This is a genomic window from Streptomyces sp. NRRL S-1813 (assembly GCF_000719605.1).
GTDB lineage: Bacteria > Actinomycetota > Actinomycetes > Streptomycetales > Streptomycetaceae > Streptomyces > Streptomyces decoyicus.
The window spans coordinates 1-115,343 of sequence record NZ_JOHB01000021.1 but is presented as its reverse complement, the minus strand read 5'-3'; the positions used below and the strand labels follow the sequence as shown (position 1 = coordinate 115,343).

The 115,343-nt window shown below is 71.3% G+C and carries 91 protein-coding genes, 4 tRNA genes and 1 pseudogene (1 of these 96 running past the window's edge); 51 read left to right on the top strand and 45 right to left on the bottom strand.

Annotation, left to right across the window (positions count from 1 at the left end; all coding sequences use genetic code 11):
* Window positions 1–447 carry the final stretch of a Gfo/Idh/MocA family oxidoreductase gene (locus IF67_RS0125850; protein WP_030989543.1) on the top strand. 585 nt of this gene lie to the left of the window's left edge, so only the last 447 of its 1,032 coding nucleotides appear in the window; its start codon lies beyond the left edge, outside the window; it ends in the stop codon at window positions 445–447.
* 46 nt (window positions 448–493) lie between these two features.
* On the opposite strand, the gene IF67_RS0125845 is transcribed toward IF67_RS0125850, so the two are convergent.
* A complete protein-coding gene (locus tag IF67_RS0125845) occupies window positions 494–1,066 on the bottom strand; it encodes a GNAT family N-acetyltransferase (protein ID WP_078889631.1) in 573 nt (190 codons plus the stop codon).
* Between the two features lie 113 nt (window positions 1,067–1,179).
* The gene (locus IF67_RS0125840; protein ID WP_030989539.1) at window positions 1,180–1,839 is read right to left on the bottom strand and encodes a DedA family protein; all 660 of its coding nucleotides are present in this window, start codon (window positions 1,837–1,839) and stop codon (window positions 1,180–1,182) included.
* A 227-nt stretch (window positions 1,840–2,066) separates the two neighbouring features.
* On the opposite strand from IF67_RS0125840, the gene IF67_RS0125835 reads away from it, so the two are divergent.
* Window positions 2,067–2,354, top strand: a complete 288-nt coding sequence (locus IF67_RS0125835) for a heavy-metal-associated domain-containing protein (RefSeq protein WP_030989538.1) — start codon at window positions 2,067–2,069, stop codon at window positions 2,352–2,354.
* A 540-nt stretch (window positions 2,355–2,894) separates the two neighbouring features.
* Here IF67_RS0125835 and IF67_RS0125830 read toward each other — a convergent pair.
* The 5 genes from IF67_RS0125830 to IF67_RS0125810 all read right to left on the bottom strand — a co-directional run bounded on the left by IF67_RS0125830 (window position 2,895) and on the right by IF67_RS0125810 (window position 10,088).
* On the bottom strand, window positions 2,895–4,184 hold the full coding sequence (locus IF67_RS0125830) for a citrate synthase (RefSeq protein ID WP_030989536.1): 1,290 nt from the start codon (window positions 4,182–4,184) through the stop codon (window positions 2,895–2,897).
* A gap of 176 nt (window positions 4,185–4,360) precedes the next feature.
* Window positions 4,361–6,649 (bottom strand): AAA family ATPase, encoded by a 2,289-nt coding sequence (locus IF67_RS0125825; protein ID WP_030989534.1) that lies wholly within the window; start codon window positions 6,647–6,649, stop codon window positions 4,361–4,363.
* 315 nt (window positions 6,650–6,964) lie between these two features.
* Window positions 6,965–7,825, bottom strand: coding sequence for a sugar phosphate isomerase/epimerase family protein (locus tag IF67_RS0125820; RefSeq protein WP_030989532.1), 861 nt, complete (start codon window positions 7,823–7,825; stop codon window positions 6,965–6,967).
* Window positions 7,822–8,895: a dihydrodipicolinate synthase family protein gene (locus IF67_RS0125815; protein ID WP_037839856.1), complete on the bottom strand. Its 1,074-nt coding sequence runs from the start codon at window positions 8,893–8,895 to the stop codon at window positions 7,822–7,824. Before IF67_RS0125815 ends, IF67_RS0125820 begins: the two co-directional genes overlap by 4 nt.
* Window positions 8,896–8,963: 68 nt before the next feature.
* Window positions 8,964–10,088 carry a Gfo/Idh/MocA family protein gene (locus tag IF67_RS0125810; RefSeq protein WP_030989526.1) on the bottom strand — a complete coding sequence of 375 codons (1,125 nt, stop codon included), beginning with the start codon at window positions 10,086–10,088 and terminating at the stop codon, window positions 8,964–8,966.
* Window positions 10,089–10,273: 185 nt separating this feature from the next.
* On the opposite strand from IF67_RS0125810, the gene IF67_RS0125805 reads away from it, so the two are divergent.
* The 3 genes from IF67_RS0125805 (at window position 10,274) to IF67_RS0125795 (ending at window position 14,318) form a co-directional block, all read left to right on the top strand.
* A complete protein-coding gene (locus IF67_RS0125805) occupies window positions 10,274–11,281 on the top strand; it encodes a bifunctional helix-turn-helix transcriptional regulator/GNAT family N-acetyltransferase (protein WP_234341327.1) in 1,008 nt (335 codons plus the stop codon).
* 139 nt (window positions 11,282–11,420) lie between these two features.
* Window positions 11,421–12,287, top strand: a complete 867-nt coding sequence (locus IF67_RS0125800) for a sugar phosphate isomerase/epimerase family protein (RefSeq protein WP_030989523.1) — start codon at window positions 11,421–11,423, stop codon at window positions 12,285–12,287.
* A 177-nt stretch (window positions 12,288–12,464) separates the two neighbouring features.
* On the top strand, window positions 12,465–14,318 hold the full coding sequence (locus tag IF67_RS0125795) for a glycoside hydrolase family 3 protein (RefSeq protein ID WP_030989520.1): 1,854 nt from the start codon (window positions 12,465–12,467) through the stop codon (window positions 14,316–14,318).
* A 137-nt stretch (window positions 14,319–14,455) separates the two neighbouring features.
* Here the strand turns inward: IF67_RS0125795 and IF67_RS0125790 are convergent, their stop codons facing one another.
* The 3 genes from IF67_RS0125790 to IF67_RS0125780 all read right to left on the bottom strand — a co-directional run bounded on the left by IF67_RS0125790 (window position 14,456) and on the right by IF67_RS0125780 (window position 22,912).
* Complete coding sequence (locus IF67_RS0125790) at window positions 14,456–15,874, bottom strand: S28 family serine protease (protein WP_030989518.1); 1,419 nt, start codon at window positions 15,872–15,874, stop codon at window positions 14,456–14,458.
* A 126-nt stretch (window positions 15,875–16,000) separates the two neighbouring features.
* Window positions 16,001–19,936, bottom strand: a complete 3,936-nt coding sequence (locus tag IF67_RS0125785) for an ABC transporter ATP-binding protein (RefSeq protein WP_030989516.1) — start codon at window positions 19,934–19,936, stop codon at window positions 16,001–16,003.
* Between the two features lie 165 nt (window positions 19,937–20,101).
* A complete protein-coding gene (locus IF67_RS0125780; RefSeq protein WP_030989514.1) occupies window positions 20,102–22,912 on the bottom strand; it encodes a discoidin domain-containing protein in 2,811 nt (936 codons plus the stop codon).
* Window positions 22,913–23,146: 234 nt separating this feature from the next.
* Between IF67_RS0125780 and IF67_RS0125775 the strand changes: the two genes are divergently transcribed.
* The 3 genes from IF67_RS0125775 to IF67_RS0125765 are packed head-to-tail and all read left to right on the top strand — an operon-like array spanning window position 23,147 to window position 26,686.
* Window positions 23,147–23,932 (top strand): ATP-binding cassette domain-containing protein, encoded by a 786-nt coding sequence (locus IF67_RS0125775; RefSeq protein ID WP_030989511.1) that lies wholly within the window; start codon window positions 23,147–23,149, stop codon window positions 23,930–23,932.
* Window positions 23,904–26,024 (top strand): YhgE/Pip family protein, encoded by a 2,121-nt coding sequence (locus IF67_RS0125770; protein ID WP_030989509.1) that lies wholly within the window; start codon window positions 23,904–23,906, stop codon window positions 26,022–26,024. The genes IF67_RS0125775 and IF67_RS0125770 overlap by 29 nt, the downstream gene beginning before the upstream one ends.
* Window positions 26,021–26,686, top strand: a complete 666-nt coding sequence (locus tag IF67_RS0125765; protein ID WP_030989507.1) for a TetR/AcrR family transcriptional regulator — start codon at window positions 26,021–26,023, stop codon at window positions 26,684–26,686. Before IF67_RS0125770 ends, IF67_RS0125765 begins: the two co-directional genes overlap by 4 nt.
* A gap of 81 nt (window positions 26,687–26,767) precedes the next feature.
* On the opposite strand, the gene IF67_RS0125760 is transcribed toward IF67_RS0125765, so the two are convergent.
* Window positions 26,768–28,486 (bottom strand): thiamine pyrophosphate-binding protein, encoded by a 1,719-nt coding sequence (locus IF67_RS0125760; protein ID WP_030989506.1) that lies wholly within the window; start codon window positions 28,484–28,486, stop codon window positions 26,768–26,770.
* Window positions 28,487–28,670: 184 nt separating this feature from the next.
* A complete protein-coding gene (locus IF67_RS0125755; protein ID WP_030989504.1) occupies window positions 28,671–30,260 on the bottom strand; it encodes a sodium:solute symporter in 1,590 nt (529 codons plus the stop codon).
* A 204-nt stretch (window positions 30,261–30,464) separates the two neighbouring features.
* On the opposite strand from IF67_RS0125755, the gene IF67_RS0125750 reads away from it, so the two are divergent.
* Together IF67_RS0125750 and IF67_RS0125745 are read left to right on the top strand one after the other, a co-directional pair.
* Window positions 30,465–32,054, top strand: a complete 1,590-nt coding sequence (locus tag IF67_RS0125750) for a PucR family transcriptional regulator (RefSeq protein ID WP_030989502.1) — start codon at window positions 30,465–30,467, stop codon at window positions 32,052–32,054.
* Window positions 32,009–32,608, top strand: a complete 600-nt coding sequence (locus tag IF67_RS0125745) for a toxin glutamine deamidase domain-containing protein (protein ID WP_030989500.1) — start codon at window positions 32,009–32,011, stop codon at window positions 32,606–32,608. Before IF67_RS0125750 ends, IF67_RS0125745 begins: the two co-directional genes overlap by 46 nt.
* Window positions 32,609–32,672: 64 nt before the next feature.
* Here the strand turns inward: IF67_RS0125745 and IF67_RS0125740 are convergent, their stop codons facing one another.
* From IF67_RS0125740 to IF67_RS39535, 4 genes are all read right to left on the bottom strand, one after another.
* Window positions 32,673–33,461: a M48 family metallopeptidase gene (locus IF67_RS0125740; RefSeq protein ID WP_030989498.1), complete on the bottom strand. Its 789-nt coding sequence runs from the start codon at window positions 33,459–33,461 to the stop codon at window positions 32,673–32,675.
* 4 nt (window positions 33,462–33,465) lie between these two features.
* On the bottom strand, window positions 33,466–37,056 hold the full coding sequence (locus IF67_RS0125735) for a type I restriction endonuclease subunit R (RefSeq protein ID WP_030989497.1): 3,591 nt from the start codon (window positions 37,054–37,056) through the stop codon (window positions 33,466–33,468).
* 170 nt (window positions 37,057–37,226) lie between these two features.
* Window positions 37,227–37,562, bottom strand: a complete 336-nt coding sequence (locus IF67_RS0125730) for a hypothetical protein (protein WP_030989495.1) — start codon at window positions 37,560–37,562, stop codon at window positions 37,227–37,229.
* A complete protein-coding gene (locus IF67_RS39535; RefSeq protein WP_078889629.1) occupies window positions 37,559–37,864 on the bottom strand; it encodes a hypothetical protein in 306 nt (101 codons plus the stop codon). Before IF67_RS39535 ends, IF67_RS0125730 begins: the two co-directional genes overlap by 4 nt.
* A gap of 193 nt (window positions 37,865–38,057) precedes the next feature.
* Here IF67_RS39535 and IF67_RS0125720 point away from each other — a divergent pair, with 193 nt between their 5' ends.
* Both IF67_RS0125720 and IF67_RS0125715 read left to right on the top strand, forming a co-directional pair.
* Window positions 38,058–38,852 carry a helix-turn-helix domain-containing protein gene (locus tag IF67_RS0125720; protein WP_030989491.1) on the top strand — a complete coding sequence of 265 codons (795 nt, stop codon included), beginning with the start codon at window positions 38,058–38,060 and terminating at the stop codon, window positions 38,850–38,852.
* Window positions 38,845–39,066, top strand: a complete 222-nt coding sequence (locus IF67_RS0125715; protein ID WP_030989488.1) for a DUF397 domain-containing protein — start codon at window positions 38,845–38,847, stop codon at window positions 39,064–39,066. The genes IF67_RS0125720 and IF67_RS0125715 overlap by 8 nt, the downstream gene beginning before the upstream one ends.
* Before the next feature lie 140 nt (window positions 39,067–39,206).
* Here IF67_RS0125715 and IF67_RS40450 read toward each other — a convergent pair whose 3' ends face one another.
* The 5 genes from IF67_RS40450 to speB form a co-directional block, all read right to left on the bottom strand.
* The gene (locus IF67_RS40450) at window positions 39,207–40,436 is read right to left on the bottom strand and encodes a restriction endonuclease subunit S (protein ID WP_051818594.1); all 1,230 of its coding nucleotides are present in this window, start codon (window positions 40,434–40,436) and stop codon (window positions 39,207–39,209) included.
* The gene (locus tag IF67_RS45805; RefSeq protein WP_030989484.1) at window positions 40,429–43,044 is read right to left on the bottom strand and encodes a type I restriction-modification system subunit M; all 2,616 of its coding nucleotides are present in this window, start codon (window positions 43,042–43,044) and stop codon (window positions 40,429–40,431) included. The genes IF67_RS40450 and IF67_RS45805 overlap by 8 nt, the downstream gene beginning before the upstream one ends.
* A 112-nt stretch (window positions 43,045–43,156) precedes the next feature.
* A complete protein-coding gene (locus IF67_RS0125700) occupies window positions 43,157–43,828 on the bottom strand; it encodes an RloB family protein (protein ID WP_030989482.1) in 672 nt (223 codons plus the stop codon).
* Window positions 43,828–45,072 (bottom strand): AAA family ATPase, encoded by a 1,245-nt coding sequence (locus tag IF67_RS0125695; protein WP_030989480.1) that lies wholly within the window; start codon window positions 45,070–45,072, stop codon window positions 43,828–43,830. The genes IF67_RS0125700 and IF67_RS0125695 overlap by 1 nt, the downstream gene beginning before the upstream one ends.
* Window positions 45,073–45,189: 117 nt before the next feature.
* Window positions 45,190–46,170, bottom strand: coding sequence for an agmatinase (gene speB / locus IF67_RS0125690; RefSeq protein WP_030080979.1), 981 nt, complete (start codon window positions 46,168–46,170; stop codon window positions 45,190–45,192).
* A 221-nt stretch (window positions 46,171–46,391) separates the two neighbouring features.
* Between speB and IF67_RS0125685 the strand changes: the two genes are divergently transcribed.
* Entirely contained in the window at window positions 46,392–47,189 is a 798-nt protein-coding gene (locus IF67_RS0125685) for a phosphatase (protein WP_030989479.1), read from the top strand.
* A 102-nt stretch (window positions 47,190–47,291) separates the two neighbouring features.
* Here the strand turns inward: IF67_RS0125685 and IF67_RS0125680 are convergent, their stop codons facing one another.
* The 3 genes from IF67_RS0125680 to IF67_RS0125670 form a co-directional block, all read right to left on the bottom strand.
* Window positions 47,292–48,191 carry an acyl-CoA thioesterase gene (locus IF67_RS0125680; RefSeq protein ID WP_030989477.1) on the bottom strand — a complete coding sequence of 300 codons (900 nt, stop codon included), beginning with the start codon at window positions 48,189–48,191 and terminating at the stop codon, window positions 47,292–47,294.
* Window positions 48,192–48,210: 19 nt separating this feature from the next.
* Entirely contained in the window at window positions 48,211–49,368 is a 1,158-nt protein-coding gene (locus tag IF67_RS0125675) for an acyl-CoA dehydrogenase family protein (protein WP_030989475.1), read from the bottom strand.
* Between the two features lie 160 nt (window positions 49,369–49,528).
* Window positions 49,529–50,155, bottom strand: coding sequence for a TetR/AcrR family transcriptional regulator (locus IF67_RS0125670; protein WP_030989473.1), 627 nt, complete (start codon window positions 50,153–50,155; stop codon window positions 49,529–49,531).
* Between the two features lie 134 nt (window positions 50,156–50,289).
* Between IF67_RS0125670 and IF67_RS0125665 the strand changes: the two genes are divergently transcribed.
* Genes IF67_RS0125665 through IF67_RS0125650 form a run of 4 tightly spaced genes read left to right on the top strand, consistent with a single transcriptional unit; the run spans window position 50,290 to window position 56,052 of the window.
* A complete protein-coding gene (locus IF67_RS0125665; RefSeq protein ID WP_030989471.1) occupies window positions 50,290–51,921 on the top strand; it encodes a carboxyl transferase domain-containing protein in 1,632 nt (543 codons plus the stop codon).
* Window positions 51,922–51,938: 17 nt separating this feature from the next.
* Window positions 51,939–53,954: an acetyl-CoA carboxylase biotin carboxylase subunit gene (locus tag IF67_RS0125660; protein ID WP_030989468.1), complete on the top strand. Its 2,016-nt coding sequence runs from the start codon at window positions 51,939–51,941 to the stop codon at window positions 53,952–53,954.
* Entirely contained in the window at window positions 53,951–54,892 is a 942-nt protein-coding gene (locus tag IF67_RS0125655) for a hydroxymethylglutaryl-CoA lyase (RefSeq protein WP_030989466.1), read from the top strand. Before IF67_RS0125660 ends, IF67_RS0125655 begins: the two co-directional genes overlap by 4 nt.
* A 5-nt stretch (window positions 54,893–54,897) precedes the next feature.
* A complete protein-coding gene (locus tag IF67_RS0125650) occupies window positions 54,898–56,052 on the top strand; it encodes an acyl-CoA dehydrogenase family protein (RefSeq protein WP_030989465.1) in 1,155 nt (384 codons plus the stop codon).
* Window positions 56,053–56,095: 43 nt separating this feature from the next.
* On the opposite strand, the gene IF67_RS0125645 is transcribed toward IF67_RS0125650, so the two are convergent.
* Window positions 56,096–57,697: a beta-N-acetylhexosaminidase gene (locus IF67_RS0125645; protein WP_030989463.1), complete on the bottom strand. Its 1,602-nt coding sequence runs from the start codon at window positions 57,695–57,697 to the stop codon at window positions 56,096–56,098.
* A 190-nt stretch (window positions 57,698–57,887) separates the two neighbouring features.
* Between IF67_RS0125645 and IF67_RS0125640 the strand changes: the two genes are divergently transcribed.
* Both IF67_RS0125640 and glmS read left to right on the top strand, forming a co-directional pair.
* Complete coding sequence (locus IF67_RS0125640; protein WP_030989461.1) at window positions 57,888–58,178, top strand: hypothetical protein; 291 nt, start codon at window positions 57,888–57,890, stop codon at window positions 58,176–58,178.
* A gap of 65 nt (window positions 58,179–58,243) precedes the next feature.
* Window positions 58,244–60,073, top strand: coding sequence for a glutamine--fructose-6-phosphate transaminase (isomerizing) (glmS, locus tag IF67_RS0125635; RefSeq protein ID WP_030989459.1), 1,830 nt, complete (start codon window positions 58,244–58,246; stop codon window positions 60,071–60,073).
* Window positions 60,074–60,581: 508 nt separating this feature from the next.
* On the opposite strand, the gene IF67_RS0125630 is transcribed toward glmS, so the two are convergent.
* Window positions 60,582–61,103: a universal stress protein gene (locus IF67_RS0125630; RefSeq protein WP_030081002.1), complete on the bottom strand. Its 522-nt coding sequence runs from the start codon at window positions 61,101–61,103 to the stop codon at window positions 60,582–60,584.
* A gap of 411 nt (window positions 61,104–61,514) precedes the next feature.
* Between IF67_RS0125630 and IF67_RS0125625 the strand changes: the two genes are divergently transcribed.
* From IF67_RS0125625 to IF67_RS0125610, 4 genes are all read left to right on the top strand, one after another.
* Window positions 61,515–61,775, top strand: a complete 261-nt coding sequence (locus IF67_RS0125625) for a hypothetical protein (RefSeq protein WP_051818591.1) — start codon at window positions 61,515–61,517, stop codon at window positions 61,773–61,775.
* A 349-nt stretch (window positions 61,776–62,124) separates the two neighbouring features.
* Window positions 62,125–63,411, top strand: coding sequence for a GlxA family transcriptional regulator (locus IF67_RS0125620; RefSeq protein ID WP_030989455.1), 1,287 nt, complete (start codon window positions 62,125–62,127; stop codon window positions 63,409–63,411).
* Window positions 63,412–63,416: 5 nt separating this feature from the next.
* The gene (orn, locus tag IF67_RS0125615) at window positions 63,417–64,034 is read left to right on the top strand and encodes an oligoribonuclease (RefSeq protein WP_030989453.1); all 618 of its coding nucleotides are present in this window, start codon (window positions 63,417–63,419) and stop codon (window positions 64,032–64,034) included.
* Window positions 64,035–64,187: 153 nt separating this feature from the next.
* Window positions 64,188–64,263 (top strand) — tRNA-His (locus tag IF67_RS0125610).
* 74 nt (window positions 64,264–64,337) lie between these two features.
* On the opposite strand, the gene IF67_RS0125605 is transcribed toward IF67_RS0125610, so the two are convergent.
* On the bottom strand, window positions 64,338–64,988 hold the full coding sequence (locus IF67_RS0125605; RefSeq protein ID WP_030989450.1) for an NAD(P)-dependent oxidoreductase: 651 nt from the start codon (window positions 64,986–64,988) through the stop codon (window positions 64,338–64,340).
* A gap of 122 nt (window positions 64,989–65,110) precedes the next feature.
* Between IF67_RS0125605 and IF67_RS0125600 the strand changes: the two genes are divergently transcribed.
* The gene (locus tag IF67_RS0125600) at window positions 65,111–66,016 is read left to right on the top strand and encodes a helix-turn-helix domain-containing protein (RefSeq protein ID WP_030989448.1); all 906 of its coding nucleotides are present in this window, start codon (window positions 65,111–65,113) and stop codon (window positions 66,014–66,016) included.
* Between the two features lie 131 nt (window positions 66,017–66,147).
* On the opposite strand, the pseudogene IF67_RS0125595 reads toward IF67_RS0125600, so the two are convergent.
* The 3 genes and pseudogenes from IF67_RS0125595 to IF67_RS0125585 all read right to left on the bottom strand — a co-directional run.
* Window positions 66,148–67,080, bottom strand: a pseudogene (locus IF67_RS0125595) (chitinase); the annotation flags it as partial.
* Between the two features lie 301 nt (window positions 67,081–67,381).
* Window positions 67,382–68,785 (bottom strand): sensor histidine kinase, encoded by a 1,404-nt coding sequence (locus IF67_RS0125590; RefSeq protein WP_030989444.1) that lies wholly within the window; start codon window positions 68,783–68,785, stop codon window positions 67,382–67,384.
* Between the two features lie 115 nt (window positions 68,786–68,900).
* Window positions 68,901–69,593, bottom strand: a complete 693-nt coding sequence (locus tag IF67_RS0125585) for a response regulator transcription factor (protein WP_030989442.1) — start codon at window positions 69,591–69,593, stop codon at window positions 68,901–68,903.
* A gap of 118 nt (window positions 69,594–69,711) precedes the next feature.
* Here IF67_RS0125585 and IF67_RS0125580 point away from each other — a divergent pair, with 118 nt between their 5' ends.
* Window positions 69,712–70,284: a hypothetical protein gene (locus IF67_RS0125580; protein ID WP_030989440.1), complete on the top strand. Its 573-nt coding sequence runs from the start codon at window positions 69,712–69,714 to the stop codon at window positions 70,282–70,284.
* Between the two features lie 27 nt (window positions 70,285–70,311).
* Here the strand turns inward: IF67_RS0125580 and IF67_RS0125575 are convergent, their stop codons facing one another.
* On the bottom strand, window positions 70,312–71,172 hold the full coding sequence (locus tag IF67_RS0125575) for a spermidine synthase (RefSeq protein ID WP_030989438.1): 861 nt from the start codon (window positions 71,170–71,172) through the stop codon (window positions 70,312–70,314).
* Window positions 71,173–71,366: 194 nt separating this feature from the next.
* The gene (locus IF67_RS46025) at window positions 71,367–71,702 is read right to left on the bottom strand and encodes a chaplin (RefSeq protein ID WP_030989436.1); all 336 of its coding nucleotides are present in this window, start codon (window positions 71,700–71,702) and stop codon (window positions 71,367–71,369) included.
* A gap of 244 nt (window positions 71,703–71,946) precedes the next feature.
* Between IF67_RS46025 and IF67_RS0125565 the strand changes: the two genes are divergently transcribed.
* The 6 genes from IF67_RS0125565 to IF67_RS0125540 all read left to right on the top strand — a co-directional run bounded on the left by IF67_RS0125565 (window position 71,947) and on the right by IF67_RS0125540 (window position 78,592).
* A complete protein-coding gene (locus tag IF67_RS0125565) occupies window positions 71,947–72,462 on the top strand; it encodes a hypothetical protein (protein WP_199812779.1) in 516 nt (171 codons plus the stop codon).
* Between the two features lie 60 nt (window positions 72,463–72,522).
* Window positions 72,523–73,710 (top strand): glycosyltransferase family 4 protein, encoded by a 1,188-nt coding sequence (locus IF67_RS0125560; RefSeq protein WP_078889627.1) that lies wholly within the window; start codon window positions 72,523–72,525, stop codon window positions 73,708–73,710.
* Window positions 73,707–75,254, top strand: a complete 1,548-nt coding sequence (locus IF67_RS0125555; protein WP_030989432.1) for a sugar transferase — start codon at window positions 73,707–73,709, stop codon at window positions 75,252–75,254. Before IF67_RS0125560 ends, IF67_RS0125555 begins: the two co-directional genes overlap by 4 nt.
* Complete coding sequence (locus IF67_RS0125550) at window positions 75,251–75,583, top strand: hypothetical protein (protein ID WP_030989430.1); 333 nt, start codon at window positions 75,251–75,253, stop codon at window positions 75,581–75,583. The genes IF67_RS0125555 and IF67_RS0125550 overlap by 4 nt, the downstream gene beginning before the upstream one ends.
* Window positions 75,580–76,857: a glycosyltransferase gene (locus IF67_RS0125545; protein ID WP_030989428.1), complete on the top strand. Its 1,278-nt coding sequence runs from the start codon at window positions 75,580–75,582 to the stop codon at window positions 76,855–76,857. Before IF67_RS0125550 ends, IF67_RS0125545 begins: the two co-directional genes overlap by 4 nt.
* A 475-nt stretch (window positions 76,858–77,332) precedes the next feature.
* Window positions 77,333–78,592: an NAD(P)-binding domain-containing protein gene (locus tag IF67_RS0125540; protein ID WP_030989426.1), complete on the top strand. Its 1,260-nt coding sequence runs from the start codon at window positions 77,333–77,335 to the stop codon at window positions 78,590–78,592.
* A 60-nt stretch (window positions 78,593–78,652) separates the two neighbouring features.
* Here the strand turns inward: IF67_RS0125540 and IF67_RS0125535 are convergent, their stop codons facing one another.
* Window positions 78,653–79,099: a hypothetical protein gene (locus IF67_RS0125535; protein ID WP_030989424.1), complete on the bottom strand. Its 447-nt coding sequence runs from the start codon at window positions 79,097–79,099 to the stop codon at window positions 78,653–78,655.
* A gap of 245 nt (window positions 79,100–79,344) precedes the next feature.
* Here IF67_RS0125535 and IF67_RS0125530 point away from each other — a divergent pair, with 245 nt between their 5' ends.
* On the top strand, window positions 79,345–80,793 hold the full coding sequence (locus tag IF67_RS0125530; RefSeq protein ID WP_037839844.1) for a hypothetical protein: 1,449 nt from the start codon (window positions 79,345–79,347) through the stop codon (window positions 80,791–80,793).
* Window positions 80,794–80,916: 123 nt separating this feature from the next.
* Here IF67_RS0125530 and IF67_RS0125525 read toward each other — a convergent pair whose 3' ends face one another.
* Window positions 80,917–81,510 (bottom strand): histidine phosphatase family protein, encoded by a 594-nt coding sequence (locus tag IF67_RS0125525; protein ID WP_030989420.1) that lies wholly within the window; start codon window positions 81,508–81,510, stop codon window positions 80,917–80,919.
* Window positions 81,511–81,778: 268 nt separating this feature from the next.
* On the opposite strand from IF67_RS0125525, the gene IF67_RS0125520 reads away from it, so the two are divergent.
* The 6 genes from IF67_RS0125520 to IF67_RS0125495 all read left to right on the top strand — a co-directional run bounded on the left by IF67_RS0125520 (window position 81,779) and on the right by IF67_RS0125495 (window position 87,514).
* A complete protein-coding gene (locus tag IF67_RS0125520) occupies window positions 81,779–83,062 on the top strand; it encodes a hypothetical protein (RefSeq protein WP_420708715.1) in 1,284 nt (427 codons plus the stop codon).
* A complete protein-coding gene (locus tag IF67_RS0125515; RefSeq protein ID WP_030989418.1) occupies window positions 83,053–84,603 on the top strand; it encodes a hypothetical protein in 1,551 nt (516 codons plus the stop codon). Before IF67_RS0125520 ends, IF67_RS0125515 begins: the two co-directional genes overlap by 10 nt.
* 40 nt (window positions 84,604–84,643) lie before the next feature.
* The gene (locus IF67_RS0125510; protein WP_030989416.1) at window positions 84,644–86,026 is read left to right on the top strand and encodes an AAA domain-containing protein; all 1,383 of its coding nucleotides are present in this window, start codon (window positions 84,644–84,646) and stop codon (window positions 86,024–86,026) included.
* Between the two features lie 150 nt (window positions 86,027–86,176).
* Window positions 86,177–86,560, top strand: a complete 384-nt coding sequence (locus tag IF67_RS0125505) for a hypothetical protein (protein ID WP_078889626.1) — start codon at window positions 86,177–86,179, stop codon at window positions 86,558–86,560.
* A 188-nt stretch (window positions 86,561–86,748) separates the two neighbouring features.
* Window positions 86,749–87,384, top strand: coding sequence for a bifunctional DNA primase/polymerase (locus tag IF67_RS0125500; protein ID WP_030989412.1), 636 nt, complete (start codon window positions 86,749–86,751; stop codon window positions 87,382–87,384).
* 56 nt (window positions 87,385–87,440) lie between these two features.
* A tRNA-Lys gene (locus IF67_RS0125495) sits at window positions 87,441–87,514 on the top strand.
* 111 nt (window positions 87,515–87,625) lie between these two features.
* Here IF67_RS0125495 and IF67_RS39530 read toward each other — a convergent pair.
* Entirely contained in the window at window positions 87,626–88,867 is a 1,242-nt protein-coding gene (locus IF67_RS39530) for a M6 family metalloprotease domain-containing protein (protein WP_051818589.1), read from the bottom strand.
* Between the two features lie 360 nt (window positions 88,868–89,227).
* On the opposite strand from IF67_RS39530, the gene IF67_RS0125485 reads away from it, so the two are divergent.
* Window positions 89,228–91,042: a putative bifunctional diguanylate cyclase/phosphodiesterase gene (locus IF67_RS0125485; protein ID WP_030989408.1), complete on the top strand. Its 1,815-nt coding sequence runs from the start codon at window positions 89,228–89,230 to the stop codon at window positions 91,040–91,042.
* Between the two features lie 216 nt (window positions 91,043–91,258).
* On the opposite strand, the gene IF67_RS0125480 is transcribed toward IF67_RS0125485, so the two are convergent.
* From IF67_RS0125480 to IF67_RS0125470, 3 genes are all read right to left on the bottom strand, one after another.
* Window positions 91,259–92,395, bottom strand: coding sequence for an LLM class flavin-dependent oxidoreductase (locus IF67_RS0125480; protein ID WP_030989407.1), 1,137 nt, complete (start codon window positions 92,393–92,395; stop codon window positions 91,259–91,261).
* A 147-nt stretch (window positions 92,396–92,542) separates the two neighbouring features.
* Window positions 92,543–93,268, bottom strand: coding sequence for an aspartate/glutamate racemase family protein (locus IF67_RS0125475; protein ID WP_030989405.1), 726 nt, complete (start codon window positions 93,266–93,268; stop codon window positions 92,543–92,545).
* Between the two features lie 157 nt (window positions 93,269–93,425).
* Complete coding sequence (locus IF67_RS0125470) at window positions 93,426–94,340, bottom strand: decarboxylase (protein ID WP_030989402.1); 915 nt, start codon at window positions 94,338–94,340, stop codon at window positions 93,426–93,428.
* Window positions 94,341–94,549: 209 nt separating this feature from the next.
* Between IF67_RS0125470 and IF67_RS0125465 the strand changes: the two genes are divergently transcribed.
* Window positions 94,550–95,515, top strand: coding sequence for a D-2-hydroxyacid dehydrogenase (locus IF67_RS0125465; protein WP_030989400.1), 966 nt, complete (start codon window positions 94,550–94,552; stop codon window positions 95,513–95,515).
* A 90-nt stretch (window positions 95,516–95,605) separates the two neighbouring features.
* Window positions 95,606–97,021 carry an amidase gene (locus IF67_RS0125460; RefSeq protein WP_030989398.1) on the top strand — a complete coding sequence of 472 codons (1,416 nt, stop codon included), beginning with the start codon at window positions 95,606–95,608 and terminating at the stop codon, window positions 97,019–97,021.
* A gap of 20 nt (window positions 97,022–97,041) precedes the next feature.
* On the opposite strand, the gene IF67_RS0125455 is transcribed toward IF67_RS0125460, so the two are convergent.
* Entirely contained in the window at window positions 97,042–97,542 is a 501-nt protein-coding gene (locus IF67_RS0125455) for a DUF3830 family protein (RefSeq protein WP_030989396.1), read from the bottom strand.
* Window positions 97,543–97,652: 110 nt separating this feature from the next.
* Here IF67_RS0125455 and ehuB point away from each other — a divergent pair, with 110 nt between their 5' ends.
* The 7 genes from ehuB to IF67_RS0125420 all read left to right on the top strand — a co-directional run bounded on the left by ehuB (window position 97,653) and on the right by IF67_RS0125420 (window position 102,488).
* Window positions 97,653–98,591 carry an ectoine/hydroxyectoine ABC transporter substrate-binding protein EhuB gene (gene ehuB, locus IF67_RS0125450; protein WP_030989394.1) on the top strand — a complete coding sequence of 313 codons (939 nt, stop codon included), beginning with the start codon at window positions 97,653–97,655 and terminating at the stop codon, window positions 98,589–98,591.
* The gene (gene ehuC / locus IF67_RS0125445) at window positions 98,588–99,319 is read left to right on the top strand and encodes an ectoine/hydroxyectoine ABC transporter permease subunit EhuC (RefSeq protein WP_030989393.1); all 732 of its coding nucleotides are present in this window, start codon (window positions 98,588–98,590) and stop codon (window positions 99,317–99,319) included. Before ehuB ends, ehuC begins: the two co-directional genes overlap by 4 nt.
* Window positions 99,320–99,351: 32 nt before the next feature.
* On the top strand, window positions 99,352–99,969 hold the full coding sequence (gene ehuD / locus IF67_RS0125440; RefSeq protein ID WP_030989391.1) for an ectoine/hydroxyectoine ABC transporter permease subunit EhuD: 618 nt from the start codon (window positions 99,352–99,354) through the stop codon (window positions 99,967–99,969).
* The gene (gene ehuA / locus IF67_RS0125435; RefSeq protein ID WP_030989389.1) at window positions 99,959–100,774 is read left to right on the top strand and encodes an ectoine/hydroxyectoine ABC transporter ATP-binding protein EhuA; all 816 of its coding nucleotides are present in this window, start codon (window positions 99,959–99,961) and stop codon (window positions 100,772–100,774) included. The genes ehuD and ehuA overlap by 11 nt, the downstream gene beginning before the upstream one ends.
* Before the next feature lie 170 nt (window positions 100,775–100,944).
* The gene (locus IF67_RS0125430) at window positions 100,945–101,112 is read left to right on the top strand and encodes a hypothetical protein (RefSeq protein WP_158713165.1); all 168 of its coding nucleotides are present in this window, start codon (window positions 100,945–100,947) and stop codon (window positions 101,110–101,112) included.
* Between the two features lie 405 nt (window positions 101,113–101,517).
* Complete coding sequence (locus IF67_RS0125425) at window positions 101,518–102,276, top strand: IclR family transcriptional regulator (protein ID WP_030989379.1); 759 nt, start codon at window positions 101,518–101,520, stop codon at window positions 102,274–102,276.
* 138 nt (window positions 102,277–102,414) lie between these two features.
* Window positions 102,415–102,488, top strand: a tRNA-Lys gene (locus IF67_RS0125420).
* Window positions 102,489–102,639: 151 nt separating this feature from the next.
* Here IF67_RS0125420 and IF67_RS0125415 read toward each other — a convergent pair.
* The 4 genes from IF67_RS0125415 to IF67_RS0125400 form a co-directional block, all read right to left on the bottom strand.
* The gene (locus tag IF67_RS0125415; RefSeq protein WP_030989378.1) at window positions 102,640–104,484 is read right to left on the bottom strand and encodes an AMP-binding protein; all 1,845 of its coding nucleotides are present in this window, start codon (window positions 104,482–104,484) and stop codon (window positions 102,640–102,642) included.
* A gap of 136 nt (window positions 104,485–104,620) precedes the next feature.
* Entirely contained in the window at window positions 104,621–105,214 is a 594-nt protein-coding gene (locus IF67_RS0125410) for a lytic polysaccharide monooxygenase auxiliary activity family 9 protein (RefSeq protein WP_030989376.1), read from the bottom strand.
* 222 nt (window positions 105,215–105,436) lie between these two features.
* Window positions 105,437–106,777 carry a hypothetical protein gene (locus tag IF67_RS0125405; RefSeq protein ID WP_234341326.1) on the bottom strand — a complete coding sequence of 447 codons (1,341 nt, stop codon included), beginning with the start codon at window positions 106,775–106,777 and terminating at the stop codon, window positions 105,437–105,439.
* 16 nt (window positions 106,778–106,793) lie between these two features.
* Window positions 106,794–107,213, bottom strand: a complete 420-nt coding sequence (locus tag IF67_RS0125400) for an SsgA family sporulation/cell division regulator (protein ID WP_030989371.1) — start codon at window positions 107,211–107,213, stop codon at window positions 106,794–106,796.
* Between the two features lie 457 nt (window positions 107,214–107,670).
* On the opposite strand from IF67_RS0125400, the gene IF67_RS0125395 reads away from it, so the two are divergent.
* From IF67_RS0125395 to IF67_RS0125385, 3 genes are all read left to right on the top strand, one after another.
* Window positions 107,671–107,744: transfer RNA gene (locus IF67_RS0125395), tRNA-Lys, on the top strand.
* Between the two features lie 1,269 nt (window positions 107,745–109,013).
* A complete protein-coding gene (locus IF67_RS0125390; protein WP_030989370.1) occupies window positions 109,014–111,230 on the top strand; it encodes a glycosyltransferase family 2 protein in 2,217 nt (738 codons plus the stop codon).
* On the top strand, window positions 111,227–113,179 hold the full coding sequence (locus IF67_RS0125385; protein ID WP_030989369.1) for a kelch motif-containing protein: 1,953 nt from the start codon (window positions 111,227–111,229) through the stop codon (window positions 113,177–113,179). The genes IF67_RS0125390 and IF67_RS0125385 overlap by 4 nt, the downstream gene beginning before the upstream one ends.
* 219 nt (window positions 113,180–113,398) lie before the next feature.
* Here IF67_RS0125385 and IF67_RS0125380 read toward each other — a convergent pair whose 3' ends face one another.
* Window positions 113,399–114,472, bottom strand: a complete 1,074-nt coding sequence (locus IF67_RS0125380; RefSeq protein WP_030989368.1) for a glycoside hydrolase family 6 protein — start codon at window positions 114,470–114,472, stop codon at window positions 113,399–113,401.
* Between the two features lie 111 nt (window positions 114,473–114,583).
* A partial coding sequence (locus IF67_RS0125375) for a class F sortase (protein WP_107050299.1) occupies window positions 114,584–115,343 on the bottom strand: 760 nt, incomplete at its 5' end.

The window sequence follows — 115,343 nt, the reverse complement described above, 5'->3', positions numbered from 1 at the left end:
GGCGCGCCCTTCTTCGCCGACGGTGACGATGTGGACACCTGCGCGGCGCTGCTGCGCTTTGACGACGACACCCTGGCCACCGTCACGGCGACCCGCTACAACGGGGCGGGCCATGACGTCCGCCTGGAGGTCTGCGGCTCCGAGGGCGCCCGCTTCGTCGGCCTTGACGACCGGGCGCCGCTGCCGTCGGCCGAGGCGAAGCTGTCGTGGCAGCGGGCCGCCGACCCGTACGCCACGTTCATGGAGCGCTTCCACGACGCATACGTCACCGAACTGGGCGTCTTCGCCGAGGTCGTGGCGGGCCGTGTGCCGAGCCCGTGCTCCCCGGCGGAGGCGCTGGAGGCGCTCTATGTCGCCGAGGCGTGCGAGCGTTCGCGACGGTCCGGCGAGCCGGTCGCCGTGGCGGATGTCCGGGCCCCCGCCGGTGGAGCGGCTCCGGGCGCGTGAGCGACCCCGACTTCCTGACGTCTCCTTCATCACGCCCTCCCGCCCCTCAACTCCCCTCGCCGGCACGGTCCGACGGTGCGGGGCCCGCCGCGGCGCTCAGGTCCAGCCGCCACTCGTTGGAGCGCATCATGTGCCCCTTCGGATACTCGAAGGCGCGCTCTCCGACGAGGGCGAACCCGGCCTTGCGGCAGACCGCGTTGGATGCGGCGTGCTCCACCGACGGAAAGGCATGCAGCGAGCGGTGCCGGCCCTCGGCCCCGGCCGCCGCGATGACCTCGCGCGCCGCCGCCACCGCGATGCCCCGGCCCTGGAACTCGGGCAGCACGCCCCACCCCGTCTCGTACACCGTCCCCCCCTGCTGTTCCCGCTCCCAGAAGCCTATGGACCCGGCCACCGTGCCCTCCGGGTCGAGGACGATCCGGAACATCTGCCCCGCTCCGCGGAGGTCGAGATAGCGCGTATGCCGGGCGAGCAGTTGCTCCTCGGTCTCCGGGCCGCCCAGATGGGCGGTCATCTCCGGTGCGTTGGTCCTGCGCAGCAGATCGAGGTCTGCCGCCGTCCACGGCTCGATCCGCACCCGCGACAGAGCCGAGTCATCACTCTCCGTAATCAACGTCATGCCTGGACTGTAAGGGCACCCACTGACAATCGCTCCGGCGCCCGCCAGCAACAGGGCGGCAACGACGGCGCGGTGGCGCCGGAATCGCCGCGCCCGCCCCACCTCTCACCCCGTCACGTCGCCGCAGATGAGGCCCGGCCGCCCCACCCCTCCCCCGTCTCCCCGTCGCCCCCCTTGGAGGTCCCGCCGCTCTCGCCCTCGCCGCTCGCCTCCGACGGTTCGCGCAGGGTGCGGCGGCGGGCGGCCCACTGGATCGCGGCGCCGACCGCGGCGACCGCACAGGAGACGCCGAAGCCGATGCCGGCGGCGTAGAGCGGGCGGCCGGTGGTGGCGCTGCCGAGGTAGCCGAGTCCGACCGAGTACGTCGCCCAGGTCGCCTCGGCGATTCCGGCGCCGAGGACGTACTTGCGCACCGGGTAGCGCAGCACGCCGCAGGCCAGGGCGCCGGTGATCCGCCCGCTGGGCAGGAACCGTATGGCGATCACGAAGGGCAGGCCGTAGCGCTGGATCCGGCGCGAGGTCCATTCCAGCAGTGCCTCGCGGCGGGGCTTGCGGCGCATCCAGGCGCGTACGGGCGCGCCGAACCGCCTGGCGGCCAGGTACATCAGGAGGCCTCCCAGCAGTGCGCTGCCTCCGACGATGAGCAGGATCAGGGGGAGGAACACCTCACCCCGGGCGGCGAGTACTCCGGTCGTGACAAGCAGGGCGGAGTTGGGGACCAGTGGTGGCAGCGTGGTGAGCACCAGCAGGCCGTAGAGGGCGAGTACGTCCATACGGCCGCCTCCTCGGATCCGCCCCGAGCCCGTACCCCAAGGCTGACGCGAGGTGGCGCCCGCAGCAACGCGATGGGCGTGCCGGAGCCTGGATCGATACCCCCTAGGGGTATAGAGTGCTCAGGGTCGGGAGATACCGGCAGCTGCCGGGACCTCTCGCCGTGCGTTGCGGCGCCCCGACACTTGGCACCACACGGAACACATCGGCACCACAAGGAGAATCCCCCATGGCAGAGAACAGCTCCTGCTGCACCCCCGAAGCCTCCTGCCACTCCGGCGGCACCGACGTCCAGGCCGGCGAGGTGACCACCACCTACAAGGTCACGGGCATGACCTGCGGCCACTGCGAGGGGGCGGTGTCGTCCGAGCTGGGCGAGCTCGCCGGGGTCAGCTCGGTGCAGGCGGTCGCGGCCACCGGCCTGGTGACCGTCACATCCAAGGCCCCGCTGGACGAGGACGCCGTGCGCGCGGCCGTCGACGAGGCCGGCTACGAACTCGTGGGTCAGGCGGCCTGATCCCGGCTTCGGGTTCCGCCATGCGCGGCGCAGGCCGGGCTCGCGGTACACAGGGGCGCTCCGCGACCTCCGCGGCCATCAGCGGCCCGCGCCCGCGAAATTTCACACAGCCCTTACAACTGACACAACACCCATACCGAAGGGCCTCGATCTCCAGATCGAGGCCCTTGACCGCATTCGCCCCTATATGGCAAGAGACCCAGATCACACTCATCGGAACGTAACCATTGAGGGGGGTCGTGAGTCTAACCGGGCAGTGCAGGCACCCCGGCGGGGCTTGCACTGCAACAGCCGTGCCGATCTTGGGGGATCGTGCCCGGCTACGCGTGGCCGGGGCGACGCGCCCGGGGAGCTTTGAGCGGCCCTCCCGAATGTGCGCGTCCCGGCAGATCGCGGTGCAACCCGGAACACCCGGAGGGATCCCGTGGGGGGAATCCAGCCGGGATAGGGGAAGCGCCCCGCGCTCTGGACCCGTGGGGGGATCCGGAGGCGGGGCGCTTTCTCGTTGCGCTCGTCAGGGCTGCCCTCGAAGGGCGGCCGTCAGCGCTCCTCGACCGGCACGAAGTCGCGCTCGACGACACCGGTGTAGATCTGCCGCGGGCGGCCGATGCGGGAGCCGGGCTCCTTGATCATCTCGTGCCACTGGGCGATCCAGCCGGGCAGCCGGCCGAGCGCGAAGAGCACGGTGAACATCTCGGTCGGGAAGCCCATGGCCCGGTAGATCAGGCCGGTGTAGAAGTCGACGTTCGGGTAGAGCTTGCGTTCGACGAAGTAGTCGTCGGAGAGCGCGTGCTCCTCCAGCTTGAGGGCGATGTCCAGCAGCTCGTCGGACTTGCCGAGAGCGGAGAGGACGTCGTGCGCCGCCGCCTTGATGATCTTCGCGCGGGGGTCGAAGTTCTTGTAGACGCGGTGCCCGAAGCCCATGAGCTTCACGCCGTCTTCCTTGTTCTTCACCTTGCGGATGAAGTTGTCGACGTCGCCGCCGTCGCGCTGGATGCCCTCCAGCATCTCCAGCACGGACTGGTTGGCACCGCCGTGCAGGGGGCCCCACAGGGCGTTGATGCCGGCGGAGATCGAGGCGAAGAGGTTCGCCTGCGAGGAGCCGACCAGGCGGACCGTGGAGGTGGAGCAGTTCTGCTCGTGGTCCGCGTGCAGGATCAGCAGCTTGTCGAGGGCGCTGACCACCACCGGGTCGAGGTCGTAGTCCGCGGCGGGCACCGAGAAGGTCATACGCAGGAAGTTCTCGACGTACCCGAGGTCGTTGCTCGGGTAGACGACCGGGTGGCCGACCGACTTCTTGAACGCGTAGGCCGCGATCGTCGGGAGCTTGGCCAGCAGCCGGATCGTGGAGATGTGGCGCTGCTGCTCGTCGAACGGGTTGTGGCTGTCCTGGTAGAAGGTCGACAGCGCGCTGACGACCGAGGACAGCATCGCCATCGGGTGGGCGTCCCGGGGGAAACCGTCGTAGAAGCGCTTGACGTCCTCGTGCAGCAGGGTGTGGTACGTGATGTCCTGCTTGAAGTTCGCCAGCTCATCGACGGTGGGCAGCTCACCGTGGATGAGGAGGTACGCGGTCTCGACGAACGTGCTGCGCTCTGCGAGCTGCTCGATCGGGTAGCCGCGGTAGCGAAGAATCCCGTTCTCACCGTCGAGATAGGTGATCGCGGATTTATACGCCGCGGTGTTGCCGTAACCGGAATCCAGGGTCACCAGACCGGTCTGGGCGCGAAGCTTCGAGATATCGAAGCCCTTGTCGCCAACAGTGCTGTCGACGACCGGGTAGCTGTATTCGCCGTCCCCGTAACGCAGTACTACAGAGTTGTCGCTCACGTCATCCCTCACCGACGTTGTGCCTCTTCTTCGAGGTGCCCTGACTGCCTATACCTTCCCCCATTTGGGCCTTGGTTGTGCACTCGGGGTCGGCTATAGAGCCTGTCTGCGGCACTCAGTGCCGTCTGAGTGCCCATCCTGCCCCCCTTCGCCCCGAATAGGAAAGAGGGGTGACCTCACATCGCACCGGCGAGCCGGTGATCGAGCGCTGTACACCGCCGACCGGCGGATACCGTGCGGACGGCCTGCCCCAGGGCCTTGCGGGAGCCGACCAGGACCACCAAGCGCTTTGCCCGGGTCACAGCGGTATACAGCAAATTGCGCTGAAGCATCATCCAGGCACTGGTGGTGACCGGAATCACCACCGCTGGATACTCACTACCCTGCGAGCGGTGGATCGTCACGGCATAGGCGTGGGCGAGTTCATCGAGTTCGTCGAAGTCGTACGGAATCTCCTCGTCCTCGTCGGTGCGGACGGTCAGCCGCTGCTCGTCGGAGTCCAGGGCGGTGACCACGCCGACCGTGCCGTTGAAGACGCCGTTGAGGCCTTTTTCGTAGTTGTTGCGGATCTGGGTGACCTTGTCGCCGACGCGGAAGACCCGGCCGCCGAAGCGGCGCTCGGGCAGATCGGGGCGGGCGGGGGTGACGGCCTGCTGGAGCAGGCCGTTCAGGGCGCCCGCACCGGCCGGGCCGCGGTGCATCGGGGTGAGCACCTGGACGTCCCGGCGCGGGTCGAGGCCGAACTTCGCCGGGATCCGGCGGGCCGCGACATCCACCGTCAGCCGGGCGGCCTCCTCGGCGTCGTCCTCGGCGAACAGGAAGAAATCCGTCATGCCGGTCGTCAGGGGCGGGACGCCGGAGTTGATGCGGTGGGCGTTGGTGACCACCCCGGACTGCTGGGCCTGCCGGAAGATCCGGGTGAGCCGGACCGCCGGCACCGTCCCTCCCGCCACCCGACCACCACCCCTGTCCGACACTCCCCCAGACTCCGTCCGGGGGGACCCCCCTCGCGCGGCCCCTCCCCCGTCGAGCAGATCGCGCAGCACCTCGCCCGCGCCCACCGACGGCAGCTGGTCGACATCCCCGACCAGCAGCAGATGGGCGCCCGGCGGCACCGCCTTGACCAGCTTGTTGGCAAGCAGCAGGTCCAGCATCGAGGCCTCGTCGACGACCACCAGATCGGCGTCCAGCGGCCGCTCCGCGTCATAGGCGGCGTCCCCGCCCGGCTTGAGCTCCAGGAGGCGGTGGACCGTGGAGGCCTCCGCGCCGGTCAGCTCCGAGAGCCGTTTGGCCGCCCGGCCCGTCGGCGCCGCCAGCACCACCTTGGCCTTCTTGGCGCGGGCCAGCTCGACGACGGACCGGACGGTGAAGGACTTGCCGCAGCCCGGCCCGCCGGTGAGCACCGCGACCTTCTGCGTCAGCGCCAGCCGCACCGCCTGCTGCTGCTCGGGGGCCAGCTCGGCGCCCGTCCGGCGCGCCAGCCAGGCGAGCGCCTTGTCCCAGACGACGTCCCGGAACGCCGGCATCCGGTCCTCGTCCGTACGCAGCAGCCGGGTCAGCCGGCCGGCCAGGGAGATCTCTGCGCGGTGGAAAGGCACCAGGTAGACGGCGGTCACGGGCGGCGCTCCGTCCGCGCCGCCCGGCACCTTCTCGCGGACCACGCCCTCCGGGTCCGCGGCCAGCTCGCTGAGACAGTCGATGACCAGGCCCGTGTCCACCTGGAGCAACTTCACGGCGTCGGCGATCAGTTGTTCCTCGGGGAGGAAGCAGTGGCCCTGGTCGGTGGACTGCGACAGCGCGTATTGCAGGCCCGCCTTGACCCGGTCCGGACTGTCGTGCGGGATGCCCACGGACTGGGCGATGCGGTCGGCGGTCAGGAAGCCGATGCCCCAGACGTCGGCGGCCAGGCGGTAGGGCTCGTTGCGGACGACGGAGATGGAGGCGTCGCCGTACTTCTTGTAGATCCGCACGGCGATGGAGGTGGATACGCCGACGCCCTGGAGGAAGACCATGACCTCCTTGATGGCCTTCTGCTCCTCCCACGCCGCGCCGATCATCTTCGTCCGCTTGGGGCCCAGGCCGGGCACCTCCACCAGACGGCCGGGCTCGTTCTCGATGACTTCGAGGGTGTCCGTGCCGAAGTGTTCGACGATGCGGTCGGCGATGCGCGGTCCGATGCCCTTGATCAGGCCGGAGCCCAGATAGCGGCGGATGCCCTGGATCGTCGCGGGCAGGAGGGTGGTGTAGTTCTCGACGGTGAACTGCTTGCCGTACTGCGGGTGGGAGCCCCAGCGGCCCTCCATGCGCAGCGATTCGCCCGGCTGCGCCCCGAGCAGCGCGCCGACGACGGTCAGCAGATCGCCCGCGCCGCGCCCCGTGTCGACCCGCGCGACGGTGTAGCCGCTCTCCTCGTTGGCGTAGGTGATCCGCTCCAGGACCCCTTCCACCACGGCTGCGTTGACCATGGACCGACCGTACCGCCAGGGTCTGACACCGCGCCGGGAGGCGGGAGAACCGGCTCCCCATCGAGGGGCCCGTCCGTTGGTCGGGCCCCTCGATTCCCCCCTCCGTGCCGGCCCCGGGTCCCCCCCCGGGCCCCTCCCCTTTCGGGACCAGCGTCAGCTATGACCTTTGTGGACGGCCAACGGTTGCGCGCATCCGCTGAGTTATTTCTCCGGTACCCGCTGTGCGCTTTTCCCTCGTCATCCGGCCCGTCCCCTGTCAGCCGACGTGCCTCTCTTCGTCGGACGCGCGCCTCTCGTCGTCCGGCGCATCTCTCGTCAGCCGACGTGCGTCAGGAAGCGGTCCACGATCTCGGCCAGTACCTCCGTGCCGTCCCGCGCCCACAGTGCCGGTTGGAAGATCTCCACTTCGACCGGCCCCCGGTAGCCGGCCGTCTCGACCCGCTGTCTGAACCAGCGCAGATCCACCACGCCGTCCCCGAGCTGCCCGCGCCCCAGCAGGACGCCCTCGGGCAGGGGCGTGACCCAGTCGGCGAGCTGGAAGGCGGCGATCCGCGAACCGTTGTCCGAGCCGGTGCCGCCGGCGCGGCCGATCTGCGCGCCGACGGTGTCGTCCCACCACAGGTGGTAGGTGTCCACGACCACGCCCACCTGCTCGGCGGGGAACCGTTCGGCGAGGTCCAGCGCCTGGGCGAGCGTCGAGACCACACAGCGGTCCGCCGCGTACATGGGGTGCAGCGGTTCGACCGCGAGCCGTACGCCCCGCTCGGCGGCGTAGGGGCCCAACTCGCCCAGTGCGTCGGCGACCCGCTCCCGGGCGCCGGGAAGGTCCCGGCTGCCGGTCGGCAGTCCGCCGGAGACCAGGACCAGGGTGTCCGTCCCGAGGGCGGCCGCCTCGTCGACGGCTGCCCGGTTGTCGTCCAGGGCCGCGGCCCGCTCGCCCGGGTCCAGCGCGGTGAAGAACCCGCCCCGGCACAGGCTGGTGACCCGCAGCCCGGCGTCCCGTACGAGCCGGGCGGCCGCGGCCACCCCGTACTCCTGCACGGGCCCGCGCCACAGGCCCACGCCCCGTACGCCCGCCCGTGCGCAGCCGTCGGCGAGTTCGGGCAGCGACCACTGCCGGAGGGTCTGCTGGTTGAGGCTGAGCCGGTCGAGGAGGGAGGGCGTGCCGTCGCTCATGCGTCCTCCGCCCCGTACACCGCGAGCAGGGTGCGCATCCGGTGGGCGGCGAGCTCCGGGTCGGGGAACAGGCCGAGCCCGTCGGCGAGTTCGTGGGCGCGCCGCAGATGCGGCAGGGAGCGGGCCGACTGGAGACCGCCGACCATGGTGAAGTGCGACTGGTGGCCCGCCAGCCAGGCCAGCAGGACGATGCCGGTCTTGTAGTGGCGGGTGGGCGCCTGGAAGAGGTGCCGGGAGAGCGCGACGGTGGGGTCCAGGACGGCCCGGAAGCCCGCGGTGTCCCCGGCGTCCAGGAGGCCTACGGCTTCGGAGGCGAGCGGGGCGAGCGGGTCGAAGATGCCCAGCAGTGCATCGCTGAAGCCGTGGTCGTCGCCGGCGATCAGCTCCGGGTAGTGGAAGTCGTCGCCGGTGTAGCAGCGCACCGTCCCGGGCAGCCGGCGGCGCAGCCGTACCTCCCGGCCGGCGTCCAGCAGGGAGACCTTGACGCCGTCCACCTTGGCGGGGTGGCCGGCGATGATCGCGAAGAAGGTCTCCGTGGCGGCGTCGGGGTCCGCGCTGCCCCAGTAGCCCGCCAGCGCCGGGTCGAACATCGGGCCGAGCCAGTGCAGGATCACCGGCCGGGCGGCCTGGCGCAGGAGGTGGCCGTAGAGCTCCTGGTAGTCCTCCGGTCCGGTGGCGGCCGCGGCCAGCTGGCGGGACGCCATCAGCACCGGTTGGGCGCCGGCGTCCTCGACGAATCCGAGCTGTTCCTCGTACGCGCCGCGGACGTCGGCCAGGGAAGCGCCGTGCGACGGCAGTTGGTCGGTGCCGACGCCGCAGGCGAGCAGGCCGCCGACCGCCCGGGCCTCGGCGGCGGAGCGCCGGATCAGCTCGGCGGCGGCGCCCCAGTCCAGGCCCGCACCGCGCTGTGCGGTGTCCATCGCCTCGGCCACGCCCAGGCCGTGTGACCACAGGTGGCGCCGGAAGGCGAGGGTGGCGTCCCAGTCGACGGCGGCGGGGCCGTCCGGGCTGGTGCCGGCGCGCGGATCGGCGACCACATGGGCGGCGGCGAGGACCGTACGGGAGCGCAGCGGGGGCCGCGCGGAAGCGGACCGGGGCGCGGAGTCCGCCGCGGACGAGGCGGGGCCGGCGGGCGCGTTCACCGGCTCAGCTCCGGTACGTCCAGGCGGCGGCCCTCCGCCGAGGACCGCCGGGCCAGTTCGGCGAGCTGGACGCCGCGGGCGCCCGCCGCCAGGTCCCAGTGCCAGGGCTCGTCGCGGACGACATGCCGCAGGAACAGCTCCCACTGCGTCTTGAAGGCGTTGTCGAAGGTGTCGTTGTCGGGGACTTCCTGCCACTGCGCGCGGAACGGCTCGGCGGCCGGAAGGTCGGGGTTCCACACCGGCTTGGGGGTGTGGGCACGGTGCTGGACCCGGCAGTGGCGCAGTCCGGCGACGGCCGAGCCCTCGGTGCCGTCGACCTGGAACTCCACCAGTTCGTCGCGGTGCACCCGGACCGCCCAGGAGGAGTTGATCTGGGCGACGATGCCGCCGGCCAGCTCGAAGAGGGCGTATGCGGCGTCGTCGGCGGTGGCTTCGTAGGGGGTGCCCGACTCGTCCCAGCGGCGTGGGAGGTGCGTGGCCAGGTGCGCCTGGACGGTTCTGACCGGCCCGAACAGTTCGTGCAGGACGTACTCCCAGTGCGGGAACATGTCGGCCGCGATGCCGCCGCCGTCCTCGGTCCGGTAGTTCCAGGAGGGGCGCTGTGCCTGCTGCCAGTCGCCTTCGAAGACCCAGTAGCCGAACTCGCCCCGTACGGACAGGATGCGTCCGAAGAAGCCGCCCTCGACGAGGCGGCGTAGCTTGCGCAGGCCCGGCAGGAAGAGCTTGTCCTGGACGACGCCGTTCTTGACGCCCGCCTCCTGGGCCAGCCGGGCCAGTTCCAGCGCGCCCGCGAGGCTGCCGGCGGTGGGCTTTTCGACGTAGAGATGCTTTCCGGCGGCGATCGCTTTCCTCACGGCCTCCTCGCGGGCGGCGGTGACCTGCGCGTCGAAGTAGAGGCCGATGGTGTCGTCGCCCAGTACGGCGTCGAGGTCGCAGCTCCAGTGCGCCAGGCCGTGCCGTTCGGCCAGTGCCCGCAGCTTGTGCGCGCTGCGGCCGACGAGCACCGGTTCGGGCCGGATCACCGTGCCGTCGGCGAGTTCGAGGCCGCCCTGATCCCGCAGGGCGAGGAGGGAGCGGACCAGATGCTGGCGCTGCCCCATGCGCCCGGTCACGCCGTTCATGGCGATGCGTACGGTCGTGTCTGCCACGGCCCGTCCCCTCTCCGAGATGGGAGTCGCGCTCTTAGGTCAGGAACCTATGAGCCGGACGGCCGGACGAAACCCGCGGGACGGAGTTTTCCACCGGTCCTGGCGGTGGCGGCCGGCCTCCGCGTATCCTTGACTCAGTCAAGGGTGAGGGGGCGACGATGCCAACCGGGACACCATCCGCCACGACGTCCGCACCGCCGACCGGCGCGGCGCGCGACGCAGGACCCGACGCCGCGGCCGACGTCCGCGAGCTGCGCCGGTTCAACCGCTTCTATACGAACCTGATCGGCGCCCTCGACTACGGGCGCCATCTCTACACCCCGTTCACCCTCACCGAGGCCCGGGTGCTCTACGAGGTCGCCAACCATCCGCGGGTGGACGCCGCCGACCTGCGCGCCTCACTGTCGCTGGACGCGGGCTATCTCAGCCGGCTGCTCGGCAGGTTCGAGGGCCGTGAGCTGATCACCCGCGGCAAGTCCGAGCAGGATCCCCGGCGGCAGCGCATCACGCTGACCGAGGGCGGCCGGGAGGCGGCCGGCCTGCTGGAGGAGCGCTCCCAGGACGCCGCGGGGTCGCTGCTGGAGCGGCTGCCGGCGGCGGACCGGGCCCGTCTGGTGGACTCGATGCGGACCATCCGCGCCCTGCTCGGCAAGGGGGCGGAGCAGGGCGCCGAGGACCGTGCCCCCGAGGTCGGGCTGCGCACGTCCGGCCCCGGGGACCTGGGCTGGATGGTGGAGCGCAACGCGGCGCTCTACGCCGCCGAGTACGGCTTCGATCTGAGCTACGAGGCGCTGGTGGCCCGGATCGTCGCGGAGTACGCCGAGCAGTTCGACCCGCGGTGGGACCGCACCTGGATAGCGGAGCTGGGCGGGGAGCGGGTGGGCGCGGTGATGTGCGTACGGGACGGCAGGCCCGGGGTCGCCCGGCTGCGGCTGCTGCTCGTGGAGCCCGGCGCCCGCGGCCACGGGGTGGGCCGTCAACTCGTGGATTCCTGCGTGGAGTTCGCCCGGGACGCCGGATACGACGAGATGGTGCTGTGGACCAATTCCGTCCTGGGCGCGGCCCGCGGCATCTATCAGCGGGCCGGATTCGAGCTGGTCGCCGAGTCGGCGCACCACAGCTTCGGACAGGACCTGGTCGGCCAGGACTGGCGGCTGGGGCTGTGAGGCCGTGGGTGACGGGGCGGGTGAGAGGGGCGATGAAGGCGGGCAGGGCGGGAAGGACGGAAGGACAGCGATGACGTAAGCGACACGAAGGAGCGCCGGCATGGCCCCCATGGACCGCGCGGACGGCAGGACCCCCGCGATGCGGTATGCGTTTTCGACCCTCGGTGTGCCCGGGATGCCGGTGCCCGAGGTGCTGCGGCTGGCCACCGGGACCGGGTATCAGGGGGTGGAGCTGCGCGCCCATCCGGAGGAACCGGTGCATCCGCTGATCGGGATGCGGGAACGCGCCGCGGTGCGGGGACAGTTCGCGGACGCCGGCGTGGAGATCCTGGCGGTGGCTGGATACGCCCAGGTGGCCGCCGCCCGGGACGCGGCGGACGAGGAAGCGCTGGCACATGAGCTGACCGAGCTGGTGTTCCTCGCCTCCGATCTGGGGGCGCCGTATGTCCGGGTCTTCCCCGGCGGCGAGGGCCGCCCGGCGGCCGAGGCGGACGCGGATGCCGCCCGACGGCTCGCCGCGGTGGCGCCGCTGGCGGCCGAGCGGGGTGTCCGGGTCCTGCTGGAGACCCATGACTCGCACGGTACGGGCGCGGCCGCCGCCCGCGTTCTGGGCCTGGTGGGCCATCGCCGGATCGGGGCGCTCTGGGATGTGCTGCACAGCTGGCTCGGCGGCGAGGAGCCCGTCGACACCCACGCCGCACTCGCCCCGCACCTGGGCTATGTGCAGGTCAAGGACGTCGCCTCGGCCAAGGAGCGCACTCCCCTCCCGCTCGGGGCCGGCGCCCTGCCGCTGGCGGCCGCCCTGGGCACCCTCGGCCGGGAGCCCGCGGGCGCCCATGGCCCGGTGCCGGCTCCGGAGGGCACCTACGACCAGGGGTCGGGCGGCTGGCTGTGCTGGGAGTACGAGAAGCGCTGGTTCCCGGAGGCGGCCGACCTCCCCGGCCTTCTGGTCCCGGGCCGTGAGCATCTCCAGCGGCTCCTCGGCCGGTCCACCGCCGCCTCCTGACCGCGGGCCCCTCGCCCGGCGCCCCCGCCCGACGCCCCATCACATATCCCCGCCCGCCCCGCAATACCTGAGCGCCACCACGGACCGTGTCATTGACCGACAATAGTTTTCCGGCTATCCGTGTCTCCTTGGAAGTTTCCTTCAATGAGCCGAGGAAGCCCTCCGGAAGGAGCGCACATGCACTCCAGACGTACCGTCCTGACCTCCGCGGCAGCGGCGGCCGCTGCCGCTGCCGCTGCCGCGGGCGCCGCCCCCACACACGCCACGGCGCCCGCCGTCGGACCCCAGTCCTCCCCCGCTTCCGCCCCCGCACCCTCCGCCGCCACCCGGGCCCGGCTGCGCCGCCTCATCTCCCGTATGTCACCGGAGGAGAAGGCCGGCCAGCTCTTCGTCATGCGGGTCTACGGGCACTCCGCCACCGACCCCGACCCGGCCGACGCCGACGCGAACCGCAAGGAGATCGGGGTCGCCGACGCCGCCGAGCTGATCGCCAAATACCACGTCGGCGGCATCATCTACTTCGGCTGGGCGCACAACACCCGTGATCCGCACCAGATCGCCGATCTCTCCAACGGCATCCAGAAGGCCGGGGCCGCCCAGCGCGTCCCCGTCCCGCTGCTGATCTCCACGGACCAGGAACACGGCATAGTGGCCCGGGTCGGCGCGCCCGCCACGCTCCTCCCCGGGGCGATGGCGATCGGCGCGGGCGGCTCCCGTGACGATGCGCGCACGGCGGCCAGGATCGCCGGCCAGGAGCTGTACGCCATGGGCATCCGGCAGGACTACGCGCCGGACGCCGATGTCAACGTCAACCCCGCCAACCCGGTCATCGGCGTCCGTTCCTTCGGCGCGGACCCGCAGGCCGTCGCCCGTATGGTCGCCGCCGAGGTGAAGGGCTATCAGGGCGCCGGGATCGCCGCCTGCGCCAAGCACTTCCCCGGGCACGGCGACACCGACACCGACAGCCATATCGGGCTGCCGTACATCCACCACACCGCCGAGGAGTGGGAGCGGCTGGACGCGCCGCCCTTCAGGGCCGCGATCGCCGCCGGCATCGATTCGATCATGACGGCGCATATCGTCGTGCCCGCCTTCGACCCGAGCGAGGACCCGGCCACCCTCTCCCGTCCGATCCTCACCGGCATCCTGCGCGAACGCCTCGGCTACGACGGGGTGGTGGTGACGGACTCCCTCGGCATGGAGGGCGTACGGAAGAAGTACGGCGACGCCCGGGTGCCGGTACTCGCCCTCAAGGCCGGTGTCGACCAGCTGCTGAACCCTCCGGACCTCGCCGTCGCGCATGCCGCCGTCCTCAAGGCGGTCGCGGAGGGCGAGCTGAGCGAGCGGGACATCGACGCCAAGCTGATGCGCATCCTGCTGCTCAAGGAGCGGCGCGGACTGTTCAAGGACCCGTACACCACCCCTCGCGCGGTGGACCGGGTGGTCGGCACCCGCGGTCATCTCGCCACCGCGGACCGGATCGCGGACCGCACCACCACCCTGCTGCGCAACGACGCCGGGATCCTGCCGCTGTCCCGGCGACGGGAGCGCCGGGTGCTGGTGGCGGGCGTCGACGCGGCCGCACCGTCCGGCACCGGCGGCCCGCCCACCACGGTCCTGGCGAAGGCCCTCACCGAGCTCGGCTTCACGGCCACCGCACTCTCCACGGGCATGCTGCCGACCCAGCAGCAGATCGACGAGGCGGTGGCGGCGCTCGGCGAGCGGGACGCGGTGGTGGTGGCGACGTACAACGTGAGCGCGGACTCCCGCCAGCGGAAGCTGGTCGCCGCGCTGCTGGCCACGGGCAAGCCGGTGGTGCAGCTGGCGGTCCGCAACCCTTATGACATCGCCCAGTTGGACGGGGTCAGGGCGGCCCTGGCGAGCTACTCCTGGACGGATGTGGAGCTCCGGGCGGCGGCCCGGGTGATCGCCGGCCGACGGGACCCGGCCGGCAGACTGCCGGTCGCGATAATGCGCGCCGACGCCCCGGCACAGCCGCTCTACCGGATCGGTCACGGCCTGACGTACTGAGTGCGGCGGACGGGTACGGCGCGCTCCCTGGTCCGGGGGAACGCGCCGCATCCGTCACTCGCTCAGGCCTCCGCGCCGCCGGCCCTGCGGGCTCACGGCGACCGCGTCACGGCCTCACCACTTCAACGGCGACCGCCTCACGGCCGCAGCATCGGCATCCGCCGGATCTCCTGCTTGTCCAGCTGGTTGTTGTGCGGCGCCAGCGGTGTGGCCCGGCCGTCCGGGGCGCGGACACCGGCCCAGTCGAGAAGCTCGGCGGTGGCCTTGGTGCGGTCGGCCTCCTTCAGCTTCGCGATGTTCGAGCCGTGGTTGCCGCCGGGCACGGTGAAGACATAGGAGTCCCGGGCGCCCTTGCCGACCTCGAAGTGCTCCGAACTCCACGGGTCGTACTGGCCGTTGACGAACATCATCCGGTCCGCGTGGTGACGCACCCAGTGATCGATGTCGGGCATCGCGCGCTTGTCGAAGCGCATCGGGATGTCCTTCGGCACGAACGAACGGGAGTTGTTGATCCCGGGGTACTTCAGCAGGCCGGCCAGCTGCGGGTAGCGGTAGCCGGGCTCACCGAGCTGGGTGCCCGCCTGGTAGTAGTACGGCGTGTACGGCTCCATGCCCTGGTCGGTGTAGCTGTCGAAGCCGCCGACCTTGTCCATCCACGTCCACAGCTCGTCCGTGGAGACGGTCGGCTTGGGCACCTCGGCGCAGGCGGTCTCGGCCGGCTGGTACTGCCAGAAGCCGAACACCAGGTCCGTGACCATGACTTCATAGGCCCGGTCGGCGCTGCCGACGGTCTTGAAGGTCTGCTTCTCCTTGTCGGCCCAGGCCTGGAAGCGGCCGACCATCTCCTTGCGGCGCACCAGGGCCTCGCGCTCGATGGCGGCGAGGTCCGTGCGGCACTGCGCGGTCCCGACGGTCTTGAAGAACCGGTCGTACGCCGAGTCCTCGTCGTTGCGTACGTCGTTGGGCGCGACATAGGCGACGGTGCCGTCCATGTCGTGCGGGAAGAAGCGGCGGTAGTACGTGGCCGTCATACCGCCCTTGCTGCCGCCGGTGTCGATCCAGTTCTGGCCGTAGATGCGGTGCAGCACCTGGAAGAGGCGGTGCTGGTCATTGGCGGCCTGCCGGATGTCCAGCTTCTTCCAGTCGGTGGGCGTGGGCCGCGACGGGGTGAAGTAGCGGTACTCCAGCGAGACCTGGTTGCCGTCGATGATCTTGGTGGGCTCACTGCGCGACGGCGTGGTGTTGACGTTGTAGCCGGAGGTGAAGAACACCGTCGGCCGGTCCACCGATTTGTGCAGCACGGTCAGCCGCTGCTGGAAGGTCCCCTTCGCGGGGTGCCGGTGGTCAATCGGCTGCGTGTAGTTCAGGACGAAGTAGCGGTAGCCGTCCACCGGCTTCTCTTCGATGAGGCTCATGCCCGGGATCGCCAGGATCCGGTCCTTGATGTCCTCGGTCGTCGGCTCGGCGGCGGTGGCCGCCCCTGCCGACGCGCTGCCGGCTCCCGCCGTGCCTATGAGCACCGCGAGCGACAGCAGCCATCTGGTGGCCTTGCGCATGCACCCTCCCCTTGGGATAGCAAAGGTCGGGCTGAACCTATCGGCGCGACGGGGGTGCCACCAGCCCCTGGCACCGTTCGGTGGATCAGCCGAACGGCGCCAGGGCCCGGATTCCGGCCCCCTTCCTCAGGCCACGAGCTCCTCCTCCTCGCCCGTGAAGCTGCGCCACAGCTCCGCGTAGCGGCCGTCGCGGGCCAGGAGTTGGTCATGGCTGCCGTCCTCGGCTATCCGGCCGCGGTCGAGCACCACCACGCGGTCCGCGCGGGCCGCGGTCGTCAGCCGGTGGGCGACGATCAGGATCGTGCGCGCGCCGGGCCTCGGCGAGGGGTGGTGGCCGGGCGACGGGACAGGGCGTCCGACGAGACGGTCGGTGGCCTGGTTGACGACCGCTTCGGTGGCCAGGTCCAGGGCGGCGGTGGCCTCGTCGAGCAGGAGCACGTCCGGGTCGACGAGTTCGGCGCGGGCCAGCGCCAGCAGCTGGCGCTGCCCGGCCGAGAGATTGCGGCCGCGCTCGGCGATCTCGTGGAGGTAGCCGCCGTCGAGAGTGGCGATCATCGCATGGGCCCCGACGGCCCGCGCGGCGGCTTCCACCTCGGCATCCGTGGCATCCGGGCGGCCGTAGGCGATGGCGTCACGGACCGTGCCCGCGAACAGGTAGGACTCCTGGGGGACGACACCGAGGCGGCGGCGGTAGCCGGTCAGGTCCAGCTCGCGCAGATCGGTGCCGTCGATACGGACGGCGCCCGCTGACGGGTCGTAGAACCGCGCGACCAGCTTGACCAGGGTGGACTTGCCGGCGCCGGTCTCCCCGACGAAGGCCACGGTCTGGCCGGCCGGGATGGTCAGATCGACGCCGGCCAGCGCCGGCTCGTCGCCCTCGCCGTAGTGGAAGTGCACCCCGTCGAAGGTGATGTCGCCCCGCAGCGCGGGCACCTCGCGGGGCCGCTCGGCGGCCGGAGTGGTGGTCGGCTCGCGCAGCAGCTCCTGGATCCGGCCGAGCGAGACGGACGCCTGCTGGTAGCCGTCGAAGACCTGGGAGAGCTGCTGGACGGGGGCGAAGAACAGGTCGATGTAGAGCAGGTAGGCGACCAGCGCGCCGGCGGTGAGGGTGTGCGAGCCGACCCGTTCGGCGCCGACGATCAGCACCAGGGCGGCCGCCACGGACGACAGCAGCTGGACGAACGGGAAGTAGACGGAGATCAGGAACTGGCCGCGGACCCGGGCCCTTCGGTAGGCGTCGCTGCGGGCGGCGAACCGCTCCGCGCCGCTCCCCTCGCGCCGGAACGCCTGGACGATCCGCAGTCCGGCCACGCTCTCCTGGAGGTCACCGTTGACGACGCTGATCCGCTCGCGGGCCAGCTCGTACGCCTTCACGCTCTGCTTGCGGAAGAAGTACGTGCCGATGATCAGCGGCGGGAGGGTGGCGAAGACGACCAGGGCCAGCTGGACGTCGATGGCCAGCAGCGCGACGAGTATGCCGAAGAAGGTCATCATCGAGACCAGGGCGGTGACCAGGCCGGTCTGGAGGAACGTCGACAGCGCGTCCACGTCGGTGGTCATCCTGGTCATGATCTTGCCGGTCAGCTCGCGCTCGTAGTAGTCGAGGCCGAGGCGCTGGAGCTGGGCGAAGATCTTGAGCCGGAGGGAGTAGAGGACCCGCTCGCCGATGCGTCCGGTCATGCGGTAGCCGCCGATCTGCGCGGCCCACTGTGCCAGGACCACCAGCAGGGCGAGCCCGGCGGCCGTCCAGACACCGGCCAGCACACCGCGACGGACGCCCTCGTCGATGCCCTGCCGGATCAGGACCGGCAGCAGCAGCCCGGCCACCGCGTCCATGGCGACCAGCGCCAGCGCGAAGGCCAGCGGTCCGCCGAAGCCGTGCAGCAGCCGGCGCAGGCCGTAGGAACGCTCGGGGCGCACGGCCTGGGCCTCGTCGACGTCCGGGAGGTCCGTGGCGGGCGGCAGGGCGGCGACCTGGGCGAGCAGCTCGGGGGTGGCGGGCAGTCCGGCCATCGCGGCGCCGGTACCGGGCCCGGCGGCGACGGCCGCACGGGCCGCCATCCCGGCCCCGCCCTCCTCGGCCTCCTGTTCGCGGCGGACCCACAGTTCGGGGGTGATGGTGCCGTCCGCCCCTGGCAGGCCTGCCGCCCCGTCGGCCTCGCCCGCCGCCCCGTCGGCGTCCGCCGTCGGCTCCCCGGCGGCGAACTCGCTGTCGAGGACCCCGGCCTCGCCGGCCGGGTCCCGCTCCACGCCGCCCAGCTCCTCCGGGTCGGTCAGCAGCCTGCGGTAGAGCGGACAGCGCTCTTCGAGCTCCTCCTGGGTGCCGATGTCGACCAGCCGTCCGTCGTCGAGGACGGCGACCCGGTCGGCGAGCGCCAGGGTGGAGGCGCGGTGGGCGATGAGCAGGGTCGTCCGGCCCGCCGTGACACCGCGCAGCGCCTCATGGATCTCGTGCTCCACCCGGGCGTCGACCGCCGAGGTCGCGTCGTCCAGGACCAGCAGCCGGGGGTCGGTGAGGATGGCGCGGGCCAGTGCGACGCGCTGCCGCTGGCCGCCGGACAGGGTCAGCCCCTGCTCGCCGACCTTGGTGTCGTAGCCGTCGGAGAGCTCGGATATGAAGCCGTCGGCCTGGGCGGCGCGGGCCGCGGCACGCACCTGTTCGTCGGTGGCCCCGGGGTGGCCGTAGGCGATGTTGTCGCGTACGGAGTCGGAGAACAGGAAGCTGGTCTCGGGGACCAGGCCGATGGCGGCCCGCAGCGACGGGAGGGTCAGCTCGCGCACATCGTGGCCGCCGACCAGGACACGGCCGGCCGAGACGTCGTAGAAGCGGGGCAGCAGCAGCGAGACGGTGGATTTGCCGCTGCCGGACGTGCCGACCAGGGCGACCGTCTCACCGGCCTCGATGCGCAGCGAGAAGTCGTCGAGCACGGGACGGCCGCGGCGGACGGGGCGGCCGTCGGCCGGGGCGTCCGCCGCGGGTCCCTCGCCGTGACCGTCGTGCGGCGGCGCATAGCCGAAGGTCACCCGGTCGAAGACGACCGTGGCCGGGGCGTCGGCGGGCAGCTCGTGCGCGTCCGGCCGCTCCTCGATCGACGGCTCGGTGTCGATCAGTTCGTAGACCCGCTCCACACCGGCCCGCGCCTGCTGGCCGACGGTCAGCATCGCCGCCAGCATCCGGACCGGTCCGACCAGTTGCGCGAGGTAGGTGGAGAAGGCGACGAAGGTGCCGAGGGTGACCTGTCCCTGGGTGGCCATCCAGCCGCCGAGGGCCAGCATCGCGACCTGGCCGAGCGCCGGTACGGCTTGCAGAGCGGGGGTGTAGCGGGCGTTGAGCCGGACCGTGCGCAGCCGTCCGGCGAACAGCCGGCGGCTGACCTCGCGCAGCTTGCCGGTCTCCTGCTCCTCCTGCCCGAAGCCCTTGACGACCCGTACGCCGGAGACCGCACCGTCCACGACACCGGCCACGGCGGCCGCCTGCCCCTGGGCGTACCAGGTGGCGGGGAAGAGACGGGCGCGGCTGCGCTGGGCGATGAACCACAGGGCGGGGGCGACGGCCAGCGCGACGACGGTGAGCAGCGGCGAGAGCACCGCCATCACGATGAGCGAGATCACGAACAGCAGGACGTTCCCGATCATCATCGGGAGCATGAACAGCAGGCCCTGGATCAGCTGGAGGTCGCTGGTGGCACGGCCGACGACCTGGCCGGTGCTCAGCTCGTCCTGCCGCCGGCCGTCGAGCCGGGAGATGGCGCCGAACATCCGGGTCCGCAGATCGTGCTGCGCGTCCAGGGCGAGCCGGCCGCCGTAGAAGCGGCGGACGTAGGTGAGGACGTAGACCACGACCGCGGCCGCGACCAGCACGCCGGCCCAGGGGCCGAGGGGCCGCTCGTGCTGGACGATGACATCGTCGATGATCAGTTTCGGTACGAGCGGGACGAGGGCGAGCACGCCCATGCCGACGAGCGAGGAGCCGAGGGCGAGCAGCACGTCCCTCTTGTACTGCCAGCAGTCGCGGCTCAGCCGCCGCGCCCAGCCCACTCGTTCCGTATCCGTCCCCGCCACCCGGTGCCTCCCGCGCCTCGACACTTAACGCATGGCACCAACACCGCGGGGTGCGGATTTCATCCCGCTGCAACAATTCTCCGTGACGGCGGCCGCACCCGCACACGAAGACGGCCCCGCCCCGGGTGGTCCGGGGCGGGGCCGTCTCCGTGGGCGGCCGGCGGGCTACTTCGCGCGCTCCACCGTCAGCTCCGAGATCCCCGGGTGCGGCTTGGGCTTCCCGCCCGCCGCCGGGGCCGGGTCACCGTGCACCACGACCCGTACGTACCGGGCCGGGGTGCGGCCCGCGTATCCGGTCCCCGACCAGTGCTTCCCGTCCCGGGAGACCTGGACGTTGTAGGACTTGGGCCTGGTCGCGTTCCAGTGCGGGGTGATCTGCCCGACGCGGGTGGTGCGGCCGAGGTCGACGGTGAGGGTGCCGTTGGCGGAGTCGGGCACCCAGGCGGTGGTGCCGTTGCCGTCCACCGCCGCGGACGCGTACAGGCCGGGCTCCTCGGAGGTGGCCGTGGCGGACATGCACCGGGCCGCGTTCGAGGTCGCCGCCAGATCCGGGCGGCGGGTCTTCAGGACGGCCGGCACTCCCCGGCTGACGACCTTCTCGCCCTCCGGCGACTCGATCCGCATCGGCGCACCGGCGGTCAGCCGCACGGTGGTCTGGTGGGCCCCGATCGCGACGTCATAGGTCCGTCCCTGCCAGTGCAGACCGCGCAGGGTGACGCCGTCGGACAGCTGCGGCGGCAGCGTCGGGGCGAGGTGCACCCGGTCCTCGCGCAGCCGCAGCCCGGTCAGCCCGTGGGTGAAGGTCTGGAGGAAGCCGCCCTTGCCGGTGAGGAAGTCCTGTGCGGGCTTGCCGGCGTGCGGGTCGTCGGCGCCGGCCTTGTCGCCGCGCGCCTCGGAGAACTGGTCGAACGGTCCGCGGACGAACGGCTTGATGGACCGCATCAGATAGGTGTAAGCCGAGCAGCCGGCCTCGCCGATCCCGGCGGCGTCGACGGCGTGCACCGAGTCCGTCATGGCCGGGCCGTCCGGGTCGGTGTGCCCGGCGTAGAAGTCCAGCGTGCGGGCCGCCTTCGTCTGCGACATCGGCCATTCCAGCGGGTACATCAGCAGCACGGTGTCGGCCTGCTTGATGGTCGTGCCCTTGTATCCGGCGTACTGCTGGAAGACCTTGTTCTTGCTGTCGTAGGGGATGCGCAGCTTGTCGGCGACGGTCTTCCAGGAGGCCGGTGCCTTCTCGCCGAGGATCGCGGCGACGCGGGTGGCGTGCCGCAGCGCGGTGGCGGCGCCGGCGTTGGTGAACACCCCGTCGTTGACGCCGTTGCTGTACTCGTCCGGTCCGGCGACGTTCTTGACGGAGTAGCTGCCGTCGGCGTTACGGGTGGCCCGGGAGGCCCAGAATTCGGCGATGCCCTTGAGGACCGGCCAGCCGCGGGACTTCAGCCAGGCGGTGTCCTTGGTGGCGAGGTAGTACTGCCAGGTGGCGAGGGAGATGTCGCCCATGAGGTGGTTCTGGGTCTTGCAGTGCGGCGGGTCCCAGCTGTGGCACTCGTTCCACAGATCGCCCTTGCTGCCGCTGGTCCAGGGGTAGAACAGCCCCCTGTAGCCCAGCTTCTCGGCGTTGGCGCGGGCCCCGGCCCGGGTCTTGTAGCGGTAGTCGACGATCGACTTGGCGAGCGTGGGGTGGCTTGCGAGCAGGCCCGGGTACATCCAGGTCTCGGCGTCCCAGAAGACCTCACCGGCGTAGTTGTCGCTGGTCAGGCCGGTGGGGCCGATGCTGTTGTCGCTGCCGGCGCGAGTGGAGGACAGCAGTCCGTACTGCGCCGAGCGCACCCAGGACTGAAGGTCGCGCCGCCCCTTCACCTCGATGTCGCTGCGCCACAGCCGCTGCCAGGCGGCGGTGTGCCGGGCGAAGAGGGCGTCCCAGCCGCGGCCGGCGGCCCGCCGCGAGGCGGCGTCGGCGGCGTCGCGCGGGGAGCGGGAGGTGAGCGCGGTGTCCACGCCGACGTACTTGGTCAGCTCGTACGAGCGGCCGCTGCGGACCGGGAAGGACACCCGCTGCCGGTTGCTCAGCTTGTCCTTCTGCGCCTCCCGCCGGGGCTGCTGCGCCTGGACGCCGGGGCCGGTGCGCAGGGTGGAGGCCACCGCGCCCTCGGTCTTCGTCCCGTCCGTGCGGAACCCGACGTCCATGGTGCGGCCGGTGCCCTTGCCGCCGGCGGACGGCGTCATCCGGCGGGCACCGCGGCCGTCGAGGCCGTCGGTGACCGTGGCGGCGCCGCTCCAGTGGGGCGTCATCCGCAGGCGTACGGCGCCGGTGTGGGCGTCGTTGCGGTCGGCGAGCACGTCGTAGACCAGGTCGGTGGCGCGGCCGTCGGCGGCCGTCCAGGTCAGCGAGGTACGGACGAATCCGCAGCGCAGGGAGAGCTGCTGGCGGTAGTGCGAGATCCGGCCGGGTGCGGTGGCGGAGGAGAAGGTGTCGGAGTGGGCGCCGCCGGTGGCGACATCGAGGGTGGTCCAGGTGGGGATGGCGGCGATGGCCTGCCGGCCCTTCACGTCCTTGGGTCCCTTGGCGTACAGGCCGGAGACGAAGGAGCCGTCGTATTCGGGCGTCTTCAGCGGCCAGCCGGTCTCGCCGCCGGGTGCGGCGTAGCCGGTGCCGTTGGGCGGCACCCGCTGCCCGAGATAGCCGTTGCCGACGAAGGCGTGGTGGCTGTCCTTGGGGTCGATCTTGTGGGCGGTGGCGGTCCAGCCGTCGCGGTCGTCGTCCTTCAGGCAGGGGCCGCCCTGCGCGCCGCCGGCCCGTTCCGGTGCGGGCACCGGTGCGGAGGCCGAGGCCGAGACGGGCGCGAGGACCGCGACCAGGGCCGTGGCGAGCAGCGGGGCGACCAGCTTGCGGGAGCGGCGGGCCCCGGGCCCGGTCCGTTGCTCAGCGGGCTGCCGCGGGGGCGGGTCCACGGGGTGCTGTGCCGAATGTTCCATGGTTCTCCGTCGTCTGTGCGCGGCCCGTGCCGCACCTCGCGACACGGGCATCACCTTGAACATCATCAGGCCCCCGCCTGCACGGCACCCTAGGACGATTCCCCCGTCCGGGTCACGGGTCGATCCGTACGAACTTGCCCGGAGTGCTCGCCGCCCCACCCCGATTGGCCAAGAAGGCCCCGCATACGGCACACTTTTAGACTGACCAGTCAGATCAAAAGGGGAGGGGTGTTGGTGAACACCACCCGCCAGGGGGCGGCGGTCAACGCCAGGGGAATCGGAGTGGAGGGCCCGCGGGGGTGGGCCTTCAGAGGCGTCGACATCGCCGCGGAACCGGGCACCCTGATCGCGGTCCAGGGCCCGTCGGGCTCCGGCCGCACCTGTCTGCTGCTGGCCCTCACCGGCCGGATGCGGATCACCGAGGGCGAGGCGGAGATCGCCGGATTCCCGCTGCCCAAGCGGATGGGCTCGGTCCGCGCCCGTACCGCCATCGCCCACGTACCGGGCGTCGCCGACCTCGAACCGGCCCTCACGGTCGGCGAACACCTCAAGGAACAGGCCCTGCTGGGCCACCGCTTCCAGGGCCTCGGCGCCTCGCTCCCCTGGAGCAAGCGGAACAAGGAGGCCACCCGGGCCCGGATCGACGCCGCCCTCGCGGCCGTCCGGCTCGACCCCGCCACCCTGCCCAAGGGGCTGCGGACGGCCGTACGCGACCTGGAGCGGATCGAGGCGCTGCGGCTCTCCATCGCGCTCGGGGTCATGCACGGCCCGCAGTTGCTGGCCGTCGACGATGTGGACCTCAAGCTGACCGAGGCCGAGCGCGACCAGGCCTGGCAGCTGCTGCGGGACCTCACGCGCGAGGGCACCACCGTCGTGGCGGCCGGCAGTGACGCTCCGGCGGACGCGCTGACCGTCCGCACCCGGCAGACGGACACCGAAGCCGCCGCCCCCACCCCGCTCCAGGACGACACCACCGAGGAGGAGGCAGCGCATGCGTTCGCCGAGACTGGCCGCGCTTGAGCTCAAGCGTTTCGGCAGGGGAAAGCTTCCCCGCCTGGGCCTGGTCGCCCTGATGCTGATCCCGCTGCTCTACGGGGCCCTGTACCTGTGCTCCTTCTGGGACCCCTACAGCCGTCTGGACAAGATCCCGGTGGCGCTCGTCAACGAGGACCAGGGCGCCGCCTCCGACGGCAAGAAGATCACTGCGGGCGACGACCTGTCCGAGAACCTCAAGGACAGCAAGAAGTTCCACTGGGAGGACGTCAGCTCCGAGGACGCCGCCAAGGGCCTCGAGAACGGCACGTACTACCTCTCGCTGACCGTCCCGAAGGACTTCAGCAAGCGGATCGTCTCCAGCTCCGGGGACACCCCGCAGACGGGCGCGCTCAAGGTCCGTACGAACGACGCCAACAACTATGTCGTCGGCTCGATCTCCAAGACGGTCTTCTCCGAGGTCCGGGCCAAGACCTCGGCAACCTCGGCGCGGGCCATGCTCGACAAGATCTTCATCTCGTTCTCCGATCTGCACGACAAGACCGCCGAGGCGGCGGACGGGGCGGGGAAGGTCGACAAGGGGGTCGGCTCGGCCGAGAAGGGCTCCGGGGACCTCGCGGACGGCCTCGGCAAGCTCAACGACGGCGCCGGCAAGGTCAGTCAGGGCGCCGGTGACCTGAGCAAGGGCGCCTCGACGGCCGTCGCCAAGGCCCATGAGCTCAGCCAGGGCGCGGGCCGGGTCGCCGACGGCACCCGGCAGCTCGCCGAGAAGGTCAACGGCCTGGCCAAGAAGGACCTGCCCTACCTGCGCGAACACGGCAAGGAGATCGGTGCGGGCGCGGCTTTCGTCGCGCACGCCACCGAAACCCTCGACGACGTCCTCGACACCCTGCCGAGCGACTCCGCCAAGGCCGCCACCCAGGCCCGCAAGAACGCCGACAACGCCGCGGAGATCTACCAGGACCGCTGCGGCGCGCTGCTGGACACCGACCCCGACTGCACCAAGCTGAAGGCGCTCGCGGACGGCAGCAAGGTGGCCGCCGACGCGGCGGAGAAGGTCAACGACTCCGTCGCCGGGGCGGACTTCGGACCGATCCGCAGCAAGCTGCACGAGGTGCACCAGGGCGCGGAGATGGTCGCCGAGCAGGCACCGGGCATCGGAAAGCGCGCGGACACCGCGATCCGCCAGATCAACGCGCTCAACGCCGGTGCCCAGAAGGTCTCCCAGGGCGCGGGGCTGTTCGCCGACGGCATCGGCACCCTCGCCGACGGCGCGGGCAAGGTCGCCGACGGTGCCGGCAAGGTCCACAACGGCGTCGGTGACGCCAAGGACGGCGCCGTCAAGCTCACCGGCGGTCTCTTCAAGCTCAAGGACGGCACCAACCAGCTGGCCGACGGCCTGCACGACGGTGTCGCCAAGATCCCCGACTACAACAAGAAGGACCGTGACGCCCGCACCGAGGTGATGGCCGACCCGGTCGAGCTGGCCGCCAAGTCGATGCACAAGGCGCCCAACTACGGCACCGGCCTGGCGCCGTACTTCATCCCGCTCTCCCTCTGGGTCGGCGCGATGGTCGCCTTCATGCTGCTCCAGCCGCTGGGCAAGCGCGCCCTGGCCGCGGGCGCCCCCGGCTGGCGGATCGCCCTCGGCTCATGGCTGCCCGCCTACGCCATCGGCGTCGTGCAGGTGCTGGCACTGATGGCCGTCCTCCACTGGGGCCTCGGCCTGGAGATGGCCCGCTCGGCAGGCACCGTGGGCTTCCTGCTGCTGGCCACGGCCTGCTTCACCGCCATCATCCAGCTGCTGGGCGCGTTCTTCGGACCGGCCGGCCGGGTGCTGACCCTGGTCGTCCTGATGCTCCAGCTGACCTCGGCGGGCGGCACCTACCCGGTGCAGACCAGCCCCGGGTTCTTCGCCGCCATCCACCCGTTCCTGCCGATGAGTTACGTGGTCGACGGCCTGCGCCGGCTGATCACCGGCGGTGACCTCGCCATCGTGCAGCAGGGCTGTGTGGTGCTCGCGGTCTTCACCGTCGGCGCGCTGGCTCTCACCGCCCTCGCGGCGCGCAGCCGGCAGGTCGTACGGATGAAGGATCTGCATCCGGAGCTCAGCCTGTGAGTGTCACCTCGGTCCCCGTGGGCGGTGCCGTCACCGGCGCCGCCCCGGGGGCCGCCCCCGTCACCCGGCGCGCCTCCACGCGCCGCCGGCTCTTCGACGCGGCCGTGACCCTCATCGCGGAACAGGGCTTCTCCGCCACCACCGTCGATGAGATCGCCGACCGCGCCGGTGTCGCCAAGGGCACCGTCTACTACAACTTCGCCAGCAAGAACGTCCTCTACGAGGAGCTGCTGCGGGACGGCATCGACCTGCTCGCCGACTCGCTGCGCCGGGCCGCCGACGCCACGGCCGACCGCGGCGGCACCCGGATCGACGCCCTGGACGCCATGATCCGCGCGGGCCTGGACTTCATCGCCTGCTCCCCCGCCCTCATCCAGCTCTACGTCGCCGAACTGTGGCGCACCAACCGCACCTGGCGCGCCACCCTCACCTCCGTACGCGGCCGGGCCCAGGCCGTCGTCGAGTCCGTCCTGACGGATGCCGTGCACACCGGCGAACTCTCCGACGAGCTCGACATCCCCCTCACCGCCTCCGCCCTGCTCGGCATGGTCCTGGTCGCCGCCCTGGACTGGCAGTCCTTCCAGCCGGACCGCTCGGTCGAGGACGTCCACGCGGCGTTGTCGCGGCTGGTGCAGGGGCGGGTCAGCGGAGGCGGGGCGTAGGACGTTCCCGGCCGGTTTCCCCAGCTGGGATCCCGGCCGGCGCCTCGACGTGCCCGGTGTCCGTGCCGGGCACCGACACCGTCAGGAATCCAGATGCGTGGGCGCGAACATCCGCAGATGCGCCGGGAGTACGACGACCGAAGGGCCGGGGGCCGCCAGCGCCGCCGCCAGGTCCGTACGGAGCTGCTCCGGGGTCGTCCGGAGCGCGGGGACGCCGAAGGACTCGGCCAGAGCCACGAAGTCCGGCCGGGTGAGTTCGGTGGCGGTGGCCGCACCGAAGGCGTCGGTCATGTACTCGCGCAGGATCCCGTAGCCCCCGTCGTCCACGATCAGCCAGGTCACCGGCAGGTCGTACTGCCGGGCGGTGGCCAGCTCGGCGATCGAGTACATGGCGCCGCCGTCACCGGACACCGCCAGCACGGGCCGCGCCGGGTCGGCGACGGCCACGCCCAGCGCCGCCGGGAAGCCGTAGCCCAGCCCGCCGGCGCCCTGCGCCGAGTGCAGTGCGTTGGTATGCCGCGGGTCGAAAGCGGACCAGGCCCAGTAGGCGAGGATCGTCATGTCCCAGCAGCTGACCGCGCCGTCGGGCAGCGCGTCCCGCACCGAGGCCAGGACCTGCTGCTCCAGGTCGAGATGCTGCCCGGCGATCCGGTCGCGGACGCGGGCCAGGAGATCGGATACGGCGGCCTCGGGAGAGAGCGCGTCGCCGCCGGGCCCGGCTGCCCCGGCCTCCGTGGAGCCGGGCGCATCCTCGTCCCCGTCGGGTCCGGCCTCCCGCTCCCCCACCTCCTTGACCAACGCGGCCAGCGCCGCCCGCGCATCCGCGTGGATGCCCAGCGCGGCATGGTTCGACTCCAGCTTGCCGAGGTCCGCCTCGATCTGTACGACGCGGCCGAGCGGCCGGAACGTGTGGTAGTTCGAGGAGAGTTCGCCCAGCCCCGAGCCGACGACCAGGAGGGTGTCCGCGTCCTCCAGGAAGGCCGTGGTGTAGCGGTCCTCCATCCAGGAGCGAAGGGAGAGCGGGTGCTCCCACGGGAAGGCACCCTTGCCGCCGAAGGTGGTGGCCACCGGTGCCCGCAGCTGCTCGGCCAGCGCCAGCAGCTCCGCCTCGGCCCCGGCCCGTACGACTCCGCCGCCGGCCAGGATCACCGGCCGACGGGCCTCGGTGAGCCGGTCCGCCGCCGCCGCGATCAGCTCGGGCCGCGGCAGCAACTCCCGCGGCCTGGCCTCCAGTCCGGCCACCGGCGGCACATCGGCCTCCGCCAGCAGCACATCCTGCGGGATCTCCAGCCACACCGGCCCGTGCGGGGTGCTCAGCGCCGACTCCCAGGCGGCGGCCACCGCCGAGGGGATCTGCGAGGCCGTACGCGCCGTGTGGACGGACTTGACCACGCCCCGGAACGAGGCGCTCTGGTCGGTGAGTTCATGGAGATAGCCATGGCGCCCGCCGCCGATCCCGGCCAGCGGCACCTGACTGCCGATGGCCAGTACGGCGGCGGAACCGGCCGCCGCCTCCTGGAGCGCGGCCAGCGTCATCAGCGCGCCGGGGCCGGTGGAGACCAGCAGGGGCGCGACCCCGTGCGTGGTCCTGGCGTACGCATCGGCGGCGAAGCCCGCGTTGTTCTCCACCCGCAGCCCCACGTAGCGGAGCGCGGAGCGGCGCAGCGCGTCGAACACCCCGAGCGCATGCTGCCCCGGCAGCCCGAAGACGGTGTCGGCGCCGAGTGCCGCCAGCGACTCGACGACCAGGTCACCGCCGTTGCGCCGGTGCTGCGTGGGCGTGGGGGTGGTGGTGCTCATGGATGCGTGCTGCCTTCCTTGCGGGGACCTGCGGGTGCGGGCGTGCGGAGGGACGGGCGTGCGGCGGCGGGGAGGGCCGACGAGGGCGGGGAGGGCCGACGAGGGCGAGCTGGGAGCGGCTGCGGGTGAGGCCCCCGGGCCCCGAAGGGGTACCCGGGGAACCCCTTCGGGGCCGGTGTCCGGGTCAGGCCCGCCCAGTGACCGAGGAGGGTGTCAGTACCCGTGCCACTGCCACGGACGTGTCCCCGGCCGCCTCCTCCTCCGGACCGTCGTCCGCGGCACCGTCCGTCCGGCCGGCCAGCCGCGCCCGCCAGGCCGCCAGCACCTCCGGGTCCGTCGGCTTGGTGGCCAGGCTGACCACCACATACGCGACGAGCGAGGCGATCAGCCCGTAATAGATCGGCTCGTTGGCGAGGACGCCGAGCGAGACCATCAGGCCGACGACGGTCAGCCCGCCGACCGCGACCGAGGCGAGCGCACCGGCGGCGGTGCCGCGCTTCCACAGCAGCCCGCCGAGGATGGGCACCAGCAGGCCGCCGACGAGGACGTTGTAGGCGAGGGTGAGCGCCTCGACGACGTTGTTCAGCGCGATCGCGATGACGATGACGGCGAGGCCCATGAGGAGGATGAAGATGCGGTTGCCGCGCACCTCGTCGTGCTCCTCGGCCGCGTCCTCGGCCTGCTCCGTACCGGGCGCCCGGCCGGCGTCGGCGGCCTTTTCCACGGCCGGGCGACGCCGCGCGGCGACGCTCTTCACCCGCGCCCAGATGTCGTTGTTGGCGACCGTGGCGCAGGCGATCAGCGCGCCCGAGGACGTGGACATCACCGCGGACAGCGCCGCCGCCAGCACCAGCCCGCGCACACCCACCGGCAACGCGTCCTTGACGATCGTGGCGAAGGCGTCGTCCGGGCTGCCCAGATGCGGGTAGAGCACCTTGGCCGCGGTGCCGATGACCGCACCGGCCAGCGCGTAGGCCAGACAGTACGTACCGGCCGCGGTGCCGCCGAGGCGCGCCACCTTGTCGCCGCGCGCGGTGAACACCCGCTGCCAGATGTCCTGCCCGATCAGCATGCCGAAGGAATAGATCAGTACGTAGGTGAAGACGGTCTGGCCGCCGATGCCGAGCGGTGCGAAGTAGTCGTCCGGCAGCTGGGCCTTCATCGCGGCGAAGCCGCCCGCCTTGATGACGGCGATGGGCAGCAGGAGCAGCAGCACACCGATCGTCTTGACGACGAACTGGACCATGTCAGTGAGGGTGATCGACCACATGCCGCCGAGCGTCGAGTACGCGACGACGATCGCCCCGCCGAGGATGATCGAGAGGGAGCGGTCCATGCCGAACAGCACATCGAAGATCGTCGCGTAGGCGATGGTCGAGGTCACCGCCAGCATCAGCGTGTACGCCCACATGACGACGCCGGAGATGATCCCGGCGGAGCCGCCGTAGCGCAGGTCCAGCATCTCGGAGACCGTGTAGACCTTCAGCCGGGCGATCCGGGCCGAGAAGAAGACGCTGAGCGCCAGCAGCCCCAGGCCGATGGTGAAGACCATCCAGGCACCGGACAGGCCGTACTGGTAGCCGAGGCCCACGCCGCCGATGGTGGAGGCGCCGCCGAGGACAATGGCCGCCATGGTTCCCGAATACATCACGGGGCCGAGGCGGCGGCCCGCGACCAGGAAGTCGCTCTTGGATTTGGCGCGCCGCATCCCCCACCAGCCCATGGCCAGCATTCCGGCCAAATAGAGCACGATCACCGCATAGTCGACAGCCATGGGCCATCCCTTCCAACTGCGCCGGGGGGAGAGGGGGAGCGGGGGGTGTGGGGTGCGAGGGGGTGGCGTCGAGGCGGCGGGCGCTCGGCGAGCGGGGGTCCCGTCCGAGCGCCTCGCCTCGGGGGTTGACCCTAGGAGGCGCGAAGGCAACGCTGAAGTGTACGTTTCCTCCATTCACCACCCTCCGATGTGGATGGTCCGCACATGCCGCACCCCCTGCCTCCGCCGTCCACCCCGCCGGTACCGCTCGCGGACCTCCTCTCCCGCACGGACCTGGGACTGCGCCAGATCGCCGGCCCCCGCGAGGGCGTCGCGATCCACTGGGTGCACACCTCCGAGATGGCCGACCCGGTTCCTTACCTCCTGGGCGGCGAGATGCTGCTGACGGCGGGGGTGCATCTGGCGGAGGTGATGAGGGGCGAGGACGCCGCCCTCGACGAGTACCTCGACGGTTACGCGGCCCGTACGGTCGCGGCCGGAGCCGCCGCCCTCGGCTTCGGGATCGCGCCGGTGCACGACACGGTCCCCCGCGCCCTGGTGGCGGCCTGCGACCGGCACGGCCTGCCGCTCGTCGAGGTCCCGGCGGGCACCCCGTTCACGGCAGTGGAGAGCGCCGTATGGCAGGCCGTGACGGAGGCCCGGCACCGTGAGCTGACCCGGCTCAGCGAGGCGCAGCGTGCGCTGGCCGCTGCCGCCGCCCGCCCCGACCCGGCAGCCGCCGTGCTGCGCGCACTGGCCCGCCATGTGCACGGCTGGACCGCGCTGCTCGCCCCGGACGGCGCGGCACACGGCTCCGCCGGCCCCCGCCCCACCGCCTCCGTCCGGGCCGCGGCCGGCCGTCTCGCCCACGTCGTCGGCGCGGGCGGCCCGTCCTCGGCCGCCGACACCCTCCCCGGCAGCTCACTGTCCGCCTACGCCGTGACGGGCCGCGTCCGCGGCTCCCGGGCGCTCGCCCTGGTGGTCGCCGCGGATCCGCACGACCCGCCCGCGCACGCCATCGCGGGCGTCGCCGCCGTACTTCTCTCGCTGATCACCGCCCCGGCCGCCGACCACGGCCCGGCCGCCGCCGGGCACGCCGCGGCCCTGGTCCGGCTGCTCCTCGGCGCCCGCCCTGCCGACGTCGCCCCGCTCCTCGGCCACCCCCTGTGGACCGTCGTACACGCCGAACGCCGCCGTGACACCACGGAGTCGGCGGCCTCGCTGGCCGCCGCTCTCGGCACCTCGCTCGTCGCCCCGGGGACGGGAGCCGAGCCGACCGCGTCCGCCGGGCCCGGGACCCACCCCGGCACCGGCCCCGAGGCGACGGCCGCCCCTGACGCCACACCCGCCCTGCGCGCCCTGCTCCCCGCCGACCGCGAAATCACCGCGCACCCCGGCTGGACACTCGGCGTCAGCGAGCCCGCCCCGGTCGCGGAGCTGCCGGCCGCCGACCGGCATGCCGCCTCAGCCCTGCGCCGCGCCCTCGCGGGCCACGCCGCCCTGGTACGCCACCGCACCCCCGGCCCCCACAGCATCACCTCTCTCGTCGCCCCCACAGACGCCCAAGAGCACGCCCGAGCCCTGCTCGCCCCGCTGGCCGACTCCCCACCCCTCCTTTCCACCCTGCACAACTGGCTTTCTTTGCATGGCAGTTGGGACCGCACCGCAACCGCCCTCGGCATCCACCGCAACACCGTCCGCCAGCGCATCACCCGTATCGCCGGCCTCCTCGACACCGACCTGGACGACCCCGACATCCGCATGGAGCTGTGGTTCGCCCTCCGCTCCCTCGACCGGGGCACCTCACCGGCCTGACGTGGCCCACCACCACACCGCACCCCGACGGCACGCCCTCCGGCCGCGGCGAGAACAACGGCCGCGTCCGCATCGAGAACACCCTCGGCGCCCGCTTCCACAACTACGGCAACGGCCGCGACGCCTTCCACCGCCTGGAAAGCGACCTCCGCAACTCCGGCCTCGGCTCACAGGCCGTCGCCAACACCCAGGGCCGCAACGGCCGCGCCCACGCCTGGAACGTCGTCAACCACTACGGCAAAATCACCTACATCGACGCCCAGACCGGCCAGCGCAGCAACAAACCCCTCCACGATGGCGACAACGGCGTCCACGCCATCCCCCTCGCCCGGCAAGCACGAGCGCACCGCCGAATCCGACGACGACAGTCCCGCAGCGAAACGGTGCCGGCGCGACGGAGACCAACCCAACGTGACAGAAAGCCCTGCCCCGGATCCCGTGGACAAGGATTCCCGATTCGAATGCCACGCCCGACGCCAACAGCCCTGGAAGAAATCGACGAGGCGGGCACGGAGTCCGGCACATGGACAGCCGCCTTCCACGACGCCGACTGATGAGCGCAGGGCAGGGGAAGGAGGCGCCGCGTTATCTACTCAAATCAGTACGGTCGGCAGTAGCTCACACCTCAGCGATCTTGCCCATCCACATGCGCCGTCCGAGCTCGTCGAGCTCTGTACGGCGCACCTCGAACTCGGGCAGCGCCCGGCCCAGCAGCCGCCAGAAGTCCCCGCGATGCCCGGGAACCCTGACGTGGGCCAGCTCGTGGGCAATGACGTAGTCCACCAAGTGCATGGGGAGCTGGAACAGCGGCCACCCCAAGCGCATCCGTCCGACACTGTGCTCGCTGTCCCCAGGCCGGTATGAGCCCCAGCGCTTACCGAGGTCGCACACCTCCAGCGCGGGTTCGGACACCGCCATCCGGGCGGCCCACGGCTGGAGCCTGCCTTCCACCCAGCTCCGCCCAGCCCGGCAGTACCAGTCGACAAGAACTGCACGACCGCGGTCTGGGTCCTCGGCCTCGGCCTTGCCCAGGACCAGGCGCCCGGCGATCAGACGTACTCGTCCGGCGTCCGGCACATCGTTCGAGACCTTCAGCCGATACGTCCGGCCGAGATAACGGAAGACCTCGCCTTCGATCAAGCGCTTGGCGGGATTGAGCGGACGTGTCCGTTCCCGCACACCGATCTTCGACATCACCCAGGCCCGATGCGCTCGCACGAAGTCCGCCGCCTCCGCCGAAGGACGTCCCTCAGGGGCGTGCAGGGTGAGGCTCGCGTCAGGTTCCACGGTTAGCGCGAACCGCTTTCTGCGGGTGCTGGCGCGGACCCGCAGCAGCAGGCCGTCGACGGCGAGCTGATCCCCCTCTGCGAGGGGCAGGGCGGGGCTTTCATCGGCGAGCGCGGTCATCCGCCTATTCTCCCCGCGCCCTTCTCAGGAACTGCTGGCGGTTGTCCTCCGCAAACGCGGCGAGTCGCTGCGCGATGCTCTGAAGGGGTGCCCAGTCTGCGGCTGCGGGCCTGAAACCACCCCGAATCAGCTGCGTCTGGATGCCGTTCGCGAGTGTGTTGAGGTCCTGATGCTGACCCTGATACGAGGCCGAAGCCATGGTGCGTGCGGCGCTGTCGCACACCGCGCCGACCAGCGGACGGCCATCCTGCTCGCCCCGTGTGACGCCCGGGTTGTCGTCCAGGAGCTGGTTCAGCAGCCGATAGACTTTCTGTTCCAGCGGGCTGAGCCCCGCCAGTGCCGGGTCTTCCTCGTCTTCCTGCCGGGCCTGCTCGATCAGTGTGCCGAACTGCTCGATCTGCTCCTCGAAACGTCCCGGCAGATCACGCAGGATCTCCTCCAGGCGCTGCGAGAGCCTCTCGTACCGCTCAGGGTCCTCCCGCTTGACCCGCTCCTCTAGATGGAAGCGGAGGGCATGACCCATCTCGGCCGCGGCCTCGCGCGGCGGGAGGCGGCGCACCGCGTCGTCGAAGGCCGATGAGGTGAGCGAGACGGGCGGGATGGCCTGCTCGATCTCCGGTCCCTCCAGGTGGTCGGCGATCATGGCGCGGACCTTGCGTCCGTAGCGACGCATGGTGAACGTGCCACCCGGTGCGTCGCGGTGCAGGCGCCTGATCCGCTTCTGGAACAGCCCCCAGCGACGCGCGTCCGCGACGTACGGCAGGGCGTCTTCGTGCGGCAGCACGCGCTCCAGAACAGCGAGGAACTCGTGCAGCACCTCGTCGTACTCGAACCGCACGGACTCGTCCTCGAAGGACAGCACGGCGGCCCGTAGCCGGGCGGCATCGGTGAGGTCGGTGTCCTCGATGCCCTGCCGGAGCAGGAAGTCGCGCACCTCGTCGGCAGCCGGTTTCAACCCCTCGACTTCCTCGGACAGGCTGCGCATGGTGTCGCTGACATCGGCCTGGCGGTATTCGGCGAGTGCGCTGGAGAGATGCTCGAAGACGCCGTAGTAGTCGACGACATAGCCAACCTTCTTGCCCGGCGCGGGCCGGTTCACGCGGGCGACTGCCTGGAGCAGCTCGGCGTCGCGGATCGGCCGGTCCAGATAGAGCACCTGCTCACGTGGCGCGTCGAAGCCGGTGAGCAGCATGGACTTCACGATGAGGAAAGCGACGGGGCTATCGGGATGTACGGGGTCGGGCAGATTGCCCCTCGAGGGCTCGGGCGGCTGCCCGACGGTCGCGTCCGACCACGGGTTGTCACCCCCGGCGTTCTCCGGCACGGGAGCGTCTTGCGGCGGCGGGTTGAAGGGGGTCGCGATGACCCAGTCCGGCTCGGGCGGCAGATGAGGAAACGCCTCTTCTTTGAAGCGCCTTGTGTACGCCTTCTGCCGTACCGGATCGGTCCAGTGCAGCCATTTGCGCTGCTTTCGCTCCGCGCCCGGCGAGATCACGGGTACGAAGTCGATGCGCCGCAGCAGGGAACGGTACTGGTGCGCCAGGAAGTGGTAGCGCAAACGCCGGGGAAGCTCATCCACCGGGATCCCCGCGACCGACTCCGGCTTGAAATCGACGAGGCCGGCCAGCAGCGCGTCACGCGCCTCCCGCAGCGCGTGGTGGTACTCCACCGCCGCCTTCCGGCTGACGGCCGCGACCTGGGCCTTGAACCCACCGCCGGGCAGCACCCAGCACACCCAGTGCTCCAGCATGTCTTCAGCCTTCGCGCGGATCATCGGCCGCGACTCGGCGACATCACGTTCGGTGGGCCAGCGCCGCATGAGAGCGGCCCGCTCTTCAGACGTACGGCCGCGGATCAGGTCCTCGAAGTCGCGATCCAGACCGTCCTTGTCCTGGACCTTGCCCTCACCAGTGCGGCCCTCGTAGCGGATGCGCACGACAACGCCGTCATGCTCGGCGTCCTCCATCCGGTAGGTGTCGAGGAAGCCCTGGTCGGCTCCGCCACTGAAGATCCGCCGCGTGTCCTCCTCCCGCCCCGTGATGATCGGCGTTCCGGTGAAGCCGATCTTCGCGGCCCTGGGAATCGCTTTGCGCAGAGCGGCGTGCAGCACGCTGGTGTGCGAGCGGTGGGCTTCGTCGACGAGGACGAGGATGTCGGGCGAGGTGTTGCATTCCGGGAAGTCCGGGTCCGGTGGCGGAACTTTGGCTCGTTTGCGCTTCCTGGCCCGTTCGGCGTCCTGGTACTCCCCTGCCAGATCGCGGTCGTCGCCATCGCCTTCGGAGTCTCCGACAAAGGCAAGCCCGCCCCCGTACTTCTGGATCATCGCAAAGACGACCCGGCGCCCACCATCCTCAAGTAGTCCTTCCATCTGCGTGCGCGTCTCGGCGGTCTCGACGTCGGACTCACTGAGCTTGAGTGTGGTGGAGAGCTGCTCCTGCAACTGGGTCCGGTCGGTGACGACCACCACCATGAACTCGCTGAGCCGGTGGTGCAGATGGACGCGGCGCACCAGGAAGGTCATGGTCAGACTCTTGCCGGAGCCCTGCGTATGCCAGATGACGCCGCCGCGCTCGTCGTCCAGGACCGCACCGCCACGGACACGACCGGTGAGCAACTTGCGTACGGCTTTCTCGGCGGCCCGGTACTGCTGGTGACGGGCGACGGCCTTGACGGTCCGTACGCCCCCGGTCTCGGTCTCGACAGGGAGCGGGATGATGTAGTGACGTACGACGGTCAGGAGCGCGGCGGGACGCAGGACGACACCGACGAGCCTGTGCTGCTCACCGAGCGGGGCCGGCTTCTTGCCCGGCGGCGGATCCGGCAACAGGCCGGCGGTGCGCAGCTCCTGCCGGAGATGCTGCTCGCTCTCCGGCTCGATACTGCGCCACGGGTGGAAGTGCTCAGGCGTGGAGGTGACAGTGCCGAGCTGCGCGGTCTCGCCGGTCGCGGCGACCAGCAACTGCACGGTCCGGAACAGCTCCGGTACGCCGCCGGGCAGCGGCAGGTCGGTCCCGGCACGTTCATCGTCGTCAATCGGGTCGCCTGCATAGTGACGCAGATCGAGTACGGCGCTGCGGACGGGGTCGGCGAGGTCGGGGCTCTTGCATTCGACGGCGACGAGCGGGATGCCGTTCACGAAGAGAACGAGGTCGAGTATCGACACATCACCGGAACGATTCTTGACGCGGAGCTGGTCGACGACGGTGAAGTCGTTGAGAGCGATCCGGTCCTCGTGCCACTCGATGTACTGCACGGTGGCGGAGGCGCCGCCGTGCGCGGCGGACGGGGCGGTGAGCACAAGGCCGTTGAGCAGCAAGTCCGTGGCGACGAAGTTCGCGGTGTCGATCCCCTTGCCGAGAGACACCGAAGCGAGCTCCGCGATGGAGCGGCGGATGTCTTGGGTGTCCATCCACGGCATCCGGTCCGCCACCAAGACATTGATGCGGCGCAGGGCCTCACCGAGCTTGTCGGTGAGCAGCGGCATGGACGCGTCGAGGGTCCCGATCTCCGTACCGGGTACGTGCGTCCACCCCATAGCCTCAAGCTGCGCGACGAACGGCCGCTCCACCTCGTCCCGCTCCACCTGCACCACCACGTCCCCGCACCTTCCGCCGACCGCTCAGGTGATCCATTCTGCGCCTGAGCAGGGTCGGGTGGGAGGGTTCCGGCCGTACGGGGCATGACAGAGCCTGGGGGCGTACCGCGATATATGCCGGTACGCCCCCGGACTCGACGGTGCGGAGCTGTGCGGGCGGTCAGGCCGGATCAGGCTCCCGACGCGGGGTCGTCGATGTCGTCGCCATCGTCGTACGCGGGCACGGGGAGGCGCGCACCCCGGCTTTCCGCAATCCGATGGATGTCACGCAGCGCCTCGGCCATGCGTGCCACGAGGAAGCCGAGTTGCGCGGGGGTGACTTTGCGATCGGCGAGCATGTCGGCGGCGTGGTCGAGCAGTTCAGCAGCCATATCGAGCTGCACACTCTCGACGTCGTCGGCGGCGCGGGAGACGTATCCGGTTCCGTCGCCGAGCAGGTAGCAGGGGTTCCCTTCCGGGCCGGACCACGGAAGCAGTCGCACTGTTCCTGTCTGGCCGCTGATCACGCGGTCACCTCCACACCGTGGATGAGCCGGGGTCCGATGCCGACACCGTGCAAGGCCAGCCACAGCGCGCGCCGCCGCGCCCTCTGCCGCTGTACTTCCTGGCGCTCGTACGCGACGAGGTACGGGCGGACGAGTGGGCTGCCCTCACCCCGAAGCACGGGCTCGGGCGGTCGGCTGGGAGCACGCGTTACGTCCACGGGCGGCTCGGCGTGGACAGCCTCGGCGAGCGATCGGTGGCGCCCCAGAGCGGGCCAAAGGAGCCGCAGCAGCGGTTCGAAGATGCGGGAGATACAGTCCAGCACGTCGTCAACTCCTTGATAGTTGAAGGCCACGCCCCCGGGCCGTCTACAGCGGTCGCGGGGGTCTGCCATTCGCGGCCGGCCACCTGGCCGGACATGGACGCTGTGTAGCGATCCACTCACAGAGTGAGGTGGGGCGGACTAGGCTCGCCAGGGGGTAGAAGGTGACGAAGCCTTTGTCACACGGGAGTTGACGATGAGTAATACCTATGGGGACTGGTTCAAGGAACAACGCCTGGCGGCAGGGCTGACGCAACAGGAGCTGGCCGACGCGGCAGTCATGACCCGTTCGCACATCTCGCACATCGAGGCGGGCCGCCGCATGCCCTCCAGGGAGGACGCGCGCCGCCTGGACAAGGCCCTGAACACGGGGAATGTACTGAGCAGCTTCCTGCCGCAGGACGACGTGGCGGTTGCAGACCGCTTCGAAGATGCGCGACAGCTTGAGCAACAGGCCACGGTGATCCGCGAGTTCGCGCTGTCTCTTGTGCCCGGAATCCTTCAGACGGAAAGGTACATGCGTGCGGTCCTGAGCACGGCTTTCCCTCCTTGGAGCGAGGAGGAGTGTGACAGGATCGTCGTCACACGGCTTGAGCGCGCGAAGATCCTCGCCGCCCCCGTAACGCCCGTAGTGTGGGTGCTGCTTGACGAAGCGGTGCTGCGTCGCCCGGTCGGCGGGCCGGACGTCATGGCAGAACAGGTCAAGCACATCGTGCGCTTGGTCGAGGACCGGCGCGTGCGCGTTCATGTGTTGCCGTATGGCCTGGGGGCTCACCCGCTTCAGCAGAGCATGCTGACGCTGATGTGGTTCGAAGATCAGCCCCCGGTGGCCTACTCAGAAGCGATCTACATGGCCAAGGTGCACGACGACCCGGACCTGGTCGAACGCATCCAGGCCGCCTACCATCTTGCGCTAGGCGACGCACTGCCGCTGAAGGAGTCACTTGCCCTCTTGAGGGCAACAGCGAAGGACTACGAAAACCATGACTGAGCACACCATCCCGGATGCAGCCACGCTGAACGGCTGGCGCAAGTCGTCGTACAGCGGGAACGACGCGGACAGCTGCATAGAGGTCCTGGACAACTACCCGGCCGGTGTCCCCGTCCGTGACTCCAAGACCCCGCACGGCCCCGCACTGGTCTTCCCGGCGGCCGGTTGGTCCTCGTTCGTCACAGCCGTCAAGGGCGGACGATTCCCCGCCTGAGCAACCTCGGCAGCATCCCGAGCAACCTTCCCCCCGTCCCGGACGGGGACCGTCGTCATGCCATCGCCTCGCCGACGTGGCGCCCGTTTCCGGCGGTTGGCGGAGCGCATTCTCACCACCGGCGACCCATAGCACTCGGGTCAGGCAGCCCCGGCGAGTAGCCTGCCAACCAGCCCCTGCTTGAGTTTCCGCATTTTGGTCAGCGCTTCCTCGTCAGCCGCGATCTCACGCAGCGGAGCGGCGGCGAGCGCCACAATTCGCGCCTGCTCTTCACGTGGCGGAACTGGAATCTTGAATCCCAGCACGTCCGACTTGGTGATATTCGGGTCCTTCCGAGTGCTCGCTGCAAATCGACTCCATTGGTGCCGGCCATGTTGCAGCGCGAGCAAGAGATAGTCCGGATCCAGGTCAGCGCGCGCTTCGAGTACCGAGATTGCTTGGTTCACCGCAGCCGGAACTTCAAGGATTGACGTGCGGCCGATCTGCTCCCACCCGCCGTACATAGCCACCAACACCGACCGCGCCGGGAACAGGCGCATTCGAAGCTCAGACATAGCGACTTCGGTCAGCGCTTCGCCCGTCACCGAAATAGGTCCTTCATTGAGATCCAAGGTCTTCACCCAGGGGGTGCCGACATCGGTGAAGTACCTGGAGCCCGCTGCCCTACTCGGGGTTGCACCGGAAGCAACATCACACAAATCACCGATTGCGATGTGGGGCCATCCATCACATCCGTTCCCCGTTACCCCGTCGGTGGACGCAGTACAAGCATTCGCCCTTTCATGGAACGCATGGTCCAGGAGACCGCCCCTAACCTGCCACATCTTAGAAATCCCGGCCTGGATTGAGCGCTCTTGCTCCGACACGGCGTCAATCACCTCGACGATCCGCCGCTGCTCGCCCAACTCGACAGGATGCGCAACCAGGTGCTCAGCAAACTTGTCCTGCGGAAGGTGGGCAATGCTCGTCTGGCTTACACCGTCCACGAAAAGACCATGCCGAGCGGCGTAGGCCATGTAGTGCAGCATGTAACGTGGTTCAATTGCGCCACGAGTTCGCAGCCGGTGCAATGACTTCTGGAAGTAGCATTCCGCTCGCTGCTCTTCCCAGATCGCTGTACGGCCGACCTCTCCGCCTTCAGTGACGAGCAAGTCCCCATGGATCAACCGGAACTTCTCACGCTCCGACTCACTGAAGCTCATATAGTTCAGCTCATCGAAACCCAGCCGATTCCACTGAACATTCTTATTGGTGAGGTACTCCCTCTGAGAGGGGCCGGCCGCCGCATCCTTGCTCAACATCTTGCCGAGCTGCATGTCAAATGCGTCGCCCACCCGCGTGCGTGCCCACCCAGGCGGAAGCTCACGCATAACCCAGCTCCTTCAGGAACCCGTCCAGCGTCGCCGCCGCCATCTCCCGCCCCGCCCGGATCTCCTGGAGCGACACCGCGTACTTGTCATTCCACGCCTCGTACGCCTCCGCCAACTCCCGGCGTCGTCGCACCACATGGCCGTCGAGTTTGCCCACCAGGTCGTCCCGCAGAAGCTCCAGCACCACCCGCCGCTCTCCCTCCGGATCCAGCGCCTCCCGCGCCCGGAACAGCCCCGGCGGCTCCTCGCCCAGCTTGGGCTGGTCGCTCGGTTTCCGCTCGAACCAGAAGTCCGCCTCAAGGCGCTTGATCAGTGCGCCCACCTTCGTACGGTCCTTCTTGACCTGGGCCAGCTCCGCCAACTGCTCGACGCTCAACGCGACTTCCTCGCGCGTCGGCGCGTCACCGCCGTCCTCCGCCTCGCCGTCCCCCGACGGCTCCGGCTCCGCGTTGAGTTCCTTCCAGCGCGCGTCCAGCTCCGCCTTCCGCGCGTCCGCCGCCGCCAGCTTCTCCAAGAAGTCGGGGGCAATCGCCGCGACCACCTTGTGGTCGTACGCCTGCCGGCGCTCAGCCGAAGTCCGCTTCCTCAACTTCCGGGTCTTCGGGTCCTGTTCAGGAGCAAGCATCGTGTCGACGTTCTCGACCCAGCCGTCCAGGACCCCCGCGAACCCGTTCTCCGACAACGCGAGCAGGTCGTACTTCGCCTCGTACCACCAACCGGCCACCGCGCCCGCCAGCGCATACCGGTCCAGCAGGCCCACCTCGCCCAGCCGCTCCACAAACGACTCGATCAGCGAGCCCCGCACCGCCATCAGCGCTGCCTTGCGCTCCGAAGGGGTCGTCTCGGCGAGGCGAACAGGGTCGGCGGCCACTGCCTCCACATACTTGGCCTCCGCCGCCCACCACGCGTCGAACGCCGTCCGCAGCGCGTCCTCCCTCGGACGGGCCAGCTCCGCCAGCCGCGCCGCGTCCGGCCGCTTCCCCTCGGGCAGAAAGTCCACGTACTCCGCGTCCACCGGGTCCCGCTCCGCGAACAGATCCGGCAGCCCGATCCCGTACGAGTCGAGCAGTTCCTTCTTGGCCTCGATCTCGGCGCGCGGGACCCCGCCCACCAGATGCGCCCGCACATCCTGCGGCTCCGGCGGCGGCGTATTGTCCACGTACCGGCGGATGTTGAGGTTGTCGTCGTTGTCGCGCAGCTCCTCGCGGGTCACCACACGGGAAAATCCGGGCACCCCCTGATACGTACCGGGCGCATCCACAAAGGCATGAAACTCTGACGTGATTTTCTCTGCATGCTCCGGCAGGAGGACGTTCTGGGCCCGCTCGGAGTGATATTCACGATCGGCGTTGATGAACAACACCGGTTTCGCTTCCTCGGGGTCGTTCGCCCCCGCCGGACGCAGCACCAGAACGCAGGCCGGGATACCGGTGCCGTAGAACAGGTTCGGGGCGAGCCCGATGACCGCCTCGATCAGGCCCTCGTCCAGCAGCTTCGTACGGATCTCCTGCTCGCCGCCCCCGCGGAACAGCACACCGTGCGGCATGACCGTGATGATCATGCCGCCGCGCCCTTCCCGTTTGGTCTCCCACAGCATGTGCTGGAGGAACATCAGGTCGGCCTTGCCGCGCTCGCTCGTCGCCCCGTACGTCGTGCGCTGTGGGGCGTGCATAAGGTCGCTGAGCGTGTAGTCCATGGAGAACGGCGGGTTGCTGAGCACACCGTCGAAGCGGTCGGCGTCCGTCTTGGGCACATGCGCCGGCTCGGCAAGGGTGTCGCCGGTACGCAGGTCGAAGCGGCGTACTCCGTGCAACACCATGTTCATCGTCGACATGATCCAGGAACCGCTGTTGGCGTCCTGGCCCGCGAAGAACATGTCCGAGGTGTCGCCGCCGTGCTCCTCCACGTACTCCTTGGCGTGGATGAGCATGCCGCCCGAGCCGACGCACGGGTCGTAGATCCGCATGCCCTGCGTCGGGCGCAGTAGCTCGACCATCATGCGGACCACGGCACGCGGGGTATAGAACTCCCCGCCCTTGCGGCCCGCCGAGTCCGCGAATTCCTTGATCAGGTACTCGTACGCGGCGCCGATCAGGTCAGGGAACTCGAAGTCGTCCGTACGCAGCCGGATGCGCCCGAAGTGGGCAATGAGGAGCTTCAGCCGCTGGTCGGCGAGCTTGGCCGCGCCGGCCGCCGCACCGGAACCGCCGATGCGGTTGAAGTCGAGGTGGTCGAAGAGGCCCTTGAGCTTGCTGTTCTGGCCTTCCAACGCCTGGAGGGCAGGCCGCAGCCGGTCCTCGGTGATGTTGTGGGTGGCCGAGGAGATCCACTTCCAGCGGGCATTCTTCGGGACGAACAGCACATCGCGGTCGCTGTACGCGGACTCCTGCTCCAGGTAGCCGTCCAGCAGCTCTCCAGTGAGGCCCAGCTCCTTGGCCGCGTGGTCCTTGATCTGTTCCCGGGCGGCCTCGAACTCGTCATTGGCCCGCTTCAGAAACAGCAGACCGAAGATGTAGTCCTTGTACTCCGAGGCGTCCATCGTGCCCCGGAGAATGTCCGCGGCGGCGAACAGATGCCGCTCCAACTGCGCGAGCGTGAGCTTGGCCACGTACGACTCCCTACGACCCTGAGATGACGTAGGAACCCTACGACCGTCGCTCACCGGACCGAAATCCGCAGCTTCGGGATGAGCCGACCCGATCAGCGCGAGGCGGAATGGGTCAGTACGAAGCGATCCCGAGGCCGTCCTCGACGAACTTGAAGACATCGGTGTACGGGTCGCGATGGAGGAGCGACACATGGTCGCCGTGCTGCGCGTTCATCTGCAGGGCGCGCTTCTTCGCCGCCGCGTAGCTGCCCTGCTCAATCTGGTGCGGAAGCACCACCTTGATGTTCGCCGCGTCCTTCGCGAACGGCAGCCTCGCCGTCGCCTGGCCACAAACCCCGCCGAAGGTGCCGGTGACCGTCTTGTGGTGCAGCAGACGCCACACCTCGAAGCACGGATGCGAGAACGCCACGTCGACATCTCCCTCCCGGGCCTGCTTCAACGCGGTCTCGATACCCTCGTGTTCATCCCGGTCGAAGAGGCACCAGACCTGCGGCAGAAACTCCTTCTTCAGCTTGCTGCGCTTCGCCTCGCGGATCTCGTCCCGCATGAGCCGGACGGCCGCCTCGACCAGTTTGAGCGGCTTGCGTTGGGACCCGGGTGCTGAGGCGTTGGCGATCCGCACCTCGACCGCGATCGTGGGGTCGGCCAGGACGCCCTGCGCCCTGATGATCTCTATGTACGTGGGCTCGGTGACCAGCCCCTCGGTGAAGACGTGCACCACCCGCTTGCGCCGCCCACGCTGCTTCGCCTGCCCCAGCGAGTCCCTCCCCCGCGTCCTCGCCATCAGCCCTGCTCCACCTCGTACTCGCGCGCGGCCAGCAGCCGCCGGGCAATCTGACCCTCCATGAGGGACGGGACCGCCCCGAAGGCTCCCGCCAGATAGGACTTCATGAGGTCCTCGTCCTCCCCCGGAGACGCGGCGGTCAGCGGGTACAGCTCCGTCGCTCCGTCCTTGTCCTTCTCCGTCAGCCAGACCTGCCCCGGCTCCAGCAGACGCCCTCCGCTGGGTGTGCTGAGCACGGAGGGGTCGTGGGAGGTGAAGATCAGCTGTGCGCCGTTCGGGTTGGCGTGCGGGTCGTGGAAGAGCCGGACGATCTCGGCGGCGAAGCGTGGATGGAGGCTCGCGTCCAGCTCATCGACGAGGAGCACTGCGCCGTCGTCGAGAGCCAGCAACAGAGGGCCCAGCAAGGCGAACCAGGAGCGGGTACCGAAGGACTCCGCCTGCCAGTCAAAGGCAACTTCTCCCGTGGCCGAACGGTGGATCAGCTTCACCGTCCCCTGGCCTCTGCTGTCCTGAACGACTTCGGTCCCGGTGATGCCGAGATCGGCCACCTGGAGGAGTTCCTCGATACGGCGGGCCCTGTTTCCGGCGAGCTCCTGGGTGGTAAACGCCTCGCGCTGGACGCGCTCGTCCTCCGGGTTGATCAGCCACAGATTGCGGCGGAACCAGTGGAAGAGCGGGGACAGCTGGGGATGGTTGTCCGTACCGGCCGTGGACAGCAACAAGGCATTCGGACGAGTACGTCGCACCAACTGGGCACGGTCCTTGACCCGGCTGCCGGGCCATTCGTACACCTCGGCCCGTGATGCGTCACGGTCGAGCCACACCTGGCGGTGCCCGCGTGGGTAGCTGTGGATCCACTCGGCCTCCACACGAGACGCGCCCAATTCGAATCCATACGTCCAACGCACACCGTCGATCACGAGATCGACTTCGAAGAAGCTCGGTTCGCTCTCGCTTCCGGCATCCAGTGCGAAGACCCGCCTCGGAACACCCTCGTACGAGGCCCAGCGCGCGTAGGAATTGAGGACGGCCGTCCGCATGTCGACCAGGGCCGTCAGCACATTCGACTTGCCCGAGGCGTTGGCTCCGAAGATGCCGATCAGAGGAAGTACGCCGGAGGACCGGCCACCTGCCAGTTCAAGGGGACGCGCGGCAGCACTCGACTCGTCATCGGGTACGACGAAGGACAGCTCCTGCTCCTCGCGCAGGGAACTGACGTTGGCCACGCGAAATCTCAGCAGCACACAGTCCTCCTCTTCGCGCTCAGAGTAGTCGTACGGTCTGACATCGGCGCCAGTGGCACCGCTGTGGCCTCGGGGAACATATCGCTTCCCCGAGGCAACAACCTGCCGAATGAGTGATCAGCCCCGGGCAGCCGCGATCTGCCGCGACATGATCGTCGTCAGCTCGTACGCCGTGTGGGAGGCGGCGACCGAGGTCATCTCCGCGTGGTCGTAGGCGGGCGCCACCTCCACCAGGTCGGCCGAGACCAGGTTGCAGGAGGACAGCCCGCGCACGATCTCCAGGAGTTCGCGGGAGGTGAGGCCGCCGGCCTCGGGGGTGCCGGTGCCGGGGGCGTGGGCCGGGTCCAGGACATCGATGTCGATGGAGATGTAGAGCGGGCGGTCGCCGATGCGCTGGCGGAGCTGGTCGGCGACCTCGTCGACACCGCGGCGCATGACGTCCGCCGAGGTGACGATGCCGAAGCCCATCTTCTCGTCCTCGTCGAGGTCCTTCTTGCCGTAGAGCGGCCCGCGGGTGCCGACGTGGGAGAGCGCGGAGGTGTCGAGGATGCCCTCCTCGACGGCGCGGCGGAACGGGGTGCCGTGGGTGTACTCGGCGCCGAAGTAGGTGTCCCAGGTGTCCAGGTGGGCGTCGAAGTGCAGCAGCGCGACCGGGCCGTGCTTCTTGGCGACCGAGCGGAGGAGGGGCAGGGCGATGGTGTGGTCGCCGCCGAGGGTCATCATGCGGGCGCCGGTGGCGAGCAGGTCGTCCGCCGCGGCCTCGACCGTCTCCACGGCCTCGTTGATGTTGAACGGGTTGGCGGCGATGTCACCGGCGTCGGCGACCTGCGCGAGCGCGAAGGGGGATGCGTCCTGGGCCGGGTTGTAGGGGCGCAGAAGGCGGGACGCCTCGCGGATGGCGTTGCCACCGAAGCGGGCGCCGGGGCGGTAGGAGACACCGGTGTCGAAGGGGACACCGACGACGGCCACATCGGCCCGGCCGCCGACCTCGTCGAGACGGGGCAGTCGGGCGAAGGTCGCGGGCCCGGCGTAACGCGGGATGCGGGAGGAGTCGACGGGGCCCACGGGCCCGTTGGATGCGCTGGCTGCGGTGGTCATGAGGGTGAGAGTAGGGACGGCCGGGCGCGGGGCCCATGGACATTTGCGGAGATGCAGCCGGCGGCGTTGGACGTTTTGGCCAGAGGCCTCCCGGTGCGGGCGGTGGCCAGGGCCTTCCTCGGTGTCCGCACCCCGGTGCCGCCGCTCCGGCATCCGCACCCCCGTGTCCGGGCTGCGGAACTCCCCGGCCCCGGAACAGGCGTACGGGCACAATGGGCGCTATGCCGATAGCCTCTGCTGCCACCGCCCCCTCGCGCGCCGAACTCGTCGATCATCTCGTCCGGACCCGGATCGCCGGTGAAGTCGCCACCCCCCGCGAGAACAACCTCTCCCACTACCGCAGACTCGCCAACGGCGAGCGCCACTACTGGTTCGGCCTGGAGTTCGGCGACCGCTGGACGGACGAGCAGGATGTGCTGGCCGTGATGGCGGAGCGCTGTGGGGTGATCGACGATCCGCACCACCGGCAGGGGCAGGACACCATCGACCCCGAGCTGACGGTGGATGCGCTGGACCGGGCGGCCGCGGTGCTGCGCAAGGCGGCCGCCGACGGGCAGCGGGTGCTGTTCGCGACCGGCCACCCGGGCGGGCTGCTCGATGTGCACCGGGCGACGGCCGAGGCGCTGCGCGCCCGGGACTGCGAGATCATGGTCATCCCGGACGGGCTCCGGGCGGACGACGGGATGGTCTTCCAGTTCGCTGACGTGGCGATGCTGGAGCGCGGTGCGACGCTGTGGCACACCCACTCCCCCGAGCCGATGGCCGCGATCCTGGACGGGCTGGAGCGGGAAGGGCGGCCGCTGCCGGACCTGGTGATGGCCGACCACGGCTGGGCGGGCTGCGCCGGCCAGCGCGGTATCGACGCGGTGGGCTTCGCGGACTGCAACGACCCGGCCCTCTTCCTGGCCGAGGCCGAGGGCACCCTCCAGGTGACGATCCCCCTGGACGACCACGTCCTGAGCCCGCGCCACTACGACCCGCTGACCGCCTATCTGCTGGACGCCGCCGGGCTGCGCTGAGCCGGCCCGCTCCGCCGGCGCCCGGCCCCGCTCTCCGTGGGCCTGCGGCGCCCGGCACGGCAGGGCCACGGAGACCGCAGGACGCCGGGCCTCCCAGTCCTCCTAGGCCTCCTGGCCCCGCGGTACCCGGATGACGCCTTCCTGGATCACCGAGGCCGCCAGCTGTCCGTCGGCCGTGAAGATCCGGCCCTTGCCCAGTCCCCGGCCGCCCTGGGCGGTGGGTGACTCCTGGTCGTAGAGCAGCCATTCGTCGGCGCGCAGCGGCCGGTGGAACCACATCGCGTGGTCCAGGCTGGCGCCGACCACATCGCCGACCGCCCAGCCGCCCCGGCCGTGCGCGAGCAGGATCGAGTCCAGCAGGGTCATGTCGGAGACGTAGGTGACCAGGCAGATGTCCAGCAGCGGGCGGGGAATCTCGCCGTCGTCGTCGAGCTTGCCCTGGGTGCGGAACCAGACCTGGGACCGGGGGTCGCGTACCTCACCGACGGTGCCGAACGGCGGCGCGTCCACATACCGCAGATCGATCGCGGCCCGGGACTCCAGCAGCCGCTCGGCCACGCCCGGGTCGACGAACCGGTCGGCGTAGCGCGGCAGCATCTCCGCGGCGGTGGGCAGCTCCAGCGGGTCCGGCGCCGGCGGCATCGGTTCCTGGTGCTCCAGCCCGTCCTCGGTCACCTGGAAGGAGGCCGAGAGGTGGAAGATCGGCTGGCCGTGCTGGACGGCGACGACCCGGCGGGTGGTGAAGGACCGGCCGTCGCGGATGCGGTCGACGGTGTACACGATGGGTGCGCCGGGGTCCCCGGGACGCAGGAAGTAGGCGTGCAGGGAATGCGGCGGACGGTCGGCGGGGACCGTCCGCCCGGCCGCGACCAAGGCCTGGGCGGCGACCTGGCCGCCGAAGACCCGGGGCACGACCGAGGGACGGCTCTGGCCGCGGAAGATGTCCTGCTCGATCCGCTCAAGGGCGAGCAGACCGAGCAGGGACTCCAGTGCGTCGTTCACGTGCTGTGGCCCTTGCGGCCTAGAGGCCCATGGACTTGGCGATGATCGACTTCATGACCTCGCTGGTGCCGCCGTAGATGCGGTTGACGCGGTTGTCGGCGTAGAGGCGGGCGATCGGGTACTCGTTCATGTAGCCGTAACCGCCGTGCAGCTGGAGGCACTTGTCGATGACGCGGTGGGCGACCTCGGTGCAGAAGAGCTTGGCGCTCGCGGCCTCGGCCGGGGACAGCTCGCCCGCGTCGAGGGCTTCCAGGGTGCGGTCGGCGACGGCCTGTGCGGCGTCCACCTCGGCCTGGCAGGCGGCCAGCTCGAACTTGGTGTTCTGGAAGGAGGCGACGGTCTTGCCGAAGATCGTGCGCTCCTGCACGTACTCCTTGGCGAACCGGACGGCCGCCGCGGCCTGCGCGTACGCACCGAAGGCGATGCCCCAGCGCTCCGAGGCGAGGTTCAGGCCCAGGTAGGAGAAGCCCTTGTTCTCCTCGCCGAGCAGGTCCTCGACCGGCACCTTGACGTCGACGAACGCCAGCTCGGCGGTGTCGGAGACCTTCAGGCCGAGCTTGTCCAGCTTGCGGCCGACGGAGTAACCCGCGGACGTGGTGTCGACGGCGAACAGGGAGATACCGAAGCGGCGGTCGTCCTCCTTCGGCGCGGCGGTACGGGCGCAGACGATCACGCGGTCGGCGTGCACGCCGCCGGTGATGAAGGTCTTGGCGCCGTTGAGCACGTAGTGCGTGCCGTCGTCGGAGAGCTTCGCGGTGGTCTTCATGCCCGCGAGGTCGGAGCCGGTGCCCGGCTCGGTCATCGCGAGGGCCCACATCTCCTCGCCGGAGACGAACTTCGGCAGGAAGCGCTTCTTCTGCTCGTCGGTGGCGAGCATCTTGATGTACGGCAGACCGAGCAGGACGTGCACGCCGGAGCCGCCGAAGGAGACACCCGCGCGCGAGGTCTCCTCGTACATCACGGCCTCGAACTTGTACGAGTCTATGCCCGCGCCGCCGTACTCCTCGTCGACACGGATGCCGAAGACGCCCAGCTCGGCGAGCTTGTAGTAGAAGTCGCGCGGGGTCTGGCCGGCCGCGAACCACTCGTCGTACACCGGTACGACCTCGGCCTCGATGAAGGCGCGCAGGGTCTCCCGGAACGCCTCGTGATCCTCGTTGAACACCGTACGGCGCATGCCATGGCCTCCTTAGACCGCCGCGTCTGGCTAAGCGCTTGCTCAGCTTCTCTCCGAAGCGAAAGCTACCCGCCAGTCACTAAAGCTGTCCAGAGGTGAACGAGACCGGTGGGCGACGCCACACCCCGCCCCGCATGCGCCGCACCCCACCCCGTACGCGCTACACCCCCGGCACCCCCGCCCCCACGGACTCCCCCGCCACCGCACCGAACGCGCCCAGCGCCAGCCGGTGCAGCAGTTCCGCCATCTCCGTACGGCCCGGGAGGGCGCCCGGACGGCCGAGGTGCGGGGTGGAGTTGAGCAGGCCGAAGACGGCATGCACCGCGGCGCGGGCCTGGGACTCGGAGGGGACCGGGTGGACCCGCCGGACGACCTCCACCCACAGCTCCACATACTGCCGCTGGAGCTGGCGGACCCGCTTGCGGTCGGCCTCCCGCAGCCGGTCCAGCTCGCGGTCGTGCAGGGTGATCAGCGGCCGGTCGTCCAGCGCGAAGTCGATATGGCCGTCGATCAGCGCATGCAGCACCGCCTCGGGGCTCCCCCCGCCCTCCGCCACCCGCATCCGGCCGCCCGCCAGCAGTCGCTCGCTGATGCCGACCAGCAGCTCGGCGAGCATCGCGTCCTTGCCGGCGAAGTGCCGGTAGAGGCCAGGACCGGAGATGCCCACGGCCGCCCCTATCTCATCCACTCCGACGCCGTGGAAGCCGCGCTCCGCGAAGAGCCGGGCCGCCTCCTTGAGGATCTGCTCGCGGCGACTGGTCGGGGCGGAGGCCTGCGCATTACTCATGCCGTCGATTGTAGACAGCCGGGTTAGTGCTCGTTAACCTGAAGGCAAAGTGGTTAACGCCCATTAACCCGGATGGCCCGGCAGCCGCGGACCGCGGCACCGGGACAGCCGACCGAGCAAGGGGGCTCGTACTGATGGAGCAGGCACCGGTGCTGGGGAGTACCGCCGATCCGGCGTCCGACTCCTGGCGGACCAACGAGGCCGCGCACCGCGAGCTGGCCGCGGAGCTGCGCGAGAAGCTCGCGACGGCCCGGCTGGGCGGCGGCGAGAAGGCCAGGGCGCGGCACACGTCGCGCGGCAAGCTGCTGCCCCGCGACCGCGTGGACGCCCTGCTGGACCCCGGTTCGCCGTTCCTGGAGCTGGCGCCGCTGGCCGCGGAGGGGATGTACGGCGGGGCCGCACCGGCCGCCGGCGTGATCGCCGGCATCGGCCGGGTCTCCGGCCGCGAGACGGTGATCGTCGCCAATGACGCCACGGTCAAGGGCGGCACCTACTACCCGATGACGGTCAAGAAGCATCTGCGGGCGCAGGAGATCGCCCTGGAGAACCGTCTCCCCTGCCTCTACCTCGTGGACTCCGGCGGCGCCTTCCTGCCGATGCAGGACGAGGTCTTCCCCGACCGCGAGCACTTCGGGCGGATCTTCTACAACCAGGCGCGGATGTCCGGCGCCGGTATCCCGCAGATCGCCGCCGTCCTCGGCTCGTGCACGGCGGGCGGCGCCTACGTCCCCGCGATGAGCGACGAGGCCGTGATCGTCCGCAATCAGGGCACGATCTTCCTGGGCGGCCCGCCGCTGGTGAAGGCCGCCACCGGCGAGGTGGTCACCGCCGAGGAGCTGGGCGGCGGCGAGGTGCACGCCAAGACCTCCGGGGTCACCGACCATCTCGCCGAGGACGACGCCCATGCGCTGCGCCTGGTGCGCAGCATCGTCGGCACCCTCGGCGAGCGCGAGCCGCTCCCGTGGACCGTGCGGACCGTCGAGGAGCCCAAGGCCGACCCGGCCGGTCTGTACGGGGCGGTGCCCGCCGACTCCCGTACGCCCTATGACGTCCGGGAGGTGATCGCCCGGCTCGTGGACGGCTCGCGCTTCGCGGAGTTCAAGGCGGAGTACGGCACGACCCTGGTCACCGGTTTCGCCCATCTGCACGGCCACCCGGTCGGCATCGTCGCCAACAACGGCATCCTGTTCTCCGAATCCGCCCAGAAGGGCGCCCACTTCATCGAGCTGTGCGACCAGCGCGGCATCCCGCTGCTGTTCCTCCAGAACATCTCCGGCTTCATGGTCGGCCGCTCGTACGAGGCCGGCGGTATCGCCAAGCACGGCGCGAAGATGGTGACGGCGGTGGCCTGCACCCGCGTACCCAAACTGACGGTCGTCATCGGCGGCTCCTACGGGGCGGGCAACTACTCCATGTGCGGCCGGGCCTACTCCCCCCGCTTCCTGTGGATGTGGCCGAACGCCAAGATCTCGGTGATGGGCGGCGAACAGGCCGCCTCCGTCCTCGCCACCGTCAAGCGCGACCAGCTGGAGGCGCACGGCGAGGAGTGGAGCGCCGAGGACGAGGCCGCCTTCAAGGCGCCGGTCCGCGAGCAGTACGAGACCCAGGGCAACGCCTATTACGCGACCGCGCGGCTGTGGGACGACGGGGTCATCGACCCGCTGGAGACCCGGCAGGTGCTGGGGCTGGCGCTGACCGCCTGCGCCAACGCGCCACTGCCCCAGAAGGACAGCACAGCGCCCGGCTACGGCGTCTTCCGGATGTGAGAGGGATGTCCCCAGCAATGGCCACCAATTTCGACACCGTGCTCATCGCCAACCGCGGCGAGATCGCGGTCCGCGTCATCCGTACGCTGCGCGCCCTCGGCATCCGCTCGGTCGCCGTCTTCAGCGACGCGGACGCCGACGCCCGGCACGTCCGGGAGGCCGACACGGCCGTACGGATCGGTCCGGCCCCGGCCGCCGAGAGCTATCTGTCCGTGGAGCGGCTGCTGGACGCGGCCGCCCGGACCGGCGCGCAGGCGGTCCATCCGGGCTACGGCTTCCTCGCCGAGAACGCCGCCTTCGCCCGCGCCTGCGCGGACGCCGGGCTGGTCTTCATCGGCCCGTCCGCCGAGGCCATCGAGCTGATGGGCGACAAGATCCGGGCCAAGGAGACGGTGCGCGAAGCCGGCGTCCCGGTCGTCCCCGGCTCCTCGGGCAGCGGGCTGACCGATGAGCAACTGGCCGCCGCGGCCCGTGAGATCGGCATGCCGGTGCTGCTCAAGCCGTCCGCGGGCGGCGGCGGCAAGGGCATGCGGCTGGTCCGCGACGAGGCGCTGCTGGCCGACGAGATCGCCGCCGCCCGCCGCGAGGCCCGCTCCTCCTTCGGCGACGACACCCTCCTCGTCGAGCGCTGGATCGACCGCCCCCGGCACATCGAGATCCAGGTGCTGGCGGACGGCCACGGCAACGTCATCCACCTCGGCGAGCGCGAGTGCTCCCTCCAGCGCCGCCACCAGAAGGTCATCGAGGAGGCCCCCTCGGTCCTGCTGGACGAGGCCACCCGCGCCGCGATGGGCGAGGCGGCCGTGCAGGCGGCCCGCTCCTGCGGCTACCGCGGCGCCGGCACCGTCGAGTTCATCGTCCCGGGCAAGGACCCGGCCTCGTACTTCTTCATGGAGATGAACACCCGCCTCCAGGTCGAGCACCCGGTCACCGAGCTCATCACCGGTCTCGACCTGGTGGAGTGGCAGCTGCGGGTCGCGGCCGGCGAGCATCTCCCCTTCGCCCAGGAGGACATCGCCCTCTCCGGGCACGCCATCGAGGCGCGGATCTGCGCCGAGGACCCGGCCCGCGACTTCCTGCCGACCGGCGGCACGGTGCTGACGCTCCACGAGGTGCAGGGCGACGGGCTGCGCACGGACTCCGGTCTGTCCCAGGGCGTGGAGGTCGGCAGCCGCTACGACCCGATGCTGTCCAAGGTCATCGCCCATGGCCCGGACCGGGCGAGCGCGCTGCGCCGGCTGCGGGCCGCGCTGGCGGAGACGGTCACCCTCGGGGTGACCACCAACGCCGGTTTCCTGCGGCGGCTGCTGGCCCACCCGGACGTGGTCTCCGGCGAGCTGGACACCGGGCTGGTGGAGCGCGAGGCGGCCGGTCTGGTCGACAGCGGGGTGCCGGACGAGGTGTATGCGGCGGCCGCCGCGGTACGCCAGGCCGCCCTGGAGCCGGCGGTGGCCGAGGGCGGCTGGCGCGACCCGTTCGCCGCGCCGGACGGCTTCCGCCTCGGCGGCGAGCCCGCGCCCGTCCGCCACTGGCTGCGCGTCCCCGGCCACGACCCGGTCGCCCACGACGTACGGCCGGGTGCACAACCGGCCGGGCAGGTCGCACCGGACCGCGTACGGGTCACCGTCGACGGGGTGCTGCACACCTTCCACCACAGCGGCGACTGGCTCGGCCGGGACGGCGACTCCTGGCAGGTGACCACGTACGACCCGGTCGCGGCGGCGCTGCGCGGAGCCGCCGGGGCGCACGGCGCGGACACCCTGGCCGCCCCGATGCCGGGCACCGTCACCGTCGTCAAGGTGGCCGTCGGCGACGAGGTGGCCGCGGGCCAGGGCCTGCTGGTGGTCGAGGCGATGAAGATGGAACACGTCATCTCCGCACCGCACGCCGGGACCGTCACCGAACTGGACGTCACCGCGGGCGCCACCGTCGCCATGGACCAGATCCTGGCCGTCATCGCCCCCCACGAGAACCCCGAAGACGCCGCCGCGTCCGCGACGGCACCCGCCGACGAGCAGGGGAGCGCCTCATGACCGCGGCCGGACTGCCGATGCAGGTCACCGCGGAGGGGCTGCCCACCCGCGTACGGATCCATGAGGTCGGCGCGCGCGACGGGCTACAGAACGAGCAGACCGTCGTGCCCACGGAGATCAAGGCCGAGTTCATCCACCGGCTCGCCGACGCGGGCCTGCCGACCGTCGAGGCCACCAGCTTCGTCCACCCCAAGTGGGTGCCCCAACTCGCCGACGCGGAGCAGCTGTTCCCGCTGCTGGGCGATCTCGACCCGCACCGGCTGCCCGTCCTGGTGCCCAACGAACGCGGTCTGGACCGTGCGCTCGCCCTGGGCGCCCGCCGGGTCGCGGTGTTCGGCAGCGCCACCGAGTCCTTCGCCAAGGCCAACCTCAACCGCACGGTCGACGAGGCGCTGGCGATGTTCGCGCCGGTCGTCGCGCGGGCCAGGGACGCCAAGGTGCAGGTCCGCGGCTATCTCTCGATGTGCTTCGGCGACCCCTGGGAGGGCCCGGTGCCCGTCGCGCAGACCGTCCGGGTCTGCCGGGCGCTGCTCGACCTGGGCTGCGACGAGCTGAGCCTGGGCGACACCATCGGCGTGGCCACCCCCGGCCATGTGCAGACCCTGCTGGCCTCCCTCAACGAGGCCGGTATCCCCACCTCCCGTATCGGTGTGCACTTCCACGACACCTACGGGCAGGCCCTCGCCAACACCTTCGCCGCGCTTCAGCACGGCGTCACCACCATCGACGCCTCGGCGGGCGGCCTCGGCGGCTGCCCGTATGCCAAGAGCGCCACCGGCAACCTCGCCACCGAAGACCTCGTGTGGATGCTGCACGGCCTCGGCATCGAGACCGGGGTCGACCTGGACCGGCTGACCGCCACCAGTGTGTGGATGGCCGAGGTCCTGGGCCGGCCGAGCCCCTCGCGCACCCTCCGCGCCCTCTCCCACCAGGAGTGACCCTCATGTCCCTTGACCACCGTCTGCCCGCCGAGCTGGAAGAACTCCGGCGTACGGTCGAGGCGTTCGCGCACGACGTCGTCGCCCCGAAGATCGGCGAGTACTACGAGCAGCATGCGTTCCCGTACGAGATCGTGCAGGAGATGGGCCGGATGGGCCTGTTCGGCCTGCCGTTCCCCGAGGAGTACGGCGGGATGGGCGGCGACTATCTCGCCCTCGGCATCGCCCTGGAGGAGCTGGCCCGGGTCGACTCCTCGGTGGCCATCACCCTGGAGGCCGGCGTCTCCCTGGGCGCCATGCCGGTCTACCACTTCGGCACGGAGGAGCAGAAGCGCGAGTGGCTGCCCAAGCTGTGCAGCGGTGAGATGCTCGGCGCCTTCGGCCTCACCGAACCGGACGGCGGCTCGGACGCCGGCGCCACCCGTACCACTGCCGTACGGGACGGCGGGGACTGGGTGATCAACGGCAGCAAGTGCTTCATCACCAACTCCGGTACGGACATCACCGGCCTGGTCACGGTCACCGCCGTCACCGGCCGCAAGGACGATGGCTCCCCGCGGATCTCCTCGATCATCGTGCCGTCCGGCACCCCCGGCTTCACGGTCGGCACCCCGTACTCCAAGGTCGGCTGGAGCGCCTCGGACACCCGCGAGCTGTCGTTCGCAGGCGTCCGGGTCCCGGCCGCCAACCTGCTGGGCGAGGAGGGCCGCGGCTACGCCCAGTTCCTGCGCATCCTCGACGAGGGCCGGATCGCCATCGCGGCGCTGGCCACCGGCCTGGCGCAGGGCTGTGTGGACGAGTCGGTGCGCTACGCCAAGGAGCGGCGGGCCTTCGGCCGCGCGATCGGCAGCAACCAGGCCATCCAGTTCAAGCTCGCCGACATGGAGATGCGCGCGCACACCTCCCGGCTGGCCTGGCGCGACGCCGCGTCCCGGCTGGTGCACGGCGAGCCCTTCAAGAAGGAGGCCGCCCTCGCCAAGCTCTACTCCTCCGAGATCGCGGTGGACAACGCCCGCGAGGCCACCCAGATCCACGGCGGGTACGGCTTCATGAACGAGTACCCGGTCGCCCGGATGTGGCGGGACGCCAAGATCCTGGAGATCGGCGAGGGCACCAGCGAGGTCCAGCGGATGCTGATCGCCCGGGAGCTGGGGGTCTAGGAAGGTACCCGGCCGGGCGGCCGCAGCCGCCCGGCCGGATCGCTCACTTCGCCGGCCAGGGCACTTCCGGCGAGCGGTAGTAGTTGATGCCCAGCGCGTCCCACCGCGGCCCCTGGGCCGCCAGCCGCACCTTGTAGTCGTCCCAGTCGTGCGTGGACGCCGGGGACCAGCCCAGCTCCGCGATGCCCGGAAGCCGCGGGAAGGCCATGTACTCGATGTGGGCGGAGGTGGAGAGGGTCTCCGACCACAGGGGCGCCTCGACGCCGAGGACGGAGCCTGCGGGCGCACCGTCGAGGTAACTGCCCGGGTCCCAGTCGTAGGACCGCTCGACGCCGACATAGCCGGCCCAGGACAGGCCCAGCGGCGTGTTCTTGTCGTACTTCATGTCGAGGTAGGCGCGGTCGGCCGGCGAGAGGATCAGCTTGGTGCCGTTCCTGGCGGCGTCGACGACCTGGTTGCGCTCCGCCGTGCCCGTCTTGTCGTAACCCCAGTACTGGGCGGCGGCGCCCTTCGCCGGGTGCGCCCCGGTCAGCTGGTGCCAGCCGATCACGCTCTTGCCGTACTTGGCGACCAAAGGCTGCACCTTGTCCATGAAGGTCACGTAGTCCTCATGACTGGTGGAGTGTGCCTCGTCACCGCCGATGTGCAGCGCGCGGCCCGGCGTCAGGGCCGCCAGCTCGCGCAGGACGTCGTCCACGAACTCATACGTCTCCTTCTTGGGGACGCACAGCGAGCTGAAGCCGACCTGGGTGCCGGTGTAGAGCGGCGGTGCCTGGCCGTTGCAGTTGAGCGGGGCATAGGAGGCCAGTGCGGCGTTGGTGTGGCCCGGCATGTCGATCTCGGGGACGACGGTCAGATAGTGGGCGGCGGCGTAACGGATGATCTCGCGGTAGTCGTCCTGGGTGTAGTAGCCGCCGGGGCCGCCGCCGACCTGGGTGGAGCCGCCGTAGGTCGCCAGCCGCGGCCAGGACTTGAGGGCGATCCGCCAGCCCTGGTCGTCGGAGAGGTGCAGATGCAGCTTGTTGATCTTGTACATGGCGAGCTGGTCGATATACCGCTTGACCTGCGCGACGGTGAAGAAGTGCCGGGAGACGTCGAGCATCGCGCCGCGGTAGGCGTAGCGCGGGGAGTCGGCGATGGTGCCCCCGGCGATCCGCCACGGCCCGGAACGGTCGCGCTGCCGCTCCGCGTCGGGGGGCAGCAGCTGGCGCAGGGTCTGGACGCCGTGGAAGAGGCCGGCCGGGCGGGCGGCGCTGATCGTGACCGCGCGGCCGCCGGAGGTCAGCCGGTAGCCCTCGGCGCCCAGGCCCTTGGTGCCGCTGCCGCCGAGCCGGAGGACGATGCCGTCCCGGCCGTCCTTGGTCACCGGAAGGCCGTGGCCGGTGGCGGGCCGCAGCAGGCCCGCCAGATACCCGGCGATCTTCTTGCCCTCGCCGGAGCCGTCCGGCACACGGATCCGGGTGCCCTCGCCGAGGGTGTACGCCTCCCCGCCGCCGCGTACGGACGCGGGCGCGGGGATCACCTGGTCCAGTGGGGTGGCGGCCGGGGCGGCGGCACCGGGCCCGCCCAAGGGCGGTACGGCGGCGGCCCCCAGCCCCGCGGCCGCGGCCAGCAGCAGCGAGAACAGCAGTCTGCGTCGTCTCATCGACGGTCCCTTTCGGCGAACCTCGTGCATGACGTCGTGCATGGCATGGAGCGACCGAACGGTGACCATGCGTACCGTGAGCCTGGATTCCGGTCAAGGTTTAGACCACTTTCCGGCCGCCAAATCGGGTACGTGCCCGATACCGGGCAGATTTCTTGCGTATCTTCGCGCCGCCCCGCAATATCGACGGGTGCTCGAACGCCGTAACCGCAGCGCTGAGGCGCCGCACGAAGACCTGGTGGACCACCTGGTGCGCAGCACACCGCTTCAGCGCGGTGAGGCAGCCCGGGTGGTGCTCGACGTGCTGGCGTACTTCGACGAGACGACAGAGGAATTCGTCCGCCGGCGCCATCGGGAGCTCCAGTCCCACGGACTGCGCAACGAGGAGATCTTCGAACGGATCCGCCACGAGCTGCCGCACCGCGCCGTGGCCCCGCCCGATCTCTCGGCCCGCCAGCTGCGCCGCCTCGTCTACGGCTGACGGCCACGCCCGGGGCGCCGGGCGGCACGAACCATTGCCACAACGTTTTCTCGGAGGGTCACTGTATGTGCGGGATCGTCGGCTATATCGGCAAACGTGATGTTGCTCCGCTGCTCCTGGAGGGCCTCCAGCGCCTGGAGTACCGCGGCTACGACTCGGCGGGCATCGCCATCCACGCCAAGGGCACCGGCAAGGCCGCAGGCGGCCTGAAGACGGCCAAGGCCAAGGGCCGGGTCCGTGAGCTGGAGTCGCGGGTGCCGAAGCGCTTCGCGGGCACCACGGGCATCGCGCACACCCGCTGGGCCACCCACGGCGCGCCCACCGACGAGAACGCCCACCCGCACCTCGACACCGAGGGCAAGGTCGCGGTCGTCCACAACGGCATCATCGACAACGCCTCCGACCTGCGCGCCCGGCTGACCGCCGAGGGCATCACCTTCGCCTCCGAGACCGACACCGAGGTGCTGGCCCACCTCATCGGCAGGTCCACGGCCGAGAAGCTGGAGGAGAAGGTCCGCGAGGCGCTGCGGCACATCGAGGGCACGTACGGCATCGCCGTGCTGCACGCCGACTTCCCCGACCGGATCGTCGTCGCCCGCAACGGCTCCCCGGTCGTGCTCGGCATCGGTGAGCACGAGATGTTCGTCTCCTCGGACGTCGCCGCCCTGGTCTCGCACACCCGCCAGGTCGTCACCCTCGACGACGGCGAGATGGCCACCCTCAAGGCCGACGACTACCGCACGTACACCACCGAGGGCTCGCGGACCACGTCCGCTCCGGAGACCGTCGAGTATGCGGCCGAGTCGTACGACCTGGGCGGCCACGACACCTACATGCACAAGGAGATCTCCGAGCAGGCGGACGCGGTGGACCGCGCACTGCGCGGCCGGATCGACGACCGCTTCTCCACCGTGCACCTCGGCGGCCTGAACCTCGACGCCCGTGAGGCGCGCGGGGTCCGCCGGGTGAAGATCCTGGGCTGCGGCACCTCGTACCACGCGGGCCAGATCGGCGCGCAGATGATCGAGGAGCTGGCCCGTATCCCCTCGGACGCCGAGCCGGCCTCCGAGTTCCGCTACCGCAACCCGGTCGTGGACCCCGACACGCTCTACGTGGCGGTCTCCCAGTCCGGCGAGACCTACGACGTGCTGGCGGCCGTCCAGGAGCTCAAGCGCAAGGGCGCCCGGGTGCTGGGCCTGGTCAACGTGGTCGGCTCGGCGATCGCCCGGGAGACCGACGGCGGCATCTACGTGCACGCGGGCCCCGAGGTCTGCGTGGTCTCCACCAAGTGCTTCACCAACATGGTGGTCTCCTTCGCGCTGCTCGCCCTGCACCTCGGCCGCATCCGTGACCTGTCCGTCGCGGACGGCAAGCGGATCATCGAGGGCCTGCGCAAGCTGCCCGCGCAGATCGACGAGATCCTCGAAACCGAGGCGGACATCAAGAAGATGGCCGAGCTCTACGCGGACGCCAAGTCGATGATGTTCATCGGCCGGGTGCGCGGTTACCCGGTGGCGCGCGAGGCCTCCCTGAAGCTCAAGGAGGTCTCCTACATCCACGCCGAGGCCTACCCGGCCTCGGAGCTGAAGCACGGCCCGCTCGCCCTCATCGAGCCCGCCATGCCGACCGTCGCGATCGTCCCCGACGACGACCTGCTGGAGAAGAACCGCGCCGCGCTGGAGGAGATCAAGGCCCGCAGCGGCCGCATCCTGGCCGTCGCGCACCAGGAGCAGGAGAAGGCCGACCACACCATCGTCGTCCCGAAGAACGAGCCCGAGCTGGACCCGATCCTCATGGGCATCCCGCTGCAACTGCTCGCCTACCACACGGCATTGGCCCTCGGCCGGGACATCGACAAGCCCCGCAACCTCGCCAAGTCCGTGACGGTGGAGTAGAACCCGTGGGTCGCCGCGGTGGAGTGGCCGCCCTGGGGCACGATTCGGGCCCCAGGCTCACGGCAAGGTAATCCACCCCACCACCGCAGCGGCAATTGAGCAACACCCACGGCGCCCAGCCACCTCCGCGAAAGCGGCGGCGGTTCAGCCGCAAAAGCAGGCAGGCGGCTCCGCGAGCGTGCCACCATACGCGCGCGGAGCCGCCGCCTCCCCTTGGCCGGCGTCGCCCATACGCCGGCGGGACGCCACCGCCCCGGGAACCGTCACCTCCCGGCCGGCAGCACGAAGTTGCCGTGCGCGCGGCCGCCGGGCCCGTGACGCGGCGCGCCCACGTGACCGTTTTCTACCCCTCACCCGCACACAATTCACCTGCGCGGGCCGGGAGAAATGCGGCTGCGCACCATCCCCATGACGCCCCCTCAACTGTGCACATACCGCGAAGAACCGATCATGCGCGAGGCGCGAAGGGGTCGCGCGGCGAGGGGAGTTGGGCCGCGCCGGGGAGGCGTCAGGGAATCACGATCACCGGGCGCTGCGCCCGGCGGGCCAGCCGGCCGGCCACCGAGCCGAAGATCCGGCCGACAATGCCGTGCGTGGAGCCGACCACGATCGCGTCGGCCTCGTACTCCCGGCCGACCTCCTCCAGCTCGTGGCAGATGTCGCCGCCGCGCTCGACGAGGATCCAGGAGACCTCGCTGAGGTGGTCGGCGCAGGCCAGCTCCAGGCCGAGCACTTCGGTGCGGTGATCCGGTACGTCCACGAAGACCGGGGGCTCACAGCCGGCCCAGACGGTCGTCGGCAGCCGGTTGGCCACATGGACGATGATCAACCCGGAGCCGAGGCGCCGGGCCATACCGATTGCATACGCCAACGCTCGCTCGCTCGACATGGAGCCGTCGAAGCCGACCACGACGCCGTGCCGGAAGGCGGGGTCGCAGGAGTGGCGCGTCTTTTCCGCCGCTTCGAGGTCCGCCATCGGATCGGCGACCTGCTTGCGGTCCGCGGGTTCGGGGATTTCGTGACCGGCCATTGGTGTCTCGGCGAGGACGTCCTCTTGCGGAGGGGCGAACGGGGAACGGCGATTGACTTGATCCGGCAGTTGACTGAGCTGGCTCGCTCGAGGTGCGGGAGCCATAGTTCAAAGAGGAACGATAAGACCGGGAATCATCTTCCCAACCTGATACCCCAAGAGTACGGCGCCAGTCCCCCGCTGCCCAGACTTCACCACGGACGCGGGGCGCCCGTGCGAGGTGGGGTGGGGCCTCGAACGTTCCCCGGAGCATGCCGGAGCGTGGCGCGGATGGCAATGCCCCGGCCTGCCCCCGTACGTACCCCTCGCGGTGACCCATGATCGCCGACGGCGTTGTAGTAGCAGCCAGCCCGAGGGGAGCACACGGTGCCGTTGCCGTCCGACAGATCACCCGACCCAGTGAGCGATGTCATGCGCTGGGGAGCCTTCAGTTGCGCCCTGGTGCCCTTCGTACTGATCATCAGCGGCGCCTCCTGGGCCGGCGCGGCGGGCACCGCAGCCGGTCTGGCCGCGGTGACCTGCGCCTGCCGTGCCCTGCTGCGGCAATCCGAACGGACCGCCGCGCGGATCCGCGTACGGGAGACCGGAAGGCACCGGGACAGAAGGGACTATTTGGGGTCCGCGGCGCACGGGAGCGGTCGGCACTCCGAAGGGCGTACGCCGGTCGATTGAGGCGCTTGCAAGTCTGCGCGCGACCGTTTTCAGCCAACTTCCGGCCGAGGTCCGCACCTTGTCCCCAACCCCCCTCAACCCTGGTGTGAGCTGGGAGGAAAGGACCGCTGGGCATGGTTGTGCCCTACTGCGAACGGGCAGAGCCGAGACGCGTACTTCCCATGTAGGCCCGACGAGTGGAACGCTTCGTGATCGAATGCTTCGCGCCAAGTTGCCATATCGACATACCAGCGGGTGGTGAACTTGGCACTCCATCCTCACGGAACACAGTAGATTCGATCTTGGTAGTAACGGCGGGGGAACTGTGCAGGACCGAGAGGGCGAGACGACCGAGGGGGGCTTAAGTGCCATGAGCCAGGACTCCGCTGCCGTACCAGATGCCGCACGCAAGCTCGCCGCCCGACGACGCCGCGAAATAGTCGCGGTGCTCCTCTTCAGTGGCGGCCCCATTTTCGAGAGCTCCATTCCGCTCTCGGTCTTCGGCATCGACCGCCAAGACGCAGGCGTTCCGCGGTACCGGCTACTTGTGTGCGCGGGCGAAGATGCGCCTTTGCGCACGACCGGGGGGCTCGAACTGTCGGCCCCCTACGGGCTGGAGGCGATCTCCCGTGCCGGGACGGTCGTCGTACCGGCCTGGCGTTCCATCACGCAGGCCCCGCCGCCCGCGGCGCTCGATGCGCTGCGCCGCGCGCATGAAGAAGGGGCCAGAATCGTCGGGTTGTGCACGGGGGCGTTCGTCCTCGCCGCGGCCGGACTTCTCGACGGCCGCCCGGCCACGACCCATTGGATGTACGCACCGACGCTCGCCAAGCGTTACCCGTCCGTCCATGTGGACCCCCGCGAGCTCTTCGTCGACGACGGCGATGTGCTCACGTCCGCGGGAACGGCGGCCGGCATCGATCTGTGTCTGCACATCGTGCGCACCGACCACGGCGCGGACGCCGCGAACGCGCTGGCCCGCCGGCTCGTCGTGCCGCCCCGGCGCACCGCGTCCGACATGGGGCACCAGCGCTACCTCGACAGGTCATTACCTGAAGAGATCGGCGCCGACCCGCTGGCCGAGGTCGTCGCCTGGGCGCTGGAGCACCTCCACGAGCAGTTCGACGTGGAGACCCTGGCCGCGCGCGCGTACATGAGCCGCCGCACCTTCGACCGGCGCTTCCGGTCCCTTACGGGGAGCGCTCCGTTGCAGTGGCTGATCACCCAGCGGGTGCTACAGGCTCAGCGGCTGCTGGAGACCTCCGACTATTCGGTGGACGAGGTCGCGGGGCGCTGCGGATTCCGCTCGCCGGTCGCCCTGCGCGGCCACTTCCGCAGGCAGCTGGGCGCCTCGCCTGCCGCCTACCGGGCGGCCTACCGCGCCCGCCGGCCGCAGAACGGGGCACCCGACCCCGCGCTCAGACCGGAGCGGGCCGAGCGTGCCGAGCGGCCGGAGCGCGAGCGGGCGGCCCTGGGGGCGGGCGCGGAGCGGTTCTCCGCCGCCGCGCTGGCCGGCCATGGCCTGGCCTCCGCCGAATCGGGCGAAGCGGGCAAACCGCAGTCGGACGTCTACTCCTCCCGGCTGCCGGAGACCTCGGTGGGGAGGGGAGCCGCCCGCCCCGTGCTGCCCGGACAGCGCGAGCGCCCCGTAGGGTGAGATGTATGAACGATCGCATGGTGTGGATCGACTGCGAGATGACCGGACTCTCGCTGGCGAATGACGCGCTCATCGAGGTGGCCGCACTGGTCACCGACTCGGAGCTGAATGTGCTGGGCGACGGGGTGGATGTGGTGATCCGCCCCCCGGCCGAGGCACTCGGCACCATGCCGGAAGTGGTGCGCCAGATGCACACCGCCTCCGGACTGCTGGAGGAGCTGGACGGCGGGACGACGCTGGAAGCGGCCGAGGCACAGGTGCTTGCGTACATCAAGCAGCATGTGCCGGAGCCGCGGAAGGCGCCGCTGTGCGGCAATTCCGTCGGCACCGACCGCGGCTTCCTGCTGCGCGACATGCCGACGCTGGAGGAGTATCTCCACTACCGGATCGTCGATGTCTCGTCCGTGAAGGAACTGGCCCGGCGCTGGTACCCGCGGGCCTACTTCAACAGTCCGGACAAGAACGGCAATCACCGGGCGCTGGCGGACATCCGCGAATCCATCGCGGAACTGCGCTACTACCGCGAGGCCGTCTTCGTGCCGCAGCCCGGCCCCGACTCGGACACCGCGAAGGCCATCGCCGCCAAGCACGTCCTTCCTGCTGAGCAGCAGTCCACACCGTAGTGAGGCACAGGGCGCGTGTCGTGCGGGTCCCGGCGGGGTCCGCACGACACGCCCTCGGCCCCGGGACACGAAACCTGGGCGCGAGCACCCCTCCGGACCCTGTACACTTTTTCTCAGCCGGTGGGGAAAAAGAACCACACAGCACCGGTCATGGTGGGTATAGCTCAGCTGGTAGAGCACCTGGTTGTGGTCCAGGATGTCGCGGGTTCAAGTCCCGTTACTCACCCCACATCAAGGCCCCCGACCTCAGGTCGGGGGCCTTGGCGTTTTGCGGGCGTATATATAAGGAGCCGGTGCCGCGGCTCAGTAGCCGACGGTGAAGCGCTCGCCGAGGTGGCGGGGCCGCTCGATCTCGTCGAGGACGGCGACCGCGTAGTCCTCGGTGGTGATCCGGCTGGTGCCCCCGGCGTCGGTGATCAGTTCGTCGAGCGCGGTGCGGTAGCTGCCGGTGCGCTCGCCGGGCTCGATGGTGGCGGCCGGGCTGAGGCTGGTCCAGCGCACCCCGGAGACGGAGCGGAAGTAGTCGAGCGCGTCACCGTGGGCGTGCATGATCTGCAACAGGAACTCGGGGAGCCCCTCCGCGTCCCAGACCTGCTTGCCGTCCGGGGTGCGCAGCGAGCCGGCGCCGCCGACGGAGATCAGCCGGGGCGCGGTGTCGCCGAGGGTGCGCAGACCGGCGACGAGGGATTCGGCGGCGGGCGCGATCGTGGCGACATGGCCCGGTCCGTCGCCACCGCCGACCGCGCTGACCAGGACGTCCTGGCCCTTGGCCGCGGCGGCGACGGAGGCCGGGTCGAGGACGTCGCCGGTGGTCACGGTCAGGTCCGGATGCGTCGTGGTGATCTTCGCGGGGTCGCGGACGACCGCGGTGACCTGGTGACCGCGCCGGAGGGCCTCGTGGAGGATGCGGCTTCCGATGGTGCCGTTGGCCCCGAAGAGAGCGATCGTGGACATGGTGGTCTCCCAGCTGTTCTGTGCGTCCGGGGAAGGACTTCCGTTTTCCGTCAGCGGCCTCGCTGACGTCTTCTACGCTAGGGGGACCAGCGGGGCATTTCGGGGTAGCGAGGGGACCAGTGATGGTCAGAATGCGACAGGAGGGCAGGGATCCCGTTCCGGAGATCCGGGAGGTGGCGTTCTCCGCGCCGGCCGGGCGGCCGACGGGGGTGGAGGTGATGACGCTCGCGGAGCTGCGGGCGCGCGCCGACGCCTGTCAGCTGTCCGCCCCGCACCGCCCCGGCTTCCACCATCTGCTGATGCTGGACAGCGGCCGGCTGGTGCACAGCGTCGACTTCCGGGAGCACGTCCTCGCGCCGGGCGATCTGCTGTGGTCGCGCCCCGGGCAGGTCCAGCACTTCGGTGATCTGACGGGCGCGGAGGGGCGGCTGGTGCTCTTCGAGGCCGGCTTCCTGGACCCGGCGACCGCGGCCGCGGCCCGGATCGAGGACTGGTACGGGCCGCCCGTACGGCGTCCCGAGGGCGCGGCTGCGCGCGGCGTGGACGAGGCGATGCGGCAGCTGCACGGGGAGTTCGGGGCGCTGGGCGGGCTGCCGTTGGAGATCCATCTGGACGTGCTGCGGCATCTGCTGGCCGTACTGGTGCTGCGGGCCGCGTATCCGGGCGGGGAGCCCGACGGGGACGGGTCCTGTACGGCGAGCGCGGCCTATCTGCGCTTCCGGGACGCGGTGGAACGGGGCTTCACCCGCAGCCGCCGGGTCGCCGACTACGCCCGTTCGCTGGGCTATGCGCCGCGCACCCTCTCCCGGGCCACCGAGGCGTCCGCCGGGGTGGGCGCGAAGGAATTCATCGACCGGCGGGTGGCGCTGGAGGCCAAGCGGCTGCTGGCGCACGGCGATCAGTCCGCGGCCCGGATCGCGGACCGGCTGGGCTTCGCCGACGCCACCAACTTCAGCAAGTTCTTCCAGCGGCAGACGGGCACCACTCCGATCGCCTTCCGCACGGCGGTACGCAGCGGCGCGGGCTGAGGACGCGCCGTACACGGGGAGTTGCGTCGTCCGCGCGGCGGACGGCGGGGCGCAGCGGGTGGGGGAACTGTCCGCTGCGCCCCGCCTCGGGGACGAGCGGCCCGGTTGGGGGCCCGGACCGCCGGTGGGGGTCAGCCGGTGTACGCGCCGAAGGCCTTGGTGAAGTCCAGCGGGCTCTGCTCGATGGAGCTACAGGTCGGCTGGGCGGAGTTGCCCGCGCCGCCCGGGCAGGCCTTGTCGCGGGTCCCGGACCACATCGACAGCCAGGCCAGGTGCTTGTCCTGGGCGAACTTCACCAGCTCGGTGGCGTCGTCGGTCTTGAAGACCTCGTTCTGGACGTCGTTGACGCCGATCATCGGGGTCACGGCCACGGCCTTCCAGGCGGCCGCGTCGCTCAGGCCGAGCGCCTTCTTGATCTGGCCCTGGGTGGCGGTGGCGGCCTGGGTCGCGTAGGCGCCCATGTCGCCGTTGTAGGAGGGGCCGTAGTCCATCGCCATGATGTTCACGGCGGAGATCTTGACGCCGTTCTTCTTGGCGTCGGCGACCAGGTTCACCCCGTCCTGGGTCAGGCCCTCGGGCATGACCGGCAGGGTGAAGGAGACGTCCAGACCGGGGTGCTTCTTCTGGAGCTGGGTGATGGCCTGGGCGCGGCGGGTGTTGGCAGCGGTGTCGGGCAGCGCGCCGCCCTCGATGTCGAAGTCGGCCTTGGTGAGCTCGAACTGGTCGATGACCTTGCCGTACGCGGCGGCCAGCTCGTCCGCGGAACCACAGGCCACCCCGAGCTCGGAGCCGTTGGCGCCGCCGAAGGAGACCCGGACGTCGCCACCGGCCTTGCGCAGGGCGGGTATCTGCCGGGCCACCGCGTCGTTGCCGAGCTCGCCGGAGCCGCCCCACTTGGGGGTGCAGCCGCCGCCGGAGGTGACGAACGCCAGGGTGAAGTTCTTCACCCCGGTCTTCTGGGCGGTGCCGGCCAGGTCGTAGGCGGGGGCGAGCGAGGTGTCGACGTACGGGGCGAAGCCGGCCGCGGTCTTCGGGGCCTTCGTCGTGCCGCCCTGCGGTGCCTTGGCGGCCAGGGCCGAACCGGCGACGGCGAAGGCGCCGCCGGCCGCGACCAGGGCGGCCGCGCCGCTCACGATCAGCTTGGTGGTGCGGCTCTTGCGCCGGCGGTGTACCGAGGAACTCATCGCGTGCCTGCCTGTCGTCACATGGGGGGGGTGGAGTGCACCGTGGTGCGTCCCGCACGCTAGCGGCAGGGAAACGGACAAATGTCGGTAATGGTGCGGAGGTTGGGGGACTTATGAACGCCTTAAGGAAGCGGAAGGGAGTGGTTAAGAGCCGGGGGCACATGCCCGGCGGGGCGGACGTTCAGGGGCCGGTGCGCGCGGTCCGCCGCCGCCGGCCGCCGAGCGTGCGGCGCAGCCGGTGGCCCCGGCGGGTGCCGGGGCGGGCCCGCCGGTCGTCCAGCGCCAGCCAGACCCGTACCTCGGTGCCGCCGAGGACGGAGCGGCCGATGCGCACATCGCCGCCGGTGGACTCGGCCAGCCGCCGCACGATGTCCAGGCCGAGGCCGGTGGAGCCGTCCCCACCGCCGCCGTGGCCGCGGCGCAGCGCCGCGTCCGGGTCGGCGATGCCGGGGCCGGCGTCGGAGACCAGCACGATCACCGCCTCCTCCGCGTTGTGGACGTCTACCGCGAAGGCGGTGCCCTCGGGGGTGTGGCGGAAGACGTTGCCGAGCATCGCGTCCAGGGCGGCGGCGAGTTCGGGGCGGGCGACGGGGACGCGTACGGGGTGGTCCGCGCCGGCGATGCGTACGGTGCGGCCCTCGTCCTCGGCGAGCGCCGACCAGAAGCCCATCCGCTCGCGGATCACCTCGGCGGCGTCACAGCCGGCCGCGGCGGCCGCCTGCCGGGTCTGGGCCTTCTGTTCCCGGGCGGTGCGGATGATCTGGTCGACCTCGCGCTCCAGTTGCTCGACGGCGGCCCGGGTCTGCTCGGCGGCCGGGGTGTCGCCGAGCGAGGCCGTGTTGAGCCGGAGCACGGTCAGCGGGGTGCGCAGCCGGTGCGAGAGGTCGGCGGCCAGTTCGCGTTCGTTGGCCAGCAGTTGGACGACCTGGTCGGCCATGGAGTTGAAGGCGCTGGCCGCGGAGCGCAGTTCCTTGGGGCCGTCCTCCGGGACGCGGACGCCGAGTTTGCCCTTGCCGAGGTCGTGGGCGGCGCCGGCCAGCCGCTCCGCGGGCCGCACCATCCGGGTGCCGAGCCGGTCGGCGACGGCGACCGAGCCGATGATCAGCGCGAGGCCGACCCCGGCCAGCACCACCCAGGAGGTGGTGACGCCGTTGGTGAGCGCCGCGTCGGGGACGAAGACCTCGACGACAGCGATGCCGGAGGCGACGGCGGTCGGCTGGAGGAGCGAGGAGCCGCCGGTGACCGGTGAGATGGACGCCCGGCCGAGCTTGGCGGCGGCCTCGACGTCCTTCTGCGCGGCGCGCCGGGAGCCGATCTCGGCGGGCTTGCCGTTCTTCCCGCTCGCCGGGACATGGACCCCGATCCGGCCGCCGGGGCCGGTCTCCGCGCTGGCCACGGCGCGCTCCAGCTGGGGGCGGTCGGTGGTGATGGCGAGGACCGGGCCGATGGTGGCGGCCTGCCGCTCGGCATTGGAGTAGGCGCGGTCGCGGGCCAGCTCCTTGACGACCAGTCCGAGGGGGACGGCGAAGGCGACCACGACCATCGTGGTGACGGCCAGCGCCACCTTGACCAGGGCCCATCTCACTGTGTCTGATCCTTCTCTCCCGGACTCCGTCCGGGGGCACCCCCATCTCCGCCCGCGAGGCGCAGAAGTGCAGCTCTCGCCGTCCTCTGCGGCCCGGCGGCCTCGCGCGCGACGCTCACTGCGGCGGCTCCAGCTTCACCCCGACACCCCGCAGGGTGTGCAAGTAGCGCGGTTTCGCGGCGGTTTCGCCCAGCTTGCGGCGCAGCCAGGACAGATGGACGTCGATGGTCTGGTCGTCGCCGTAGGACTGCTGCCAGACCTCGGCGAGGAGTTCCTTGCGGGCGACGACGACGCCGGGGCGCCCGGCGAGGAAGGCCAGCAGATCGAATTCCCTGCGGGTCAGATCGAGGGCGACGCCGTCCAGTTCGGCCTGCCGGCGCAGCGGGTCGATGGACAGCCCGCCGACCCGGATCACTCGTGAGGGCGGTTCCGCGCCGGCCGCGGCGGCCCGGGAGCGGCGCAGCACGGCCGCCATCCGGGCCGAGAGGTGCTCGACGGAGAACGGCTTGGTGAGGTAGTCGTCGGCACCGTCGTTCAACAGCCGTACGATGTCGGCCTCGTCGTCCCGGGCAGTGGCGATGATCACGGGGACATCGGTGATGCCGCGGAGCATCTTCAGCGCCTCTCCCCCGTCCAGATCGGGCAGGCCGAGGTCGAGGATGACGACGTCGAAGCCGACGTGCGCCACCTCGCGGAGCGCCTCCAGGGCGGTACCGACGCTGCGTACCGTGTGGGCGGCCTCGGTCAGATGCCGGATGAGTGCCGAGCGTACGAACTGGTCGTCCTCGACGACGAGCACACGTGCCATGGGCGGCACCGTACGCCATTCGGGGAGGGTTCCCCGCCCGAGGTTGACACCTGGGCGGCGCACTCCGGCGTGCGCGACGGGCTGCAACGGGGCGGGCCGGTGGTGCAGTATGAGCCGGATGCAACGAGGACTGGTTCACGCGGCGGCCTGGACGCTGGCGACCGGCGCCGCGGTCACCCTGTCGTGGTTCGGCGTGCACACCGTGCTGTCCGGCACGGCGTACGACGCGCCGCGCGCGCTGCCCATCTCCGACCAGGTGGCCTCCTCGAAGGCGCCGGAGGACGACGGCGCCGCACCGCGCGTCTCCTCCACCCACCGCCCCAAGCCGTCCCGTTCGCCCGCCCGCGGCACGGCGTCCCCCGACGGCACCCCGTCCCACTCCGGCAGGCCGTCGCACAGCGGCACGCCCCGGTCGGGGTACCCGGGCGCCGGCTCGCCGGGCAGCTCCGCGCCGGGCACCGGCGGCCAGGTCAAGAGCTACTCCACGGCAGGCGGCCGGGTGGTCTTCGCCATGGGCGGCCGCTCGGCAGAGCTGGTGTCGGCGACGCCGAACTCGGGCTGGGAGATGCAGGTGTGGAAGCAGGACGGCTGGATCCGGGTCGACTTCTCCGGCGGCAGCGCCCATACGTCCGTGTTCTGCACCTGGAACGGCCATCCGCCGACCGTGCAGACCAGCGAGGACGCGACGTAGCACCGCCCCGCGTGGCGCGGCCCGTCGTCAGTCGAAGGTCTCGGCCGGCGGAGCGGGCGAGGCGAGGGCCGTGGCGTCGGTGACCGCGGCCGCGCCGCCGGTGAAGTCCAGCAGCGCCCGGCCGTGTTCGACGCGTCCGGCCTGCGGATCGGTGGCCGCCCGCCGGGTCAGTTCGGCGACCGGCAGTTCCCCGTCGGCGGCCAGCAGGACGGCGTTGCCGAAGCGCTTGCCGCGCAGTACGGCCGGGTCGGCGGTCAGACAGAGCTCGGGGAAGACCGTACGGGCCGTGGCGATCTGCCCGCGCAGGAAGCGCAGCGGCGGCCCGTCGGCGAGGTTCGCCGCGTAGAACCCGCCGGGCCGCAGCGCACGGTGTATCTCCGTCAGGAATTCGGTGCTGGTCAGGTGGGCCGGTGTGCGTGCGCCGCCGAAGACATCGGCGATGATCAGATCCGCCCAGCCGTCCGGGATCTTCGCCAGGCCGGCACGGGCATCGCCGCCGCGCACCCGTATCCGCCAGCCGCTGTCCAACGGCAGCTTCTGGCGGACGAGTTGGACGAGCGGGGTGTCGATCTCCACGACCTGCTGGGTGGACCGCGGGCGGGTCGCCGCGACATAGCGGGCCAGGGTCAGGGCGCCGCCGCCCAGATGGACCACGCGCAGCGGTTTGCCCGGCGGTCCGGCCAGGTCGGCGACGTGCCCGAGCCGCCGTTGATAGGAGAAGTCGAGGTACGCCGGGTCGTCGAGGTCCACATGGGACTGCGGGGCACCGTCGAGCAGCAGCGTCCAGCCGCGCGGCCGGTCCCGGTCGGGCCGCAGTTCGGCAAGCCCGCCGTCCACCGTCTCCATGACGGACTCCGGTCCGCCGCGCGCGCGTCTGCTCTTCGCCATGCCCTCCAGTATGACCCCTGCCTCGGAGGCCGTATCCGCTGGTCAGCGAGGTGCGGCCGGCCGGAGGGGTGCCGCGGGGCGGCCGGGCGTACAGGTCAGAGCGGCGGACCACCCACGACCGAGGTCACGGGTGATCCGCCAACTGCACACCATGATCCGTGCCGGCCCGATGTCCATCCGGGCCGGCGGGCGGGTCACCTATTGACGCATGCGTTCCCGAACGCCGGGTTCAGCGCCGCGAGAAGGTTGAGGCTGTTGCCGCAGACGTTGATCGGAATGTTGATCGGCACCTGGACATTGTTACCGCTGAGGATGCCAGGAGAGCCCGCTGCAAAGCCGGCCGCATTGGCACCGGAACGGTGGTTGTAGAGACCGCGGTGGTCGTTGCGGTAGTGGTCGTGGTAGTGGCGGTTGTGATTGTGGTGACGGCTACCGTGGTTTCCGTCGCTGGCCGATGCCACACCTGCGCCACTCAGCACCACGGCGCAGCTGGCCGCAGTCATCGCGGCGGCCGTGACAAAGCGCTTCATCCCATTCTCCTTTCAGTTCGTGAATGGGGCAACCAGTCACAACGAACGAAATGAGTCAGAGATGCGGGCATTCCCTCTTCCGAGAATATATTAGGCCTTCTGGCAGTAACGACGCATCCGCCTACCACCCGGTATTCCGCTGAACGGGGCCCCCGACCGGCATCCGGCGTGCCTGCCGCGGTTTCCAACATGATTTCTGTCAGAGTGTTCTCCAGTTTGACTGATTGAAGTCGGAGAGGAAGACATGCGGAAGTCGATGGACCGCACCACGCGCGGCGTCGTATGCGCACCGGCCTCCCTGGCTTTGCCGGCCTCCCTGAACAGCAAGCGGCCGCTGCGCAGAATTGCACGGCGGGACGGCTTCCAGACGCCGGGAACTCACCGCCGCTCGTTTTCGGTACGGCAGAACGAACTGTGTATCCCGGCGCATGCACATGGCCGCGCGGGCGTGGTGGCATACGACGGCGACCGGGGCCGCGGAAATGACGCGCTCTCCGTCCGGGCGGGCCGGCACCGCGCGCAGAAGGCGGGCGATTCCGCCGATCCGGCGAACGACGTGATGAACTCGGCCGTCACTGAATCGGGCCGGCCGGCGAAGCGGCGTCCCGCCTCCTGCAACACGCTCGGATTCGACTCCGGCGTATTCGGCATCGGCCCCGCGCTGCGGTCCGGCGGCGATCGGCTCGCTTTCCGCTTCGCCACCCGCAATCCCGGATATCTGCTCGGCGCGCTCTTCCGCCGAATCGATACCAGGCACTGAGCGGCGCGCGCCGGAAATTCTCGCAGAGTTCTGTCAGCTCGGTAATCAGGGGAGCAGTGCGTGCTGCCGCAAGACCTGCTGTGCCAAGAGCGGCCAACGGTTCTCCATGTTTCCCAGCCCGTCGACGGCGGGGTCGCCCGGGTCGTCACCGACCTGGTGCGGGCCCAGGTGGCGGCGGGACTGCGGGCCGTGGTCGCCGCACCGTCCGGTGGGGAGCTGCACCGGGACGCCGCCGCGGCGGGCGCCGAGATCGTCCCCTGGCCCGCGCGCCGCTCCCCCGGCCCGGCACTCGCCGGTGAGACCGCACGGCTGGCCCGGCTGGTCCGGCGGACCGGCCCGCACCTGATCCATACGCACAGCGCCAAGGCCGGGCTCGCCGCCCGGCTGGCCGTCCGCGGCCGGATCCCGACGGTCCATCAGCCGCATGCCTGGTCCTTCGAAGCGGCCGGCGGGACGGCGGGGCGGCTGGCACTCGGCTGGGAGCGGTATGCCGCGCGCTGGGCCGACCGGTTGCTGTGTGCGAGCGAGGCGGAGCGGCTGCGGGGAGCCGAAGCGGGGGTGCCGGCCCGGTGGGCGGTGATCCGCAACGGAGTGGACCTGGACCGCTGTGCGCCCGCGTACCGCGATGACGCGGCACGGCGCGCGCTGCGCCGCGACCTGCCCGCACTCGGCGATCTGCCGCCGGACGGGCCTCTGGTGGTGTGCGTGGGGCGGCTGTGCCCGCAAAAGGGCCAGCTGTCGCTGTTGCGCGCGTGGCCCGCGGTCGGTGCGGCCGTCCCGGACGCCCGGCTGGTGCTGGTGGGCGACGGCCCGGACCGGGAGCTGCTGCATGCGGCCGCACCGCCCGGTGTGCGCTTCGCGGGCCGGGCCCGCAGCGCCGTCCCCTGGTACCGGGCGGCGGATCTGGTCGTCCTGCCGTCCCGCCGGGAAGGGATGGCGCTGGCCCCGCTGGAGGCGATGGCCTGTGGCCGCCCCGTGGTGGTCACCGATGTCGGCGGGGCCCGGGAGAGCCTGCCGCCCGGGGCCGCACCGCACTGTCTGGTGCCGCCCACCGATCCGGCCGCCCTCGCACAGGCCGTACTCGGTCTGCTGACCCGCCCTCAGCTGCGCACGACGCTGGCCCACCGGTCCCTGGAGCACATGCGGGCGACGTACGACGTACGGCACACCGCCGCGGCGGTCCTCGGCCTGTACCGCGAACTGCTCGGTGTGGCGTGCCCCGAGAGCACGGAGCGGATCAGCCGATGACGACGGACAGCACGGACGCGCCCCATTCCGCCCGGGTCCCGCTCCCGTCGGCGGCACCCCGGCCCGCGGCCGTCGCGGTCCATCCGCCCCGCGGGCCGGGGCGGGAGACCCTGCCCCCGCCCCGGCCCGGCCGCGGCACACGGCGGCGGACCGTCGCCCCGCTGATGGCCGCCGACTCCCTGGCCACCCTGGGCACCGCCCTGCTCGCCCTCGGCACCGGTACGGCGCCGGCGGCGCTCGCCGCCATGGTGCCGGGCCTGCTGCTGCTCCACCGCGGGGCCGGGCTCTACCGGCCCGGCCCCGCCCCCCTCGCGCTGAACGACCTGCCGGCGCTGCTGGGCCGGGCCGCCGTCTGCTGGTGCGCGGTGGCCGCGGTGCTCGCCGCCGCGGACCCCGGGCAGGCGCTGCCGCCGTCCCTGCTGGTGTGCGCGGTGGCGGCGCACACCCTGCTGGCCTTCGGCGGCCGGGCCACGGTCTACCGGGCGCACCGCGCCGCCGCCCGCCGCAGACCGCGCGCCACCCTGATCGTCGGCACCGACCCGGCCGCCCGGCAGCTCGCCGCCGTCCTGCACGCCCACCCCGAGTACGGCATGCGTCCGGTGGGTCTGGTCACGCCGCCGTCGCTGCTGCCCGGCGGGCCCGACACGCCCCCGGCCCGCGGGCGGCTGCCGCTGCCGCGGCTCAGCTCCGCGCAGGAGATCACCCGGGCCGTCATCCAGAACACCGTGCGGGACGCGGTGTTCACGCTGCCGCCGTACGGCGATCCGCACACCGCCGCCCTGCTGCGCCGCTTCATCGACCAGGGCTCGGCAATCTGGCTGGCCGGCGCCCCGGCCGCCCGGGAGGGCCGTACGCCGCATGCGGGCACCGACCATCTGTGGGGCTTCGCCTGCCGGCGGCTGGAGACCGCCCCGCCGCGGCACGGCGGCCGGGGCAAGCGGGCGCTGGACCTCGCGCTGGCCGTCCCGGCGCTGGTGGTCGCGGCCCCGGTGCTGCTGGGCTGCGCGCTCGCGGTACGGCTCGCCGACGGGCCCGGCGTGCTCTGCCGACAGGAACGTGTCGGCCGGGGCGGGCGCCGCTTCACCCTGCTGACGTTCCGCACCCTGCGTGCGGGGGACGCGGACGAGGGGGACGAGGCGTCGACGCAAGGGGACGTGACGGACGACGGCCGGACGAGCGGGGTCTGCCGGACGAGCGGTGCCGGCCGGACGAGCGGGGTCGGCCGGCTGCTGCGGCGCACCGCGCTGGAGGGGCTGCCGCAGCTGTGGAACGTGCTGCGCGGCGAGATGAGCCTGGTCGGGCCGCGCCCGGAGCGCCCCTGCGTCGTCCAGCAGTGCAGCCAGGCCCACCCGGAGTACGCCGCCCGGCACCGGATGCCGGTGGGCATCACGGGACTTGCCCAGGTACACGGGCTGCGCGGCGGCACCTCCGTCGAGGACCGGGTCCGCTTCGACAACCTCTACATCGACAGCTGGTCGCTGTGGCAGGACATCCGGATCCTGCTGCGCACCGTGGCCCGCCTGGTGCGGCCGGAGGGCAGATGAGCGCGGGCGCACCGGTGTCCGCGCTGCCCGCGCCGTGGCGCACGGCCGGCCGGGGCAGCGGGCGTCGGCGGCGCAACGGCCTCTGCTCGGCGTACGGCACCGTCGGCACCCGGCCCGTCGCGGCGGTACGCGCGGCCGGCCACTGCTCTGCCTGCGCCCTCGACCCCGGCCCGCCGGCCGGCCGGCACGCCCTGCCGCGGTTCCACATCGGCATCGCGGACACCCCCTGGCGGCTGCACCTCCAGCGCGCGCTGCACCCGCTGCGCCGCCGTGCGCTGCCCCTCGACGAGACCACCACCCCGGCCGCTACCCCAGGAGGCATCCGGTGAAGGTTCTGCACATCATTACGGGCCTCGACGTGGGCGGCGCCGAGCAGCAGCTGCGACTGCTGCTGCGCCGGCTGCCCGCACACTGCGAGGTCATCACCCTGACCGATCCGGGCCCGGTCGCCCATGGCATCGAGGCCGACGGCACCCCCGTGACCCACCTCGGCATGACCGGCAACCGGGACCTGACCGCGCTCCCCCGTCTCGCCGGAATGATCCGCGGCGGCGGCTACGACCTGGTGCACACCCACCTCTACCGGGCCTGCGTCTACGGCCGGATCGCCGCCCGGATGGCCGGTGTACGGGCCGTGGTCGCCACCGAGCACTCGCTCGGCGATGCGGTCATCGAGGGGCGCCGGCTGACCCGCGGCGTCCGCACGCTCTACCGGGCCACCGAACGGCTGGGCACGGCGACGGTCGCCGTCTCGGACACCGTCGCCGCCCGGCTGCGCCGCTGGGGCGTACCGGAGCAGCGGATCCATGTGGTGCCCAACGGCATCGAGGCGCACCGTTTTGCGTTCGATCCGGCCGCCCGTGCCCTGGTCCGCACCCGGCTGGGGCTGCCGCTGGACGCCTTCGTGGTCGGCGGCGCGGGCCGGCTGGTGCCCGGCAAACGGTTCGACGTACTGGTCCGCGCGGTGACCCAACTGCCGGGCGTGCATCTGCTGCTGGCGGGCGCGGGGCCGGAGCGGGAGATGCTGCGGCGGATGGCGGAACAGTTCGGCTCGGGCGACCGGATCCATCTGCTGGGCGAGCGTGACGGGGCCGTCGACGCCATGGCCGACGGACGGGCGGCTGACGGACGGCCGGCCGACGGGCCCGACATCCCCGGCCTGCTCTCGGCCATCGACGTCTTCGTCTCGCCCTCCCCGGACGAGGCGTTCGGGCTGGCCGTTCTGGAGGCGCTCGGGTCCGGGCTGCATGTGCTCTACGGCAGCTGCCCGGCGGTCGACGAACTGCCCGCCGACCAGGCGCCCGGCGCCCGCCACTTCAGCCTCGGGGTCCATGAACTCGCCACCGCACTACGGGAGTTGCGGCGTGGCGGGCCGGGCCGACTGCCGGTCCCGCCGGTGGTGCGGCGCTATGACATCACCCGTAGCGCCGAGGCGCTGATGTCCGTGTACGAGCAGGCCGTGGCCGCCGCCGCCCCGGTACGGCGCCGGAACCCCGCGGCGGTGCCCCCGCCCCAGGGCCGGACGGCCGCGCTCCCCGCGGCGGCCGTGTCGCTGCCGGACCCGTCCCGGTCGCCCGACCCGTCCCGGCTCTCGAAGAGGTAGCTGCCGGACGGCCCGGGGAGCGGGGACTCCGGCGCCCCTCGATGTCCGCCCAGCGCCCGCCGGGCAGTGAGGTGTGGCCGACCCGGCGTCCGTGCAGCCGAGCCGGTGTGCGGACCGGCCGGCCGCCGCACGCCCTCCGCATCGGCCCCAGGAAGGCGACCGGTGGCAGAGGGGAGGGCGGAGATGCGGCGGCGGGCGCGCGTCCTCCTCGACGTCAGCCCCCGGCCCGGCGACCGGTTCCGGCTCTTCACCGACCCGTTCTCGGGGCTCGATGTGGTCCGTGCGCTGCACCTCGATCTGACCGGCCGCACGGTGCCGCTCGCGCGCAGCGCCACCGGGCAGCACCCCGCTCCCGGCCCGCCCGATGCCGCCGCGACCGCTCGGAGTGCCGCATCGGCCTCAAGGGACGGCACCCCGCGCCCCCATGCGGCACGGACAACCCGCACCGCACAAAGAGAAAGAGCAGGGAACTTCCATGTACGACCTCGTGGTGGTGGGCGCCGGCCCCTACGGACTCTCGATCGCCGCACATGCGGCGGCGGCCGGACTGCGGCTGCGGGTCCTGGGCCGGCCGATGGCCTCCTGGCGGGACCGCATGCCCGACGGCATGCTCCTCAAGTCCGAGCCCTGGTCCTCCGATCTCTCCGACCCGTCGGGCGGCCACACCCTGGCCGACTACTGCGCCGCCCACGACCTGACCGCCGAGCACGGCGTCCCGCTGCCCCTCGACACCTTCACCGCCTACGGCAGATGGTTCGGCGAACGGGCGGTGCCACAGGTCGAGGAGGTCACCGTCACCGGCGTCCGCCCGGACGGTGACGGCTTCCACGTGGAGACGGACACCGGCGAGCAGATCACGACCCGGACCGTGGCGCTGGCCGTCGGCGTGATGCCGTTCGTCAACCGCCCCTGGCCGCTGCTCGAACTGCCTCCGGACCTCGCCTCGCACAGCAGCGACCACCGCGACCTGCGCCGCTTCCACGGCCAGGACGTCACCGTGATCGGCTCCGGACAGGCGGCGCTGGAGACCGCGACCCTGCTCGCCGAACAGGGCGCCCGGCCCCGCGTCGTGGCCCGCGCCGACCGGCTGCGCTGGGACGCCCCGCCCCAGCCGCTGGAGCGCGGCCGGCTGCGTGCGCTGCGCGATCCGCACTCCGGGCTCGGCACCGGCTGGCCGAGCCGGCTGTGGTCGGAGATGCCCTGGGCGGTGCGCCGGCTGCCCTCGGCGACCCGGGTACGTATCGCCGAGACCGCGCTGGGCCCGGCCGGTGCCTGGTGGCTGCGGGAGCGCTTCGAGCCGGCCGTGCCGGTCCTGCTGAGCCACCGGCTCCGGGCGGCGGTCCCGCACGACGACGGGGTGCGGCTCCACCTCACCCATACGGACGGCGGTACCGAGACCGTGGACACCCGCCATGTGGTCGCGGCCACCGGTTTCCGCCCCGACCTCGGACGGCTGCGGCTGCTCGTTCCCCACGTACGCACCACGCTGCGGACGGTGGGCGGCAGCCGGGCGCCCGAGCTGAGCTCGGGCTTCGAATCGTCCTGGCCCGGACTGTTCTTCGCGGGGCTGCTGACCGCCCCGTCGTTCGGCCCGTCGATGCGCTTCGTGTACGGAGCGGACTTCACCGCGGCGCGGCTGCTGCGCGGCGTACAGCGCCGGCTCGGTGACCGGCGCGGCGCCACCACCATCCCCCGCCCGGCGAGGGACAGCGCACCGGCCGCGCAGGGGACGTAGAACGCGGGCTTCCCACGCCCAAGGGGTCGTCCGGCACCGGCCGGGCGGCCCCTGCGCTGCTCACTGACAGCGGTCGACGGCCTCGATCGTGCGGGCCGCCTCGCCGAGCGCCGCGCGCAGCACGGCCGGGTCGGTGGCCTCGGCGCCCGCGCCCTCCGGGGGCACCAGCCAGCCGGTGCCGGTCACCGGCGGCTGTGCCGCGGTCCCTTCACCGCACAGCGCACCCAGCGCGATGCCCCGCCCGGAGGTCTGGGTACAGGCGCTGCCCGGCACGTCCCAGCCCGCTGCCGTGCCCGCGGGCACCAGAAAGCCCAGGGTGTCGCAGGTGCCGTCGTGCAGGACCGGGCCGACGCCGTCCCGCAGCCGGAGGATGTCGACGGCTTCCAGCCCCTGCCGGGCCGGCACCGTCACGAGGTCGCACGACTGCGCCGGTACGGCCGGTGCCCCGCCTGCGACGGCCTGGCCCACGGACCCGTTGCCGCCCCTGCTCACGCCGGTCTCCCACACGGGGAACCCCTCCTCCTGCACGCACCGGACCCTTTACACCGACTTCAACGGTCAGACGTGTCAACAGCTACGGCGGCGTAACGCTGCAAAGGATGGCAGTTCATGGCAGATCGTGCGCGAGATATCCGTTTTGTAGGCAAACTCTCCGTATCGGAGCCATCACAGCCGGTACGGTCATCCCGCCGCACCGCCAGGAGGCGGCATCGCCACCTGATGGCACGGAGAGGGCACGGAGAGGGTCCGCCATGGCGTCGCCAGCAGCAAGTTCAGCGTCGTCCCGCACCGTACCCGTCCGCCCGAACCTCGCTTTCCGACAGCTGCGCGGCCGGCTGTCACCAGGCGAGTTCGCGGCGGCGGTCCGACGGTCCGCCCGTGAGATCGGCGAACAGGTCTCGTGCGACGCCCGCTATGTGGGCCGCGTCGAGTCCGGGGAGATCAGGTGTCCGAACTACGCCTACGAGCGGGTGTTCCGGCACATGTTCCCGGGGCTGACGCTGCCCGACATGGGTTTCGCGCCGCGCGAGGCGGTGCGCGGACGGGGGGCGCGTACGGCGGCGGTCAGCGCCGCGCCCCTGGCAACCGACCCCGACCACCGCGATACCTGTATCCAGATCTGCGAGGAGAGCGACGTGCTGCGTCGCGCGTTCATCACCGGCGGCCCGGCAGCGGCCCTGGGCTTTGCCGCCCTGCATCCCATCGAGGCCGCTGCCGCCGCCGCATCCGCCCGGGTGCCGGGCCCCCGCGCATCGGCCACCGGCCGGGCCGGCGCCGCCGAGGCCTCCGCCGTCGAGGAGGCCGTCCGCCAGATCCGGCTGCTGGACGACCGGCACGGCGCGGAGGGCATCTACCGCCGCGCCGCCCAGCCGCTGCGCGCCGCCTACGAGCTGCTGGACGCGGGCGTACAGCGCAGATCGGTGTCCGACCGGCTGCACGCCGGAGCCGGTGAACTCGCCATCACCGTCGGCTGGTTGGCACATGACTCGGGCCGCTTCGGCGACGCCCGCTCGCACTACGCGGAGGCCCTGGCCACCGCCCGGGTCTGCGGCGATGCCGCCCTGGAGGCCCACGCCTTCTGCAACACGGCCTTCCTCGCCCGCGACGCCGGCCGTCCGCGCGAGGCGGTGCGCGCCGCGCAGGCCGCACAGCAGGCCGCCAGACATCTGGCCTCGCCGCGGCTGCTGTCGCTGCTGGCGCTGCGCGAGGCGGGCGGCTGGGCGGGGCTGGCGGACCGCTCCGGCTGCGAGCAGGCGCTGGCCCGGGCGGAGCGGCTGTTCGCGGGCGGACCGCGGGACGGCGACCCGGAGTGGATGACGTTCTACGGCGAGGCCGAACTGGCGGGCCTCCAGGCGCAGTGCTGGTCGGCAATAGGCGAAGCGGGGCGCGCGGTGGAGCACGCACGCCGGGCGGTGGCTCTCCAGGATGCCCACTTCACCCGCAATATCGCCCTGTTCACCGCGGAGCTCGCGGGCGATCTCGCGGACAGCGGTGCGCCCGAGGAGGCCGCCGCGGCCGGGGTCCGGGTGCTGACGCTGCTGACCCAGGTCCGCTCGGCCCGTATCCGTACGATGCTCGACGGCACGGCCCGCACGCTGCGGGCGCACCGCGACTGCGGCGCGGTCGCCGACTTCCTGGAGCGGCACGCGGCGTCGGCCGCATCCGAGGACGGGACGGCGGCCCCGGACCCCGCCGACTGACGGCGCCCGCCCGTCGGGCGGGCTCCTACGGGCCGTCAGGCGACCCGCGGAGTCAGTACCTTCGCGCCGTCAGGCGGCCCCGGAGTCCGTCCCTTCGGGCCGTTCCGGGTCCCGGACCTGCCCTCAGCCGAGGTGTCCGGTGTCGTTCCAGCGCTCGATCGCCGGCTCCCCGTAGGCCCAGCCGAGCACCGACAGGGACGTCGGCTCCAGCCGGATCCGGGCGCCGAAGGAGATGTCGAGGCCCAGCCAGCGGGCACCCAGGGCGCGCAGGATGTGGCCGTGCGCGAAGACCAGCACATCGCGGTCGGCCGAGCGCGCCCAGCCGATGACCTCGTCGGCCCGCGCGGTGACGTCGGCGAGCGTTTCGCCCTCCGGCACACCGTCGCGCCAGATGAGCCAGTCCGGCCGCCCTGACTTGATCTCGGCCGGCGTCAGGCCCTCGTACGCGCCGTAGTCGAACTCCATCAGCGCATCCCACTGCTGTGCCCGGTCCCCGAAACCGGCCAGCTCACAGGTCTCCTTCGCCCGCACGAGCGGGCTGGTGCGGACCTCGACGCCCGGCAGGCCGTCCCAGGGTGCGCGGTGCAGCCGCTCGCCCAGCAGCTTGGCGCCGCGCCGGCCCTCGTCCAGCAGCGGGATGTCCGTACGGCCGGTGTGCCTGCCGGACAGCGACCACTCGGTCTGCCCGTGCCTGGCCAGGAATATGCGCGCTGCCATGGTCGTACCTCTCGCCGACTTCTCGGCTGTTCGTTGCTCGGTGCGGGCGGCGTCGACCGCGGGCCTTCCATCATCGCGCATCGGGTCGTTTTGTCCCTGACCGGGGAGGCCGTCATGCCGCTGACCGGGGACGTCGCCCGGTCCGTGAGCGGGGAAGCCGTCCGGCACCGGCCGGCCGGTGCCTGCCCGGGGCGCGCCGACCGTACAGCGTAGGGGCACCCCCGGGGGCGGCACCCGCAGGCGGCCGGTCCGTGGCCGGTCGCCCCACATGTCGGTGCCGGATGCGAGACTTCCGCAGGTGAACGTTTTCCGCGACAGCCGACCCGCACCGGCCGCCCCCGGGGCGGAGCAGCCGGTGGCGACACCGGGCCTGCGGCAGAGACTCACCGAACTGCGCGGCCCCGGGGTGCGCCCGCGCTCCCTCGACGCCCGCGCGCTCGCCGCGCTGGCCGCCAACCCCGGCTGCCGGCGCCGTGCGCTGCTGGACGGCGCGGGCATCGACAAGGGCGCGCTGGCCCAGGCGCTGGGCTCGCCCGCGGCATACGGACAGTCCCAGTTCGCGTTCGTCCGGGGCAATGCGTTCGAGGCCCGCGTGAAGGCCGACGGCGGCACGGAGTTGCTGCGGCTGCTGCACGAACGGCTGGCGCCCGGCACCCCCGCCCCCTCGCCCGATGAGGTCGCCACCCCGGATCTGTCCGCGGCCGGGCCCGAGGGCCGGGCGGCGCGTACGGCGCTGGCGCTGCGCGAGGCGACCGCGGCCGGCGGCTGGGCCCTGCTCGACCATCCGCTGCTGGCCGTCGAGGTGGCCGGCTCGCCCGCCTATGTGGAGCCGGATGCGGTGGTGGTGCATCCGGACGGCAGCTGGACGGTCGTCGAGATCAAGTCCTTCCCGATGATCGACGGTTCGGCGGACGCCGCCAAGGTGGGCGCCGCCGCGCGGCAGGCGGCGGTGTACGTCCTGGCCCTGGAGCAGGTCGCGGGGCATGTCGGCGCGCGTACGGGCCGGGCGGTCCGGGTCCGCGACCGGGTGCTGCTGGTGTGCCCGAAGGACTTCTCCAACCTCCCCACGGCCGCGGCGGTCGACGTCCGCAAACAGCTGGCCACGACCCGGCGGCAGCTGACCCGCCTGACCCGGGTCGAGGAGATCGCCGCCGTTCTTCCCGCCGAGACCACCTTCGACCTCCGGCTCGCGGACGACGGGAAGACCGCGACCCGCCCGCCCGAGGAGCTGGCCGAGGCCGTCGAAGCGGTCGGTGCGGCCTACGCCCCCGAGTGCCTGGCCGCCTGCGAGCTGGCCTTCCACTGCCGTAAGCGGTCCCGTCAGGACGGCGCGGTGGAGGCGCTGGGGCGCGGTGTACGGGGCGAGTTGGGCGGGCTGCGCACCATCGAGGAGGTGCTGGCGGCGGCCGGACCGGACGGCCCGGAGCCCCCCGCGGACCCGGACGGTCCGGACGACCCTGCCGTGGTGGCGCTGCGCCGGGCCGCCGCGCTGCGCGCCGAGGCGCTGGCCGCCGTGCCGGCGCAGCGAGCAAAGGAGCCGGGATGTCCCTGATCGAGACGCTGGCCCGGATGGAGGCGGTCGCCACGGGCCGCGCGCAGCCGCGGTGCACGGTCCGGCACCGCCATCTGTCGGAACGCCCCCTGGTCCTCGTCCTGTTGACGACCGCGGGCGAGGCCGGCGCCCCGCTGGGCGCGCTGGTCGGCACGGACCGCGAGAAGCCGCAGCTGCTGGCCGTTCCGCAGCCGCGCGACCGCGATCTGCGGTTCGCGTTCCTCGCCGAGCTGGCCGAGACGGTGCTGCCGTATGTGGACGGCTTCGCGGACGCCATCGGGTGGGAGGAACGCAAGGAGACCGACCCGGAGACGGGCAAGAAGGTCCCGGTGCAGGTCGAACTGTGTGCGGACGCACCCCAGTTGATCGTGCCGAGCGCCGCCGGTATCGAGTTCGTCCGGCTGCTGGGCCGCTCGATGCGGTTCCGGCGGACGGCCGAGCAGGAGCCGGAGACGCCGTACCCCGCACCGCCGCACGTCCCGCTGCTGGGCCGCTGGCTGACCCATTTCGGCGAGCGGGCGCGGGTCCCCGGCGCGAGCCTGCTGCTGTCCATGACGGGCCTGCTGACCCGCCACTGGGCGAGCGGCCAGAGCGTGCTGGAGGACCAGCACCTGGGCGCGCTGCTGTCCTGGATCGACCCGCCGCCGGGGCTGTCGGGCCAGGAGGCGGCCGAGCGCGCCGAGTCGGCGCGCGGCGCGGACGGGCAGCTGCTGTGCCCGCCGGCCGGCCCGGCCACCGACCCGGCGTTCGACAACCGGCTGCTGGCCCCCGCGATGGCCCGCTACGACGCCGGGCTGCCGGGCGCCGAGGATGCGCTCCGCGCCCTCGTCGAGCGGCAGCTGCGGCCGACCTGGGACGCCGTCTGGCACGGCCTCGACCTGCTGCGGGCGCTCCCCGCGGGCACCCGGGTCCCCGACCGCTGGAAGCGCGACCGCTGGTCGTACACGGCGCACCGCGACCGGGTGCGCGCCGGGGAACCCCCGCAGCCCCGGCAGGACGACGCGGTCACCGCCGCGCAGAAGCTGTCCGCACGGGAGACCGCACAGGCCCAACTGGACGCCCAGGAAGCCCTGGACGACCCGTTGGTGATGGCGGGGCGCCGGCTGGCCGGCGAGGCGTTCCAGGGCACGGTCACCGCCGTCGAGATGGCGTTCTCCGAGGGCAAGCGGCCGATGCCCCGTCCGCTGGTCACGCTGCGGACGGCCGACCGCCCGCAGCTGTCCGAGGGCGGCAAGCTCTACCGCGCCCTGGCGGACGGCAGGACCCAGACCGCCGAATTCGTGGCGGCCGCGGGCGAGCAGCCGGGTGCGCCGGTGGTGCGGCTGACGGGCGGGATGGGGCGCGGCAGGACACCGGAGCCCGGATCGGTGCCCGAGCCGGACGAGACCGTGTGCTGGACGCTGTTCGAGCACGCACCGCGCGGCGGCCCGGAGCTCCCGGACCCCGAGGACACCCCGTGGACCCACGGCGGCCCCCCGCCCGGCGCCGCGGACGCACCGCACGACTCCCCCGACCCCGTGACCCCGGAGGACTTCCTGTGACCCGCGCCCGGTATGCGACCGCCCTGGAGAACACCGCCGTATGACGGCCACTCAGGATCCCCACGCCACCACAGCCGGCTCCTTCGATCCCGCCGCCGCGGCCGCCACGGCGACCGAGGCGATCCTGCACGACACGCTGCACGGCTCCCGGCGCGGCGTGGTCGTGGACTCCCCGCCCGGCGCCGGCAAGTCCACCCTCGTGGTGCGGGCGGCCCGTGAACTGGCTGCGGCCGGACGCCCGCTGATGGTGATCGCGCAGACCAACGCCCAGGTCGACGACCTCGTGCTGCGGCTCGCCGAGAAGGACCCGCAGCTGCCGGTCGGCCGGCTGCACAGCAGTGAGCCCGGCGCATTCGACCCGGCGCTGGCCGAGCTGCCCGCGGTCCGTACGTCCGCGAAGGCCGCCGATCTCGCCGGGATGGACATCGTGGTCTCGACAGCCGCGAAATGGGCGTACACCAAGGTCGACGAGCCGTGGCGGCACGCCATCGTGGACGAGGCCTACCAGATGCGCTCCGACGCGCTGCTGAGCGTCGCCGGGCTCTTCGAGCGGGCGCTGTTCGTCGGCGACCCGGGCCAGCTGGACCCGTTCAGCGTGGTCGGCGCGGAGCAGTGGGCGGGGCTGGCGTACGACCCGTCCGCGAGCGCGGTGTCCACCCTCCTGGCCCACAACCCCGATCTGCCGCAGCACCGGCTGCCGGTTTCCTGGCGGCTGCCCGCCTCGGCCGCGCCGCTGGTCTCCGCCGCGTTCTATCCGTACACCCCCTTCCGCAGCGGCACCGGCCACGGCGACCGCCGGCTGGCGTTCGGGGTGCCGGGCGACGGCTCGGGGGTGGACCGCGTCCTGGACGAGGCCGCGGAGTCCGGCTGGGGCCTGCTGGAACTCCCCGCCCGCCGTACGCCGCGCACGGACCCGGAGGCGGTCCGCGCGGTGGCGCAGGTCGTGCGCCGGCTCCTGGACCGCGGTGGCGCCGCGACCAGCGAGGGCCAACGCGATCCGGACGGGGTGCCGGTCCCGGTGCCGCTGACCGCGAGCCGGATCGCGGTCGGCACGGCCCATCGCGACCAGGCGGCGGCCGTCCGCTCCGCGCTCGCCGGCCTCGGCGTGACCGGGGTCGCGGTGGACACCGCCAACCGTCTCCAGGGCCGGGAGTTCGATGTCACGGTCGTACTCCACCCGCTCTCCGGCCGCCCCGACGCCACCGCGTTCCATCTGGAGACCGGACGGCTGTGCGTGCTCGCCTCCCGCCACCGGCACGCCTGCATCGTGGTCAGCCGGGCGGGCGTCGCCGACCTGCTGGACGAACATCCCTCGACCGAGCCGGTCCGTCTGGGCGTCACGGTCAAGTTCCCGGACGGCTGGGAGGCCAACCACGCCGTCCTCGCCCACCTGGCGGAACACCGGGTGGCATGGCGCCCGTAACCGGGTGGCATGGGTCCCTGGGGGAGTTGCCCGCCATCTGCCGCCGCGGGCGGAAGGGAAGGCGGCGGCCGGCCCCCGTACGGCACGGCCTCCGGCCCCCTTGCGCGGGGCGGGACAATGGAATGCGGCACACGATCTGGAGGTAGGTACATGTCCGAGCCGCGACCGGCTCCCGACCCGCGTGGTACGGCGCCGGGACCACGGCGGATGAAGCCCGCGCAGCTGCTCTTCGAGCCGCCCGAGGCCGTCGCCGACCCCGAGCACTTCTTCGGCCTGGAGTCGATGGAGGACCCGCGCGAGCTGCTCAGCCGTGCCACGGAGCTGGCCCTGGCCTTCCGCGCCGCGGCCGACCGCGCCACGGAGTTCCAGGCACTGGCCGCCGCCCAGCTGACCGATCCCAGCCGGTTCGACCGGATGCCGCCGGCCGTGCTGGCGGAGCAGGCGGAGTGGACCGAGGACTATGCGCAGAAAATGATCGAGTTCGGCGCCGGTCTGATGCGCAGCAGCAGCACCCTGCCGGGCGACATGGACTGAGCCCCCACGGTCCCGCCGACCACCCCAGGCGTCACATCCGCACCACACGCCCCGCTACGGCTCATGGTCCATGATCATGAGCCGCTGGCATATGCAAGAGGCGCAAGATAGCGGCTCCCCCACCACCCCGTCCCGTTTTCCGTCAATCAGCTCAACGCGCACGCGCCGGCTCGGTAGACCTGTCCCCCATGAGCGAATGGCTGCCTGAGACCCCCCGCACCCTGGCCTTTCCCACCGCCGCGTACGTCACCCTCGCGGGCGCCGACTGGCTCGCCTCCGCCAGCCCCCACCCCGACGAGATGCACACCCTGTGGGCCACCCGCCCTGCCGCGCCGAGCGTGCTGCCGTGCGGCACCGCCTTCGACGTGATCAACGCTCCCGCGCTCTTCGGGCGGCGGATGGTCGACCGCTTATGGTCCGACGGTCCCGGCTCGGGCCCGGTGGCGGCGCACCGCGGCCGGATCCTGCTCTTCGCCGCTCCGGGCACGGCCCAGCGGCTGCCCGCGCTGCTCGGCTGGGAGGAGTGGGCCACCGCCGTCCCCCCGCTGCTGTGCCACGGCAGCGGCGATGCGGTCACCGTCCCGCCGCTGCACCCCTGTCGTGGCGCCACCGAGGACGCACCCGCAAACGGGCCGTTCCTGGCCGCCGAGGAACCGTCCGCCCCGGCCGGTTCCCGCTGGCTGGTGGCGCCGGACATCCGCGACCCCTGGCTGCCGGGACCGGACGTGCTGCTGTGGGCCTGTGTCCGCGCCGCCCGCTCCGTGGCCGGTGCCGAGCAGGAAACCGCAGCTCAGCACGCCGTTTCGGCACTGACCCGGGGCTGAGACAAACCGATTTTTGTCCTCCCCGACCATGATGCTAATGTTTTCCCCGTCAGCAGGCGCCGCTAGCTCAGTTGGTTAGAGCAGCTGACTCTTAATCAGCGGGTCCGGGGTTCGAGTCCCTGGCGGCGCACAGACAGTCGAAGGCCTCCACCACGGTGGGGGCCTTCGTCGTATGCCGGTCCCTTCGCGCGCACTGCGGTCGTCCGCCGCGGCATCGGGACCGCCGGGCATCCGCGGGGCGTCAGTCACGCCCGACCTTGACCGCCCAGTCCCCGTCGGTCGTCCGGCCCTCCACCTGGATGCGTACGCCGTCCTCGGCGTCGTTCATGCTCTCCCCCACGCCCAGGGGCGCGTCCGCGAGCGGCGGGTAGACGGAGGAGCCCCGGCAGGCCGAGGTGCCGGGGTGCCCGTCGAGGACCTGCACGGGTCCCGTCCCGGAGGGCGCCCGGCTGCGCACGCGGTAGACCAGGACACCCTCGGCACACATGGAGCGGTCATTGCCCATGGCACCGCGTGCCTCGATGGCGACGGCGCTTTCGGGCCCCGTACGGGCCACCAGGAGCCGCGTGTGGCGCTGGGCACGGGGCTCCTTGGGGGCGGACAGCGTACGCAGCGAGTGCACGGCCGGGTGGGTCAGATCGACGCAGTCAACCTGGTTGTCGGAGATCCAGCCCAGCTTCCATTTGTGCCAGGCGAAGGGGTCGGGCGCCAGACCGAACTGGCTGCCCATGAGGTCCCAGTCGCCGACGTAGGTGTCCCAGTCGCCCTTGCCGTCCGCCGGCCGGTGGTAGAGGTCCGGCAGGTCGAAGACGTGCCCGGTCTCGTGGGCGAGGACATTGCGGTCCGGCGGGGTCTGCTCGAAGACGGTGACGAACCGGCGCAGATCGCGGTCGTCGGCGTGCATCGGGCGGTCGAGGTTGACGACCTTGGTGGCGTCCGAGTCGACGCCGGGGGCGTCCGGGTCGGCGACGAAATAGACCACGTCGAAGCGGCCGAAGTCCACGAACGGGTCGGCGGCGGCGACCGCGTCGCGCAGATACGAGGAGCGCCGGCCGGCGTCCCAGTCGCGCTGTATTCCGTAGGAGGCGGACGGGTGCGGCATCCGGATCCAGTACCGGTGGACGCGCGGGCGCAGCCGGAACTTCCCGTACGAGGCGCGGTCGAAGAAGCCGGAGGTGGCGGGGAAGTAGTCGCGGGAGAGCTCTTCCGGGTCGGCGGACGGCCGGGCGTCCGGGAAGGACAGGTAGATCATGACGGCGTCGAGCGGCCGGTCCGGGCGCGGATAGGCGCTGTTCCAGCTGTCGACGCCCTCGGAGTGGTGCGCGTCGGTGCGCCCCAGGGCGCACGGGAGGGCGGCCTCGGAGGCGGTGGCGGGTCCGGCGACGATGGACGTCGCGATGAGCGCACTCAGGGAAGTGGCGACGGCCGCGACGCGCCGCAGACGGCGGCGATCCACCCCGTCGGGTGTCTGAGCGCGCGGCACATCTACCTCCAGGGACGGATTCGGAGACCTCACCTACCCTGTGGCGATTTAATGCTATTCGTCCTGTTTTACAGCCCCGGAAGAGTGACCGGCGCGTCTTCGTCACCCCGTAACGGAAAGTCACAAACAGCCAATGGGGCATTCAGTACGAACAGAGCCGCGCAGAAATGGCTGAAGTTCCGTCATGCGGGCGGACGATCACGGCTGCGTCGCTGGCTCGGCCGTTGCGCCAGCCTCTATGATCGCCACACTTTCCAGCGCGAGATCCATCCTTCATCACGAGACAGCGCCATGCGGGAGCGAGCAGTGAGCGGACACCCCGACAGTCCGGGCCGCACGCCCGGAGCGACGCTCCCCTCAGTGACGGAGCGTAATGGTACGACCAAAGGATCTGCCGAAGCCCGGCATGCCCCGGCCGGCCGCTGCGATGACACCGCGGCCTCGCTCGGCGACTACCGCGCCACCTTCTACGCCGCCCGGCTGGCGATGGCGGTCCTCAACCGCGACGGCCTGGTCCTCGCCGCCAACCCCGCCTTCGGTGAACTGGTCGGCGCCGACCCTGCCGAGCTGGTCGCCGCCACCGCGGCGGACCTCACCGATCTCGGTGCCGACCCCCGGGTGTGGACCGCCTACCGCGAGGTGCTGTGCGGCCGCAGCGACCGGCTGCGCTGCACCCGCCGCCTCAAACACCCCGAAGGGCACTCCATCTGGGTGGAGGTGACCGTCGAGCCGCTGACCCCGGAGCCGCTCAGCGGCGAGGAGCGGATGCTGCTGTCGGTGGCGGACATCAGCGACCGGCACGATCTGCTGGCCCGGCTGCGGCATCTCCAGATGCACGATCCGGTGACCCGGCTGCCCAACCGGGCGCTGTTCTTCGAGCGGCTCTCCACCGCGCTGGAGACCGCCTCCTTCGAACCGTCCGGCACCGGCCGGATCGGGCTGTGCTACCTCGACCTGGACGGTTTCAAGGCCGTCAACGACACCCTCGGGCACCGCGTCGGCGACCGGCTGCTGAGCGCGGTGGCGCAGCGTCTGACGCGCTGCGCGGAGAGCGCGGCGGACCGCGGGCCGGGCCACGCCGGGCACCTCGTCGCACGGCTGGGCGGTGACGAATTCGCTCTTTTGGTGGAGGACTCCACCGGCACCGACCAGCTGGCCGAGCTGGCCCAGTCCGTCCTGGACGCGCTTCAGCGCCCGTTCGACCTGGCGGGGCAGCGGCTGTCGGTGTCGGCGAGCATCGGCGTGGTGGAGCGGGCCGCCACCGGCACCACCGCGACCGGTCTGATGCAGGCCGCGGACACCACGCTGTACTGGGCGAAGGAGGACGGCAAGGCGCGCTGGACGCTGTTCGACCCGGAGCGCAACGCCCACCGGATGACCCGGCAGGCGCTCTCCAGCACCCTGCGGCCCGCCGTGGACCGCGGCGAATTCACCCTGGAGTACCAGCCGCTGGTCGGACTGGGTGACGGCCGGGCGCAGGGCGTGGAGGCGCTGGTGCGCTGGCGGCATCCGCAGTTCGGGACGCTGTCGCCGAATCGGTTCATCGCCCTGGCGGAGGAGAACGGCGCGATCGTCGAGCTGGGCCGCTGGGTCCTGGAGCGGGCCTGCTACCAGGCACGGGCCTGGCAGCTGGCGCACCCCGGCCAGCCGCTGTTCGTCAGTGTCAATGTGGCCGTACGTCAGGTGTGGGACTCCGACCTGGTCGCGGATGTCGCCGGGATTCTGGCGGAGACCGGGCTGCCGCCGAGGCTGCTTCAGCTGGAGCTGACCGAGTCGGCCGTGATGGGCTCGGCCGGCCGGCCGCTCCAGGCCCTCCAGGCGCTCAGCGACATGGGCGTACGGATCGCCATCGACGACTTCGGCACCGGCTACTCCAACCTCGCCTACCTCAGCCGCCTCCCGGTGTCCGTACTGAAGCTGGACGGGTCGTTCGTCCGCGGCTTCCGCTCGCAGGAGCACCCCAACCCGGCGGACGAGATGATCGTGGAGGCGCTGGTGGCGCTGGCGCACCGGCTGGGCCTCACGGTCACCGCCGAGTGCGTGGAGAGCGCCGAGCAGGCCGATCGGCTCCGCCGGATCGGCTGCGACACCGGCCAGGGCTGGCTCTACTCCCGCCCCGTCGCCCCCGAACGGGTCGAGGCCCTGCTCGACGCGGGCCGGCACACGGGCGCCTGAGGGCCCCGCGTACCCAGTGCGCCGGGGTCGCCTTCCGCCCGGCGCTCGCCGCCACGGCAGCGGAACCGTGCCGCGCCGGTGTGGCCGGAAACAGGCTCGCCGGTGCGGGCGGAACGCAGTCCGCCCGCACCGGAAAAGGAAATCCCGCCGCGACGGCGCGCCACCCCCACGGCGCGGGTCCGGCGGAATCGACGACGGCAGTCGTCCGACGTAGCCCTAGCGCCGCGGCAGGCCGTACGCGTCCGCGATCAGCTCGTAGGAGCGCAGCCGGGCCGCGCCGCCGTGGGCGTTGGCGGTGATCATCAGCTCGTCGGCGCCGGTGCGCTCGGCGAGCTCGTCCAGGCCCTGGCGGACGGCGTCCGGGGTGCCGTGGACGACATTGCCGAGCCAGCTGTCGACGAAGCCCCGCTCCAACTCGTTGAAGGGGTACGCCTCGGCCTCCTCGGGGCTCGGGACCAGGCCGGGGCGGCCGGTGCGCAGCCGGACCATGGACAGCGCGCCGGTCAGCACCTGGCGGCGGGCCTCGTGCTCCTCCTCGGCGGCCAGCGCCGCGACCCCGATCAGGGCGTACGGCTCCGACAGCACCTCGGAGGGGCGGAAGGACGCGCGGTAGAGGTCCAGCGCGGGGACGGTGTTGGCCGCGGAGAAGTGGTGCGCGAAGGCGAACGGCAGGCCGAGGGAGCCGGCGAGCTGGGCACTGAAACCGGAGGAGCCCAGCAGCCACAGGGGCGGCCGGTGAGCGGACTGGACGCCGCCGGGCGAGGTGGCCTGGACCGGGCCGGGGACCGCGTGGATCTTGGCGTAGGGGTGGCCGTCGGGGAAGGAGTCGTCGAGGAAGCGGGTCAACTCGGCCAGTTGCTGGGGGAAATCGTCCGCGCCCTCGTGCAGCCGCTCGGTCCGGCGCAGCGCCGCGGCGGTGGCGCCGTCCGTGCCCGGCGCACGGCCCAGGCCCAGATCGACCCGGCCGGGGGCCATCGCCTCCAGGGTGCCGAACTGCTCGGCGATCACCAGTGGGGCGTGGTTGGGCAGCATCACGCCGCCGGAGCCGAGGCGGATGCGCTCGGTGTGGGCGGCGAGGTGGGCGAGGAGCACGGCGGGCGAGGAGGAGGCGACGCCGGGCATGGAGTGGTGCTCGGCGACCCAGTAGCGGTGGAAGCCGCGGCGTTCGGCCGTACGGGCGATGTCGACAGCCGTACGGACCGCGCCGGAAGCGGTGTGGCCGGCGCCCACCGTCACCAGGTCGAGTACGGACAGCGGGACCGGGGCGCTGCCCAGGGCCGCGCCCCGTATCCCGTCGCCGCTTTCGCTGAGGGCCTCTTCGCTGCCCCGGGTCTGGTCACTCTCGCCGCTCACGGTGCGGGTCCTCCTCGCGTCAGTGGTCTGCGAGGAGGGTAACCGGAGAGGTTCTCCACTTATTCCCGGGTCAGATCCCGGACCGGCACCGGCGGGCGGCGGGCGCCCGCCGCCGGAGGTACGCCGGTGCCCGCCGGACATGCGCCGCTAGACGTGCGCCGTCCGTGAGAAGAGGGTGCCGAGCACCGGGCAGGCGATCGTGCGGTCGAGCAGCCGCAGCCCCTCCCAGGCCGTCACCTGATTGGCGGTGAGTACCGGCTTGCGCAGCTCCGCTTCGAGGGCCGGCAGATGTTCGGCGGTGTGCAGTGCGGTGTCGGGCAGCAGTACCACCTCGGCATCGGGATGGTCGCCGGCCCGGGCCAGCGCCAGCACCTCCTCGCGGCCCCAGGTGCCGACCTCGGCGGCGGTGATGATGCCGCTGCCGCGGGTCGAGACGACCTCCGTACCGGCGGACTTCAAGAAGGCGTGGAAGCGCTCGGCCACATCGTCCGGATAGGTGGCGGCGATCGCGACCCGCCGGGCGCCGAGCGCCTGCACGGCATGCGCGAAGGCGAAGGACGTACTGGAGGCGGGCAGGCCGGCGGTGACGGACAACTCCCGGACCTGTTCGTGGGCGCCCTCCCAGCCGAAGACGAAGCTGGCGCTCGTACAGGCCCAGACGACGGCCTCGGCGCCGCGCTCCTTGAGGGTGTCGACGCCGGCCGCCAGCCGCGCCGCGGAGCCCATCTCCAGCAGCGCGTCGACCCGGTGGGCGTCCTCGCCGATGTCGGTGTGCACGAGCGGCAGCCGGACGGCGCCGCCCAGGAGCGATTCGAGCCGGGGGTAGTCGTCCTCCGCGGAGTAGCCGGGGTAGAGGAAGCCGACCGATGCCATGCAGATCTCCCTTGCGTGTACGGCTGCGGGTGCAGGGGTGTTCGTGGGTGCGGGTGCGTTCACCGGGTGGTGCGGCGAGGTGCGGAAGGGGCGCTGCCGGCGAGTGGGGCGACGCCGGCAGCATCCTGGGTGGGAGCCGGGTTCGGACCGGCCGGCCTCACACCGGGGGCAGACCTCCGGTGTCCTCGGGCGGGTAGGGCGGGGGTTCCAGGCCGTCGAGGGCCTCCCCGTCCGGTGGCACGGAGGAGGCGGCGAAGGCGGCCTCGGGCGTCGCCCGCGGTAGCCCTCCCCCTGGTCCCTCCGGCTCCGATCCGGACATCGCGGCCGGGCCGCTGCGCGCCACCGGATCGAGCAGCGCCTGGTACGGGCCCACCGCCTGGACGCCGATGGCGCGCAGCGCCGCCCACATCGTGACCTGATTGGCGGACAGCACCGGCATCCGCAGCTCGGCCTCCAGCTGCGGGATGACGTCGTAGGTCGGCAGATTCGTGCAGCTGATGAAGAGGGCATCGGCGGAGCCGACCACGGCCGCGCGGGCCATGTCGACGACGTCGCGGTAGGGCACCTTCCAGATGTGCCGGGTCAGCCCGAGGTAGGCGCGACCGGTGACCGTGATGCCGGCTTCACCGAGGTAGTCCTCCAGGGAGTCGGTGACCGATTTCGTGTAGGGCGTGACCACGGCGATGCGCCGTGCGCCGATCTCGCGCAGCGCTTCGATCAGCGCGCCCGATGTCGTGAGGGAGGGAACCTCCCCCGCCTGGGCCATGGCGGCGCACATGGCCCGCTCGCCCGCCACCCCGGCGACAAAGCTGCCGGACGTGCAGGCATAGGAGATGACCTGCGGTGATACCGCACACAACGCCTGGACGGCGGCGTGCAGCGTTTCGTGCTCGCTGACCAGACGGGCCAGGTCGAGGCTGACCTCGACGGGCACAAAAGGGGTGCGGGTGAGGTGGAGGGACACGTCGTCGGGCACCCAGCGCCACAGCTCTCTGTCGAGAGCGAAGTCGAAGGGAGCGACGACGCCCACGCCGAGCTGCGGCTGTGGGCCACCCAGAAAAGAGACGTCCATGAAGGCCCCTAGAACACAAACGAAGGGCTGGGATGGCCAGGCCAGTGGCCGGGGATGAGGTGCAGCCGGATTCAAGCCGGGACGTCGGAACAGAGCCGTTGTTGACACGGTAGATACGACTTCTTAGCGTGGTCAATCCTCGCATCCCAGGCATCTGTCGGCGTCCCTTTCCATTGAAAGGGACTCACGTTTCAGAACGGTTTCTGGCTATGTCCGAAAGCACCGTCCTCGTCCTCGGTTCCGACCCACCCCCGAAGCTCGACCGGCTCACCGGCCGGGCTCGGGTGATCTTCACCGATGAGGACTCGCTCGCTGACCGGCTCCCCTCCGCCGATGTGCTGTTGGCCTGGGACTTCACCTCCGATGCGATCCGCAGAGCATGGCCGGAGAAGGGCCCCAGGCCCCGCTGGGTGCACACCGCCAGCGCCGGTGTGGATCAGCTGCTGTGCCCGGCACTGGTCGCCGACGACACCTTGGTGACCAACGCCCGGGGCGTTTTCGAGCAGCCGATCGCCGAATATGTCGCCGGGCTGGTGATCGCTATGGCCAAGGACTTCTACGGAAGTTGGGAGCTTCAGCGGCAGCGGCGCTGGCAGCACCGCGAGACGCTGCGGCTGGCCGGCAGCCGGGCCGTCGTGGTGGGCTCCGGACCGATCGGCCGGGCCATCGGCACCACCCTCCTGGCACTGGGTGTCAAGGTCGATCTGGTCGGCCGCCGGGAGCGCGCGGACGACCCGGAATTCGGCCTCGTCCATGCGAGTGACGCGCTGAACGGCCTCCTGCCCCAGGCGGATTGGGTGATCTGCGCGGCGCCCCTGACCGAGGCCACCCGCGGCCTGTTCGACAAGGCGGCGTTCTCCCGGATGCCGCCGCGGGCCCGGTTCATCAACATCGGGCGCGGGCCGCTGGTCGTCGAGGACGCTCTGGTGGCGGCGCTGCGCGAGTGGCGGATCGCGGCGGCCGCGCTGGACGTGTTCGAGGAGGAGCCGCTTCCCACGGGCAGCCCGCTGTGGGACGTCCCGCATCTGATCGTCTCGCCCCACATGAGCGGCGACACGCTGGGCTGGCGGGACGCCCTCGCCGAGCAGTTCCAGGACAACTTCGACCAGTGGTCGGCCGGCCGGCCGTTGCACAACCTCGTCGACAAGCGGCTCGGGTACGTCCCGGTGCAGTGACGGCGCGGCTGCCGGGGGCCGCCGCCCCGGCAGCCGCGCCCCCGCCCCCGCCGCCGCCCCGCCCCGGGGCGGCCAACGCTCGGAGGACACATGACCACCGAACCGACCCAGCTCGCCGACCTCACCGCCACCCGGCTCACGGCCGGGTACGCGGCCGGCGAATTCTCCCCCGTCGAGGCGGTCCGGGCGGTGCTGGAGCGCGCCGGGGACGCGCAGGACGCGACGAACTGCTTCACCCGGATCGACGCGGACGAGGCGCTGTCGGGCGCCAAGGAATCGGAGGAACGCTGGCGGGCCGGGGAACCGGCCGGTCCGGTGGACGGGGTGCCCGTCACCGTCAAGGATCTGATCCTCACCCGGGGCACGCCGACGCTGCGCGGTTCGCGGACGGTGCGGGCCGAGGGCCCGTGGGAGGAGGACGCCCCGTCGGTCGCCCGGCTGCGGGAGTCCGGTGCGGTGTTCGTCGGCAAGACCACCACCCCGGAGTTCGGCTGGAAGGGCGTCACCGACAGTCCACGGCACGGGGTGACGGGCAATCCGTACGACCCGGGGCGCACCGCGGGCGGCTCCAGCGGCGGCAGCGCGGCGGCGGTGGCGCTGGGCGCCGGACCGCTGTCCCTGGGCACGGACGGCGGCGGTTCGGTCCGTATCCCGGCGTCGTTCTGCGGGATCTTCGCCCTCAAGGCGACCTACGGGCGGGTGCCGCTGTATCCGGCGAGCCCGTTCGGGACGCTGGCGCACGTCGGGCCGATGACCCGGGACGCGGCGGACGCGGCGCTGATGATGGAGGTGATCTGCGGCGCGGACTGGCGGGACTGGTCCCAGCTCGGTCCGGCCGCAGGCCCGTTCCGTCAGGCGCTGGCCGGTCCGGTCTCCGGGCTGCGGGTGGCCTTCAGCCCGTCGCTCGGCTGGGACGTGCCGGTGGCCCCGGAGATCGCCGCGGCGGTCAGGTCGGCCGTCGACACGCTGGCCGGGCTCGGCGCGGTCGTCGAGGAGATCGACCCGGGCATCGCGGACCCGGTGGAGGCCTTCCACACGCTGTGGTTCAGCGGTGCGGCGCGGGTGGTGCAGCATCTGGACGACGCGGACCGGGAGCTGCTGGACCCGGGGCTGCGGGAGATCTGCGAGCAGGGCGCCCGGTACAGCGCGCTGGACTATCTGGCCGCGGTCGATACGCGGATGGCGCTCGGTCAGGCCATGGGCCGCTTCCACAGCGCCTACGACCTGCTGGTGACCCCGACCGTGCCGATCACTGCTTTCGAGGCGGGCGTCGAGGTCCCTGCCGGATCCGGCCACACCCGCTGGACGGGCTGGACGCCGTTCACCTACCCGTTCAACCTCACCCAGCAGCCGGCCGCGACGCTGCCCTGCGGGGTGGACGGGGACGGGATGCCGATCGGCGTCCAGCTGGTCGGCGCGCGGCACGCGGACGCGCGGGTCCTGCGTGCCGCGCACGCCCTCTACGAGGCGGGGACCGCGGAGATCCCCGCGCCGCCCGCCCGCTGAGGTGACCGCGCGGTCCCGCTCTAGGCCCGCCGGAAGTTGAGGGTCTCCCCCAGGGCTCCGGCCCGCCACAGGTCCTGACAGGCGTCGGCCATCCGGTCCAGGCCGTCGACGATGCTGCCCCACACGATGCCCGGCACCCAGCCCGCGTCACCGTTGATCAGCAGATTGTTGCGCTCATAGAAGAGCGCGAGATCGACAACGGTGGCGCGGCCCTGGTGCTGGGCCTGGGTCTCGTAACCGTAGGACTTCGTCCCCAGTTGGGTGTCGGTGAAGGTGAAGTAGCACAGATCGCCGGGGATCGGGGTGATCGTCGGATTCTCCAGCGGCGGCTCCTCCGGAGCGAACGGCGCAAGCAGGGCGTAGATCTCGTTGCGGGCGTATTTGGCGTGGTAGACGTCGCCGCCGAGTGGGAGGGCATCCCACACGGCATTGCAGGTGATCGGCGCGCGGTCGTCGAGCAACTTGGCCGTGCAGCTCACGCCGCGCTTGTCCAGGGAGACTTCGATGAAGCGATCGGTCATGCCCCGATCGTAGGTGGGCAATACCGGCGTACGGAACAAGTCCGAGGCGCTTCTATCAAGGGCTGGAAACGATCGGCATATCTGTCAGGCGTTCGGGTAGCCGCGCGCCCATGGCTCCACCACAGGAGAACACCACAATGATCAAGAGAAAATTGGCAAGCGGCATCCGCCGCCGCTCGCTGCTCGCGGGGGTAGCGGCGCTCGGCGCAGCGGGTGCGGTGGGAGCGGCCACGGGCTGCTCCCGGGTCGATGTCTCCGGGGCGACCGAAGGCGGACACCAGCTGGAGGACCTGCGGAAAAAGGGCACCGTCCGCATGGGAATCGCCAGCGAACCGCCCTACGCCTCCATCAACAGCAAGGGCGAGCTGACCGGTGAGGCTCCCGCCGTCGCCAAGACGATTTTCCGGCGGCTGGGCATCAAGAATTTCGAGCCGGTACCGGTCGAGTTCGGCGCATTGGTACCGGGGCTCCACTCCTTCCAGTACGACGTGATCGTCGCGGGCATGTTCATCAACAAAGCCCGGTGTGCGGCCGTCCTCTTCTCCGACCCGGATTACGAGAACAAGGACGCCTTCCTCGTACTCAAGGGCAACCCGAAGAAAATCCACTCCTATGCGGACATCGCCAAGGGAAAATTCCGGATGGGCTCCGGAATCGGCTATGCGGAGATCGACTACGCGGTCGGCAACGGTGTCAAGAAGGACACGATCCAGACCTACGGCGACCAGATCGCCGGTATGGAGGCTCTGGAAGCGGGCCGTATCGACGCCTTCGCCGGTACGGCGCTGACCATGATCGAGGCGCTGAAGGCCGGTAAGCATCCCAAGGTGGAGATGACCGAGCCGTTCACGCCGTTGGTCGACGGGAAGCCCCAACGCGACGGCGGCGGCTACGGCTTCCGGATCGGCGAGACCAACCTGCGGGACGCGTTCAACCGCGAGCTCCAGAAGATGAAGAAGAGCGGCGAACTCCTGCGTATCGCCAAGCCGTACGGCTTCACCGAGGAGTTCATGACCGACCTCACGGCGAAGGAGCTCTGTAAAAAGTGACCGGCGCTCTGTGGCAACTCTTCTTCGAAGGACTGTGGATCACCGTCCAGTTGATGGTCTACAGCGCCGCGCTGGCCGCCGCCGTCGCCTTCGGCATCGGTCTGGCCCGCACCTCACGCTTCTGGATCGTCCGCTTCCTGTCCGGTGTCTATGTGGAATTCTTCCGCGGCACCTCGGCCCTGGTGCTGATGTTCTGGCTGTTCTTCGCGCTGCCGCTGCTGGGCTGGCAGCTGGTCGGTATCTGGGCGGGCACCCTGGCGCTGGGCCTCTCGTACGGGGCATACGGCTCCGAGATCGTCCGCGGCGCCCTCCAGTCGGTGGCACCCGCCCAGCAGGAGGCGGCCATCGCGCTGAGCTTCACGCCCTGGCAGCGGCTGCGGAAGGTGCTGCTGCCGCAGGCCGTCCCCGAGATGATGCCGCCGTTCAACAACCTGCTGATCGAGCTGCTCAAGGGCACCGCGCTGGCCTCGCTGCTGTCCATCGGCGAACTCACCTTCCAGGCCAAACTCGCCCGGCTGTCCACGGGCGAGAGCGCCCAGATCTACGGAATCATCCTTGTCCTGTACTTCGCGGTCGCGTTCGTGCTGACCCGGATCATGCGGGTGCTGGAGCGCCGCGCCAAGGCCTCGGTCGGCCGGGCGGTACCCAAGGGTGAGGGCTGGTTCTCCCGCAAACTGCCCGTCGAGAAGCAGGGCCCCGAGGCGCTGGCCACCGGAGGAAAGCCGTGAACAACTGGTCATGGAGCTACGTCGGCGAGATCATGCCCGACATCCTCAAAGGGCTGTGGATCACCGTCCAGGCGACGATCTACGGCTCGCTGGTCTCCTTCGCGCTCGGGCTGGTGTGGGCGGTGGCGCTGCGCTCGCGGAGCCGCTGGGTGACCTGGCCGGTCAGCATCTTCGTCGAGTTCATCCGCAACACCCCGCTGCTGGTACAGCTGTTCTTCCTGTTCTTCGTCCTGCCGGGCTGGGGGCTGGCCTTCTCGCCGCTGACCACGGGCGTCATCGGGCTTGGCCTGCACTACTCCACGTACACCTCGGAGGTCTACCGCGCCGGGATCGACGGTGTGCCGCCCGGCCAGTGGGAGGCCGCCACGGCGCTGAGCCTGCCGCGCCGGCGCACCTGGACCGCGGTGATCCTGCCGCAGGCGTTCCGCCGGGTGGTGCCCGCGCTGGGCAACTACGTCATCGCGATGTTCAAGGACACGCCGCTGCTGGCCGGTATCACCGTCGCCGACATGCTCTTCCAGGCGAACAGCATCAGCGCCACCACCTTCGACTACCTGGAGCCGATCACCATCGTCGGCATCCTCTTCGTGGTCATCTCCTACCCCACTTCTCTCCTCCTGCGAGCCCTGGAGCGTCGTCTTGTCCGCTGACAGCACCCCCTCGAAAGAAACGGCCAACCCGGCGGTCGACGGCACCGAGCTGATCCGCTTCGACAAGGTCACCAAGCGGTTCGGGACCAACACCGTCCTGGACTCCCTGGACTTCACCGTCTCGTCGGGCAAGCACGTCACCCTCATCGGCCCGTCCGGTTCCGGCAAGACCACGATCCTGCGGCTGCTGATGACGCTGCTGAAGCCCGACGAGGGCACCATCAAGGTCGGCGGCGAGTACCTGACGCACGAGGAGAAGGGCGGCAAGCTCGTCCCGGCCGGGGAGAAGCACATCCGCGAGGTGCGCAAGAACATCGGCATGGTGTTCCAGCAGTTCAACCTCTTCCCGAACATGAAGGTGCTGCGGAACATCACCGAGGCGCCGGTGCACGTCCTGGGGATGGAAAAGGACGCCGCCGAGGAGCGGGCCCGTGAACTCCTCGACCTGGTGGGCCTGACCGAGCACCTCGACAAGTACCCCACCCAGCTCTCCGGCGGCCAGCAGCAGCGGGTCGCCATCGCCCGAGCGCTGGCGATGCGCCCGCAGGTACTGCTGCTGGACGAGGTGACCTCCGCGCTCGACCCGGAGCTGGTGGCCGGGGTGCTGGACGTGCTGCGGGACATCGCGCACACCACGGACATCACCATGCTGTGCGTCACCCACGAGATGAACTTCGCCCGGGACATCTCCGACGACGTCCTGATGTTCGACGCGGGCCGGGTCATCGAATCCGGCTCCCCGGAAAAGATCTTCACGGAGCCGGAACACGAGCGCACCCGGGAATTCCTGAGCGCCGTGCTGTGAGGGGCGGCCGTTAGGCAGTCAGTTCGGGTGGCGGATCCCGTCCGGGGGTCCGCCACCCTTTCTCATTTCCGCACACCGGCGCCACGGCGGCCGAAAAGGGCGACCGGGTCCGGATCCGTGACACCGCCCGCGACGGTATGCGCATCGAGGTGCGCGGTTCGGTCAACAGCATGGCCCAGCCCGGATACCGCTGCTACGGCAACTACAAGGGCGGCTGGCAGATCTGCAACTTCGACCGCAAGATGGCCGAGGGCCATGCCTTCCTCTGGTACGTCACCAAGTGGAAGGGCAGCAAACTGAAGGGCACCAGCGGCGAGAAGATGATGATGACCTCCTGAGCGGCCCCCGAAGCGACCCCCGATGCCATGAGGCCGGATTCAGATCCCCTGTAGCGAGGGGCCGGGCGCCCTCCTGCCGGACCGTCTCGCGGAACCGGCCACAGATGTGGCCGGTTCCGCACCCTTCCGGGGCGCTCCCCCGCCCCTGGCCCGGGGTATCCGGGTGTCATGGGCCGCAAAACACCAGGACACCGGAAGCCCCATGACCTAGGCATATGCCAAAGTCTCAAGCCCCAGTACAGAAACGTCGGGCACACCTCTTTTCAGTCAAGACCCCCTCCGCCGAGGGCCGTTGACCGCTATCGTGAGAGTCACGCCGTTGTCCGGGATCGGCCGCGCAAGCGCCGTACGAGACCACCAACGACGCTCATGACGCAAGCGGTAACAACCTGGTAGGGGGACACCGTGGCGCTGAAGCCCGAGCCGACCGCGCCGTTCCATTCGGTGCAGTACGCCCTTCGCGTGCTCGAAACGATCTCCAGGCACGCCGACGGCGTGACCGATGCGACGATCGCCCGCGAGACGGGCCTGTCCCCGGGCCAGCTCGCCCAGATGCTGTCGATGCTCCGGCGCGAGGGCTATGTCGAGCAGGTCACCGACGGGGCGTATGTCGTCGGCGAATCGCTCCTGCTCCTCGGAACGGGCGGCGACCGCAACCAGGCACTGCGCGACAAGCTCCAGCTCACCCTCGACCACCTGCGCGACTCGGTCGGCGCGGCGGTCTACATCAGCCGGTACATCGACGGCGAGGTGAAGATCCTCCACTACGCCGACGGACCGCTGGCGCCCAAGGTCAACGAGTGGGCCGAGTTCCACCGCACGGCGCACGCCAGCGCGGTCGGCAAATGTCTGCTGGCGCAGCTCGACCACGACGGCCGCAAGGACCACCTCTCCCGCCACAAGACCGCCCGGCTCACCTCCCGGACGATCACCAACGAGAAGGTCCTCTTCCACAAGCTCGACAGCCAGCCGCCCACGGTCCCCGTCCTCGACCTCCAGGAGTACGCCGTCGGCACGGTCTGCGCGGCCGTCCCGATCACCGCCGGTTCGACGGTCGGCTGCCTCGCCCTGTCCATGCCGCTGGAGCACGCCCACCGTCTGCGCCAGGCCGCCGACACCCTGAACCGCCGGGCCGCTCCGGTTCTGCTGTCGCTGGCGATCTGAGCGGGGGCCCGAGCCGGGCGGGTGTGAGCCGAGCAGGTTCGAGCCGAGCGGGCGCGGGCCGGGAGCGGCGCCGCCCCTCCGCCGCGGCTGTGGTCATGAGCACCCCTCTCGACCAGGTAGTATTTCTTTCGTCAGCGCGCGCCGCTAGCTCAGTTGGTTAGAGCAGCTGACTCTTAATCAGCGGGTCCGGGGTTCGAGTCCCTGGCGGCGCACGTATCGAGTGGGCGTTTCCGGTTCTCCGGGAACGCCCACTTTGTTTGTCGTGACGGGGTGGGTGGGACCGCCGGGGACCCCATTGGCTGACGGCCCGTGGTCGACGGCCCGTGGCTCACGGTTGGCAGCCGGGCCGGTCCCGCCCCGGGATCATCGGTCCAGGAGATGGGCCCGGTCGTGATCGCGGTACAGCGCCAGGAGAGCGGCCCGGTCCCCGGCGGTGAACGGGCGGTAGGCATTTCCGGCGGGAGCGGCAGGAGCAGAGGGAACGGCCGGAGCAGCGGGAGCGGCAGGGGTGCCGGGGGCGTCAGGTGTGTCAGGTGTGTCAGGGCCGGCGGGGTCCGCCGGGCCGAGCGGCGACCACCAGACCGGATCCGGGCAGCGGAAACCGGCCCGTCGCAGGGCGGCCCGATGCACCTTGTTCGTGGCGGTCACCGGCAGCGCGGCCGCCGTCCGTACGAACCGGGGCGCCATCTTCGTCCCGAGATCGGGCTGGGCGGCGAGGAAGGCCACGAAGTCGTCCGGGTCGAACACGGCGCCCTCCCTCAGCGCCAGGGCCGCCATGACCTGGTCCCCGGCGACGGGGTCGGGCACCGCGTACACGGCCACTCCCTCGGCCGGGGCGTAACGGGCGAGGATGTTCTCGATCATCGCGGCGGCCAGATTCTCGCTGTCGACCCGCAGCCGGTCGTCCGAGCGCCCGGCGAAATGGAAGAACCCCTCGGTGTCCCGGAAGAAGAGATCACCGGTCCAGTACCAGCCCGCGCCGACCCGCCCCTCTCCCCGGCCGCGGGTGCGGGCGGCGGTCGCCTCGGGGTTGCGCCAGTAGCCCTCGAAGGAGCTGCGACCGCGGTTGACCAGCTCCCCTATCGACTGCTCGCCGTTCAGCAGCCGGCCGGCCGTATCGAGGCGGGCGCACGGCAGTTCGGCGCCGGTCTCCGGGTCGACGACAGCGAGATCAGCTCCTGGTGCGGGCCGCCCGATGGCCCCGGGCGGGGTGTCCGGTGTGCGCTGGATCGCGGCGCCGCCCTCGGAGGAGCCGTACCCCTCGGTCAGGCGGACGCCGAACCGTGCGGCGAAGCGGGCGGCGTCGACGGCGCCCGCCTCGGTACCGAACCCGGCGCGCAGCGGATGGTCCCGGTCGTCCGGGGAGGGCGGGGTGGCGAGCAGATACTGCACGGCCCGGCCGACGTAGGTGAAGTAGGTGGCCCCGTAGCGGCGTACGTCGGGGAGGAAGGCGGAGGCCGAGAAGCGGCGGCGCAGCGCCACGGCCGCGCCGCCGGCGAGTGCCGGGGCCCAGCCGGCGATCACCGCGTTGCCGTGGAACATCGGCATACAGAGGTAGTGGACGTCGTCCCGGCTCACCCCGAAGAAGCCGGCCAGCGAGTGCCCGGCGGCGGCCAGCCGGCCCTGGGTGCAGAGGGCGGCCTTGGGCGCGCCGGTGGAGCCGGAGGTGAAGTAGAGGAGCATCCGGGAGGCGGGCGTCGGGGTGCGGATGCCACCGGAGCCGGCAGTGATCTCGTCGGGCGTCGTGCCCTCGTACGGTCCGAGCAGTTCCCGGTAGGCCGGGTCGTCCACGACGAGGACCCGCTCGGGCGGGACAGGGAGGTCCAGACCGGCCAGCAGCGGCAGGTGGGCGCGTTCGGTGATCAGCAGCGCGCAGTCGGTATGGCTGATGTCGCGGGCGAGCTCCGGCCCGCGGCGGGTGGGGTTGATCCCGGCAACCGCGGCCCCGGCGAGTGCCGCCGCGCTCAGCCACAGCGGGTACTCGGGCACATTGCCGAGCAACACCCCGAGGTGCGCCTGCGCGCCATGCGGCAGCCGCTCCCCCAGCAGCGCGGCCCGCGCGGCGGCACCGCCCGCCAGCTCGTGGTGGGTGAGCACGAGATCCCCGTACTTCGCACCCACCCGGTGATCGCCCCACTGTCCCTGTACGAGCTCCGCGACGGTGGCGGCGCCGGAACTTCCCTGCCTGCTGGTGCCGTTGGCTGCCATGGCGAGGGAGGGTAGCTGACGTAGCATCAGATGTGGACCCGGGCGGGGCGTGGGGCGTGGGGGCGTGGGGCCGGGCCTCCCCGGGGGATGCCCTCGGGGAGGCCCGGTGGGGGGCCGCGGTCCGGCGCCGGAGGGCTCAGGAGAGGTCGACGTCCGAGCAGGCGTAGAAGGCATTGCCCGTGTCGGCGATGTTCCAGACGCCGAGGATGAGGTGGCGGCCGGACTTCTGGGTGGGGACGGTGCCCTGGTGCTGGACGGTCGAGCCGGGCTGCGCGCCGCCCATGGGGACTGTCATGAACGGTTCGGGTTCGAGGTCGGCGCGGGTGAGCGGCTTGCTGGGGTCGTAGCCGTCCTTGGTGATGAAGTACTCGAAGTCGGTCGTGGCGTGCCGTGCCGTCAGACGCCAGGTGAAGGTGTAGCCCTGCCCGGGCGAGAGCTTGGTGCCGGGCCACGAGCCGCCGCGCGGATCGTCCAGCTCGGCGAAGTTCGCGTGCCCGCCGGAACAGATCTTGCCGTCCGCGGGGCCGGCGGCCGGGAAGCCCTTGGGGGCCTCGACGCTCTGCGGTTCGTACTGGATCGCGCCGCAGTCCTTGACGGTGCCATTGGCGCAGAGCGCCTGACGGCTGGGGGGCGCGTCGCTGTAGCCGTGACTGGAGGCGCTGCCCGTCGCGAGCAGGGAGACACCCAGGACGCCGAGGCCGATCACGGCGGCACTGATCTTTTTGCGCATGCTTCGCTCCTGAAGAACGTGGGGGGAGTTCCATGAGCCAGGTGAAAGGCAGTGCACTGCGGGCGGTGCCGGATTGTGCGGTCTAGACCAAACCGCAGACTAAGGGCGCGGCTTTGGGCATGTCCATACCAATGACATGACGGGGCCGGGTCGCGTCGGGTCGCCCGCTCGGGGCGGGGCGCGATCGGGGCGGGGCGGAGCGCGCCGGGTCGGGCCGGGTGGTCAGGCTGCCGCCGTGAGTGGGCCCGTGGTGGGGCGGGCGGCGGCCTGCACCAGAGCGGTGTACGTGCGGCGGAGCGCTATCAGGGACTCCTGGGCCTCGCGATAGACGGCGGCGTCCGGGCCGCCGCGGTGGGCGAGGGTGCGCACGGGTGCACAGTGGCGGTCCATCGCACTGAGCCAGGCACGGTGCTGCGCCGGAAGATGGCGTCGCAGCAGTTGGCGCCTGCCCTCACCCATACGGCGGCCGCCGATGCCCAGCACCGCCTCGGCGGCCTGGAGCACCGGCGGCTCCAGGGCGCCCTGTTCGGCGAGCGCGCCGAGCACCGCGCGCTGCTGCGGCGTGGCCGGTGCGGCTGTCAGCTCCGCCGCCTCGGCGAGCAGCTGGGCGCGCAGCGCATGCTGGACGCGCACCAGGCGGCGCAGCGCCGTCGGGGTGGAGGAGTCGTCGGGTGACCGGCCCGCGAGGGTCTCGGCGAGCCGGAAGAGCCAGATCCCGTGCGCCTCCAGACGGGTCGCGGCCAGCATCAACCGGTCCAGACGGCTGAGCGGTTGCCCCTCCGGGGCCCAGCGGACGATCGGGACGAGCACTTCGGTGCGGGCCAGTTGATCGATGGGGATGTGGCGGCGGGGCTTGCGCTCGGGGACCCAGTTGTGGAGCGCGAGGGTCGGCAGGGCGACGAACTGATCGTGGTCGATACGGTGCGCGATCGCCGCCCACAGATCGAGAAACGCCCCGTCGGCGACCTCGCGGGCGGCCGGAGCCTGCGGGTCGAGCCCACACCAGCCACAGGACACCGCGATCACCGCGATCCGCATGGCGGCGGCCTCCGCATTGCGCAGGGAGAGGCGGGAGACGCGTTGCCGCAGGGCGGACAACTCGTCGGCGCGATGGGCTCGTTCGACGAGCGCGACGGCGGCCTCCCGGTCGGGCGCGATCGCGGCCGCGCGCGCCATGGCGTCCAGCCGGGTCCAGGTTCCGATCATGGAACGGACGGGCGGCCGCTCGGGCAGAAAGCCGTGCGCGCAGGGGTCGTGCGGGAAGGCGGTGGCAGGTACCGCGGAGGTGGCGGGTTCCGTGGAGGCGGCGGAGGCAGCGGCGGCGGATGGCGGCATGCCGGAGCCGGGGCCGGGGGCCGACGCGGCATACGGGCCGGACGCGCCGGTCGGTATACGGGGGCCGGGAGCGGTCGCCGGCGCGGCCGCAGCCGCAGGCCCGGTCGCAGGCCTGGCCGCAGGCACACCCGCAGCCCCGCCGGCGCTCGGCGTCGTACTCGCCGTCGCGCTCGTGACCGCCATCGCGGGCGTGGTCGTAGTTGTGGTCGTGGTCGTGGTCGTGGTCATGATCGCCTGTCCCCCATCAGCACTTCCCGGCGAACAGCCGGGCCAGGTGGGTGTCCATGTCGAGGTAGCGGTCCTCATGGCCGGGCGGGACGATCGCCACGGTCTGCTCCAGCCACGCGGTCAGCTCCATCGCGCGCACCGACAGCTCGCACACGCTGTCATCGGTGGACAGCTCGATGTGTACGCGGCGCGATTCGCCCGGCCGGCGGAAGGGCCACACCCGTACGTCCCCCTCGCCTGCTTCGTCGTGCAGCCCCGTCAGCAGCAGATCGCGGGCGAACAGCCAGGTGGCCACCTTCTGGCCACGACTGATGAAGGCAACCTCGACCTCGTACGGGCGGTCGCTGCGATAGCTGAACCGGCCGGCCACCGGAACTGCTTCGTCCGGCCCGAGGAGGAGCTGCATCTCAAGGGTGCGCTTGGCTGTCGACACCACGACGATCAACCTTTCCGACGGAGGGGCGAGTCCCGGGGACCCGGTCCGGGGCGCGCGTCCTGGCAGACGTTGCTGTGGAGGGTGGGGTTGCGGGAGGCGGAGGAGGAGTGACGGACGCCATGGCCGGCACCCTCCGGACGTATGCAGTTCTTTCGTCTCGAAGCTCGCTTCAGCCTCTCAACCGGCAGGAGATATCGCATGTTAACGGCGCAACTGATGATCTACCGCCATGGAACCGATGAACTCGATCTTCACAGAGCAATCGGGGCGAACTGCCGGTCGAAAGTCCCAAGATCAAGGGACCTTTGCCCCATACGGGGCAGGATTCTCGTGAGGTAACGCGGGCGGGCCGGGCACCATTGCGAGTGGCCGGGATCACATGGCCCGAGTGCGTGATCCACCCGGTCGCGGGTACAGAGCACATCTTGAGTTCGTGTAAAGTTCTTCAGGTCAGCGCGCGCCGCTAGCTCAGTTGGTTAGAGCAGCTGACTCTTAATCAGCGGGTCCGGGGTTCGAGTCCCTGGCGGCGCACGTCAGACTGAGGCCCCTCGCCATGCGGGGGGCCTCAGTCATGCGGTCGGCCGAACGGATGACCGGTTCCGCCACCCCGCGAAACTGCTCCCGGAGCCCGATCTCCGCGACGCCCCGGACGGCGATGCCCCGCACGGCGACCTCCCGGACGGCGATTCCCCCGGCGCCGATCCCCCGGACGGCCACACCCCGAACGGCAGCAATCGAGATCTGTGCGATCACAAACAGTAATTCCCGGATCACCTACAGATTCGTTCACCGGAGGCTCCCTACTCTTTCTCCGCGGGCTCCCCGTTCCGCCGTCTCGCGACTTTCCGGACCACCCCGGATCTGCCCACGACCGGCGGCCGCCACCCCGACGGCCAATACGGGCGTCGGTGCCGGCATCGACGCCGTGACACGCGACAGCCGGCACCGAAATCCCGGTGCCACGGTCCACGCCCCGGAGGGATACTCCTGGCATCCCCCCACCGGCCGCCACTGGATGGAACGAGGCGGCGCCCAGGGCGGGGCTTCAGCTTCGGCCAATTTGGCATACGCGCAGGTAACTTCACCGGAGTCGGCAAACGACTGGGCCCGTCGCGGACCTGCCCCGCGCCCGCTTCCCGGTGAATGCGTTCGGATACAGTTCGCATGCCGCACACATCGGACCTCAAGTCCCTTGACCAGGCCGGTCGTTCGCGGCAATGCCGCGTCCTCGCCGCCCGCCATGCCGTCCGTCATGCCGCCGGAGATTTTCTCGGTACTGCGCTTTTTCTTTGCCGATTGATGGCCGGCCGACGGGGAACATTACCCATCGGGGACGACTCCTTTACACACCGTGTTCTCCTCGCTTCCCCGCAGAGCAGGGCCGTCCCGGCCATTACTCTGATATCCGCCGACAGCGGGAAATTTGACGCCAGGTCCGTATCAAAGTGATGTGCTCTGCGCCACACGCCGCACCGTCTTACGTAGTCTTGTGCACAATTCCCTTGGCAACTCTTGCCATCACCACGGCGGTTAGGGACCCTGACCTGGTAACTCGGTGAAATGAGGGACCGCATAGCCGAGTGGTAACAGTCAGGTCCGCCAGTTGGCGTGATGTGACCACGGGGAAATCGCCGCTTGGCAGGATCACGGCAGCGTTGCATACGCAACCGGAAGATGGCCGCCGCCATCTGACGGTGCAGGCGGTCGACATCACAGCGCCCGGGTCGGCCGCGGGGGACCGTGGACCCGGGCCATCAGCAAACGGCACGCAGCCCGAGTTGCGTGCGGGGGGATGGACTCATGACGTCGCCGCCTGACGGCTCCCGGCCGCAGCGTCCGTACGACCCGTCGGCCACGGCGCGCCTGCGCGTGCCACGCCAGCACTGGCAGCGGCGGAACCAGCGCAAACCGCTGCCGCGCTACGACTACGAGCACTACAGCCGGCTGGCCGGACCACTCACCCGGCCCGACCCGGACAAGCCCTACACGGTCCGCTACCGCTCGCTGCTTGCGGACGAACCGCACCGAATACGGGCGGCCCTGCTGCTCGGCGCCGCGCCGCTGGTCTCCTTCGGGCTGCTGGTCTGGCTGATGCAGCCGAGCCACTGGACCGAACGCGACTACCCCGCCTACGACTTCCTTCCCGTGCTGGACGTCGTCATGCTGGTCTCGATCGGGCTGATCGAGCTCTTCCGGTGCATGAATGTGCTCTCCAACGCGCACGCCACCCTCGTCGCCCGCGACCCCGTCCCGGTCATTCCCGAGAGCGGTACCCGCGTCGCCTTCCTCACCTCTTTCGTGCCCGGCAAGGAACCCCTCGCCATGGTGACGAAGACGCTGGAGGCGGCGGTCAAGATCCGCCACCGCGGTCTGCTGCACATCTGGCTGCTGGACGAGGGCGACGACCCCGACGTCAAGGAGGTCTGCCGGCGCCTGGGCGTCCATCACTTCAGCCGCAAGGGCGTCCCGGAGTGGAACCAGGCCAAGGGCCCGCACCGCGCCAAGACCAAGCACGGCAACTACAACGCCTGGCTCCAGGCGCACGGTGACGCCTACGACTACTTCGCCTCCGTCGACACCGACCACGTCCCGCTGCCCAACTACCTGGAGCGGATGCTGGGCTTCTTCCGCGACCCGGACGTCGGCTTTGTCATCGGCCCGCAGGTGTACGGCAACTACGACACCTTCGTCACCAAGGCCGCCGAGTCACAGCAGTTCCTCTTCCATGCGCTGGTCCAGCGGGCCGGCAACCGCTATGGCGCGCCGATGTTCGTCGGCACGTCCAACGCCGTGCGCATCAGCGCGCTCAAGCAGATCGGCGGGCTGTACGACTCGATCACCGAGGACATGGCGACCGGCTTCGAGATGCACCGGCACAGCAATCCGCAGACCGGGAAGAAGTGGCGCTCGGTCTACACCCCGGATGTGCTCGCGGTCGGCGAGGGGCCCACGGCCTGGACCGACTTCTTCACCCAGCAGCTGCGCTGGTCGCGCGGGACGTACGAGACGATCCTCAAGCAGTTCTGGAAGGCGCCGTTCACGCTGCCCGCGGGCCGGCTCTTCAACTACACCATGATGGTGATCTTCTACCCGATGTCGGCGCTGAACTGGATTCTGGCGGCGCTCAGTTGTGCGCTGTTCCTGGGGCTGGGGGCCTCGGGTGTGCAGATCGATCCGTCGGTGTGGATGATGCTCTACGGCAATGCCTCGGCGCTCCAGATCGGCCTGTACATCTGGAACCGGCGGCACAATGTCTCGCCGCACGAGCCGGAGGGCTCCGGCGGGGTCGCCGGCATGGTGATGTCCGCGCTGTCCGCGCCGATCTACGCCCGGTCGCTGTTCGACACCGTACTGCGCCGCAAGAGCAAGTTCGTGGTCACGCCGAAGGGCGACTCGTCCAGCCCGGACACGCTCTTCGGAACGTTCCGGGTGCATCTGTTCTTCCTGCTCGTCTTCGGGGGCTCGCTGGTCGCCTCGTTCGTGCTGGGGCACAGCCATCCGGCGATGGTCACCTGGGCCGTACTCGCGATGCTGATCACCGCAGCGCCGATCTTCGCCTGGCGGCTGAGCGTACGGAGGGAGAAGCGGGGGCGGGGGGAGAAACTGACGCAAGGGGAGAAGCAGGCGCAGGGGGAGAAGCAGGCGCAGGGGGAGCAACAGGCGCAGGGGGAGGCGGCTGGTAGCGCCGCTACCGCTACTACCGCTGTCGGTGCCGCGGGGGCTGCCGGTGACACGGTGACCTGGGGCAGGGCCGAGGGTGGGGGCTCCGCGGACACGGTGGTTGCGGAAGCTGTCGCTCCGGATACCCGCCCTCTCCCCGCACACGCGCCCGCTCCGGCTGCCGACCAGACGGTGGATCAGCGCGCCGCCGTCCCCGCTCCGGCCGCCGACCAGACCGTGGAGCAGCGGGCCGCTGCCCCGGCTCCGGCCGCTGACCAGGCCGTTGACCAGGCCTCCGACCCGGCCTTCACCGCCGAACAGACCTTGCAGATCGCCCTTGGGGGACGTCACACATGAAGTACCGTCCGAGCCGTCGCACCCGCCGAGTGGCGATAGCGGCGGCGGTGGTGCTCGCGCTGGCAGCGATGAACGGGCCGGCCCTCTACGGCTTCGCCTCGGAGCAGTACCACCAGTACAAGATCAACAAGCCCGAGTACAAGGCGGCGAACGGCCACTGGGACGTCGTCGACGTACCGGACAAGTACCGCATCAACACCATCCACGCGGCCCTGCTGCACACCGGGAAGGTGCTGCTGGTCGCGGGCTCCGGCAACAACGCGGCGAACTTCAAGGCCAAGTCGTTCCGTACGGTCCTGTGGGATCCGGAGAAGAACACCTTCAAGAACATCCCCACGCCGAAGGACCTCTTCTGCTCCGGGCACACCCAGCTCCCGGACGGCAAGCTGCTGGTGGCCGGCGGCACCCAGCGCTACGAGAAGCTGAACGGCGATGTGAAGAAGGCCGGCGGCCTCATGATCCTCTACAACGAGAATCCGGACGGCCCGAAGACGTTCCCGGCCGGCACCCTCTTCACCGGCAAGAAGAACGGCAAGACCTTCGCCTCCAAGGACCCGGTCGTGGTGCCGCGGGCGAAGAAGAAGACCGACCCGGCGACCGGCAAGGTCACCGTGGTGCACAGCGAGGCCCGGGTCTACGTCGAGGCCCTCAAGGACGGCCCCTCCCACTCCACAGGCGCCCAGGACAACTACCGCATCCATGGCCTCACCGGCGCGGATGCCCATAACTTCTACGGCATCGCGCAGAAGCTGTCCTTCGACAAGAAGGACTTCCAGGGGATCAAGGACTCCTTCGAGTTCGACCCGGTGGCCGAGCGCTACATACCCGTCGACCCGATGAACGAGGCCCGCTGGTATCCGACGCTCACCACGCTTCAGGACGGCAAGGTCCTCTCCGTCTCCGGGCTGGACGAGATCGGGCAGGTCGTCCCCGGCAAACAGGAGATCTACGACCCGAAGACGAAGAAGTGGCGCTATCTGCCCAAGCGGCGCTTCTTCCCGACCTACCCTGCGCTCTTCCTCACCGACCAGGGCCGGATCTTCTACACCGGCTCCAACGCCGGCTACGGCCCGGACAACATCGGCCGCACGCCCGGCATCTGGGACCTGAAGTCCAACAAGTTCCAGGTCGTGCCCGGGATGAGCGACCCGAAGATCCTGGAGACGTCGATGTCGGTGCTGCTGCCGCCGGCCCAGGAACAGCGGTACATGGTGCTGGGCGGAGGCGGGGTCGGCGAGGACCCGAAGGCCACGGACAAGACCCGGATCGTCGATCTGCACGCCCCGTCGCCGCGCTTCAAGGACGGGCCGCCGCTGTACGCCAAGGCCCGCTACCCGAGCAGCGTGATCATGCCGGATGACACCGTGCTGACCACGAACGGCTCCGGCGACTACCGCGGCCGCAGCGACTCCAACGTCCTCAAGGCGGAGCTGTACGACCCGGCGAACAACTCCGCCCACCAGGTGGCCGACCCGCTGGTGGGCCGTAACTACCACTCCGGTGCGCTGCTGCTGCCCGACGGCCGGGTGATGACCTTCGGCTCCGACTCCCTCTACGCGGACAAGGACAACACCAAGCCGGGCGTCTTCCAGCAGCAGATCGACCTCTACACCCCGCCGTATCTCTACCGGAAGTCCCGGCCCGAGCTCACGGACAAGGGGCCGAAGACGCTCTCCCTCGGCGGCAGCACGACCTTCGGCTCACCGCGCGCCGCCGCCATCAAGAAGATGCGGCTGATGCGGCCCGGCTCGTTCACCCATGTCACCAACGTGGAACAGCGCTCGATCGCACTGGACTTCACGGTGACGAAGGGCGGTGACGGCGTGACGGTCACGCTGCCCAAGGACCCGTCGTTGGTGCCGCCCGGGTGGTACATGGTGAACGCGGTCGACGGGCAGGGGACGCCCTCGAAGGCGGTGTGGGTGAAGGTGGCGGCGCAGCGCAGCTAGGGGCGTCTCCCCGAGGAGGCCTGTCCGCTCCTGTCCGATCCTGCTCGACCCTGATCCGCCGGACAGCCGGGGCGCCAGATGCTCGCGCTCGGCATGTTCGACAGCCGGGGTCCCACAGGCTCGCCCTCGGCATGTTCGAGCCGGGGCGCCACAGGCTCGCGCTCGGGACATTCGTCCGCCGTGACGGCGACCGGCTGCGGTCACCGTCACGGCACGACGCTACTTCGCGCTACGTGCCAGCCCCAGGGCGTACTCGGGCCACCAGGTGCCCGCCTTGGGGCCGCCCTTGCAGGTGCCGTCCGACTCTCCCGGGCGCTTGATCCACAGGTAGGCGGCTATCAGCGGTTCGTCGGTCTTGGTGGTCGGTGGGGTGCCCAGTGCGCGGCCGCGCGGGTTGCACCAGTTCTCCGGGTCGTCGCCGCCCGGGGCCGGGCCGTTGCCGTTGCGGCTGGTGTCGATGACGAACGGCTTGCCGCCGACCATGGCGGACAGCCGCTTGCCGTACTTCTTGTTCTCCGCGGTGGTCTGGTAGTTGGAGATGTTGAGGGCGAAGCCGTCGGCGCGGTCGATGCCGGCCCGCTTGAGCGGTTCGACCATCTGGCCCGCATCCTTGATCCAGTGCGGATTGCCGGCGTCCAGATAGACCTTGGTGTGCGGCAGCGCCTTCAGCTTGCCGACCGCCTCCGTCAGCAGGGCGTAACGCTCCTCGTGGAACTGCTGCGGGGTGCACTTGTCCGCGATGTGCGGCAGCGCGTCGGGCTCCAGGATGACGGTGGTGGCGCGGTCGCCGATGCCTTTGAGCACCCCGTCCAGCCAGGCCCGGTAGGCGTTGCCGTCGGCGGCGCCGCCCTGGGAGTACTTGCCGCAGTCGCGGTGCGGAATGTTGTAGAGCACGAGCAGCGCCTCGCGGTCGGCCTTGGCGGCCGCCTGGGTGAAGCCGCGCGCCTCCCCCTGCGGGTCGTCGACGCCTATCCATTCCGCGACCGGCTGCGCCGCGATCTTGTTGGCCAGGCGGGCGTCCGAGGCCTTGCCGTCGTCGCCGTACGAGGACACCTGGCGGGCCGCCTTGCTGTCCGGGTTGACCCAGAACGGCGCCACGGACTTGGGCCGTTGGCCCGGTTTGGACGGGACGCCGTCGTCGCCGCCGGATGAGGAGCAGCCGACGAGCAGCAGGGCCAGTGCCCCCACCGCCGCCCCCGCCGATGCGGACCTGGCATGCCCGGTGCGCCGCCGGCCCTCACGGGGCCCGCCCGGCGGACCGATCCCGGCGGTCCGTCGCAGATTGCCGTACATCCACTCCCCCTCGGAGCATCGAACACGGCCGGCGGAGGCCGCCGACGAGATCCATCGTGGCACACGGCCGCCCGCCGGGGTCGGCCTGTGGAGGGGGCTGTCCACAGGCTGCTAAGGCGCTTGACGAATGGCGGTTGTGGTGGTTCGTCCGTCCCTCGTGCCGGCGGGCTGAAGGGACGTCAAGTAGGCCGACACCACGACCACGTTCGAGGCGCCGCCACGAGACCGGTGCGTGGCCCGGGCGCGGCTGCCGTCGTCGACGATCAGCCGGAGTTCGGAGCGGCCCCGGTCGCGGGCGGCGTACGCCTTCCGCGCGTCGAAGCGGTGACGGTCGTAGAGCTGGACGTCCTCGACGGTGAAGCGTGCGGTACTGCCGTCGGAGCGCTGGATGTCCAGCCACTCCCCCGGCTTGATACCGGCCAGACGGTGGACGACGGCTCCCTGGACGCGCGGATCGCGGCCCGTGCCGGCCCGGCCCACGAGCAGGGCCGCACCCGCCTCGCCCGGTTGCGGCCCTGCCGCGTACCAGCCCACGGGGGCCGGGTCGTTGTCCGGCGGCGGGGCGAGGATGCCGTGCTCGTCGAGGCCCCGTTCGGTGATGCCGGCCTCCCCTACACCGAGCGCGCCGATGGTGATCCCCACGGGCCTTGCGGTCACGGCGGTGGGCACCGGGGCGTGCGCATGCGGGGGTGTCTGCCGGCTCAACGGGCGCCCGACGGCGGCGACATCACCGGTCGTGGCGAGCTGCGCGGCCACCCCCTCCGCCAGATCGCGGCCCCACAGCCACAGCCCCAGCAACAACACGGCCCAGGCCACACCGGCGAGGAACCTTGCGGGGGTGGAGGCGTGGGTGGGGGTGTGGGTGGGGGGG

Coding starts and splice junctions, on each gene's coding strand:
- IF67_RS0125845 (WP_078889631.1), bottom strand. CDS start 1,066: ATGACGTTGATTACGGAGAGTGATGACTCGGCTCTGTCGCGGGTGCGG.
- IF67_RS0125840 (WP_030989539.1), bottom strand. CDS start 1,839: ATGGACGTACTCGCCCTCTACGGCCTGCTGGTGCTCACCACGCTGCCA.
- IF67_RS0125835 (WP_030989538.1), top strand. CDS start 2,067: ATGGCAGAGAACAGCTCCTGCTGCACCCCCGAAGCCTCCTGCCACTCC.
- IF67_RS0125825 (WP_030989534.1), bottom strand. CDS start 6,649: ATGGTCAACGCAGCCGTGGTGGAAGGGGTCCTGGAGCGGATCACCTAC.
- IF67_RS0125820 (WP_030989532.1), bottom strand. CDS start 7,825: ATGAGCGACGGCACGCCCTCCCTCCTCGACCGGCTCAGCCTCAACCAG.
- IF67_RS0125810 (WP_030989526.1), bottom strand. CDS start 10,088: ATGAACGGCGTGACCGGGCGCATGGGGCAGCGCCAGCATCTGGTCCGC.
- IF67_RS0125805 (WP_234341327.1), top strand. CDS start 10,274: ATGCCAACCGGGACACCATCCGCCACGACGTCCGCACCGCCGACCGGC.
- IF67_RS0125800 (WP_030989523.1), top strand. CDS start 11,421: ATGCGGTATGCGTTTTCGACCCTCGGTGTGCCCGGGATGCCGGTGCCC.
- IF67_RS0125795 (WP_030989520.1), top strand. CDS start 12,465: ATGCACTCCAGACGTACCGTCCTGACCTCCGCGGCAGCGGCGGCCGCT.
- IF67_RS0125790 (WP_030989518.1), bottom strand. CDS start 15,874: ATGCGCAAGGCCACCAGATGGCTGCTGTCGCTCGCGGTGCTCATAGGC.
- IF67_RS0125780 (WP_030989514.1), bottom strand. CDS start 22,912: ATGGAACATTCGGCACAGCACCCCGTGGACCCGCCCCCGCGGCAGCCC.
- IF67_RS0125770 (WP_030989509.1), top strand. CDS start 23,904: ATGCGTTCGCCGAGACTGGCCGCGCTTGAGCTCAAGCGTTTCGGCAGG.
- IF67_RS0125760 (WP_030989506.1), bottom strand. CDS start 28,486: ATGAGCACCACCACCCCCACGCCCACGCAGCACCGGCGCAACGGCGGT.
- IF67_RS0125755 (WP_030989504.1), bottom strand. CDS start 30,260: ATGGCTGTCGACTATGCGGTGATCGTGCTCTATTTGGCCGGAATGCTG.
- IF67_RS0125750 (WP_030989502.1), top strand. CDS start 30,465: ATGCCGCACCCCCTGCCTCCGCCGTCCACCCCGCCGGTACCGCTCGCG.
- IF67_RS0125740 (WP_030989498.1), bottom strand. CDS start 33,461: ATGACCGCGCTCGCCGATGAAAGCCCCGCCCTGCCCCTCGCAGAGGGG.
- IF67_RS0125720 (WP_030989491.1), top strand. CDS start 38,058: ATGAGTAATACCTATGGGGACTGGTTCAAGGAACAACGCCTGGCGGCA.
- IF67_RS0125715 (WP_030989488.1), top strand. CDS start 38,845: ATGACTGAGCACACCATCCCGGATGCAGCCACGCTGAACGGCTGGCGC.
- IF67_RS40450 (WP_051818594.1), bottom strand. CDS start 40,436: ATGCGTGAGCTTCCGCCTGGGTGGGCACGCACGCGGGTGGGCGACGCA.
- IF67_RS0125700 (WP_030989482.1), bottom strand. CDS start 43,828: ATGGCGAGGACGCGGGGGAGGGACTCGCTGGGGCAGGCGAAGCAGCGT.
- speB (WP_030080979.1), bottom strand. CDS start 46,170: ATGACCACCGCAGCCAGCGCATCCAACGGGCCCGTGGGCCCCGTCGAC.
- IF67_RS0125685 (WP_030989479.1), top strand. CDS start 46,392: ATGCCGATAGCCTCTGCTGCCACCGCCCCCTCGCGCGCCGAACTCGTC.
- IF67_RS0125675 (WP_030989475.1), bottom strand. CDS start 49,368: ATGCGCCGTACGGTGTTCAACGAGGATCACGAGGCGTTCCGGGAGACC.
- IF67_RS0125670 (WP_030989473.1), bottom strand. CDS start 50,155: ATGAGTAATGCGCAGGCCTCCGCCCCGACCAGTCGCCGCGAGCAGATC.
- IF67_RS0125665 (WP_030989471.1), top strand. CDS start 50,290: ATGGAGCAGGCACCGGTGCTGGGGAGTACCGCCGATCCGGCGTCCGAC.
- IF67_RS0125660 (WP_030989468.1), top strand. CDS start 51,939: ATGGCCACCAATTTCGACACCGTGCTCATCGCCAACCGCGGCGAGATC.
- IF67_RS0125655 (WP_030989466.1), top strand. CDS start 53,951: ATGACCGCGGCCGGACTGCCGATGCAGGTCACCGCGGAGGGGCTGCCC.
- IF67_RS0125650 (WP_030989465.1), top strand. CDS start 54,898: ATGTCCCTTGACCACCGTCTGCCCGCCGAGCTGGAAGAACTCCGGCGT.
- IF67_RS0125645 (WP_030989463.1), bottom strand. CDS start 57,697: ATGAGACGACGCAGACTGCTGTTCTCGCTGCTGCTGGCCGCGGCCGCG.
- glmS (WP_030989459.1), top strand. CDS start 58,244: ATGTGCGGGATCGTCGGCTATATCGGCAAACGTGATGTTGCTCCGCTG.
- IF67_RS0125630 (WP_030081002.1), bottom strand. CDS start 61,103: ATGGCCGGTCACGAAATCCCCGAACCCGCGGACCGCAAGCAGGTCGCC.
- IF67_RS0125625 (WP_051818591.1), top strand. CDS start 61,515: ATGCGCTGGGGAGCCTTCAGTTGCGCCCTGGTGCCCTTCGTACTGATC.
- IF67_RS0125620 (WP_030989455.1), top strand. CDS start 62,125: ATGAGCCAGGACTCCGCTGCCGTACCAGATGCCGCACGCAAGCTCGCC.
- orn (WP_030989453.1), top strand. CDS start 63,417: ATGAACGATCGCATGGTGTGGATCGACTGCGAGATGACCGGACTCTCG.
- IF67_RS0125605 (WP_030989450.1), bottom strand. CDS start 64,988: ATGTCCACGATCGCTCTCTTCGGGGCCAACGGCACCATCGGAAGCCGC.
- IF67_RS0125600 (WP_030989448.1), top strand. CDS start 65,111: ATGGTCAGAATGCGACAGGAGGGCAGGGATCCCGTTCCGGAGATCCGG.
- IF67_RS0125585 (WP_030989442.1), bottom strand. CDS start 69,593: ATGGCACGTGTGCTCGTCGTCGAGGACGACCAGTTCGTACGCTCGGCA.
- IF67_RS0125580 (WP_030989440.1), top strand. CDS start 69,712: ATGCAACGAGGACTGGTTCACGCGGCGGCCTGGACGCTGGCGACCGGC.
- IF67_RS0125575 (WP_030989438.1), bottom strand. CDS start 71,172: ATGGCGAAGAGCAGACGCGCGCGCGGCGGACCGGAGTCCGTCATGGAG.
- IF67_RS46025 (WP_030989436.1), bottom strand. CDS start 71,702: ATGAAGCGCTTTGTCACGGCCGCCGCGATGACTGCGGCCAGCTGCGCC.
- IF67_RS0125565 (WP_199812779.1), top strand. CDS start 71,947: ATGCGGAAGTCGATGGACCGCACCACGCGCGGCGTCGTATGCGCACCG.
- IF67_RS0125555 (WP_030989432.1), top strand. CDS start 73,707: ATGACGACGGACAGCACGGACGCGCCCCATTCCGCCCGGGTCCCGCTC.
- IF67_RS0125550 (WP_030989430.1), top strand. CDS start 75,251: ATGAGCGCGGGCGCACCGGTGTCCGCGCTGCCCGCGCCGTGGCGCACG.
- IF67_RS0125540 (WP_030989426.1), top strand. CDS start 77,333: ATGTACGACCTCGTGGTGGTGGGCGCCGGCCCCTACGGACTCTCGATC.
- IF67_RS0125530 (WP_037839844.1), top strand. CDS start 79,345: ATGGCGTCGCCAGCAGCAAGTTCAGCGTCGTCCCGCACCGTACCCGTC.
- IF67_RS0125525 (WP_030989420.1), bottom strand. CDS start 81,510: ATGGCAGCGCGCATATTCCTGGCCAGGCACGGGCAGACCGAGTGGTCG.
- IF67_RS0125520 (WP_420708715.1), top strand. CDS start 81,779: ATGTCGGTGCCGGATGCGAGACTTCCGCAGGTGAACGTTTTCCGCGAC.
- IF67_RS0125515 (WP_030989418.1), top strand. CDS start 83,053: ATGTCCCTGATCGAGACGCTGGCCCGGATGGAGGCGGTCGCCACGGGC.
- IF67_RS0125510 (WP_030989416.1), top strand. CDS start 84,644: ATGACGGCCACTCAGGATCCCCACGCCACCACAGCCGGCTCCTTCGAT.
- IF67_RS0125505 (WP_078889626.1), top strand. CDS start 86,177: ATGTCCGAGCCGCGACCGGCTCCCGACCCGCGTGGTACGGCGCCGGGA.
- IF67_RS0125500 (WP_030989412.1), top strand. CDS start 86,749: ATGAGCGAATGGCTGCCTGAGACCCCCCGCACCCTGGCCTTTCCCACC.
- IF67_RS0125475 (WP_030989405.1), bottom strand. CDS start 93,268: ATGGCATCGGTCGGCTTCCTCTACCCCGGCTACTCCGCGGAGGACGAC.
- IF67_RS0125470 (WP_030989402.1), bottom strand. CDS start 94,340: ATGGACGTCTCTTTTCTGGGTGGCCCACAGCCGCAGCTCGGCGTGGGC.
- IF67_RS0125465 (WP_030989400.1), top strand. CDS start 94,550: ATGTCCGAAAGCACCGTCCTCGTCCTCGGTTCCGACCCACCCCCGAAG.
- IF67_RS0125460 (WP_030989398.1), top strand. CDS start 95,606: ATGACCACCGAACCGACCCAGCTCGCCGACCTCACCGCCACCCGGCTC.
- IF67_RS0125455 (WP_030989396.1), bottom strand. CDS start 97,542: ATGACCGATCGCTTCATCGAAGTCTCCCTGGACAAGCGCGGCGTGAGC.
- ehuB (WP_030989394.1), top strand. CDS start 97,653: ATGGCTCCACCACAGGAGAACACCACAATGATCAAGAGAAAATTGGCA.
- ehuD (WP_030989391.1), top strand. CDS start 99,352: ATGCCCGACATCCTCAAAGGGCTGTGGATCACCGTCCAGGCGACGATC.
- IF67_RS0125430 (WP_158713165.1), top strand. CDS start 100,945: ATGGCCCAGCCCGGATACCGCTGCTACGGCAACTACAAGGGCGGCTGG.
- IF67_RS0125415 (WP_030989378.1), bottom strand. CDS start 104,484: ATGGCAGCCAACGGCACCAGCAGGCAGGGAAGTTCCGGCGCCGCCACC.
- IF67_RS0125410 (WP_030989376.1), bottom strand. CDS start 105,214: ATGCGCAAAAAGATCAGTGCCGCCGTGATCGGCCTCGGCGTCCTGGGT.
- IF67_RS0125405 (WP_234341326.1), bottom strand. CDS start 106,777: ATGACCACGACCACGACCACGACCACAACTACGACCACGCCCGCGATG.
- IF67_RS0125390 (WP_030989370.1), top strand. CDS start 109,014: ATGACGTCGCCGCCTGACGGCTCCCGGCCGCAGCGTCCGTACGACCCG.
- IF67_RS0125385 (WP_030989369.1), top strand. CDS start 111,227: ATGAAGTACCGTCCGAGCCGTCGCACCCGCCGAGTGGCGATAGCGGCG.
- IF67_RS0125380 (WP_030989368.1), bottom strand. CDS start 114,472: ATGTACGGCAATCTGCGACGGACCGCCGGGATCGGTCCGCCGGGCGGG.